At 70.5% G+C, this 86,832-nt stretch carries 58 protein-coding genes and 1 pseudogene (1 of these 59 running past the window's edge); 34 read left to right on the top strand and 25 right to left on the bottom strand.

The window, feature by feature from the left end; all coding sequences use genetic code 11:
* From G3I56_RS44090 to G3I56_RS25135, 4 genes are all read right to left on the bottom strand, one after another.
* Positions 1 to 7,232, bottom strand: a 7,232-nt coding sequence (locus G3I56_RS44090; RefSeq protein WP_239135085.1) for a type I polyketide synthase, incomplete at its 3' end; no start/stop codon positions are given.
* A gap of 235 nt (positions 7,233 to 7,467) precedes the next feature.
* Entirely contained in the window at positions 7,468 to 8,892 is a 1,425-nt protein-coding gene (locus tag G3I56_RS25145) for an NAD(P)/FAD-dependent oxidoreductase (protein WP_164412634.1), read from the bottom strand.
* Positions 8,893 to 9,118: 226 nt separating this feature from the next.
* The gene (locus G3I56_RS25140; RefSeq protein WP_164412631.1) at positions 9,119 to 10,006 is read right to left on the bottom strand and encodes an NAD(P)-binding domain-containing protein; all 888 of its coding nucleotides are present in this window, start codon (positions 10,004 to 10,006) and stop codon (positions 9,119 to 9,121) included.
* A gap of 102 nt (positions 10,007 to 10,108) precedes the next feature.
* The gene (locus G3I56_RS25135) at positions 10,109 to 11,284 is read right to left on the bottom strand and encodes an acyl-CoA dehydrogenase family protein (protein WP_164412629.1); all 1,176 of its coding nucleotides are present in this window, start codon (positions 11,282 to 11,284) and stop codon (positions 10,109 to 10,111) included.
* A 260-nt stretch (positions 11,285 to 11,544) separates the two neighbouring features.
* Here G3I56_RS25135 and G3I56_RS25130 point away from each other — a divergent pair, with 260 nt between their 5' ends.
* The 5 genes from G3I56_RS25130 (at position 11,545) to G3I56_RS25110 (ending at position 16,025) form a co-directional block, all read left to right on the top strand.
* On the top strand, positions 11,545 to 12,126 hold the full coding sequence (locus G3I56_RS25130; protein ID WP_164412628.1) for a maleylpyruvate isomerase N-terminal domain-containing protein: 582 nt from the start codon (positions 11,545 to 11,547) through the stop codon (positions 12,124 to 12,126).
* 243 nt (positions 12,127 to 12,369) lie between these two features.
* The gene (locus G3I56_RS25125) at positions 12,370 to 12,750 is read left to right on the top strand and encodes a nuclear transport factor 2 family protein (protein ID WP_164412626.1); all 381 of its coding nucleotides are present in this window, start codon (positions 12,370 to 12,372) and stop codon (positions 12,748 to 12,750) included.
* Positions 12,751 to 12,857: 107 nt separating this feature from the next.
* Positions 12,858 to 14,288 (top strand): NAD(P)/FAD-dependent oxidoreductase, encoded by a 1,431-nt coding sequence (locus G3I56_RS25120; RefSeq protein ID WP_239135084.1) that lies wholly within the window; start codon positions 12,858 to 12,860, stop codon positions 14,286 to 14,288.
* 47 nt (positions 14,289 to 14,335) lie between these two features.
* Positions 14,336 to 14,773 (top strand): nuclear transport factor 2 family protein, encoded by a 438-nt coding sequence (locus G3I56_RS25115; RefSeq protein ID WP_164412622.1) that lies wholly within the window; start codon positions 14,336 to 14,338, stop codon positions 14,771 to 14,773.
* A 76-nt stretch (positions 14,774 to 14,849) separates the two neighbouring features.
* On the top strand, positions 14,850 to 16,025 hold the full coding sequence (locus G3I56_RS25110; RefSeq protein ID WP_164412620.1) for an acyl-CoA dehydrogenase family protein: 1,176 nt from the start codon (positions 14,850 to 14,852) through the stop codon (positions 16,023 to 16,025).
* Positions 16,026 to 16,114: 89 nt separating this feature from the next.
* Here the strand turns inward: G3I56_RS25110 and G3I56_RS25105 are convergent, their stop codons facing one another.
* Positions 16,115 to 16,624, bottom strand: a complete 510-nt coding sequence (locus tag G3I56_RS25105; protein WP_239135083.1) for a flavin reductase family protein — start codon at positions 16,622 to 16,624, stop codon at positions 16,115 to 16,117.
* Positions 16,625 to 16,849: 225 nt separating this feature from the next.
* Here G3I56_RS25105 and G3I56_RS25100 point away from each other — a divergent pair, with 225 nt between their 5' ends.
* Together G3I56_RS25100 and G3I56_RS25095 are read left to right on the top strand one after the other, a co-directional pair.
* Entirely contained in the window at positions 16,850 to 18,451 is a 1,602-nt protein-coding gene (locus tag G3I56_RS25100; RefSeq protein ID WP_164412616.1) for an aminotransferase class III-fold pyridoxal phosphate-dependent enzyme, read from the top strand.
* Between the two features lie 196 nt (positions 18,452 to 18,647).
* Entirely contained in the window at positions 18,648 to 20,837 is a 2,190-nt protein-coding gene (locus G3I56_RS25095) for a BTAD domain-containing putative transcriptional regulator (RefSeq protein WP_164412614.1), read from the top strand.
* On the opposite strand, the gene G3I56_RS25090 is transcribed toward G3I56_RS25095, so the two are convergent.
* From G3I56_RS25090 to G3I56_RS25070, 4 genes are all read right to left on the bottom strand, one after another.
* Complete coding sequence (locus G3I56_RS25090; RefSeq protein WP_164412612.1) at positions 20,790 to 21,281, bottom strand: hypothetical protein; 492 nt, start codon at positions 21,279 to 21,281, stop codon at positions 20,790 to 20,792. The two genes, G3I56_RS25095 and G3I56_RS25090, sit on opposite strands and share 48 nt — an antisense overlap.
* Before the next feature lie 135 nt (positions 21,282 to 21,416).
* Complete coding sequence (locus tag G3I56_RS43290; protein ID WP_203690583.1) at positions 21,417 to 23,786, bottom strand: BTAD domain-containing putative transcriptional regulator; 2,370 nt, start codon at positions 23,784 to 23,786, stop codon at positions 21,417 to 21,419.
* Positions 23,787 to 23,814: 28 nt separating this feature from the next.
* Positions 23,815 to 24,594, bottom strand: coding sequence for an alpha/beta fold hydrolase (locus G3I56_RS25075; protein ID WP_164412608.1), 780 nt, complete (start codon positions 24,592 to 24,594; stop codon positions 23,815 to 23,817).
* The gene (locus G3I56_RS25070; RefSeq protein ID WP_164412606.1) at positions 24,537 to 25,211 is read right to left on the bottom strand and encodes an NAD(P)H-dependent oxidoreductase; all 675 of its coding nucleotides are present in this window, start codon (positions 25,209 to 25,211) and stop codon (positions 24,537 to 24,539) included. Before G3I56_RS25070 ends, G3I56_RS25075 begins: the two co-directional genes overlap by 58 nt.
* 175 nt (positions 25,212 to 25,386) lie before the next feature.
* Between G3I56_RS25070 and G3I56_RS25065 the strand changes: the two genes are divergently transcribed.
* Positions 25,387 to 28,626, top strand: coding sequence for a BTAD domain-containing putative transcriptional regulator (locus tag G3I56_RS25065; RefSeq protein WP_164412604.1), 3,240 nt, complete (start codon positions 25,387 to 25,389; stop codon positions 28,624 to 28,626).
* A gap of 54 nt (positions 28,627 to 28,680) precedes the next feature.
* Positions 28,681 to 29,418, top strand: coding sequence for a hypothetical protein (locus G3I56_RS25060; protein WP_239135082.1), 738 nt, complete (start codon positions 28,681 to 28,683; stop codon positions 29,416 to 29,418).
* Positions 29,419 to 29,495: 77 nt separating this feature from the next.
* On the opposite strand, the pseudogene G3I56_RS44085 reads toward G3I56_RS25060, so the two are convergent.
* Positions 29,496 to 29,647 (bottom strand): annotated as a pseudogene (locus G3I56_RS44085) (short-chain dehydrogenase); the annotation flags it as partial.
* Positions 29,648 to 29,771: 124 nt separating this feature from the next.
* Here G3I56_RS44085 and G3I56_RS25050 point away from each other — a divergent pair.
* From G3I56_RS25050 to G3I56_RS25040, 3 genes are all read left to right on the top strand, one after another.
* Positions 29,772 to 31,013 (top strand): hypothetical protein, encoded by a 1,242-nt coding sequence (locus G3I56_RS25050; RefSeq protein WP_164412602.1) that lies wholly within the window; start codon positions 29,772 to 29,774, stop codon positions 31,011 to 31,013.
* Between the two features lie 85 nt (positions 31,014 to 31,098).
* Positions 31,099 to 32,592 (top strand): histidine kinase, encoded by a 1,494-nt coding sequence (locus tag G3I56_RS25045; protein ID WP_164412600.1) that lies wholly within the window; start codon positions 31,099 to 31,101, stop codon positions 32,590 to 32,592.
* Positions 32,593 to 32,596: 4 nt separating this feature from the next.
* Complete coding sequence (locus G3I56_RS25040; protein WP_164412598.1) at positions 32,597 to 33,250, top strand: response regulator transcription factor; 654 nt, start codon at positions 32,597 to 32,599, stop codon at positions 33,248 to 33,250.
* 159 nt (positions 33,251 to 33,409) lie between these two features.
* Here G3I56_RS25040 and G3I56_RS25035 read toward each other — a convergent pair whose 3' ends face one another.
* The gene (locus G3I56_RS25035) at positions 33,410 to 34,366 is read right to left on the bottom strand and encodes an NAD(P)-dependent alcohol dehydrogenase (RefSeq protein WP_164412597.1); all 957 of its coding nucleotides are present in this window, start codon (positions 34,364 to 34,366) and stop codon (positions 33,410 to 33,412) included.
* Positions 34,367 to 34,497: 131 nt separating this feature from the next.
* Here G3I56_RS25035 and G3I56_RS25030 point away from each other — a divergent pair, with 131 nt between their 5' ends.
* Entirely contained in the window at positions 34,498 to 35,388 is an 891-nt protein-coding gene (locus G3I56_RS25030; RefSeq protein WP_164412595.1) for a helix-turn-helix transcriptional regulator, read from the top strand.
* 75 nt (positions 35,389 to 35,463) lie between these two features.
* Here the strand turns inward: G3I56_RS25030 and G3I56_RS25025 are convergent, their stop codons facing one another.
* Positions 35,464 to 37,203, bottom strand: a complete 1,740-nt coding sequence (locus G3I56_RS25025; RefSeq protein ID WP_164412593.1) for a pyruvate dehydrogenase — start codon at positions 37,201 to 37,203, stop codon at positions 35,464 to 35,466.
* 388 nt (positions 37,204 to 37,591) lie between these two features.
* Here G3I56_RS25025 and G3I56_RS25020 point away from each other — a divergent pair, with 388 nt between their 5' ends.
* The 10 genes from G3I56_RS25020 (at position 37,592) to G3I56_RS24975 (ending at position 51,269) form a co-directional block, all read left to right on the top strand.
* Positions 37,592 to 37,810: a hypothetical protein gene (locus G3I56_RS25020; RefSeq protein WP_164412591.1), complete on the top strand. Its 219-nt coding sequence runs from the start codon at positions 37,592 to 37,594 to the stop codon at positions 37,808 to 37,810.
* Between the two features lie 95 nt (positions 37,811 to 37,905).
* A complete protein-coding gene (locus G3I56_RS25015) occupies positions 37,906 to 38,841 on the top strand; it encodes a zinc ABC transporter substrate-binding protein (protein ID WP_164412589.1) in 936 nt (311 codons plus the stop codon).
* Positions 38,842 to 38,915: 74 nt separating this feature from the next.
* Positions 38,916 to 39,770: a metal ABC transporter ATP-binding protein gene (locus G3I56_RS25010; RefSeq protein ID WP_343240046.1), complete on the top strand. Its 855-nt coding sequence runs from the start codon at positions 38,916 to 38,918 to the stop codon at positions 39,768 to 39,770.
* Entirely contained in the window at positions 39,767 to 40,648 is an 882-nt protein-coding gene (locus G3I56_RS25005) for a metal ABC transporter permease (protein WP_164412588.1), read from the top strand. Before G3I56_RS25010 ends, G3I56_RS25005 begins: the two co-directional genes overlap by 4 nt.
* A gap of 156 nt (positions 40,649 to 40,804) precedes the next feature.
* Complete coding sequence (locus G3I56_RS25000; RefSeq protein WP_164412663.1) at positions 40,805 to 42,367, top strand: acyl-CoA carboxylase subunit beta; 1,563 nt, start codon at positions 40,805 to 40,807, stop codon at positions 42,365 to 42,367.
* A gap of 96 nt (positions 42,368 to 42,463) precedes the next feature.
* Positions 42,464 to 44,218 carry a fatty acyl-AMP ligase gene (locus G3I56_RS24995; protein ID WP_164412587.1) on the top strand — a complete coding sequence of 585 codons (1,755 nt, stop codon included), beginning with the start codon at positions 42,464 to 42,466 and terminating at the stop codon, positions 44,216 to 44,218.
* The gene (locus G3I56_RS24990; protein WP_164412585.1) at positions 44,215 to 48,210 is read left to right on the top strand and encodes a type I polyketide synthase; all 3,996 of its coding nucleotides are present in this window, start codon (positions 44,215 to 44,217) and stop codon (positions 48,208 to 48,210) included. Before G3I56_RS24995 ends, G3I56_RS24990 begins: the two co-directional genes overlap by 4 nt.
* Positions 48,211 to 48,232: 22 nt before the next feature.
* A complete protein-coding gene (locus tag G3I56_RS24985) occupies positions 48,233 to 49,171 on the top strand; it encodes an alpha/beta hydrolase family protein (protein WP_164412583.1) in 939 nt (312 codons plus the stop codon).
* Between the two features lie 122 nt (positions 49,172 to 49,293).
* Positions 49,294 to 50,532 carry a PucR family transcriptional regulator gene (locus tag G3I56_RS24980; protein ID WP_164412581.1) on the top strand — a complete coding sequence of 413 codons (1,239 nt, stop codon included), beginning with the start codon at positions 49,294 to 49,296 and terminating at the stop codon, positions 50,530 to 50,532.
* Positions 50,533 to 50,615: 83 nt separating this feature from the next.
* Entirely contained in the window at positions 50,616 to 51,269 is a 654-nt protein-coding gene (locus G3I56_RS24975) for a cutinase family protein (protein ID WP_164412579.1), read from the top strand.
* Positions 51,270 to 51,377: 108 nt separating this feature from the next.
* On the opposite strand, the gene G3I56_RS24970 is transcribed toward G3I56_RS24975, so the two are convergent.
* Together G3I56_RS24970 and G3I56_RS24965 are read right to left on the bottom strand one after the other, a co-directional pair.
* Complete coding sequence (locus G3I56_RS24970; RefSeq protein WP_164412577.1) at positions 51,378 to 53,114, bottom strand: hypothetical protein; 1,737 nt, start codon at positions 53,112 to 53,114, stop codon at positions 51,378 to 51,380.
* 107 nt (positions 53,115 to 53,221) lie between these two features.
* Complete coding sequence (locus G3I56_RS24965; protein ID WP_164412575.1) at positions 53,222 to 53,836, bottom strand: hypothetical protein; 615 nt, start codon at positions 53,834 to 53,836, stop codon at positions 53,222 to 53,224.
* 242 nt (positions 53,837 to 54,078) lie between these two features.
* Here G3I56_RS24965 and G3I56_RS24960 point away from each other — a divergent pair, with 242 nt between their 5' ends.
* A complete protein-coding gene (locus G3I56_RS24960) occupies positions 54,079 to 57,282 on the top strand; it encodes a glycoside hydrolase (protein ID WP_343240045.1) in 3,204 nt (1,067 codons plus the stop codon).
* A gap of 52 nt (positions 57,283 to 57,334) precedes the next feature.
* Here G3I56_RS24960 and G3I56_RS24955 read toward each other — a convergent pair whose 3' ends face one another.
* From G3I56_RS24955 to G3I56_RS24935, 5 genes are all read right to left on the bottom strand, one after another.
* The gene (locus G3I56_RS24955) at positions 57,335 to 59,482 is read right to left on the bottom strand and encodes a beta-L-arabinofuranosidase domain-containing protein (protein WP_203690582.1); all 2,148 of its coding nucleotides are present in this window, start codon (positions 59,480 to 59,482) and stop codon (positions 57,335 to 57,337) included.
* A gap of 50 nt (positions 59,483 to 59,532) precedes the next feature.
* Positions 59,533 to 61,503: a beta-L-arabinofuranosidase domain-containing protein gene (locus G3I56_RS24950; protein WP_164412572.1), complete on the bottom strand. Its 1,971-nt coding sequence runs from the start codon at positions 61,501 to 61,503 to the stop codon at positions 59,533 to 59,535.
* A 25-nt stretch (positions 61,504 to 61,528) separates the two neighbouring features.
* The gene (locus G3I56_RS24945) at positions 61,529 to 62,350 is read right to left on the bottom strand and encodes a carbohydrate ABC transporter permease (protein WP_164412570.1); all 822 of its coding nucleotides are present in this window, start codon (positions 62,348 to 62,350) and stop codon (positions 61,529 to 61,531) included.
* A 58-nt stretch (positions 62,351 to 62,408) separates the two neighbouring features.
* Positions 62,409 to 63,371 (bottom strand): sugar ABC transporter permease, encoded by a 963-nt coding sequence (locus G3I56_RS24940; RefSeq protein WP_164412569.1) that lies wholly within the window; start codon positions 63,369 to 63,371, stop codon positions 62,409 to 62,411.
* A 136-nt stretch (positions 63,372 to 63,507) separates the two neighbouring features.
* Positions 63,508 to 64,845 carry a sugar ABC transporter substrate-binding protein gene (locus G3I56_RS24935; RefSeq protein ID WP_164412567.1) on the bottom strand — a complete coding sequence of 446 codons (1,338 nt, stop codon included), beginning with the start codon at positions 64,843 to 64,845 and terminating at the stop codon, positions 63,508 to 63,510.
* Positions 64,846 to 65,083: 238 nt separating this feature from the next.
* Here G3I56_RS24935 and G3I56_RS24930 point away from each other — a divergent pair, with 238 nt between their 5' ends.
* From G3I56_RS24930 to G3I56_RS24920, 3 genes are all read left to right on the top strand, one after another.
* Positions 65,084 to 66,112 (top strand): LacI family DNA-binding transcriptional regulator, encoded by a 1,029-nt coding sequence (locus G3I56_RS24930; RefSeq protein ID WP_164412565.1) that lies wholly within the window; start codon positions 65,084 to 65,086, stop codon positions 66,110 to 66,112.
* Positions 66,113 to 66,286: 174 nt separating this feature from the next.
* The gene (locus tag G3I56_RS24925; protein ID WP_164412564.1) at positions 66,287 to 69,586 is read left to right on the top strand and encodes a discoidin domain-containing protein; all 3,300 of its coding nucleotides are present in this window, start codon (positions 66,287 to 66,289) and stop codon (positions 69,584 to 69,586) included.
* Between the two features lie 69 nt (positions 69,587 to 69,655).
* Complete coding sequence (locus G3I56_RS24920; RefSeq protein WP_164412659.1) at positions 69,656 to 71,113, top strand: family 43 glycosylhydrolase; 1,458 nt, start codon at positions 69,656 to 69,658, stop codon at positions 71,111 to 71,113.
* Here G3I56_RS24920 and G3I56_RS24915 read toward each other — a convergent pair.
* The 4 genes from G3I56_RS24915 to G3I56_RS24900 form a co-directional block, all read right to left on the bottom strand.
* Positions 71,085 to 72,236 carry a PP2C family protein-serine/threonine phosphatase gene (locus G3I56_RS24915; protein WP_164412563.1) on the bottom strand — a complete coding sequence of 384 codons (1,152 nt, stop codon included), beginning with the start codon at positions 72,234 to 72,236 and terminating at the stop codon, positions 71,085 to 71,087. The two genes, G3I56_RS24920 and G3I56_RS24915, sit on opposite strands and share 29 nt — an antisense overlap.
* Before the next feature lie 147 nt (positions 72,237 to 72,383).
* Entirely contained in the window at positions 72,384 to 73,142 is a 759-nt protein-coding gene (locus G3I56_RS24910) for an IclR family transcriptional regulator (RefSeq protein WP_164412562.1), read from the bottom strand.
* 399 nt (positions 73,143 to 73,541) lie between these two features.
* A complete protein-coding gene (locus G3I56_RS24905) occupies positions 73,542 to 74,882 on the bottom strand; it encodes an endo-1,4-beta-xylanase (protein ID WP_239135081.1) in 1,341 nt (446 codons plus the stop codon).
* Positions 74,883 to 75,081: 199 nt separating this feature from the next.
* The gene (locus tag G3I56_RS24900) at positions 75,082 to 76,071 is read right to left on the bottom strand and encodes a LacI family DNA-binding transcriptional regulator (protein ID WP_164412657.1); all 990 of its coding nucleotides are present in this window, start codon (positions 76,069 to 76,071) and stop codon (positions 75,082 to 75,084) included.
* Between the two features lie 301 nt (positions 76,072 to 76,372).
* On the opposite strand from G3I56_RS24900, the gene G3I56_RS24895 reads away from it, so the two are divergent.
* The 7 genes from G3I56_RS24895 (at position 76,373) to G3I56_RS24865 (ending at position 85,821) form a co-directional block, all read left to right on the top strand.
* Positions 76,373 to 77,299, top strand: coding sequence for a sugar ABC transporter permease (locus tag G3I56_RS24895; protein WP_164412560.1), 927 nt, complete (start codon positions 76,373 to 76,375; stop codon positions 77,297 to 77,299).
* 3 nt (positions 77,300 to 77,302) lie between these two features.
* Positions 77,303 to 78,250 carry a carbohydrate ABC transporter permease gene (locus tag G3I56_RS24890; protein WP_164412559.1) on the top strand — a complete coding sequence of 316 codons (948 nt, stop codon included), beginning with the start codon at positions 77,303 to 77,305 and terminating at the stop codon, positions 78,248 to 78,250.
* A gap of 102 nt (positions 78,251 to 78,352) precedes the next feature.
* Positions 78,353 to 79,693 carry a sugar ABC transporter substrate-binding protein gene (locus G3I56_RS24885; RefSeq protein WP_164412558.1) on the top strand — a complete coding sequence of 447 codons (1,341 nt, stop codon included), beginning with the start codon at positions 78,353 to 78,355 and terminating at the stop codon, positions 79,691 to 79,693.
* An 84-nt stretch (positions 79,694 to 79,777) separates the two neighbouring features.
* The gene (locus G3I56_RS24880) at positions 79,778 to 81,823 is read left to right on the top strand and encodes a beta-galactosidase (RefSeq protein ID WP_164412557.1); all 2,046 of its coding nucleotides are present in this window, start codon (positions 79,778 to 79,780) and stop codon (positions 81,821 to 81,823) included.
* A gap of 144 nt (positions 81,824 to 81,967) precedes the next feature.
* Positions 81,968 to 84,019: a glycoside hydrolase gene (locus G3I56_RS24875; RefSeq protein ID WP_164412556.1), complete on the top strand. Its 2,052-nt coding sequence runs from the start codon at positions 81,968 to 81,970 to the stop codon at positions 84,017 to 84,019.
* A 119-nt stretch (positions 84,020 to 84,138) separates the two neighbouring features.
* Positions 84,139 to 84,498 carry a DUF779 domain-containing protein gene (locus G3I56_RS24870; protein ID WP_164412655.1) on the top strand — a complete coding sequence of 120 codons (360 nt, stop codon included), beginning with the start codon at positions 84,139 to 84,141 and terminating at the stop codon, positions 84,496 to 84,498.
* A gap of 87 nt (positions 84,499 to 84,585) precedes the next feature.
* The gene (locus tag G3I56_RS24865; protein ID WP_203690580.1) at positions 84,586 to 85,821 is read left to right on the top strand and encodes a phosphodiester glycosidase family protein; all 1,236 of its coding nucleotides are present in this window, start codon (positions 84,586 to 84,588) and stop codon (positions 85,819 to 85,821) included.
* A gap of 18 nt (positions 85,822 to 85,839) precedes the next feature.
* Here the strand turns inward: G3I56_RS24865 and G3I56_RS24860 are convergent, their stop codons facing one another.
* Both G3I56_RS24860 and G3I56_RS24855 read right to left on the bottom strand, forming a co-directional pair.
* On the bottom strand, positions 85,840 to 86,034 hold the full coding sequence (locus G3I56_RS24860; RefSeq protein WP_164412554.1) for a hypothetical protein: 195 nt from the start codon (positions 86,032 to 86,034) through the stop codon (positions 85,840 to 85,842).
* 113 nt (positions 86,035 to 86,147) lie between these two features.
* A protein-coding gene (locus tag G3I56_RS24855) for a phosphatidylinositol-specific phospholipase C/glycerophosphodiester phosphodiesterase family protein (RefSeq protein WP_164412553.1) crosses the window boundary here: on the bottom strand, positions 86,148 to 86,832 show its 3' portion. It continues 179 nt past the right edge of the window; only the last 685 of its 864 coding nucleotides appear in the window; the start codon falls outside the window, past its right edge — the gene reads right to left on this strand; its stop codon occupies positions 86,148 to 86,150.

Raw genomic sequence — 86,832 nt, 5'->3', positions numbered from 1 at the left:
CCACCACCCGACACAACCCGCCGCAGACGAGGCACCAACAACCCACCCGACCGCACCGCCACCTGCGCCTCACCCGACACCACAGCCGACGTAAGCAGCCGGGCGTTCGTCGGCAGGTCCGTGTCCGTGTCGACCAGGACCACGCGGTCCGGGTGCTCCGACTGCACCGCGCGCATCAGACCCCACAGAGGGGCCTGGGCCAGGCCCGGGACGGGGTCGCCGGGTGTGACGGCGACGGCGCCCCGGGTGAGCACCACGAGGCGGGCGGCGGTCAGGCGCTCGTCGGCGAGGAAGTTCTGTACGAGGCGCAGGAAGACGTCCGCGGTGTGGTGTGCGGCGGCCGGGACGTCGCTCTGACCGTCGCCCGCGGTGGCGCGCACGAGCACCACGTCGGCGGCGGGGTCCACGTCCGCGAGGTCGGGGCCGGCCGCCTCCACGATGCCTGGAGCATCGGTGTCGGGCGCCGCGAGCGGCGTCCAGTCCACGGCGTACGAGGCGTCGTGCTGCGGCTTCGCCGCGGAGCCGAGCCGCTCCTTGGCGACCGGGCGCAGGGCGAGTGACTCCACGCTCATGACCGGTTCACCGACGGCGTCCGCCGCGTGCAGCACGAAGGTGTCGGGCCCGCTCGGCACGATCTGTACCCGCAGGGTGTCGGCGCCGCCGGCGCGCAGGGTCGTGCCGGACCAGGCGAACGGCAGCCTGATGGAGTCCGCCGCCGTGTCGTCCCCTGCGGCGTGCAGCACCACCGGGTGCAGGAGCGCGTCGAAGAGGGCGGGGTGCAGCCCGAACCGGTCGGCGCCGTCCTTGTGCGGGGCGGGCAGGGCGACCTCGGCGTACAGCTCGTCGCCCGTGTGCCACAGCCGCGTCAGGCCCTGGAAGGCCGGGCCGTACTCGTAGCCGAGTCCGGCGAGACGCTCGTACACGTCCTCCAGCGGAACCTCGTCTGCGTCCGCGGGCGGCCACTGCCGCAGATCGGGCCCGGCCGGTGCCGCACCGCCGAGGGTGCCGGAGGCGTGCCGGGTCCAGACCCGCCCGTGGTCCGCACCGGGCTCCGGGCCGTTGTCGGGGCACGCGTGGATCTCGACGGGGCGGATACCGGAGGCGTCCGGCGCGCCGACGGCGACCTGGACGCGTACGGCGCCCTGAGCGGGCAGCTCCAGGGGCGCCTCCAGGGTCAGTTCGTCGATCCGGTCGACGCCGATGTGGCTTGCCGCGACCAGAGCGAGCTCCAGGAACGCGGTGGCGGGCACGAGAACGGTGCCGGCGATCGCGTGGTCGGCGAGCCAGGACTGCTCGGCCACGGCGAGCCTGCCGGTGAGCACGAGGTCGTCCCGCCCGGCCAGTTCCACCGAGGCGTGCAGCAGGGGGTGTCCCGACGGGTCGAGGCCCAGTCCCCGTGCGTCCAGGGGCCTCCCGGGCGCGAGCCAGTAGTGCTCGCGCTGGAAGGCGTACGTCGGCAGGTCGACGAGGCGGGCGCCGGGGTGGAACGTCTCGGCTGCCAGCGGCGCACCGCCCGCCCAGGCCGCGGCGATCCCGGCGAGGAGGGTCTCGTCCTCGGGGCGGGAGGCCCGCAGCAGAGGGACGACGACCGCGTCCGCGTCCTCATCGGCCAGGGCGGCGCGGGTCAGCGGGGCGAGCACGGCGTCGGGGCCGGTCTCGACGAACACGGTGGCCCCGTGCCGCCGAAGACCGCGGACGGCGTCGAGGAACCGTACGGGCCTGCGGATCTGGTGTGCCCAGTAGGCGGGCGAGGTCAGCTCGTCCGGGCCGGCGAGCTCACCGGTGACCGTCGAGACGATCGGGATGCGCGGCTCGTGGAAGGTGAGGCTTTCGGCGACCGTGCGGAACTCGTCCAGTACGTCGTCCATGTGCGGCGAGTGGAAGGCGTGGCTGACCTGGAGCCCGCGGGTACGGCGGCCCTTGGCGCGCCACTGTCCGGCCAGCAGCTCGGTTGCCTCCGCGTCGCCGGAGATCACCAGGGAGTCGGGGGCGTTGACGGCGGCGAGAGCGACGTGGCCGGACGACTTCTCCAGGTCGGCGGCGAGTTCGGCCTCCGTCGCCTCGACGGCGATCATCGCGCCGCCCGCTCGTGCCGCCTCCATGAGACGGCCGCGCGCCGTGACCAGGCGGGCCGCGTCGGCGAGGGACAGCACGCCCGCCACGTGAGCGGCGGTGAGTTCGCCGATGGAGTGCCCGGCGAGCAGATCGGGTGTCATGCCGTGGTGGACGAGCAGCCGGAACAGGGCGACCTCGACGGCGAACAGGGCGGGCTGGGTGTAGGCGGTGCGGTGCAGCAGCCGGCCCGGCTCACTGTCCTCGGCGGCGAACATCACGTCACGCAGGGGCAGTTCGAGGTGTTCGTCGAGTGCCGCGCACACCTCGTCGAGGGCCGCCGCGAACACCGGGGACGCCGCGTACAGTTCGCGGCCCATGCCGGCTCGCTGTGCGCCCTGCCCGGTGAACAGGAACGCGGTGCGGCCCGCGCCCGCCGCGCTGCCGGTGACGACCTGTGCCGTCTCCTCGCCCCGGGCCAGGGCGTCCAGGCCGACGAGGAGGCTGTCGGCGTCCTCGGCGGTGATCACGGCGCGCCGGGTCAGGGCGGTGCGGGTGACGGCGAGGGACGCCCCGATGTCGGCGTGGTGGGCGCCGCTCTCGGTGACGAAGCCGTGCAGTCGCTTGGCCTGGGCGCGCAGGGCGGGCTCGTCGCGGGCGGACAGGACGAACGGGACAGGACCCGTCAACTCCGGCCGCTCAGCCGCACCGGACCCGTCCGCCGACACGAACTCCTCAATGACCACATGAGCATTGGTCCCACTGATACCGAACGACGACACACCTGCCCGACGCGGCGCCCGCTCCCGAACCGGCCACTCACGCGCCTCCGTCAACAACTCCACCGCACCCGTGCCCCACTCCACGAACGGCGACGGCTCATCAACATGCAACGTTTTCGGCAACACCCCATGACGCATCGCCTGCACCATCTTGATCACACCACCCACACCCGCAGCCGCCTGCGCATGCCCGATGTTCGACTTCAACGACCCCAGATACAACGGCCGACCGTCCGACCGCTCCCGCCCATACGTCGACAACAACGCCTGCGCCTCGATCGGATCACCCAACCGCGTCCCCGTACCATGCGCCTCCACCACATCCACATCAGCAGGGGTGAGACGTGCGTCCGCCAGTGCGTCGCGGATGACTCGCTGCTGGGAGGGGCCGACCGGAGCGGTCAGTCCGTTGCCCGTGCCGTCCTGGTTGATCGCGCTGCCGCGGATGACGGCGAGGATGCGGTGGCCGTTCCTGCGGGCGTCCGACAGCCGTTCGACCACGAGGAGGCCCACGCCTTCCGCCCAGGACGTGCCGTCGGCGGTGGCGGCGAAGGACTTGGAGCGCCCGTCCGCGGCCAGGCCGCGCTGGCGCGAGAACTCCACGAACATGCCGGGCGACGACATGACGGTGGCGCCGCCCGCGATGGCCAGGTTGGTCTCGCCGGTACGCAGCGAACGCACCGCCATGTGCAGGGCGACCAGCGAGGACGAGCAGGCCGTGTCGACGGTGACGGCCGGGCCGAGCAGCCCGAGCTGGTAGGCGATGCGCCCGGACAGGACGCTCGGCGTGGTGCCGGTGAGGAGATGCCCCTCGACGCTGTCGGGGGCCTCGTGCATCCGGGGCCCGTAGTCGAGGGTGGTGGCGCCGACGAACACGCCGGTACGGGTGCCCTTGAGAGCGGCGGTGTCCAGGCCGGCGGGCTCGGCGGCCTCCCAGGCGGTCTCCAGGAGGAGGCGCTGTTGCGGGTCCATGGCCAGGGCCTCGCGGGGGGAGATCCCGAAGAACTCGTTGTCGAACAGGGCCGCTTCATGCAGGAAGCCGCCCTCGTCGACGGTGCTGTGGCCGCCGCGCGCGGGGTCGCTGTCGTACAGGTCGGCGTCCCATCCGCGGTCGGTGGGGAAACCGGATATGGCGTCCTGGCCCTCGGCGACCAGCCGCCACAGGTCCTCGGGAGACGTGACGCCGCCCGGGTAGCGGCACGCCATGCCGACGATGGCGATCGGTTCGTTCGCGAGGTCGGAGGCGGAGGAGCCGTGCTCCTGGGCCGGGGTGCCGGTGTCCGGGCCGGCCAGCAGGGTGGTGAGATGGGCGCTGAGGGCGGCCGGGGTGGGATGGTCGAAGAGGAGACCGCTGGGCAGCTTCAGGCCGGACGCGGCGGCGAGCGCGTCGCGCAGTTCGACCGACATGAGGGAGTCGAGGCCGAGGTCCTTGAAGGCGGCGTGCGGGTCGACGCGCCGCACGTCGGTGTGTTCGAGGACGGCGGCGACCTGCTCCAGCACGAGGGCGGTGGCGTCGATGCCCGCTGCCCGGGCACGTGGGGCCGCCCGCGTGGCATCCCGGGCTTCGGGGGCGGTCGGCACAGCGGCGGGAGCGGTCAGGCCGTCGATCCAGTGGCGCTCGCGCTGGAAGGCGTACGTGGGCAGCGCGACCCGGCGTCCGGGACCGCCGGCGTGCACGGCCGCCCAGTCCACCTGCGTCCCGCGTACGAACGCGGCGGCGAGGCCGGTGAGGAGGGAGCGCACCTCGGGGCGCCCCGCGCGCAGCGTGGCGACCGGCGCGGTGGCGTCGGTGTCGTCCAGGCAGTCGGCGGCCAGCGCGGCGCAGACCCCGTCGGGGCCCAGCTCCAGCAGGGTCGCGGCGTGCTGGGCCTGCAGGGTACGTACGGCGTCGAGGAAGCGCACCGGACGGCGCACCTGCTCCACCCAGTAGGCGGGCGACGTCCACTGGCCCGGCTCGACGGCGGCGCCGGTGACCGTGGAGACGGCGGCGATCTCCGGTTCGTGGAAGGTCAGTCGGTCCACGACCGCGCGGAACGCGTCCAGCATCGGGTGCATGAGCGGCGAGTGGAAGGCATGGCTGACGGTGAGGCGGCGGGTCTTGCGGCCCTGCGCGGCGAGGCGCTCCGCGACGGCCGCGACGGTGTCGTGCGCACCGGAGAGCACCACCGAGCGCGGTCCGTTGACGGCGGCGATCGCCACCTCGCCCTCGTGCTCGTGCTCGGCGACCAGCGGCGCCACCTCCTCCTCGGTGGCCCGTACGGCGACCATGGTCCCGCCGGCGGGCAGTTCCTGCATCAGCCGGCCGCGTGCGGCGACGAGTTCGACGGCGTCACCGAGGGACAGCACACCGGCGACGTGGGCGGCGGCGATCTCGCCCACGGAGTGCCCGGCCACATGGTCGGCGGTGACGCCCCAGGAGGTCACCAGGCGATACAGGGCGACCTCGACGGCGAACAGCGCCGGCTGTGTGTAGGCGGTGTCGTCCAGACCGGTCCCGGAGTCGACGACCTCGGCGAGGGGGCGGTCCAGCAGCGGGGCGAAGGCCGCGCAGATCTCGTCGAAGGCGGCGGCGAACACCGGGAAGGCGGCCCGCAGTTCCCGCCCCATGCCGATGCGCTGGGCACCCTGCCCGGTGAACAGGAAGGCCGTCGTGCCGGGCCGGACGGAACCTGTGACGACCTGTGCGGCGGCCTTTTCCCCGGCCACGGCGGTCAGGCCGGCGGCCATGCCGGCGGGGTCGTCGGCGAGGACGACCGCGCGGTGGTCGAAGACGGTGCGGGTGGTGGCCAGAGACCAGCCGATGTCCGCCGGACGGGGCACGGGGGCGGCCGTCACGGCGACGCGCAGCCGGTCGGCCTGGGCGGCGAGGGCGGCTGCATCGCGACCCGAGACCACCCAGGGCAGCAGGGCAGCCCCTGCCTGCTCGGCGGCAGGCTCCGACGCCACCGGGGAACCCGCAGACACCCCGGCCTGCGCAGCGAGCGCGGCAGCACCACGACCCGAAGCAATCCCGGACAGCAAGGCAGTCCCAGCCTGCTGGGCTGTCGACTCCGACGTGGGCCGGGCACCCACTGGAGCCTCGCCCAGTACGACGTGGGCGTTGGTACCGCCCATGCCGAACGAGGAGACACCGGCGATCAACGGCCGTTCGGGAGCAGGCCAGTCGCCCGTCTCGCACTGCACCTCCAGGCCGAGTTCGGCCAGCGGGATCGCGGGGTTCGCGGCTTCGAAGTTGAGGCTCGCGGGCAGGCGACGGTGGCGCAGCGCGAGGAGGGTCTTGATCAGGCCGACGATCCCCGCGGCGCCTTCCAGGTGGCCCACGTTGGTCTTCGCGGACCCGACGCGCAGCGGGGCTGCGCCGGTGCGGGCCGCGCCGAGCACCGCGCCGAGCGCGGCGGCCTCGACGGGGTCGCCGACCGGTGTTCCGGTGCCGTGCAGTTCGACGTACTGGACCGCGGTGGTGTCGAGGCCGCTCCTGTCGTACGCCTCGCGCAGTGCGCGCTCCTGGGACTCACGGCCGGGCACGGTCAGGCCGGGGGTCGCGCCGTCGTTGTTCACGGCGCTCGCGTGGATCACGCCGTGGATGTCGTCACCGTCGGCGAGAGCCCGGGACAGCGGCTTGAGGACGACGGCGCCGCCGCCTTCGCCGCGTACGAACCCGTTGGCGCGGGCGTCGAAGGTGTACGTCGTGCCGTCCGGGGAGAGTCCCCCGAAGCGCTCCCCGGTGACGGCGGCCTCGGCGAGGATGTTGAGGTTGACTCCGGCGACGATCGCGGCGTCCGACTCGCCCGAGCGCAAGGACTCGCAGGCCAGGTGGACCGCGACGAGCGAGGAGGACTGGGCCGAGTCGACGGTGAGGCTGGGGCCGCGCAGGCCCAGGTGGTAGGAGACCCGGTTCGCGATCACGCCACGGTTGACGCCCGTCATGGTGTGCTGGGTGATCGCCCGGGCGCCGTGCTGGTAGAGCAGTGCGGCGTAGTCGTCGCGCAGGGTGCCGACGAACACGGCGGTGCGGCTGTCGCGCAGGGTGTCCGGGACGATGCCGGCGTTCTCCAGCGCCTCCCAGGCCAGTTCGAGCACGAGGCGCTGCTGCGGGTCCATGACCCGTGCCTCGCGGGGGGCTATGCCGAAGAAGCCGGCGTCGAAGGTGTCGACGCGCTCCAGGAAGCCTCCGCGGCGCATGCCGGGCTCGGTGCCTGCGGGCGTGGCCTCCCCGGTCGCGGACTCCCAGCGGCCCTGCGGCACCGGTGTGACGGCCGCCGAGCCGGTGCTCAGCAGCTCCCAGAACGCGTCGGGGTTCTCGGCTCCCGGCAGTCGGCAGGAAAGACCGACGACCGCGATCGCCTCGCCCTCCGCACGACGCGTCCCCATCGTTTCGGACTGGTGCTGATTCGTCATCGCGCTCGACTGCCCTTTCCGGCCGAATTACCGCAAGACTTCTGGGTGGAGAAATACTTCGGCTCGATCGTAGGCAGGGGGGTCTCTCGCTCATCTCAGTGTCCGGCCTCGGCTCGGTAATTCGGTACGGACAAAAAAAGAGAGCGGAAGTGGAAAGGGAAAAGCGCCATGACCGGACGGTGAGCGCAATGGTGCCCGCCCGTTTTTCTCCGCCCGGTCATGGCGCGTCGGCCGGTCAGCCGGCGATGGCCGCCGCCTGGTCCGCGGCGCGGAAGCCGGACTCCAGGGCGCCCTCGACGAAGGCTCCGTGCCAGCCGCTCGCCGTGTCACCGCCCGCGAACACGACGCGTCCGAACGGTTCCTGGATGCGCGGCAGCTGGCGCAGCAGCTGTCCCGGCCGGCGCAGGCCCCAGCCGCCCCGCGCGTAGGGGTCCTTGTGCCATTCCTTGGCGCGGTAGTCGACGACCCTGGCCTCCGGCAGCAGCCCGCGTACCGCGGCCCGTACCGCCGCCGGGTCGGACACGTTGAGGGAGGGGCCGGTGAAGGCGACGAAGAGGCGCCCGTCGGGCAGTTGCGCCTGCGGGATCAGCAGCAGGATGGGGGCGCCCTCGGGTGCCTGGGCGGAGACCGCCTCGGAGGTGCCGCGCACCCGCAGCCACAGCTTGGTGGCGTGCGGTACGCCGACGCCCTCGCGGGCCGCGTCCGCGTACACCTGGGGCAGGCCCGGCTCGAAGGTGAGGGTGGACCACATGTTGACGGGTGTGGCGACCACGACCACGGGTGCCTTGTACACACGGCCGCCGCTCACCTCGACCTGGGTGAGGCCGCCGCGTTCGCGGATCGCGGTGACGGGCGAGTTGAGGCTCACGGTCGCCCCGGACTCGGCCAGCATCCGCTCCAGGACGGAGATCATGCCGCCTTCCGGAAGCAGGCTCATCACCGACAGGAACTGGTCGTAGGTGCCGCCCGCGAGCTGGTACCACTGGGCCATGCCGGTCAGGGAGCCGAACCGGTTGCCGCCCGCGAACACCGAGGTGGCGCCACTCACCCAGTCGTGGTCGACGCCTGACAGGTGGAGCTGGGAGATCCGGTCGGCGAGCGAGAGGGAGTCGACGGACGCGAGCAGGTCCTTGCGGTGCAGCGGCTCGTAGGGTCGCTCGAAGTACCGTTCGGAGCCGGCGTAGAAGTCCGCGAACAGGGTGTTGAGCCTGGCGCCGGCCTCCTGCGGGGAGTGGCTCTGGAAGCCGCCGCCCACGCCCGGCATGACCATGCGGGTGGTGTGGATGTCCTCCCTGGTGGTCAGCGAGTACCGGCTCAGTTCGCGGGCCACGAGGTTCTGGCCGGGGCCGAACCAGCCGCCGCCCAGTTCGACGTGCTGCCCGGCCAGCGTGCCGGGCTCGATTCGGCCGCCGATACGGTCGCGTGCCTCCAGGACCAGGACCTTCATGCCGCGCGCGGTCAGTTCGCGGGCGACGGTGCCGCCCGCGTAGCCGGCGCCGACGACGATCGCGTCGAAGGGCCCGGCGTCGGCTGCGGCGGAGGGCGCCGTGGCGGTGACGACACCGGCGGTGAGCGCGGTCGCGCCCGCCGCTTTCAGAAGGGTTCTTCTGGTGACGCGGCTGCTGGCGCGGGTGTCCGTGCTGTCGCCGTTCCCAGTCATCGAAAACACCTTTCGTGAAGAGTGTGAATCACGTACGGAAAGATCGATCACGGTGCGGAGAACTTGCGGAAACGTACGGAACGGAAAGCGTGCGGGAAATGGGCCGGCTGATCGTCCGCGCGGCCGGCGCATCTCTCGCGATGCCTGTTTTCGGGCAAGGGGAAGGGGCCGGTCCCGACGGGGGATGGAGAACCGGCCCCTTCGTCAGGGGGTCACCCGAGCCGGGTCAACTGGCCGGACGGCGGTATGCCTTGACGACGCTGGCGTAGCTGTTCTTGGCGTGGCCCTGCGCGATGATGCCCTCCATCAGCGCCTCGGAGTACTTGGGCAGTTCGGTGTCGACGCCGAGCGCCTCGCTCTCTTCGACGAGGTGCTTGAGCGCACCCAGGTGCGTCTCCAGGGTGGCGTCGTTGGCCGGGAACTTCTCGTCGCCCGCGTCGATCTGCGCCGCGTAGTCGGCCGTGAACATCTTGATGGCGTCGAGCCACATGTGCGCCCAGGGCAGGAAGTCCTGCGCCTTGACGCCACCGGTCTCCACGATGGCGACCCCGTGCAGGAAGCTGTTCAGGGCGCCCCACATGAGGCCGAGCAGCGACACGTCGAACAGGGCGGGCTTGCCGTGGTCGGTGCCGAGGTAGGTGGTGCCGGCGCCGAGCAGCTTCAGCACGGGCTCGTGGGCGTCGAAGACGGCCTTGTCACCGGCGTAGAAGAGGACGGCGGTCTCGGTGCCGATACCGGGCGGGGTGATCATGATGGCGCCGTCGAGGTACCGCGCGCCGTTCTTCTCTGCCCACTCGGCGGTCTGCCGGGCCTGCTCGGAGGAGCCCGAGGTCAGGTTGACCACGGTCTTGCCGCGCAGCGCGTCACCCAGCGAGCCGATCACGTCGTGCACCACGTCGTACGTCGACACGCACACGACCAGCAGGTCACTCGCGGCCACGGCGTCGGCGGGGGACGCTGCGAGTACCGCGCCGTCCGCGACGACCCCGTCGGCCTTGTCGGCCGAGCGGTTCCACACGGTGGTGGCGTGGCCCGCCTTCAGGAAGGCGGCGGCCAGTGCCTGCCCCATGAGGCCGAGGCCGATCACCGACACCGAGGTGTGGTTGTCACCCATGAATCATTTCCTCCAGTACGAAGCAGTGTGCTGAACAGACCGGCGCGCGGGGCGCACCGGCGGGAAAACGGTCCGGGAAGAGCCCCCGGCGGCGGGCCGCCGTCAGAGGAAGTACGTACCCGGCTCCATGCCGACCAGGACGCGTCCCTGAACCTCCAGGTTCACGTCGATCTGGGCGAGTGCGTGCAGTGAGAAGCCCTGGATGTCGCGGTGGAAGCGCTGGATGTGGACATCGCGTCGGATGACGGAGCCTCCGCTGGCGTTGAACAGGATCTCCACGGCCTCCTTGGCGAGTTGGGCGGCGAACGCGGTCTGGCCGCGCACGATCGCCTTCTCCTCGTCGGTGGGCTGCTCGCCCGCGTCGGCCCGGTTCTGCAGCAGCGTGAGCCAGCGCGTCGACAGTGCCTCGGCGGCGTCGATCTTGTTGGCGGCGGTGGCCACCTGGATCTGGGTGAGCGGGTGCAGCTTCTGGTCGGTCCAGTCGGTGTACGTGATCCCCCGGCCGGGCAGCCGGTCGAGGAACAGCTCGTACGCACCACGCGCGATACCGACGAACACGGCGGCGACCTCCGCCATGACGAAGCTGAGCAGGCCGTAGTTGCGGCCGGTGGCCCCCGCGTTGGAGCGGTCGCCGGTCGCGCTGACCATGACCTCCTCGAAGGACACCGCGTGGTGCGCCGGCACGAAGACGTCCTCGGCGACCGCGGTGGCGCTGCCGGTGGCGGCGCCGGCGGAGACGTCCCAGTCGTCGACGATCCTGAGCTGGTCCATGGGGACGACGGCCATGATCTCGCCCTGAGTGCCGTCCGGGTTCTGAACCATCGCGGCCGTGAAGTCCCAGTCGGCGCCCTTGCAGCCGGTGTTGAACCTCCACGTGCCGTTGAGGCGGTACCCGCCGTCGGTGGGGGTCGCGGTGCCCGTCGGCGCGAACGCGCTGGAGATTCTGACGGAGCCGGCGGCGAAGATCTCCTCCTGCGTCCGGTCGGGGTAGAGCGTGGCCGTCCAGGTGCTCGTCACCCACACCATGGTCACCCAGGCGGCGGCCGGGCAGGCGCGGCCGATCTCGGTGATGACCTTCGCCTGGTCGGCCAGGGGCAGGTCGAGGCCGCCGAACCTGCGGGGCACCGCCATGCGGAACACCCCTGCCTTCTCCAGGAGTTCGATGCTCTCGTCCAGCAGCCAGCCGCGGTCCTCGGCTGCGCGACCGTTCTCGCGAAGGCTCGGGGCGATGCTGCGCACGGCTTCCAGTACGCCTGTCAGGTCGTCGTTCGTGGCCATTTCCGGCTCCTCGATAGTGCGATTCCTACTGCCGGTCGAGAGGCGCGAGAACCCAACGCCCACCAGGCAGTTCGAAACCTTACTGAAGGCGCCGGAAAAAGCAGTAAGAGACCGCCCATTGTGCGGTCATCACCTCCACATTTCCCTGAAGTCACCCGACCGGGAAACATAATTACCGGACACTTACCGAGCACTTACCGGCGAGATGCCGGAAAATGAGCGGACGGTGCGCACGACGTCATGTGTGGGAATATTTCCGCATGACTCTTTCATGGCCCGAACTCGTACGTACGGCGGCCGAGGACACCACCTCGGCGCTCGAAAAGGGAGCGCACCAGGACTGGCGCGGAAATGCCGGTGACCTGGACTGGAACTGTCGCGAAACCCTTTCGCACATCGCGCTCGGCGTCGTGGGTTACGCGGGCCTGCTCATCGCCCGCCCCACCGACCGCTACATCACCCTGTTCTCCTCGATCGACGGGAACGCACCCGCCCCCGCGGCCCTCGAAGGCATCCGTATCGCCGGCACGCTGCTCGCCGGCACCGTCCGTGACACCCCGCCCGAGGCCCGCGCCTGGCATCCCTACGGTCACTCCGACGCGGCCGGTTTCGCCGCCATGGGTGTGCTCGAACTCGTGGTGCACGGGCGGGACATCGCGCAGGCGCTCGACGTGGAGTACACACCCTCGGACGAGCTCGCCGCGCCCGTGGTCGAGCGCCTCTTCCCCGACGCGCCGGCCGGCCACAACCCCGCCCAGACCCTGCTGTGGTGCACGGGACGCGTCGCACTGCCGGGACTCCCGCGCCGTACCGGCTGGCGCTGGGACGGCCGGGTCCGGTAAACCGGCCGCCGCGCACCACACCGCTCCGACGTGCCCTCGGGCGACTTCACACGAGTCGCCCGGGGGCACTTTTCTTTTTTCCCGGCGTTGTCGTTTCCCGCGCCGGAGACCACGGCGTTACCGCAGCATGGATGAGGCGTTGAACCTGCCCGAATAGTGTCGGCCACGGAATGCACAAGCACCCGTCCTGAACGTTCCTTTCACCGGAACGTTCCTCGCCAGGAAGGCAGGCCGATTCCCGCCATGTCAAAGATCGTCGCGGAACTGGAAAACCACACCGCACGCTACGTCGAGGCCGTCAACACAGGCGACTTCGAGACAGTTGACGGTTTCTACACCGCCGATGCCGTCGCCGTATGGGAACCGGGCAAGCCGCTCAGGGGTGACGAGCGCCGGAAATACCAGCGCGAGTTCCTTGCGGCCAAGCCGCGTATGACCGCGAAGCCCCGGCAGGTGTTCGTCACCGGGGACACCGCGTTGATGATCGTCGACTGGACGATCGACATCGACGACGCCGACGGAGCGTCCGAGCACCTGTCGGGCGTCGGCGTGGACGTGCTGACCCTGGGCGAGGACGGGGTGTGGCGCTACGCGATCGACGACCCGTTCGGCCAGGAGAGCTGACCGGCGCGACGCCGACACGCCCAGACCCGAAGGCACATCCGATCATGAATGACATGTCAGGTCCGCCCGGCGGGCCGGCATCGAGTACACGGGGGACACACAGCACCATGCACACCGGACCCACCAGCCAGCAGCGGCCGTCGCGCCGCACCCTCATCAAGGCGGCCGGCGCGGCGGCCGTAGCGGTACCCGTCCTCGCCCCGGTCGCCTCGGCCGCCTCCCGCGGCACGACGGCAGCCCCGGCGGCCGCGGCGGACTGGGACGTCATCGTCATCGGCGCGGGCTTCGCCGGCGTCACCGCGGCCCGCGAACTGCGCGCCCGCGGGAAGCGGGTGCTCGTCCTTGAGGCCCGCGACCGCATCGGCGGCCGCACCTGGACCGACACCTACGGCGGGCAGCTGATCGAGCGCGGCGGTACCTGGGTCGAGCCGACCCAGCCCTATCTGGGCCCCGAACTCAAGCGCTACTCCTTGGCGCTGGAGGAGGACGACCCGATCTCGACCACCTGGCTGCCGACGCCGAGCGGCCCGAAGCAGTTCACGCCGGAGGACGGCTTCGGCCGCATCGGCACCATCTTCGACCGCATGTTCGAAGGTTCGCAGACGTACTTCGAGAAGCCCCTCCAGCCGCTGCTCCGGAACGATCTGCTGGCGAACCTGGACAAGCTGTCACTGCGTGACCGCCTGACCCAGCTCTCCCTCACGCCCGCGGAGGAGCTCCTCGTCAACGGGCAGACGGCGGTCTACTCCGGCGGCACCAGCGCCATGGGCGCGTTCACGATGTTCGCGCAGTGGTGGGCGCTGTCCGGCCACACCAACCAGGGCTGGAACGACACCATGCGCTGGCGCATCGCCAAGGGCACCAAGGCGCTGCTCGACGCGATGCTCAACGAGGCCAAACCGACCGTCCGGCTCAGCTCGCCCGTAGCCACCGTCACCGACACGGGCTCGCTCGTGTACGTGACCACCAAGTCCGGTACGCAGTACAACGCTTCGGCGGTCGTCGTCGCGATGCCGGTCAACGCCCTGAACACGGTCAGGTTCTCCCCGGCCCTGCCCGCGGCGCTCACCACCGCCTCGGGCCAGGGCGTCGCCGTGAAGAACGCCGTCAAGCTGTGGATCCACGCCCGCAAGGGAGCGGGCAGGGTCTACGGCCAGGGTGCCGAGGGGGGATCACCGATCCCCATGCTGCTGCCGTTCAAGGAGACGGCCGAGGGCATGCTGTACATCGCCTTCAGCACCGACCCCGCCTTGGACCCCACCAATACCGCCCAGGTCAAGAGCGCCGTGCAGAAACTCGGCGTGAACCTGGACGTCATCGGGGTCAAGGTGCACGACTGGGGCCGCGACCCCTACGCGCTCGGCGGCTGGGCGTTCCGCAAGCCGGGTCAGCTCACGAAGCTCTACCCCGATGTCACCCACACCAGTGGGCGGCTCTCCTTCGCCAGCGGTGACATAGCCAACGGCTGGAGCGGCTACATCGACGGCGCCATCGAGTCCGGCATGCGTGCCGCCCGGCAGGCAGCGGGCGAGGAATGACCACCGACGCGTCACCCATCCACCTTCCAGAAGGGAAGCACCAAGCCATGTCAGCCACGTCAGCCACGTCCTTCACCGTCGACTTCGACCCGGCACGCCCCGACCTCACCGCCGACACCGACACCCAGAACGAGATCTTCATCCAGGTGTTCAACTCGGGTGACGGCGCACTGTTCAACAGCCTCTACCTCGACGACTCGATATCGAACTTCTCCGGAGAGCCCCTGACGGGCGAGGCCCGGCTGACGTTCTTCAAGGAGTTCCTGGCCGCCAAGCCGACCCTCAAGGCGACCGTCACCCACTCGTACGTCGCCGGAGACGTGGCGCTGATCGGTGTCGAGTACGCCATCGACTCCACGGGCCCCGACGGCGAGCCGGTCCGGCTGGAGGGCAACTGCACCGACGTGCTCCGCCGCACCGAGGACGGCCGCTGGCTGATGGCCATCGACCGCCCGGTGGCCTCCAGCGGCCTCGTCGCCGACTAGATCCGAACGGGAGCCCCCCTGGCGCGCCAGGGGGGCTCCGCCATGCCGGAAACCCCCGATGGACCAAGGAGACACAGTGACCGACCAGGAAGAACTGACGTCCGTTCTGGACGCCGTGCGCGACATCGTCCCCACTCTGCGCGCGAACGGCGCGGACGCCGAGGCCCAGCGGTGGATCCCCGACGAGAACATCGAACTGCTCGACAAGGCCGGAGTGTTCCGCACCGCGGTGCCCCGGGCCCATGGCGGGCTGGACCTCGGTGTGGCCGATCAGTTCAGGGTGATCGCGGAGGTCGCGCGCGGCTGCCCGTCCACCGGATGGCTGACCATGGTGTGGCTCACCAGCACCTGGTGCGCCTCTCTCTACCCCGACCGGGCGCAGGAGGAGGTCTTCGCCGGCGGCAACACACGCGTGTCCATCGTTTTCGCGCCCACCGGCACCCTCGTACCGGCGGACGGCGGCTACCGCCTGAGCGGCACCTGGCGGTACAACTCAGGTGTCCGCGGGTCTGACTGGGACCTGCTCGCCGCGATGGTGGAGCGTCCCGACGGAACCACCGAGGAGCTCGTCGCCATGGTGCCGGTCTCCGAACTGGACGTCACCGACGACTGGCACGTCAGCGCGGGAGCCGCCACCGGCAGCTGCACGACCACCGCCAGGGACGTGTTCGTTCCCGCCCACCGCGTGGTCTCCCTGGAGGAGGTCATGGTCAGCGCGACCGGCGACCGCTCCAACACCGGTGCCACCGGCCGCAACTACGGGCTGCTCGCCTACGTGCTCTCCGGCGTCGCCGGCGCGTTCGTCGGTATCGCGCGTGGTGCGTACGAGCTGTTCCTCGACCGGCTGCCCGGCCGGGGGATCACGTACACCGACTGGACCGACCAGAAGCTGCACCCGCTCACCCAGATCCAGGTGGCCACCGCCGCCAACAAGATCGACGCCGCCGAGGCACTGTCGACGCGCTGGCTCACGCTGCTGCAGAACCGGGCCGACGCGGGCGAGCAGCCCACCGACGAGGAGAAGGCGATCGTGCGCGGCCAGACCGCGTTCGCCGCCCAACTCGCCAAGGAGGCCGTGGAGATCCTGTTCAACGCCAGCGGAGGCTCCGTCATCCGACGCGATGTCCACATCCAGCGCTTCCACCGCGACATCCAGGGCTTCTCACTGCACGCACTCGCCCAGATCGACGTGAACCTGGAGGTTCAGGGACGCGTCCTGGTCGGCATGGAACCGGGTACGTACTTCCTCTGACGGCGGCCCGCCGCCGGGGGCGGGCCGGAACGCGCGACAGGGCGGCACCACCGGTCTGCACGGTGGTGCCGCCCTGTCGCGCCCACCGGTCAGGAGACGATGGCCGGTTTCCCGAAGCGGCCGTTGACGAACAGCAGCTCGTCGCCCGCCGCGCCCTGGCCCGCCGCCAGCACCGTACCGATGAAGATGGTGTGATCGCCGAACGAGTGCGCCTCCGTGAGGTCGCACTCCAGCCACGCCACCGAGTCGTCGAGCAGCGGTGCCCCGGTGTGCTCGCCGGCCCGCCAGTCCACCTGCTCGAACTGCGCGGCACCCAGGACGCGGCTCTTGTCGGCGAAGTGCCGGGCGAGCGCCTCCTGGTGAGCACCGAGTATGTTCACGGCGAAGTGCCCGGCACCGGTCAGCGCACCGTGCATGACCGCGCTGTGGCCGATGCCGCACAGGACGGACGGCGGGTCGAGGGAAACCGAGCTGAAGGCGTTCGCCGTCATGGCGTGGAGGTGCTCCCCACCCACGGTGAGTACCGTGACGCCCGTGGCGAAGCGGGACATCACCTCGCGAAGCCGGTCCGGCCGCACCGGCCCGTGAGCGGAACGCATGGCAGCGTGATCGAGTTCGACGGACGCGGAATTCATGCCACTCTCCGATGGGTCACACGGGACACGTCAGTGCCGTCCGCGCTGAAGGGCGGCCGGCGCAAACAACGTAACCGGGACGTCTCGCGGTTCTCCCACGGCCGGGTAACCGCCGTACCGCCTGTGCCGGGGCATGACCAATGACCTTCCAGTGACCGAACGTTGACCTTGTCACCGGACCCTGAAGACATGAATGAAAACTTCACCACCGCCGCCGAACCCGAACTCGCCGAGCCTTATCTGCGCCAGATACTCGACATGGCCGGACTGGCCGTCGAATACGTTCGGGCGGAGGCGAACACCCTGTACATGCGCGACGAGGACGGAACCGAGATCCCGGTCGCGGACTTCGCCGGCGGATACGGTTCGGTGCTGCTCGGCCACAACCACCCGGAGATCACCGCATACGCCAGGGATCTGCTCGCCGAACAGACGCCGATCCACGCCCAGTTCTCACGCCACCCGTACGCCAACCGGCTGGCCGCCGAACTGAACCGCATCATCGCGCGTGAACTCTCCGACGACGAGCCTTATTACGCCATATTCGGCAACAGTGGCGCGGAATCGGTGGAAGCCGCCGTCAAGCACGCGGAACTTGACCGGGGTCTACGGGTCTCCGTGCTGCTCGACACGGTCGACGCCGAACTCGACGCGGCGCGCACCGCTGTCGCGGAGAATGCCGCCACCGTCCATGGCGAGGAGGCCGCACGCCTCGGGGTCGCCCTCGCGGCCGACGACAACGATGCCTTCCGCCTCCTGGAGGCGGAGATCAGGCGCCGCAACAGCGAGACCGTCGCGGCACCACCGCTGTTCCTCGCGCTTGAGGGTGGCTTCCACGGCAAACTGGCCGGCAGTGTGCAGCTGACCCACAACGAGAGCTACCGGCTGCCCTTCAAGTCCCTCGCGGCCCAGGCCCGGTTCGTTCCGCAGGACGGACCCGAGGCGCTGCGCGACGTGCACGCACGGGAGCGCCGGGTCCTGCTCGGTCTGAGCGGGGAGGGCGGAAGGATCACGGTGACGGAACACGAGTTTCCCGTGTTCTGCGCCTTCCTGGTCGAACCCATCCAGGGCGAGGGGGGAATTCGGGTCCTCTCCCCCGAATTCGCCCGGGAGATCCAGGAGTTCTGCGCCGCGATCGACTGCCCGCTCGTCGTCGACGAGATCCAGAGCGGAATGGGCAGGACGGGCACACTGCTCGCCAGTTCCCGGATCGGCCTGCGTGGTGACTACTACACCCTCGCCAAGACACTCGGCGGAGGCATCGCGAAGGCGTCCGTGATGCTGGTGCGCGAGAAGCGCTATCGCCGGGATTTCGAGGTCGTGCACAGTTCAACATTCGCGAAGGACAGCTTCTCCTGCCACATCGCGCTACGCGTCCTGGATCTTCTGGAAAGGGACGGCGGAGCCGCGTACCGGCAGGCCGAGGAACGCGGTGCGGCGCTGCACGCCAAACTCGACGCGGTGCGGGCGGAGTTCCCGGACGTCGTGCTGGACGTGCGCGGTCGCGGGCTGATGCAGGGCCTGGAATTCCGTGACCAGTCCGACGCGTCGTCGCCCGAACTGCGTGAGATCGCGGGCAGCGGTCTGTTCGGCTATTTCCTGGCGGGCCATCTGCTGCGCCGACACCGAGTGCGGACCTTCCCGACGGCCAGCGCGGTCGGCACGCTGCGGTTCGAGCCGTCGATCCATGTCACGGACACCGAACTGGAGCAGCTGTACGCCGGGCTGCGTGATGTGTGCACACTGTTGCGGAAACAGGCCGGCGACGAGCTCACCGCCGCGGGCCGCTGACCAACCCCTGGGTGAGTACGCCGCCTCCCCCCACCGGCGTACGGACCCAGGGCACTCCGGACACGTGCGGGTCGAGACCAGGACAGGCACGTGCGACCGGGAGCAGTACGGGAAACGGAAAGCGCCGACAGCGCCGTCACGCGGTACACCGGTCCCGGCAGAGCACCACGCTGGAGCGAGCGGAAACGGGGAGTTCATGCAGTTCCGATTACTGGGGCCACTGGAAGTCGAGAACGAGGAGGGCCTGGTCGACCTGGGCGGGCGCAGACAGCGCGCGGTGCTGGCGTATCTCCTGCTGCACGCGAACCAAGTGGTGTCCACCAGCCAGTTGCTGTCGGCCCTGTGGTCCGACGACATGGCGCCCATGACCGCACGCAAGATCCTGCAGAACGCCGTCTGGAAGCTGCGCGGTGTGCTGGCGCGGCCTCCACGGTCCGAGCGCAGCCCCGAGCTGCTGACCCGCCCGCCCGGCTATCTGCTGCGCGTACCGCCGCAGTACGTCGACCTGCTCGACTACCGGCAGCGGGTGGCGACAGGCCGGTCGGCCCTGACGGCGGGGCAGGTGGAGACCGCGCACGAGTCCCTCGGCGAGGCGCTGTCGCTGTGGCGCGGGCCCGTGCTCGCCGACCTGGTGGAGGAGGGAATCTGCTGGCCGGAGCTGACAGCCGTGCAGAACAGACGGCTCGATGTGATGGAGGATCTGTTCGAGGCCGCCCTGGCCTGTGGCCGGCACCAGCTGGTCCTGCGCGACCTGGAGAACCTCGTTGTCTCCGAACCGCTGCGGGAACGCGCTTCGGGGCAGCTCATGGTGGCCCTGTACCGGTGCGGACGGCAGGCCGAGGCGCTGGCGGTGTTCGGCCGGGTGCGCACCGCCCTCGTGGACGGGCTCGGGCTGGAGCCCGGACGCGAACTGCACCGGTTGCAGCAGGCGATCCTCACCCACGATCCGTCGCTCGACGCACCGCAGGCGGTGGGCGGCCGGGCGGCGGTGACCGTCACACCGGCCACCCCGCCCGCGCATTCCCCGGCCGTGCCCACCGACTCCACCGCCGTCGACTCCGCCGCAGAGGACCCCTGTCCAACCGGCCCACACGAGTCCCGCACCGCCAGCGTGGTCATGTTCCGCTTCCGCCTCGGCGAGGAACTCGGCCGGGTACTGGTCGAGGACCGGGACCGGGTGCTCGACGCCCTGACGCAGGTGGCCAGGGAGAAGGCCGAACTGCACGGCGGGCAGGTCACGGCCGTGCTCGGCTCGACGGTGCTCGCCGTGTTCGCCGGGACCGACCCGGCCGAGGGCGCCGAGCGGGCCGTCCGCACCGCGGCGGCCGTCCGCGACAGTCTCAGCGTCCCCACCGGGACCCTCGCACCACCGCAGGCCGCCGTACGGGGACTCACCGTGCACGCGGCCGTGGCCTCCGGCGAGGCTCTGCTGTCGCGCCCGCCCGCTCAGAACGTACTGCCCCCGTGGGTCGGCGGCAGGCTGGTCGACACCTGCCGGACGATGCTCACCGACGTACAGGCCGGGGAGATCCACGTCTGCGACGAGACGCGCCTACGCAGCAAGGGGGCGGCCACGTTCCGTCGTGCCTGCGCCTCGGCCGTCGCCCCGTGGGAACTGCACCTGCTGAAGGGTGATGTCCCGGAGCCGTCCCACGGCTGGGCGGGCGCGGGCGACCAGGTCAGTGAGCTGGAGCTCACCCAGCACACGCTGCTGCGCACACAGCAGCGCTCGGCCGCGCATCTGATCACACTCATCGACGACTCGGGCCGGGCCAGGACACGGCTGCTCATGGAGTTCCAGCGGCGGGTCGAGGAAAGCCACGGCGGACGGGTACGGGTGCTGGCCGGCACGGTCCGGCCGCCCGGGCCGGGCTCCGCGCTGTCGGTGCCGGCGGAGATGCTGGCCGCGTACTGCGGCATCGATCCGAGCGGGCCCGAGGCTCACGCGACGACGCGGCTGCGCGCCACCCTCGACCGGCTCGGCGGCGGCCCGGGCACCGGAGGGGACCTGTACGCGCCGCTCGCCTCGCTGCTCCGGCCGGGGCCCACGGCGTTCGCGACGACGGTCCCCGGCGATCTGCTACGCGCGTGGACGACCTTCCTCGCGCGGGCCGCACGCGAACAGCCGCTGGTGGTGATCTGGGACGACCTGCAGTACGCCGACGACGCGCTGCTGGACGTCGTGGAGCAGCTGACGCAGACGCATGCCAACGTGCCGCTGCTCAACGTCGTCGGCGCGGACGCCCGTCTGCCCGAGCGGCGCCCCGGCTGGGCCACCGCCCGCCCGCGCACGGTGACCATCAGTCTCACCCCGGAGCCCGGCGACGCCCTCAACGGGCTACTGGAATCCCTGCTTCCGCCGGTCAGGGAGTCCGCGGCCGTCTGAGAGCGGCTCGCCCGTGCCGGTGAGGCGTACGGCACGGGCGAGAGCGCCGATGGCCTCCGGGACGTCCGGTGATCCGGCGGGCAGGACGTCCACGGCCGTCTCGATGAGCAGGGATCCCGCGAGGGCCTTCCACGGGGCCGTGGCAGCGACACGTACCGGCCCCGTGGGCGCCCGTGCGCCGAGCACCTGCCGTGCCCAGTCGGTGATGCGGCCCCGTGCCGGGGCGGTGACGCCCGGCGCGCCCTGAAGCCGGGCGCCGAATCGGGCGAGGATCTCCCCGGCGTGATCGCCGAGGAGATCGCCTTCCCGTGTCGTCGGAGAGCCTGGCGTGGGGACAACAGGAGCGGGGATGTCCGGTCGGCCCGTGCCCCTGGACCGCCGCAGCCCCTCGGACAGGGCCGCAGCGAACTGTCTGCCGACGAAGACGGCCAGAGGCGCGTCCATCTCACCTGCGACGGAGGCACGCACCGGCAGAGGTGATCCGTGCGGGGAACGACGGGCGTGTACGGCTGCGGTTTCCATGGGACCAGCACACCAAGCCCGGCACACCGGCCGCCCATTCGCGGCTCTCCCGGGCGGTCATCCCACGGCCCTCCGGCCGGGCCGGGCCTCGACCGGCTCGGCGGCCCTGCCCCGGAATTGGCCGTGTCCGCTGTGGGATCGGCCGGCCGTCCGGGGCTGCTCCCCCGGCCACTTGGGGTGGCGCTCCGGGAACGGGACCATGCGCCGCGGCATCGGGGCGGGCTCCCACAGCCGCGGCAGGGTCAGCATGCCGGCGTGCTGCCGGCCGCTGCCCCAGAAGGCGCGACGGCGCAACAGGTCGGAGTGACCGCAGGCCACGACGAACAGCGGGGAGCCGGTGGTGCCCCGGCCGAGGGTCTCCACCCAGTCGAGCACCTCCTCGTCGGCCAGGTGCAGATCGTCCAGGCACAGCACCACGGGGCGGTGGCGTGCCTCGTGCTCGATCACCTCCCCCCAGGCGGCGAGCACCTCGGCCGCGCGCCCTGGCCGGCCGGAGTCCGGCGCGGACGACAGGACGCGCAGCAGCCGTAGCGCGTCCACATCGGAGTCGACCGCGGAGCGCACCAGGTTCCTGAGCCGGTGTTCCGGCGTGTCGATCGCCGCCCGCTCCCTCGGCGCCCACGCCTCAAGCAGGGCGGGCGCCAGGCCTGCCGCGTCCGGGCCCGCCTTCGGCGTTCGTGGCCGTACGACCCGCACCTCCTCGAAGTCGTGGGCGATCCGGCGCTCGAACTGGGCGAGAAGGCGCGTCTTTCCGACCCCCCGGTCACCGAGCACCGTCAGCATGCTGGGCACGTCATGGTGGCGGGAGTACTCCAGGAAGTTCTCCAGCAGCGCGAGTTCGTGCCGGCGTTGCCGCCGGGTGTCGGTGCCGCGCACCAGCGGCACGCCCGTGCGCAGGGCCTGCGCCCGGCGGATGCCGGTCACCCCGTCCGCGGCGTGTGTGGTCTCGCCGTACCGGACCCAGACATCGGTGTCGCCCGCGACGTCCTCGCTGACGTACAGCTCACCCGCCGGGACGCCGGCGAGCAGCCCGTGCGCCTTGTCGAGCAGCGTGCCCACCACCGTGACGGCGGCCCGGGGGTCGTGCGGATCGTGCCGCACGATCGCCTTGCCCGAGATGACCACGGCACGCATCACCATGCCCGCCCCCGACGTCAGCCGTTCACGGGCCTCGAAGGCCGCGCGCACCGCGTTCAGGGACGCCTCGGGGCGCTCGGACCGCAGACCGAACAGGGCCGCGCACAGCCCGCCCATCGATCCGACGACCGTGCCGGAGCGCGCCTCGACGCTCTCGGTGAGCACGGTGACCGCGTCGTGCAGGGAGGTGTCCAGCTGCTCGCTCCCCATCGCCGCCGCGTCCGCGGCGGACTCGGTGCACACCACGAGCACGCAGACGTCCCGGCGTTCGGCGACCGCGCCCGCCTCGGCGACACCCAGGGGACGCGGTGCTCGCGGCTCCTCCTCGGCCGGCGCGACCTCGGGGGCGGGCCAGCTCTTCGGCCCGTCGGCGTCCGCCGCGCCCGTTCCCGGTGCTGCGGTGTCCGCCGCGGTGGCCCGACCCGGCACCTCCACGCGGCCCTCCTCCGCGACCGTGTACCGCCGAGGCGCACGCGCCTCCGTGGCGCCCGGCTCCGCACGGCCCCCGGCCGGAGAGGCCAGCGCCTGGTCGTGCCGCAGAATGCGACGCTGCAGGGTCTGCAGTCCTGCGGACGGCTCAAGGCCGTACTCCTCCACCAGGGCCAGCCGCACCCTGCTGAACACGCTCAGCGCCTCCGCCTGCCGTCCGCAGCGGTACAGGGCGAGCATCAACTGCCCGCACAGTCGCTCCCGCAGCGGCTCGGCCTCGGCGAGGGAGGTGAGTTCGCCCAGCACGGCATGGTGGCGTCCGCACGCCAGCTCGGCCTCGAAGCGGTCTTCCATGGCGTCCAGGCGCAGCTGCCGCAGTGCGGTCAGCTCGGCCCACTCCATGCCCTCTTCAGCCAGATCCGACAGGACGGAGCCACGCCATTCCGCGAGGGCCCCGCCCAGCAGTACCGCGGCCTCAGCCGGTTCACCCGCGTCGAGGCGCGCCCGGCCCGCGGCGACGGCGCGCTCGAAACGGGTCGCGTCGAGCCGCTCGGGATCGACGCGCAGCACATAGCCCGGCGCCCTGGTGAGCAGCTGCGCCGGCATCGAGGGGCCGGGCCGCTCCGCGTCACCGGTCTCCAGCAGGGCTCGCAGCCCCCACACCGCGTTCTGCACCATCTTGCGTGCTGTGACGGGCCGCGACTCCTCGGGCCACAGGGCGTCGAGGAGCTGGCTGGTGGCGACGACCTGGTTGGCACGGAGCAGCAGCAGGCCCAGAACCGCTCTCTGTTTGACGCCCCCCAGCGGCAGACTCCGCCCCCCGTTCACCACTTCCATCGGCCCGAGAACCTTGAATTCCACGCCCACCCCCGAACGTCGAGCACCCAGTTCAGTCATGGCAGGCGCCGTTGCCCGCCCGAGCGGCGTTCGCCGAGCGGACGCCGCGCAGAATCACCTCGGCCACGTCGCCGAGTCGCTGGTCCAGATAGAAGTGACCACCGGGGAGGACGCACACCTCGGTGTCGGGGAGGGTGTGTGTCCGCCAGCTCGCCGCCTCCTCGACGGAGACGACCGGGTCGTCCGTGCCGCACAGCACGGTGACCGGCGTGTGCAGCGGCTCCCCGGGCACCCAGGAGTACCGGGCGAGGGCCGTGTAGTCGGCGCGCAGAGCGGGCAGCACCATCGCCACCAGCTCAGGGTCGTCGAGCAGTGCCGCGCCGGTTCCCCCGAGCCTGCGTACGGCGGTCAGGATCGCGTCGTCGTCCGGCAGCGCGTCGTGCGGGTTCCGCTTCGGCCCCGGCGCGCCGCGGGCCGACAGGAAGAGCCTGCGGGGTGGTCGGACCCCGCGCTCCTGGAGGACGCGGGCGGTCTCGTACGCGATGAGCGCCCCCATGCTGTGGCCGAAGAACGCGTACGGCGGTGCTGCCTCGTCGTCGGACTCCAGCTTCCCGGCGATGACGGTGGCCAGTTCCCCGATGTCGGTCACCGGCGTTTCGCGCCGGCGGTCCTGGCGGCCGGGGTACTGCACGGCCCGCACGTCGATGTGCGGGGTGAGCAGCCGGGCCAGCGGCAGGTACGCACTCGCGGCGCCGCCCGCGTGCGGGAAGCAGATCAGTCGGAGAACGCCCGGATCGGAATCGCCGAAACGTCGGAACCACTGGCCGTCCATGGTGCGCTGCGCTCCTGTCTGTTCACCTGCGCCGGCTGGTAGCCGGTCTCGGTACGGGCCCGGTGCAGCACAGTGGCCCACCAGCTGATCCGGTCGAACATCAGCCGGGCCGATGTCTCCCACTCGTCGGAGGTGACCAGGTTGCCGTCCGGCCCGAGCCGGTCCCAGTGGTTGTGGAAACTGACGGTCTCCGACACCGGGACGGCGTGGACCTGGCTGAAGATCTGACGCAGATCGGCAACGGCACACAGCCCGCTCGAAGCGCCGCCGTACGAGAGGAACCCGACGGGCTTGGCGTGCCACTCCTCGTCGTACCAGTCGATCGCGTTCTTCAGCGAGGCCGGAAAGGTCTGGTTGTGCTCGGGGGTGACCACCACGAACGCGTCGGCCGACCCCAGCCAGGGCGCCAGGTCCTTGACGGCCTGCGGCCTGGGCGCCGCCGGGTCGGCGGACATGACGTCGGGCAGCCAGGCCGTGGCGAGGTCGATGACGTCCACGTCGAAGTCGTGCCGCAGCCGGGCACGTGCGGCGAGCCATTCCGCCGCCACGTGGCCGAACCTGCCCTTTCTGATGCTGCCGATGATGATCGCCAGCCGCAGCCGTTCATTCTCGGCCACTCTCCAACCGCCTTCCCCTGCGCCGCCGAACCCGTCATTCCTCGGGGAAGCCTGTCCCACACCCCTTCGGATCGGCTTCGGACGGCTTCGGACCGCCTTTGGCCGGCCTTCGGGCCGGTGGCCGAGCCCCGTTCGTCGCCGGCCCCTCCGCACGGCTGCGAGCTACGCTGGGATCATGAAATTCGGGGTGCTGGGGCCGCTGGAGGTGTGCACGGACGGGGGGCGCGTCGTACGGGTGCCCGAGGTCAAGGTCCGTATGCTCCTCGCCGATCTGCTCGCCCACCACGGGCAGGTCGTGCCGGTGGGCCGGCTCGTCGAGGACCTGTGGGGCGGCTCGACGTTCACGGCCCGGCCCACGGCGTCTCTGCAGGCCAAGGTGTCCCAGTTGCGGCGCGCCCTGGAGGACGCGGAGGCGGGCGGCCGCGAGTTCGTGGCGTACCGGGCGCCCGGTTACGTCCTGGACGTCCCGGCCGGTGCGCTGGACGCCGGACGGTTTCGCGCCCTGGTCGCCGAGGCCCGTGCCACCGAGGACCCGCGGGCGCGGGCGGCGTCGTACACCGAGGCGCTGGCGCTGTGGCGCGGCCCCGCCTTCGCCGAGTTCGCGGACCAGCCGTGCGTACGGCCGACGGCGGCGAGCCTGGAGGAGGAACGTCTGACGGCGGTCGAGGAACACGCTCAGGCGCGGCTGGAGTTGGGCGAGCACAGCCTGCTGATCGGTGAGCTGACCGAGCTGGTGGGGAAGTACCCGTTGCGCGAGGGACTGCGGGCCGCGCTGATGTGGGCGCTGTACCAGGCGGGGCGCTCGTCCGACGCGCTCGACTGCTTCACCGATCTGCGGCGCCGGCTCGACGACGAACTGGGGCTCACCCCCAGCCCGGCCCTGGAAGCCCTGCAGCACTCCATCCTGCGGCACGACCCGGAACTGGCCCGGACCGAACCGCCCGTTCCGTCAGCCGTGGGCGTGCCGGTCCGGCCGGGACCGACGTCGTCGGCCGCGCCCCTGGTGGGCCGTGACGAGGAGTTACGGACGATCCGGACGCTGCTCCTGAAGCGCCGTCTGGTGACGCTGACCGGCCCCGGCGGCGTCGGCAAGACCCGTCTCGCACAGGCCACGGCCGAGAGCCTGACCGGCGCGTTCACCGACGGTGCCTGTCTGGTGGAGCTCGCGGACATCGACGGCCTGGAACGGTTCGCAAGTACGGAGTCGCTGGCCGAGAAGGTCATGGCGGCGCTCGGGATCCGGGAGAACGCCTCGGACGACGACCGCAAGGGCCCGACGGACCGCCTCGCCGACGCGCTGGCCGCCCGACGGCTGCTCCTCGTACTGGACAACTGCGAACACGTCGTGGAGGCCGTCGCCCAACTGACCGGTCTGCTGCTGGGCAGGGCTCCGCACCTGCACATCCTGACCACCAGTCAGGAACCGCTGCGCACCAGGAACGAGACGGTGCACCCGGTGGCACCGCTGTCCCTGCCCCCGGCGGGCCGGCCGGGACTGGACGCGCTGACGAGCGCGGGCGCCGTACGACTCTTCGTGGAACGGACCACCGCGACGGACCCCGCGTTCGTGCTCGACGCGACCACCGCCCCCCTCGTCGCGGACGTGTGCCGACGCCTCGACGGCATCCCGCTGGCCCTGGAACTGGCCGCCACGCGGGTCAGATCCCTGGGCATCAGGGAGCTGCACGACCGTCTCAACGACCGCTTCAAGGTACTCAACAGCGGCTACCGGGACGCCCCTTCGCGGCATCGGACGCTGCAGGCCACGCTCGACTGGAGCTGGAGCCTGCTCGACCCCCGGGAACAGACGGTGCTGCGGCGATTGTCGGTCTTCGGTGAGGGGTGCAGTCTGGAGGCCGCCGAGGACGTGTGCTCCGGCGGCGGTATGTCCCGCGCCGATGTCCTCGACGCGCTGGGCCCGCTCGTGGAACGGTCCTTCGCCGTGCGGACCGAGGGCCCCGGCGGTCCCCGGTACCGGCTGCTGGAGTCCGTCGCGGTCTACGCGCGTGACAAGCTCGCCGAGTCCGGGGAGAGTGCGCAGACCGCGACCCGGCACCTGCGCCACTATGTGCGGCTCGCCGAACGGGCCCGGCCGCATCTGCACGAGCGCGAGCAGTCCCGCTGGTTCCAGTTTCTGGACCTGGAGGCGACCAACGTGCAGCGCGCTCTGCACGAGGCGAACCGGGCCGGAGCCACGCAGGACGCGCTGCGCCTGGTCAATTCCCTGACCTGGTACTGGTTCGTGCGCGGCCGGCTCGGCGAGGCCCGCTGGGCGCTGGCGACGGCCATGGACACGCAGGGCCCGGCCGCGCCCGAGGAGCGCCTGGAGGCGTCGTTCTGGCATTCGGGTATCCGTCTGCTGCTCGGCGAGCACGACGGAGAGCGCGACACCCTCGGTGAGTTCCCGGCCGGGTCGACCGTGGAGTCGGCCAGGGCCGAGTGGTTCCTGGCCCACGCGCAGTGGACGGTGGGGGCGTTGACCGACGGCGAGAAGCGCGTCGAGCGCGTCCTGGTCTCCTTCCGTACGCTGCGCGACGCGTGGGGCACCGCCGCCGCGCTCACCACGCGCGCCGGCTTCGCCCTGGCGCGCGGCGATCTGGACGCGGTGCGCGGCAACGCCGAGGACGCCCGTGACCATTTCGCCGAACTGGGGGACCTCTGGGGCAGGCTGAAGACGACCGACATGCTCGGCAGGCTCGCCGAGATCAACGGCGACTACGACCTCGCGGCCCAACTGCACCGCGAGAGCCTGCGGATCACCCAGACCCTGGAGATGTGGCCCGAACTGTCCGCGAAGCTGTCCGGCCTCGGCAGGATCGCCCTGCTCACGCAGCGCTACGAGGAGGCCGACGATCTGCACACGCGTGCCCTGCGGCTCGCGGCCGAGCAGGGCAACCAGCCGGCCGAACAGTACGCCGCCCTGGGGCTCGCGCTGAGCGCCCGGCGCCAGGGCCTCCTCGGCACCGCCGAGGAGTGGCTGCGCCCCTGGCTCGCCTGGAACCGCCGGCGTGACGACGCGCCGGGACTCGCGCTGGTCCTGGCCGAACTGGGCTTCATCGCCGAACAGCGCGGCGACGCCGACCGCGCTCTCGCCCACCACGGGGACGGCCTCGCGGCTGCCGTGACGACCAAGGACCCCCGCTCGGTCGCCCTGGCCCTCGAAGGCCTGGCAGGCGCGCACTCCCTGGCCGGGGACCCGGAACGGGCCGCGCGCCTGCTCGGCACGGCGGCGACGACCCGGGAGCGGGCCGGGGCCCCGCACCCCCCGGCGGAACAGGGCGACGTCGAGCGCATCTCCGCCCGGGTTCGCGCCACGATCGACGACGCCACCTACGCCCGCGAGTTCACCCTCGGCACCCTCAGCGGCCATGAGACCCAGGCCACGACGGAGTCGGCACGCCCGGGCACACGGTGAACCGCTGCGCGCGGGCCCCACCGGCCGGGAACACTTCCCGGCCGGTTCGTCGACATGCCGGGCACGGTCGGGTACGCACGCCTCGCCCCGCGCGCCCTGGCGAGGCGGGATCGCCGCACCCAAGATCGCCACTGCGGCGCTGGCCTGCGCTTTCGCTCTCATCCCGGCCGGAGTCGCCACCGCCGGGACCGGCCCGGCGCCCGCACCGACCGCACGCACCACTGCGGCGGCCTCCACCGCGCCGTCTGCCGACGGCAACCGGCGAGTCTGCGGGCCCGGGCGGCCTCGGTGTGCGCGGACGCCTACCAGATCGGTTCCACCGGGTACATCACGCGCGCCGGCAAGACTGTCGCCCCCGTCAAGCAGTTCCACTCGCCGTCCTGCGGCCAGAACTACGTCTGGGTCTGGGTCTGGGTCTGGGTCTGGGTCTGGGTCTGGGTCTGGGTCTGGCAGAGCTTCCGCGACGCCGTCGGAGACTACGACGTGACCTCCGCCGTCTACAGCTACTCTCAGGACGAGGTCCTGGGCAAGCGTTCCTGGACCAACACCACCGCCCAGGAGTTCTGGTCCAACGGCACCAGCACCGCGAGCGAATGCACGGCCGGGTCGGGCACCGTACGGGCCGCCGGTGACCCCTTGAATTCACCCCTGCAGGGAGTTACTCCAGCAAGCGCTGCTGAACCCATGCCCACGGCGGGGGAGGTGACCAACGGCTTCCCCCGCCCGAGGGACAGCGCGGCCTCGGAGTCGCTCCGAGATCAGTCGGGCATGGCGCCGACTCCCCGTGCGTGAAGTGCGGTCGGGTGACCGGGATTCAGTCCGGCAGGAGGGTGATGACTCCCCCGACCTGCGGCCGACAGCCCTCGCTCCTACTGAGACAGCTGGGAGTAAAGTCCCGCCAGGTCGCCGGCCGGACCTGCCTTGACCTGCCGCGAAACGTCGTCGGCGAGCACCTCGTGCGCTGCCCCGCCTCGATGCCGTCGAGGGCGAGCGCGGCGATGTCACGTGGGTGCGTGCGAGCGCTGGTGTTCCGCAGCCGATCGGCCGATCGGCCCGGGAGTGTGGCCGATCGGCCGACGCGGTGGCGCCAGGGGTGCGCCTAGCGTCGTACCGACCAAGTCACCGCGCTTCGAGGGGGATGTCCGATGGACCAGCGAGGGACGACCGCAGCACACGCCGACGCCACGACCGTGGTCGGAGCGACCACGGAGTTCGAGCCGGACGTCATGGACCTGCTCGTGGAGACACTGCGTCGCACGGTCAGGTTCGAGTTGCCGGCCGTGGGGACGGACACTCTGCTCGGCGCGCTCGTGATGGGGGACACGGACGCCGGTGCGGCGATCGCCCCGGGGATGCGGAAGGCCGGTTCGCTCAGCGGTCTGATCTCCGGCCGGGCGGGCGGTGGTTGGGTGAGCGACGACGAGGCGCACGGTGTGCCGGACGCGGCCGGTGCGGAAGCCGGTGGGGCGGAGATCGACGCCGCGTGGCGCGAGGCGCGGTGGCGCTTCGGCCTCGGTTCGCGCGGATCGGCTTCGGAGAGCAACCCGGTGCTGCCCGGGATGACCGGGGCGATGCGCGCGTGCCTGCTGCTCGCGTTCAGGTCGGCCCGCGCCGAGAGAACGATCTCGGTGCGCTGCCGCCATGTGGCCCGCGCCCTGCTGGACCTGCCGGACAGCAGGGCGCGGGAAGCCCTACTGCTGCAGAGGCTGGATCCGGCCGCCGCGGCGATCACCCTCGACGGACTGGACGCGAGCGCCCCGGCGGAGACCGAGGGACCGGAATCCCGCGGCGTCACCCTGCTTCGCCGGGCCGGAACGCTGGGCAAGGACGGCAACCGCCTGACACGCGCACTGACTTCGTGGACCTCCGGGACCCCCGTGAACGGCTCACCGGTGCTGTTCGCGGTGTCCGTCGAGGCCGTCCGGCAAGCGGTACGGTGCGGGCGCGCGGCGGCGGAGCCGGTGGATCTTCTGCTGGGAGTACTGGCCCTGGACCGGGCGCTGTCCGTTGCCGGGCGCGCGCTTCCCGGGAGTCTGAGGCCGGCCAATTCCGCTGCGCCCCTGCTGCGTCGGCACGGAATACGACAGGATTCCCTGGTCCTTTCGGCTTCGGCGATCCGGTACCCCGCTGGTCCCGACGCAGACGGCGATGGCGATGGCGTGCGGCTGTCCGCCGCCGCCAAGCGGATCATGGCGGTCGCACGACTGTCCGCCGCCGAGCACGGTTCGCCCACGGTCGGTACGGTCCACCTGTTGTCCGCGCTGCTCGACGCGCCGGCGACGGATACGGACGCCGGGGACGGTGGAGCGGTCGTACGGCTGCTGGCTGTCGGCCAGCTGGATGTGGCCGCGTTGCGGGCAGAGTCGCGCCTCCGGCTGGGCGCATGACACCCGGGACCCCGCCGTGCGGCGACCGCCACCGCCGCAGCTACCGTTCCTCCCGGAGATTTACGGGAGCGGGGCAGGGGTGATCATGAGTCAGGTGACCGAAGACGCCGCGCCGCCGCGCCCGTTCGTACGGCTGGGGCACACGCTTGCCGGTGTGCCTCGGTGGGTGCGCGGCGAGACGGCCTCGAGCTGGGCCGGGGTACGTGCCGCCGAGCGCCGCACGGTCGTCGTAGAGGCGATGGTCTGTGCCCTGGTGGCAGCATTCTGTCTGTTGCCGCTGCTGCTCGCGCCCCCGGACCGGCCGGCGTCGGCGGTGCTGGAGGGGGTGTGGGCGGCGCTGGTCGTCCCCGCTCGGCGCGGTCGGCCGGTCGCCGCCGTGGTGTGCGCCTCTTTGCTGCTCGTGGGTGCCAACGTATGGACGCTGGCGGTGGTGCCGTTGATCGTGCTGTCCGCCACCCGCCGTATCGCACCGCAACGACGTGTGTGGCAGGTCGCCGGTGTGGCCTGCGCCGCCATAGGTGTCCTGACCGTCGCCTCCGCTCTGGTCCACTCCGATGCCCTGCTGTTGGAACTGGCAGGCAACGCGGTCTCAGCGATGCTGCTTGTGCTGCTCCCCGCCCTGGCCGGGACCCTGTTGGGGCAGCGGCGGCCTCTGGTCAGCCTGCTGCGGGAACGCAACGCCTATCTGGAACAGACCCGCACACTGACCGCCGAGGCCGCCCGAGCGGAGGAACGGACCCGGATCGCGGGAGAGATGCACGATCTCCTGGGCCACCGGCTGAGCCTGATCTCCGTGCACGCCGGGGCACTTGAACTCGCCACCGCGCGACAGGCACCCACCCTCGTCGGACAGGCCGAGCTACTGCGCACGACCGCCGGTACGGCCATGGGGGAACTGCGCGAGATCCTCGGTGTCCTGCGGCACGTGGACGACATGGAACAGACGGACAGAACCGGGGACGAGAGGGGAACACGGGAGGACATCATCGCTCTGGTGACGGAGTCCCGGCAGACAGGCAGCACCGTCGAGCTGGACTGGTCCGTTCCCGACACGGCCGAAGTGGGCCTCGCCACCCGTCAGGCGATCCACCGCCTGGTCCGCGAAGGGCTGACGAACGTGCTGAAACACGCGTCCGGCGCCCCCACCAAGGTGGAGGTCAAAGGCACGGGCAGGGGGATCGAGGTGTCCGTCACCAACGAGGCACCGCGTGCGGTGGGCCACTCCCAGGGGGGAAGCCACAGCGGACTCGCCGGCTGCCATGAACGGATCTCGTTGCTCGGCGGCACGTTCGAAGCGGGCGCCCTGACGAACGGCGGTTTCCGCATGGCGGCTCGACTGCCCGCCCAGGGGAGCAACACCCGTGAATTCGCCGTGCCCGAGAGGGTCTTGACCGAGACCCCGCCGGACACGGCACGGCTTCCCTCCGGCGGCAGCGGACAGGAAGGGTCCCGTGCGCCGATGTCGGACGAGATCCTGACCTGGCCGCGGGTCCTGGGATCGGGCTGCGTGGCGCTGCTCGTGGTTCTGCCGACCGTGGGCTTCCTCGTCGTACTACTCACGACGGCAGTCCTAAGATGAGCTGATGATCCGAGTCCTGATCGCCGACGACGAGGCACTGATGCGTGCGGGAATCCGGATGATCCTGGAGAACGCCGAGGACATCGAGGTGGTCGCCGAGGCGGGCGACGGTCTGGAAGCCGCCGCCGCATGCCGCACTCAGGACATCGACGTCGCCCTCCTCGACATCCAGATGCCTGCCCGGGACGGAATCGCGGCCGCCGAGGACATCGCCCGGCTCTCGCCCCGCACCTGTGTCGTGATGCTGACGGCGTTCGGCGAGGAAGCGAGCGTGACGCGCGCTCTGCGGGCCGGGGCCAGCGGATTCCTCCTCAAGGACACCGGTCCCGTGGAGCTGATCCGCGCTGTGCAGCTCGCCGCGAAAGGTGAACCGGTCCTGGCGCCCAGGATCACCCGGCAGCTGCTGGAACGGCATGTGCGGTCCGGCCGGGACACCGAGGCCGCTCTGCGCAGGACCGATGAGCTGACCCCGGCCGAACGGGATGTCCTGCGGCTGCTCGGCACGGGCCTGTCCAACGCGGAGATCGCCGATCAGCTGTATCTGAGCGCCGGCACGGTCAAGGCGCACATCAGCCGGATCCTCACCCGCACCGGCTGCGCCAACCGCGTACAGGCCGCCGTCCTCGCACACGACGCCGGTCTGCTCAACGAGCGTTGAGCGGCCCTCCGCCTCCCCGCGCGTATGTACGTGCGGGGTAACAGTGCCACGGGACACCGGATGGCGCCGAGTCGTCACCGGACAGGCCGACAGTTCGGAGAGGGAACGGTCGGCGGGTGTCCGCATCACGCATTGCCCGACCGTCGTCGAACCGGATCCTCACAGCCCGGCGGACACCGCGATCACGTGCTTGCCCACGCTGCCGCCGCGCTCGAATGCCTGGTGCGCGGCGCTGATGTCCGCGAGCGGGTGGATTCCGTCGACCACCGCGCGCAGTGCACCCGAAGTGACACGCTCGGCCAGATCGCGCAGCATGGCGGTATCGGGATTGGCGCTGAAGGTACGGATGCGCCGGGAGCCGTGGACGCTGGATGCCGCGATCGCGGCCAGCGCAGGGGCCGACAGACCGACGGTGACCATCCGGCCTCCCTTCGCCAACCGCCCTCGGTAGCAGTGCAGTTCCGTGCCCACTGTGTCGACGATGACGTCGAACGGCCCGATCTGGTCCGAGGTGGTGGAGCCGTAGTCGTGGACCTCGTCGGCCCCCAGACCGGTGAGGACCTGGGCGTGGCGGTCGCGGGCCAGCGCGGTCACATGGCAGCCCAGCGCATGGGCGAGTTGCACGGCGGCCGTGCCGACTCCGCCCGCCGCACCGCGTATCAGGACCCGCTCCCCGCTCACCAGGTGCACACTGTCGCGCAGCGCTGTCAGCGCGGTCGTGCCCGCGACCACGAGTGAGGCCGCGTCGACCGATGAGAGGCCGACCGGAACGGGCGCGACGCGGCCCACTGGGACCACGACGTACTCGGCCGCCCCACCGACGGTGTGCCGCTGCCGCGGATGCACCGTGCCCCACACACGTTCGCCGGCCCGGACCCCCTCCACACCGACGCCGGTCGCGGCGACGGTGCCCGCGAAGTCCAGCCCCACCCCGATCGGGAAGCGACGTCCCGACACGAACTTCAACTCCCCGGCGCGGACGATCACATCGTGCCCGTTCACGCTGGACGCCTCGACCGACACCAGGACCTCACCCTCGCCAGGAGCCGGGTGGTCCACCTCGTTGACCCGCAGGACGTCCGGGGCACCGTAGCTCGTGATCTGAGCGGCCTTCATGTCGCTGTTCCTCTCGTGGACGGCTGTCGTGGGTCCGATCATGGACCGCGTCGGCGGATTCACGGTCGTTCGCCTTTTCCTGGGACTGGCAGACCCACCCTCACAAGCCGCGCCCCGGGCATACTGCTGCCGTGACCGACGACCTCCTCGCACTCACCGACCACCCCGACCCCCGACGTGAACTCGCCGAGTTCCTACGGACCCGCCGTACGCGGCTGCGGCCTCAGGACGTCGGCCTGGAACCCGGCCCGAGACGGCGCGTCGCCGGGCTGCGGCGTGAGGAGCTGGCCCTGTTGGCGGGGGTGAGCGCGGACTACTACCAGCGCATGGAGCAGGGACGCGACGTACGGCCCTCCGAGCAGGTCCTGGACGCCCTCGCGCGCGCCCTCAACTTCTCCGCGGAGGAGTCCCGGCACCTGCACAGCCTCGCCGCCGCCGCACGCACCCCCGCCCACCGGCCGCGCCAGTACGTGCCGGAAGAGGTACCGCCCACCACGCTGCGGCTGTTGCGCACCATGACCTCGCCCGCCGTGGTCATCGGCCGCTTCCTGGACGTACTGGCCTGGAACCCGCTGGCCGGTGCCCTGTTGGGCGAGTTCACCCAGCGGCCTTCGACCGAGCGGAACCTGCTGGCCCTGCTGCTGCACCCGGAGGCCGACCAGGCATGCCCTGAACGGGCAGCCACCGTCGGCGAGTTGACCGCGATGCTGCGCGCGCAGGTCGCCGCCGATCCGGGGCACCCGCGTGCCGTGCAGCTGGTCGGTGAACTCGCGGTCCACAGCGCCGAGTTCGCCACGATTTGGGCTCGCCACGACGTGGCGGAGACCACGCGCGGCCGGATGCGCGTCAACCATCCGCTGGTCGGGGAGCTGAACCTGGACTGGGACGCCTACCCGATGCCCGGCGTTCCCGGCCCCATGGTGATCGTCTACACCGCCGAGGAGGGCGGACCCGACGACGAGCGCCTCCAACTGCTCGCCGGCCTGGTCAACACCGCCGGCCCGTCCTCGACTTCCGCCTGACGGCGCACGGAATCCGGACCGATGTCGTCAGCGCGCCGCCCCGAAGCTCCCCGGTACGGGCTCACCCGGTGCCGTTCAGGGCCTCGGAACGTTGCGCAGGTTGGCCCTGGCCAGGTCGAGCATCTTGCCCACTCCCCCGTTGAGTACCGTCCTGCCTGCCGAGAAGGCGAATCCCTTCACCTGTTCGCCGGAGATGTGCGGCGGGATCGACAGTGCGTTGGGGTCGGTGACCAGGTCCACCAGGCACGGTCCGTCGTACGCCAGCGCCTCCCGCAGGCCTTCGCGGATCCGGTCGGGCTTCTCGATGCGGATCGAGTGGATTCCGACCCCCGCGGCGATGGCGGCGTAGTCCACCGGCTCGTGGTCGGTCTCGTAGTCGGGCATGCCGTCGACCATCATCTCCAGCTTGACCATGCCGAGTGAGGAGTTGTTGAAGACGATCGTCTTCACGGGCAGGTTGTGCAGCTTGACGGTGAGCAGCTCACCCATGAGCATGCCGAGTCCGCCGTCGCCCGACATCGAGATCACCTGACGGCCGGGGTAGGCGAACTGGGCGCCGATGGCGTGCGGGAGAGCGTTGGCCATGGTGCCGTGCAGGAACGAACCGATCACCCGGCGGCGGCCGTTGGGTGTGAGGTAGCGGGCCGCCCACACGTTGCACATGCCGGTGTCGACGGTGAACACCGCGTCGTCGTCGGCGAGTTCGTCGAGGATCGACGCGGGGTACTCGGGGTGGATCGGTACCTGGTGCTCGACGTCACGGGTGTAGGCGGAGACCACGTTCTCCAGGGACTTGGCATGGTGGTGCAGGGTCCGGTCCAGGTACGAGCGGTCGCGCTTCGCCTCCACCAGTGGCAGCGCCGCGCGCAGCGTCTCCCCCACGTCGCCGTGCACGCCCAGCTCCAGCGCGGTCCGGCGCCCGATCCGCCCCGCGTCGTGGTCGACCTGAACGGTGTGGACCTGCGGCAGGAAGTCGTCGTACGGGAAGTCGGTGCCAAGGAGCACCACCAGGTCGGCCTCGTGCATCGCGTCGTAGCAGGCGCCGTAGCCGAGCAGCCCACTCATGCCGACGTCGTACGGATTGTCGTACTGGATCCACTCCTTGCCGCGCAGCGTGTGCCCGACCGGCGCGTGCACGCGGCCCGCGAGTTCCATCACCTCGGCGTGGGCGTCCCGTACGCCTGCACCGCAGAAGAGCATCACCTTGTCCGCCGCGTTGAGCTTGGCCGCGAGGTCACGCACCTGCTCGGCAGGCGGTACGACCCTGCCGTGGGTGGTGACGAAGCTGCTGGATCCGGTGGGGCTGGCGGCCGGCGCGTGGGACAGGTCACCGGGCATGACGAGCACCGACACCCCCTTGTCGGAGAGCGCGCGCTGTACGGCGATCCGTACCATCCGCGGCATCTGCGACGGCTGGCTCACCATTTCGCAGTACTGGCTGCATTCGGTGAACAGCCGCTCGGGATGAGTCTCCTGGAAGAACCCGGTGCCGATCTGCTTCGACGGGATGTGGGAGGCGATCGCGAGCACCGGGGCGCCGGAGCGGTTCGCGTCGTACAGCCCCTGGATCAGGTGGGTGTTGCCCGGACCGCAACTGCCCGCGCACACCGCGAGCCGCCCGGTCAGCTGCGCCTCCGCCGCGGCGGCCAGCGCCGCCGCCTCCTCGTTGCGCACATGCACCCACTCGATGCCCTCGGTACGCCGGATGGCGTCCACGACGGGATTGAGGCTGTCGCCGACGACGCCGTAGATGCGTTCCACCCCTGCCTGTCGCAGGACGTCGATCAACTGCTGTGCCACGGTCGGGTTACGCATCGCAGGCCTCCTGAACGGATCGCTCGGCAGTACTGGTTCCCACTCGCCCCGGGGAGCCCGGCCACCACGCGGTCGCAGTCGTGGCCGGAGGCGGTGCGAGTCAGGTCCGCCCTGATACCCCGGTACCCACCGTTGCACACCGTCGCCCTGGAACATGATCGCCACGAGGTGTCCCCCACGTCGGCCGTTCACCAGGGCGAGCTCGCCGCTGAGCGGTCCGCTCGGCTTGATCTCATAGACGTTCCACGGGCCACGTTCAGCGAACTCAGTACGCCACCGGCCAGGCGGAGCCCGTGGTCGAGCGACGCATGGATCGTCTGCGCCCCTCCGGCGTCCTCTGTTTCGACGTGCAGCACACCGCCGAATCCGTCGGCCCGGTGTCGGGGCGATGCTCTGGCTCATCGTCGCCCCCTCCGCGCCGAGCAATGTGGGACGCGCCCTCTCGGAGCACCCCGAGGTCCACTTCGCCGCAGCCGTCACAGGCCGGGACGGCCTCGTCGCCTCCGTCGGCAGCCCCAGCACGGGTGACCTGCACACGTACCTGAGCGAGGAGACACGAGAGCGCTTGAGCACCCGAGCGCCTGAGCAGTACGTCAAGTGTTGGTAATGGTTTCCATTTAGATGAGGATCCGCCATGTTTTTGACATTCATTTCCATCTACTGTGGCGAGCACACCCTTGCTGACCCCCTCGTGGAGGATCCATGTCCCCGTCCCCGTCCCGGCGCCTCGCCCTGATCACCGGCGCCTCGCTGGCCCTCCTGACGGGGTGCGGCAGTTCGTCGGACTCCGGCGGTGACGGGAACGGCGCGCAGGAACCGGTCGCCTCGTCCAGGATCGCCGTGGTCGCCTCCACCAACGTCTACGGCGACATCGTCGAGCAGATAGGCGGCACGAAGGTCGACGTCACGTCGGTCATCAGCGACCCCGACCAGGACCCGCACTCCTACGAGGCCAACACCCAGAACCAGTTGGCGCTGTCGAAGGCGAAGGTCGTCGTCGAGAACGGCGGCGGCTACGACGACTTCGTGGACCGGATGCTGAAGAGCGGCGGCTCCTCCGCAGAGGTCATCAACGCCGTCAAGGTCTCCGGGAAGACCGCTCCCAAGGGCGGCGAGCTCAACGAGCACGTCTGGTACGACTTCCCGACCGTCGCGAAGATCGCCGACCGTATTGCCGCGGCGCTCGGCAAGGCCGATGCCGACGACGCCGCCCTCTTCACCAGGAACGCCGAGGCCTTCAAGGCGAAGCTCACGGTGCTGGAGGCGAAGGAGGCCCAGATCAAGAAGGAGCACGCCGGGGAGGGCATCGCCATCACCGAACCCGTCCCGCTCTACCTGACCACCGCGAGCGGTCTGGTGAACAGGACGCCCGAGCAGTTCAGCGAGGCCATCGAGGAGGGCGACGACGTTTCCCCCCGGGTTCTGCAGGCCACACTCGCGGTGTTCAGCGACAAGCAGGTCGGGGCGCTGGTCTACAACGAGCAGACGTCCGGCCCGCAGACCGAGAAGTCCAAGGCCGCGGCCAAGGCGGCCGGTATCCCCGTCGTACCGGTGACGGAGACCCTGCCGGCCGGCAAGACCTACCTCGCCTGGATGACCTCCAACGTCGACGCGCTCGCGAGCGCGCTCGCCAAGTGAGGCAGCCCGCCCCGGCCGCCGTACCCCGCGCCCGCCGGGGTGAGGGGCGGGCCGAGGGCAGCGACTCGGATGCGGTGGTCAGCCTGCGCGGCGCCCAACTGTCGTACGGCACACGGGTGGTGTGGCAGGGCCTCGACCTTGATGTGCGGCCTGGGGAGTTCCTGGCCGTGCTCGGGCCGAACGGTTCGGGCAAGACCAGTTTCGTACGGGCCCTGCTGGGCCGGCAGCCACTGTCCGCCGGCACACTGACCGTCCTCGGCGGCCCTCCGCGCGAGGCGGGCCGGCATGTCGGGTACGTCCCTCAGCAGGCGGAACTGTCCGCGCAGGCGATGTTGCGCGCCCGCGATCTCGTGCGTTTCGGCATCGACGGGCACCGCTTCGGACCCCGCCTGCGTACGGGCTCCGTCCGCCGCCGGGTCGACGAGATCCTCGCCTCCGTCGGAGCCTCGGCGTACGCCGACGTCCCCCTCGGCATGCTGTCCGGCGGCGAACGGCAGCGCGTTCGCATCGGCCAGTCCCTGGCGACCGACCCGCGCATCCTGCTCTGCGACGAACCTCTGCTCTCCCTCGACCTCAACCACCAGCGGGCGGTCACCGAACTCGTGGACGCCCGCCGCCGTTCCCACGGCACGTCCGTGGTCTTCGTGACCCATGAGATCAACCCGGTGCTCGGCCTGGTCGACCGCGTGCTGTATCTGGCGCCGGGCGGTCACCGGATCGGGACACCGGAGGAGGTGCTGACCTCGGACTCCCTGTCGCAGCTGTACGGCACCCGGGTCGACGTCCTGCGCGTACAGGGGCGGGTCGTGGTCGTCGGCGCCCCCGACGGACCGGCCGCGCCCCCGCATCACGCCCATGACACATCCCCTGACGCATCCCTTGAGACCGCCCATCAGGCTGTCCTTCAGACCGAGGAAGTACGCCGATGACGCTCGCCGAGGGGGTCTGGCACCAGATCTTCAGCTTCGAGAACTACGGCGAACTCCTGGCGCTGGTCCGCAACTCCCTCATCGCGGGCGCGGCTCTCGGCCTCGTCGGCGGTCTGGCCGGGGTCTTCGTCACCATGCGCGACCTGCCCTTCGCGGTGCACGGCATCAGCGAGCTGTCCTTCGCGGGTGCGTCGGCGGCGCTGCTGCTGGGGGCGAACATCGTCGCCGGCTCGATCGTCGGGTCGCTCCTCGCGGCGGGCGCGATCGGGCTCCTGGGCGCGCGGGCCCGCGACCGCAACTCGGCGATCGGCATCCTCATGCCGTTCGGTCTCGGGCTCGGCGTGCTCTTCCTCGCCCTCTACAAGGGCCGGGCAGCCAACAAGTTCGGCCTGCTCACCGGGCAGATCGTCGCGGTCGACACCCCGCAGATGACCTGGCTCCTGGGCACGTCCGCGCTGGTCCTGGTCGCCCTGGCCGTCATCTGGCGGCCACTGACGTTCGCCAGCGCCGACCCGGACGTCGCCGCGGCCCGTGGTGTGCCGGTGCGCGGACTGTCCTTCGCCTTCATGATCGTGCTCGGCCTCACCGTCGCCCTGTCGGTCCAGGTCGTCGGCGCTCTGCTGGTCCTGACCCTCGTCGTCACGCCCGCCGCGGCTGCCGCCCGCGTCACCGCGTCCCCCGTGCTGCTGCCGCTGCTCAGTGTGGTCTTCGCCGTGCTCTCCATCGAGGGCGGCATCCTGCTCGCCCTGGGCAGTTCCATCCCCATCAGCCCGTACGTCACGACGATCTCGTTCACGATCTACGCGCTGTGCCGCCTGGTCGGCACCTACCGCACCCGGCGGTGGGGAGTCAGGAGGACAGCCCCGCAGCCCGCCTGACACAGCTCCTTCTCACACCGGACCGTCCCGTACCACCCCTTGTCACTCACGGACGAACTCCGGTCCCGCCGGACTCACCTCGCGCACACAGAAAGGTGATTGCCCCGGTCTCCTCCTCTGGCGCTGCCATATTCGAGAACCCCTTCGGAGGTGGCTGTGACGATAGAGGCGACAACATCCTGGGCCACACGCCTGCCCGACCGCACCGCCGACCGCATCACCGTTCTGGAGAGCCGTCGGTCGCGGGCGCTGGCGGCAAGCGGGCCGAGGAGACGCGGGGAGTTCGGCGCCCGGGAGCGGATCGACCTGCTGCTGGACGAGGGCTCGTTCACGGAGACCGGGATGTTCGTCCGGGCGCGGCCCACCGCGGACGGCGGACAGCGCCCGTACGGGGACGGGGTGGTCACCGGGCACGGCATGGTCGACGGTCGTCCCGTCTGTGTGTTCGCCCAGGATTCCACGGTCTTCGGCGGCAGCATGGGCGAGGCCTTCGGGGAGAAGACGATCGCCCTGATGGATCTGGCGATGAAGACCGGCTGTCCGGTGATCGGGCTCAACGACGGTGGTGGCGCCCGGATCCAGGAGGGCGTCACCTCGCTCGCCCTCTACGCCGAGCTGGTCCGGCGCAACGTGCAGGCGTCCGGGGTGATCCCCCAGCTCTCGGTCATTCTCGGGCCGTGTGCCGGCGGGGCCGCGTACTCGCCGGCCATCACCGACTTCACCGTCATGGTGGACGGTGCCTCGCACATGTTCGTCACCGGGCCCGACGTCATCGAGGCGGTCACCGGGGAGCGGACCAGCGCCGAGGATCTGGGCGGCGCCCGCACCAGCAACTCCGTCAACGGCAACGCCCACTTCCTCGCCGCCGACGAGGTGGAGGCCCTCGACACCGTGCGCGACCTGCTGTCGTACCTGCCCGCCAACAACCTGGAGCGGCCCCCGCAGTACGCGCCGGCGGCGCCACCCGACGACGTGTGTCTCGACGAGGTCGTGCCGGACCGGCTCGGGCAGGCCTACGACATGCGGGACATCCTGCGCGCGGTCGTCGACGGCGGTGAACTGCTGGAGATCCAGGAGCTGTTCGCGCCGAACATCATCTGCGCGATGGCCCTCGTCGAGGGCACTTCCGTCGGTGTCGTCGCCAACCAGCCGCTGCACAGTGCCGGTGTGCTCGACATCGACGCCTCCGAGAAGGCCGCGCGTTTCGTGCGGTTCTGCGACGCGTTCGGCATCCCCCTCCTCACCTTCACCGACGTCCCCGGCTATCTGTCCGGCGTCCGCCAGGAGCAGGCCGGGATCATCCGGCGCGGCGCCAAACTGCTGTACGCGTACGCAGAGGCGACCGTCCCGAAGGTCACGGTGGTAGTGCGCAAGGCGTACGGCGGCGGGTACGCGGTGATGGGCTCCAAGCATCTGGGCGCCGACATCAACCTCGCCTGGCCCACCGCGCGTATCGCAGTCATGGGCGCCGAGGGTGCGGTGGGCATCCTGCACCGGCGTGAACTGGCCGCCGCCGAAGACCCAGAGGCGCTGCGGGCCAGTCTGATCGCCGCGTACGAGAGCACATACGGGACGCCCTACCTGGCCGCCGAACGCGGGTACGTCGACGCCGTCATCGCCCCGCGCGACACCCGCGACCACATCTGCCGTGCCCTGCGCACACTGCGCGGCAAGCGTGCCCCGATGCCGACGCGCAGGCACGGCAACATCCCCCTCTGAGACCTGAGTTCCTGAGCCCCCCGAGGCCTCCGAGCCGCCCGAGCCGTCTGTGTCACGCCGTCCCCGCCGTTCCCGCGATGTGAGGAGCCATGCCCGATGGACAGCCGCCGCCCCCCGCTCGCCCCCGCCCACCGGAGTCTGCCCGAGTACGTACGGCACTGGGCCGAAACCACCCCCGACCGCCGGGCGTTCACCTTCGTCGACCATCACGCCCCGCACTCGCGCGGCGTCCACCGCACTCTGACCTGGCGCCGGCTGGACCTGCGCGTAAGGGCGTTGGCAGGCCGCCTCGCCGAAGAGGCCGAGCCCGGCACCCGGGTCGCGCTGCTGTGCCCGCAAGGTACGGAGTACGTCACCGCCTTCCTGGCGGCCCTCACGGCCGGGCTGGTCGCCGTCCCGCTGTATCCGCCCAGCCTGCCCGGGCACGGCGAGCGCCTCGCGGCCGTGCTGGACGACGCTTGTCCAGAGGTCGTCCTGACAACCAGTCACATCCACGACCAGGTGCGGGACTTCTGCGCCCGTCTGCCGGTCCGGATCATCGCCGTGGACCAAGTCTCGGACGTAGTCGGGGACTTGCCGCCGGTCAGGCCGGACGGTGATTCGGTCGCGTACCTCCAGTTCACGTCCGGTTCGACCCGTTCCCCGGCGGGCGTGGAGATCAGTCACGGCAACGTGGTCGCCAACGCCCATCAGGCGCTGGCCGCTTACGGCCTGGACGAGCATCCGGCGACCTGTGTGGGCTGGCTGCCGCTGTACCACGACATGGGACTCGTTCTGAGTGTCGCCGCTCCGGTCGTACGGGGGCTGTTGTCGGTGCTGATGGATCCTGCCGCGTTCCTGCACGAACCGGTGCGCTGGCTGCGGCTGCTCGCCGCGCATCCTCGCGCACTGAGCGCGGCGCCCAACTTCGCCTACGACTACTGCGCTTCGGCCGTCACCGATGCCCAGAAGCGGGACCTGCGGCTGGACGGTGTCGCCGCGCTGCTCAACGGCAGCGAACCGGTCCGACCCGGCACGGCCGACCGTTTCCACGCCGCCTTCGCCGCCCAGGGGCTGGCGCCGGACACCCACTGTCCGTCGTACGGGCTCGCCGAGGCCACCGTCTTTGTCAGCGCCGCCCGGCCCGGGGAGCCGCTCAGGCGGTTCGCGCTCGACCGCGACGCCCTCGCCACCGGGAAGGCCCTGCCCGCGCGGGCCGACGATCCCACAGCCGTGACGCTGGCCGGCTGCGGGACTCCGGCGGGTCAGCGGGTGCGTATCGCCGATCCCGTGTCCCGCGCCCGGTTGTCCGAGGGAGAGGTCGGTGAGATCTGGGTGCAGGGTCCCAACGTGGGCCGCGGCTACCGGAATCGGGACGAGCAGACGCGGCGGGTGTTCGGCGCCACGTTCTCCGACGACACGGCCGATGCCGGTCACTGGTTGCGCACCGGTGACCTGGGGACGTTCCTGGACGGTCAGTTGATCGTCACCGGGCGGCTCAAGGACCTCATCGTCGTCGACGGCCGCAACCACTACCCGCAGGACGTGGAGGCCTCGGTCCAGGACGCGGACCCCGCCGTCCGGCCCGACCGGCTCGCCGCCTTCGGTGTGCCGGGTGACGCGGGCGAGCGGGTGGTCGTCGTGGCCGAGCACGTACGGAGCATCGGCCTCGCGGAGATCGACCTACCGGGACTGGTGCGTGCCGTCCGCGCGGCCGTCTCGGCACGGCACGGACTGCGGCTCGCCGATGTCGTCCTCGTGCCGCCGGGCACCGTCCCCCGTACGTCCAGCGGCAAGGTGGCCCGGGCACTGACGCGGAGACGCTATCTGGAGGGTGTCTATACGCCGGAGTCGGCGGAGTCGGGCGAATGAGGGGGGTCGAAGAGGGCCCGATACGCCGGCTGGTCGCCGAGCGGGTGGCCGCCTGGAGCGGTACGCCTGCCGGGGATGTGCCCATGGACCGGCCGCTGGCCGACCTCGGTATGTCGTCGCGGGACGCGGTCGTGCTGGCCGGGGAGCTCTCGCGGGCAACGGGCCGTGAGTTGTCGGCGACGCTGCTGTGGGAAGCGCCCACGGGGGATGCCCTGGTGGCGTATCTGTGCCGCGCGGAATCGGTGGAGGGGGCTGGTACCGGTACCGGGGCCGATCCGGTGGGCAGGTCGACCCCTCCCCCGGCTGCGTCCGACGAGCCCGTCGCGGTCATCGGGGTCGGCTGTCGGTTGCCCGGGGGTGTGCACGGGCCGGGCGACTACTGGCGGCTGCTGACCGACGGCGTCGACGCCGTCCGCCGGGTGCCCGAGGACCGGTGGCGCGACTTCGGCCCGTTCCCGCCCGACGAGGCGCCCCGGTACGGCGGTTACCTCGACGACATCGCGGGGTTCGACGCGGACTTCTTCCGCGTCACACCGCGCGAGGCCGCGGTGATGGACCCGCAGCAGCGAATCCTCCTGGAGGTTGTCCACGAGGCCCTCGACCATGCCGCCGTCCCGGCCGCTTCCCTCGCCGGCAGCGCCACCGGCGTCTTCGTCGGCGTCTCCGCCGCGGAGTACGGCTCGCTCACCGGCGCCGACCCGGCGGCTGTCGACCCCCGGGCGCCCGCGGGCGCCGCGTTGAGCGTGACCGCCGGGCGGCTGGCGTACGTGCTGGACACGCGGGGGCCGAGCATGGCAGTCGACACCGCCTGCTCGTCCTCGTTGGTCGCCGTGCATCACGCCTGTGTCAGCCTGCGCACCGGTGAGAGCGACACGGCGATCGCCGCCGGGGTCAACCTGCTGCTCTCGCCCACCGTCAGCGTGGCGTTCCGGCGAGCCGGGGCGTTGGCGCCGGACGGCCGGTGCAAGCCGTTCGCGGCGGCGGCCGACGGCATCGGACGCGGGGAGGGCTGCGCGGCCGTGCTGCTGAAGCGGCTGTCCGACGCCGAGCGGGACGGCGACCGCGTCCTCGCCGTCATCCGCGCCACGGCCGTCAACTCCGACGGTCGCTCCAACGGCCTCCTGGCGCCCAACCCCGCAGCCCAGAAAGCCCTGTTGGCCACCGCCTACGCCCGGGCCGGGCTCACCCCGGCGCACATCGACCACGTCGAGGCGCACGGTACCGGTACCCCGCTCGGCGATCCGATCGAGGCGGGCGCGCTCAGTGCCGTACTCGGTGCGGGCCGCGACCCCGACCAGCCGCTGCTGCTCGGCTCCGTCAAGGGCAACCTCGCCCATCTGGAGTCGGCCGCGGGCATCGCCGGGCTGGTGAAGACGGTCCTCGCGCTGCACCACGACACCATTCCGCCGTCCCTGCACTGCGCGGACGGAAGCGCCCTGGACGACGAACGGCTGCGGGTGGTCACCGAGTGCGAGCCGTGGCCGCGCTACGGCGGTACGGCCACCGCCGGGGTGTCCGGGTTCGGGTTCGGCGGCACCAACGCCCACGCGGTACTGGAGGAGTGGCGGCCCGACGTCCTCCCACCGCCCCGGGAGGACGAACCGGTCACCCGCCTCCACCTCCTCTCCGACATCGACACCGTCCGACTCCGGGACACCGCGATCCGGCTCGCCGACTGGCTCGGTACGCCCGAAGGCAGCGCCGCGGACCCCGCCGACGTGGCGCGCACGCTCGCCGGGCGCGTCGGGCGGGGTGCTGTGCGCGCCGCGGTCGTCGCCCGTGACACGGTCGAACTCGCGGACGGGCTAAGGGCGTTGGGGCATGAGAACCCTCACGCGCAGGTCGTGACCGACGAGCGCGATCTCGTCGGGCGCGGGCCGGTGTGGGTGTTCTCCGGGTACGGCAGCCAGTGGGCCGGTATGGGACGGCGGCTACTGGCCGAGGAACCCGCCTTCGCCACCGCCGTGGAGAAACTCGACGCGCAGATCGCCCCGGAGTGCGGGCTGTCCCTGTACGAGCATCTGGCGTGCGGCGGCGACCTGGACCGGCTGGAGGTCGCCCAACCCGTGCTGTTCGGGCTCCAGTTGGCCCTCGCCGAGCTGTGGCGCTCGTACGGTGTCGAGCCCGTCGCCGTCATCGGCCATTCCGTGGGCGAGGTGGCCGCAGCGGTGTGCGCGGGTGCGCTGGACGTTTCGGAGGCCGCCCGGGTGGTCGCCGTACGGGCCCGGCTGCTCAGCGGACTGCGGGGTGGCTCCATGGCTGTCGTGGACCTCGACGACAGTGAACTCGACACACTGGAGAGGGACTTCCCCGGTGTCTGCGTCGCCGTGCACTCCTCGCCCGGACAGAAGATCGTCGCCGGGGAGGAGTTGGCGGTGGCCCGGCTTGTGCGGCGGCTGGAGCAGCAGGGGCGGACCGCTCGCGCCCTGCGCGTCGTCGGAGCCGGGCACTCTCCCCAGGTCGAGGCGCTGCTGCCGGAGTTGACCGACTGCCTGGCCGACATCAGGGGCGGACAACCCCTCGTCCCCGTCTACTCCACCGTCCTGGACGACCCACGCGACGACTCCCTCTTCGACGCCGCCCACTGGGCCGCGAACCTGCGACGGCCCGTGCGCCTGGACCGGGCCGTCGCGGCGGCTCATGCCGACGGTCACCACGCCTTCGTCGAGATCTCGCCGCACCCGGTCCTGACCCGGGCCGTCCTCGACACCGCGCCCGGCGCCCTCGCCATCGGCACCCTGCGCCGTGACGCCGACAGTTCCGCCGGGTTCCTGACCCAGGTGGGCGCGCTGTACTGCGCGGGCGGACGCCTGCCGTCGCCTCCTGGCCGCGTGATCGACCTGCCCGCGCCGCGCTGGCGGCACGTCAGGCACTGGTGGACGGACGGTCGCGCGACGGCCACGACGCCGGCGGTGACTGAGGTGGCGGACGTACCGGACACGTCCGTATCCGGCCGGCTGTGTCAGCACATCGCCGCCGTCACCGGGCACCCGGCGGCCCGCATCACGCCCTCCACCGCCATGGCCGACCTCGGCCTGGACTCCCTGATGGCCGTCCGTATCCGCACCGCTCTGCAGGGCGAGTTCGGGATCGAGTTGCCCCTGCGCGAGCTGCTCGGCGCCACCAGCGTCCGGTCGGTTGCCGATCACCTTCAACAGGCGCTCCTGGCAGGCGAGTCGGCTTCCCCCCTGCGCACACTGCGCAACAAGGGTTCCCGCGCCCCGCTCTTCCTCGTCCACGCCGCAGGGGGCACGACCGACGTCTACCGGGCACTCGCCGAACGGCTCGGTGACGAGCGGCCGGTGTACGGACTGGAACGGCTCCCGGATGCCCGTACCGTGATCGAGAAGGCGCGCCGCTACGCCGAGGCGGTCGCAGCCGCCCACCCGAACGGGCCCTGTCTGCTGGGCGGTTGGTCCTTCGGCGGCTTTGTCGCCCAGGAGACGGCACGGCAACTCACCGCCGCCGGGCGGGACGTGGAGCTCGTGGCGCTCATCGACTCCGTACGGCCACTCCCTCGGCCCGGTGAGACCCCGGCCGACCGGTTCCGCGCCCACTTCACGGGCTTCGCCGGTCACGTCGCTGATGTCTACGGGGTCCAACTGGAGCTTCCGTACGACGAGTTGCTCGCGATGGACGACGACGGCGAGCGCATCGACACCGTGCTGCGGGCCCTGCGCGCGGTCGCCGACGTACCGTCCGCCGCCCTGGAGCACCAGCGCTCCTCCTACCTGGACCTGAGGATCGGCGAGGCCCACCGACCCGGGACCTACGACGGGCGGGTGGTCCTGTACCGGGCCACCGAGCCCGCGCCGCACACCGTGCGCGACCCGGCGTACGAGCGCGACGACGAGGCGCTCGGCTGGGACGAGGTGTGCCCGCGCCTGACCGTCGTACCGGTCGCGGGGCACCACCTGTCGCTGCTCGACCCGCCGTACGTCGACGAGATCGCCGCCCGACTGCGGCGCGTACTCGACGAGCAGAGCCGCTGAACCGGACGACGAGGAGCAAGACATGGCCCATCCCAGCACCGGAGTGTCCCGACGCACCGTCACCAAAGCCGCGACGGCCGTCGGTCTGACCGCGCTGTTCGGCGGCAGAGCCGCCACCGCCCGAGCCGTGACCCGGCTCTCCGCCCGCACTCTGGACGTCTCCGTGTCGTCCCCCGCCCTGGGCCGCAGCGCGCCGGTACGGCTGATCCTGCCGTCGGGTTTCGGCACGCAGACCGGACGGACCTACCCCGTGCTGTACCTTCTGCACGGCGCCCACGACGACTACACGTCCTGGACCCGGGAGACGGACATCGAGGCCTTCACCGAGGGCCGGGACCTGATCGTGGCGATGCCGGACGCGGGGCCCACCGGCATTCCCACCGCCTGGCGCGGCGGCCCCGACTACGAGACCTTCCAGCTCACGGAGGTCCCCGCGCTGCTCGCCCGCCAGTACCGGGCCTCCGGTGTCCGGGCCGTCGCCGGGGTCTCCACCGGCGGCTACGGCGCGATGGCGCACACGGCACGCCATCCGGGGCTGTTCGCGGCGGCGGCCTCGTACAGCGGCATCCTCGACACCATGGCACCCGGTGTGCCCCCGCTCGTGGATGCGATCGTGGCCCGCGAGAACCTGGCGCCCCGCTCCCTGTGGGGCAGCCCCCTCCTGAACCTCCTGACCTGGCGTGACTTCAACCCGCGGTCCCGCGCCGAGGGGCTGCGCGGCACCCCTCTGTACGTCTCCAGCGGCAGCGGGGTCGTCGGCGGCACCGGTGACTGGCTGCCCGAGGCGCTGGAGAGCGCCCTGTGGCTCTCCGCGCACGCCTTCACCGACACGCTCGCGCTGCTCCGCGTCCCGGTCACCACCCACTACTACTCGGGAGGGGGACACGGCTGGGCCTACTGGAAGGGGGAGTTCAGCGCGTCGTGGCCGATGCTCGCCCGTGCGCTGGGGGTGCCGGAGTGAGGTCGGTACCGTCGGGGCACGGAACGGAACGGAGGGGACGCCCGTCCAACCCAGGACTCGTCCCTCACCCCACAGGCACCAGTCCGTGGGTGAGCCGTCTCCGGGTGAAAGGAGGGCCCTCCGTGGCGACCCCCGTCCCGCACGGCGTACCTGACGGCCCCGGAGCCGCCCCCGTACCGCCCGAACTGGCCAAACTGCTGCGCGACCAGTTGGAGGCCGTCGCCGACGAGGTGGAGGAGGAGGTTCGCGCACAGGTCCCGGAGTACGCCGCCCGGTCGGCCGACGAGAGGTACCGCGCACTCCTCAGATCGGGGGTCGTGCAGGCGCTCACCCTGTTCGTCGATCACATCGCCGACCCGCGTGCCCAGGGAGACTCGATCACCGCGATCTACCACGAGCTGGGGCGTGGTGAGGCGCTGGAGGGGCACAGCCTGGAAACCCTGCAGTCCGCGCTGCGGGTCGGGGGCATGCACGCCTGGCGGCTGCTGGGCCGTACGACGGAGGAACTCGGGCTGGACTCCGCGGTCATGGCCGGGCTCGCCGGGCTGGCGTTCCGGACCGTGCACGAGGTCGCCGAGGCCGCGGCTGCCGGTTACGCGGAGGGGCAGTCGCGCAGCACGGACGAGCTGGAGCGGCGTCGAGGGCGGCTGCTCGGCCTGTTGCTGGGCGAGGGGCCGCTGTCCCCGGAGGCGGTGCGGGACATGGCGCACGGCGCCCGGTGGACCGTACCGCCGTACGTCGCGGTCGTCGTCCTCGCGGCCTCGCCGGACCAGCGGGAGGAGGAGCGGCCGTTGGCGGCGGCGGGGGCGCTGGTGGACATGGAGTCCCGGCCGCCCCGGATGCTGGTGCCCGACCCGGACGGCTCGGGTGGCTTCGGCGGCCGGGCGTTCACGCTCGCGCTGCGGGGGCGGCCGGCGGCGATCGGGCCGACGGTTCCGCTCACCGAGGCCGCCAGGTCACTGCGCTGGGCCACCCGGGCCCTCGGGCTGATGGGGCGCGGGATACTCCCCCGGCAGGGGGTGGTGCGCTGCGCCGACCATCTGTCGACCCTGCTGCTGCACAGCGACGAACCCATGCTCGACCTGCTCCGGGTGCGCGCTCTCGCCCCCCTCGACACGGTCTCGGAGCAGCAGCGCGGGAGGCTCGCGGAGACGCTGCTCGCCTGGCTGCTCACCGGCAGCAACGTGCCCGATGTCGCCGCCCGGCTGCACATCCACCCGCAGACGGTGCGCTATCGCCTGCGCCAGCTGGAGAAGGTGTTCGGCGAGGCCGCCCTGCACGACCCGGCCAACCGGCTGGATCTGATCCTGGCACTCACGTCGGCACAAAAAAACGAGGAATTCCTGAATTCCCGTCCATAACCCTCAGTGCGGCAACACGAATACGTTCGGGATGTCCTTTCTCATAGGCGCTTGACCGCGCCCGACCCTCAAAGGATCCCCCCATGCGTATCCGCTTCTGTATCGCCGCGCTCGCACTCGTCGGCGGAGCCGGACTAAGCACGCTCTCGGCGCCCGCCGCCACCGCCGCCGCACCTGCCGCCGCCTGTACCGACATCGACGTCGTCGCAGCTCGCGGCACGTTCGAGCCGGGCACTCTCGGCGCGATCGTCGGCGACCCGGTGTATTCCTCCCTCCAACGGAAACTGACGGGAAAAAGCCTGTCCAGCTACAAGGTGAACTACCCCGCGGACCTTTCCCTCACATCGGCCGCGCAGGGCAACTCGGATCTGGTGAACCACGTCAGGAGCCAGGCGACATCGTGCCCGAACCAGCGTTTCATTCTGGTCGGCTATTCGCAGGGCGCGAACGTCGTCGACAACTCCATCGGAATCAGCAGTGCCGGCGCGGTGGTCGGCAGCCCGATCGTGGCCACCATTCCCGCCGCGTTGGAAGGGAAGGTCGCCGCGGTGCTGCTGTTCGGCAATCCGATCCGGGCCATCGGCAAGAGCGTCACCGGCACCTACCAGAGCCGCACCATCGACTTCTGCGCCAAGGGCGACCCCATCTGTGAGAACGGCGGGGGCGACGTGCTGGCCCACCTCGGCTACACGGCGAACGCCGGCGCGGCGGCCGACTTCGCGGCGGGCAAGGTCTGAGCCGTCCGAACCCGCAGCCGTACGGCACGTCGTACGGAAACTCGTACGGGAAAGGGCCCGGGAGAAAATTCTCCCGGGCCCTTCTTCCATGGGAGGAAGTTCGGGTGGCTATCGGGGATCCCGGGCGAACTCCGTGAGGCTCGTGGAGACGGGTTCCGGACGGCCGTTGTTCTGCGTGGGCGCGGCGGTCAGCACATCGAGGTGCTGGTAGCCGTCGGCGACCACGGGGTCGAGGGCGGCGGGGACGCGGCCCGCCAGCAGTCCGTCGCCCGCGAGGACGGTGAGCGTCGGGTTGGCGGTGAGCCCGTCGGGGTGCACGATGAGCCGCTTCACCTGCGGGGAGGTGGCCAGTTCGAGGTCGGTGACCAGTTTGGTCGGGAAGTACTGCTCGGTGAAGTCGAGCGGCTGCGCGGCGAGGCTGCGGGCCAGTTCCTGGATGTCGGTGACCTCCTTCCCCGCGCCGGTGAACGGCGTCCCGTCCGCCGATCGGTACCCGGGGTCGTCCGGATCGCCGACACGGTCGTAGTTCCGCCAGGTGTAGAGCGGCCCGTGCGGCCGGTCCGGGATGGCCTTGTACGCGGTGCCGAACAGCCCTGGCTGCTCGTCGTCGCCGTTGGTGACGGGGAAGCTCTTGTCCACGATCGGCCCGCCGTCGAAGAAGCCCACGCTGCTCTGCAGGAACGCCAGCGGTACGGAGTTGTCGTCCAGGAGCGCGCCGAGCACTGTCTCGTTGGTGAGCCGGAAGTCCTTCACGGCCGGTGAGCCCGTGAGGAAGGCGGCGGCGTCCTTGGCGAACAGAAAGCGGTTCGTCGCCTCGATGTTGAGGTTGGCGGGCAGATAGGAGGGCAGGTCGGCCTCACCGTCCGGGTCCTGAATCGCGCCGACACCCGCGATGGCCAGCAGGGTCATCGTCTCGGCGTTGAGCAGGACCGGCGCGGACAGTGAGCGCGGCAGCAGTCCGCTGTCGAGCCCGGCCTGCACGACGCCGTAACCGAGGCCGATGTCGGGCAGGTTGGTGTCGTCCGGGATGCTGCCGCTCAGGTCGGCGAGCGAGGTGGAGACGGTGGTGTCGAGGGCGAAGTAGCCCGCGCACTGGCGGTGTCCGGCGTCGGCGGTGGTGGCGGGGTTGCCGTCGAAGTCGGCGACCGCGAAGTACCCGGTGATCACACCGCCCAGGGAGTGCCCGCCGCACAGCACCTTCCGCTCGCGCAGCCCCTGGTCGGGCAACTCGGCGGTGAGCAGGGTGTATTGATCGCGGACGGTCTGCTCGATGCCGAGCTTCGCCATCCACCCGAGCTTGTCGTTGCCGACGAACCCGGCGAACGTACGGCCCGCGACCTGCTTGCCCCGGTAGTAGTAGTCGACGGCCGCGTGCTGGTCGCCGGAGTCGATGCCGGTGTGGTCCTCCATGCAGTTGGAGCGCCGGTCCAGGGCCCAGAACTCGATGTGCAGGCCACGTTCGGCGGCGCGTGCCACGGTGTTGCGGGCGACGCTGTCGAAGGCCCCGGCGCCCTCCAGGATGCCCGGCTGGGCGACGAGGATCCGGTCGGCGCCGGCCGATTCCGCGGGCCCGTCGGAGGAGCGGTAGCGCAGGTACGACAGCCAGTCGCACGCCGCCGGCCGGGCCCCGAAGGACACCGGCAGTGGTGCCTTCACCCGGACGACCGTCTCGGTCACCCCGGCGACCGCCACTGTGCCCGACGAAGCCACGGGGGCCTCTGTGCGCGTGCTCTCGCCGTGCGCCTCCGGGGCCACCACGGTGAGCGTCCCGGTGGTCAGCAGCACCGCCAGCGCGGTGCCGCTCACCCTCTTGACGGACTTCACTCTGCTGCGACTCGTATTCATAGCGCGACCGTAGGACCGCGCGGACCACGCGATCAGGCGGTGCTCACAAGAACGCAGCCCCCGGTGGCGCCTTTGTCATCAGGCACCAACCAGCCTTCTCCTCTTGCCTACAGCCCGTCGTTCTTCATGGCGGCGACGATCCGGACGTGGCGATCGGCCGCGGTGCCGGACCACTCGTTCTCGTAGTTCAGGCCGTAGGGCCAGAAGTGACCGCCGCCGGTGGACAGTTTGGCGCCGGAGCCGTCGAACTGCCTTACCAGCGCCGTGGCTTGCGCGCCGGTCCAGGTGCCACTGCCGCCCAGCGAGGACCAGCCCGAGCTGGTGCCCACGCCTATGGTGTGGGCGATCTCGTGCAGAGCGGTCCGCTCGGTCATGTAGCTGCGGTTGCTGCCGAAGCGGATGGTCCCGTTGAGGCTGCCGTCGGCGGTGGGCACTCCGGGCTCGTAGCGGACGGTGATGGTCTTCCCGAGGTCGCTGAGATTGTTGTAGCGGGTCACGGCGGCGTTCATGGCCGTGGTGATGAGGTTGTATGCGCTCTGCTGGTCCGTCGTGGGGTTGCTCGCCCGGACCAGGGACCAGGTGATGGTGGCCGCCGCGGCACTCTCACCGGCCACGGGGGCGGTCTGCGGGGCTGCTTGCGCGATGCCAGGTCCTGCCAGCATCGCGGCTGCCAGGGCGGCCACGACTGCTTTGCCGCGCCAGGAAACTCGTTGTGAACTCATGGGGGCTCCTGTGGGGGGATGAGCCGTCGCATTGGGGGGACGACGGCGTCCTGAAAGCGCTTTCCCAGGTTGCCGGGAGGCTAGCCAGATGTTTCGGGCGCGTCAATGAACTGCGCCAAGTGCCGCCGCCACAACGGACCTTGCCCGCCATCTTGACGTGTTCATTTTTGTCATCAAGCATGCCGTCAGTGCGACTCCTTCTGTTCGGTTCTGTTCGCCTCCTTGTTGTGGAAGGGAGTGCCGTGTCCCTTCGGCACAGCCATCGCATCGTCCGGGCCCTGGCCTCGGCGGTCCCCCTGGTACTCGGCGCGGGTCTCCTGGTCGCACAGCCCGCGACGAGCGCGGAGGCGGCGGCGCAGAGCACGGTCAACGTGCGGATCGATCCGTCGTACCAGCAGCAGGAGTTCGAGGGCTGGGGGACGAGCCTCGTCTGGTTCGCCAACGCGACGGGCGGCTATCCGGAGCCCGTCCGAAGACGGCTCGTGGACATGCTGTTCGGTGAGGACGGGCTCGATCTCAACATCGCGCGCTACAACATCGGCGGCGGCAACGCCCCGGACGTCCGCACGGACTACATGAAGGCCGGCGCGACCATGGAGGGCTTCTGGAAGGCCCCCGAGGGCACCACCCAGAAGGACATGGACTGGTGGGACCCGAACAACCCGGACGACTGGAACTGGGACGCCGACGCGAACCAGCGCTGGTGGGTGGACCAGGTCAAGGACAAGGTGACCACCTGGGAGGCGTTCAGCAACTCGCCGCCCTGGTTCCAGACGGTCAGCGGGTACGTCTCCGGGGGCTTCGACTCGAACACGGACCAGATCCGGGCGGACCGTGTCGACGAGTTCGCCGCCTATCTGGTGCGGGTGACCGAGGAGATGGAGAAGCGGCACGGCATCAGGTTCGACACCATCGATCCGCTGAACGAGCCCAACACCAACTACTGGGGTACCCAGTTGGGCGCCGACGGTCAGCCCACGGGCGGCCGTCAGGAAGGCGCGCACGCCGGACCGGCACTCCAGCAGAAGGTCGTTCTGGCCCTGGACAAGGCACTTGCCGGAGCGAAGACCGACGCGACGGTCTCCGCGATGGACGAGACCAACCCGAGCATCTTCACCCAGAACTGGAACGCCTACAGCACCGAGGCCCGGGCCGCCGTCGACCAGCTCAACGTGCACACCTACGGCACCGGAATGCGCACCAGCGCCCGGGACATCGCCAAGGGCGCCGACAAGAAGCTGTGGATGAGCGAGGTCGAGGGCAACTGGGGCACCGGCAGCGACTTCACGAGCATGGATCCGGGGCTCGGCATCGCCACCCGCATGGTCGACGACATGCGTGAACTGGAGCCCTCCGCCTGGGTGTTCTGGCAGCCGATCGAGGACTCGATCCCGCAGGCGGCGGCCGGCAAGAACTGGGGCAGCATCCACATCCCGTTCAACTGCACGGCTGCGGACACCCTGGAGACCTGCCCGATCAAGACCAACTCCAAGTTCCACACCATCCGGAACTTCACGCACTACATCCGGCCCGGCGACCACTTCGTGAAGACCGACGACGCGTCCACCGTCGCCGCCGTGAAGGCGTCCGGGCGGGCCGCGACGGCGGTGCACGTGAACAGCGGTACGGCCGCGCGTTCCGTGACTCTCGACCTCTCGCGCTTCGGCAAGGTCTCACGAAAGGCCTCCGTCACGCCCGTGGTGACGAGTGCCGACGGCGCGCTGGTGCGGGGTACCTCGGTCCGGGTGACCGACCGGTCGGCGACGCTCACCGTCCCCGCGAAGTCGGTGACGACCTTCCTGATCGAGGGTGTCAGCGGCGTGGCGAACGACGCCGCCCTCGTCCAGCCCGGGCACGTCTACCGGCTCCAGGGCGCCCAGAGCGGCAAATCGTTGGCCCCCTCGGACGACGGCACCGGCGTCGTCATCCGCACGACCGACGCCGCCAACCCGCAACAGCTCTGGTCCGTACGGCAGTTGACCCCTGGCAGCGAGAACCGCGAACGCTACGCCCTCACCAGCGCCACCACCGGGAAACAACTCGCCGTACGCGACAACGTGGCCGTCCTGGAAACCCCGGACCCGGCGAACGGTGAGCCCGACGGCGGCGCCCAGTGGATCCTGTCGACGACCGGCGACGGCTCCTGGACGTTCGTGAACGCCGCCACGGGCCGCCTGCTCGACGTCACCGGGCAGTCCTCCACGGACGGCGCCAAGGTGTCCACGTACACCCCGACTTCGGCGGCGAACCAGCGCTGGGCCGTGCCCGACGAGACGGTGTTGCGCACCCGGCCCGCGACGACGTTCACCGTCCCCGGTCTGCGGCCCGAGCTGCCGACAACGGTGACGCCGGTGTTCCCGGACGGTGCCCGGGGCTCGCTGCCCGTGGTGTGGGACCTGCCGTCGGACCGCGCCTGGCGCAAGGCCGGGACCGTGCGGGTCAGGGGTGAGGCGACCGACGCTCTCGGGCGCACGATCCCCGCGAAGGCGGTCGTCACCGTCGACACGATCGCCTCGACCCTGTCCGGCCGTGCCAAGACCTACGTGGGCGGGCAGCCGGAGTTGCCCGCCACGGTCGTCGGCGTCGGCGCGCACGGAGGCCGGACCGACCTTCCGGTCACCTGGGCCCCGGCGCCCGAGGGGGCGTTCGGCGCGACCGGGACCGTGTCCCTGCACGGTGTCGCCCGGATCGTCGGCGGCGGTACGACCGACGCGACCGTACGCGTCCAGGTCACGGAACCGGTGGCGACCAACATCGCGCCCGACTCGGACGTCTCCGTTGCCGCCACGTTCACCGAGAGCGGGTACTCCGCGGAGAAGCTGCGCAACGGTGACCTGACCGAGAAGGCATGGTCGAACTGGAAGTCGGGGAACACCAAGAACGCCTCCGACACCATCACGTACACGCTGCCGAAGGCCCGCGACCTGAGCAGGATCGTCGCGCGCTTCTACCGGGACGGGTCCAGCGCGTCCTTCCCCGCGGGCCTCAAGGTGCAGGTGCGGGCGGCCGGCAGCGACACCTGGACCGACGCGAGCGGCACCGTGCCGGTCGGGACCGAGGGCGCGCCGGTGATCGACGTACCGCTGACGGCGGGGCCCGCTGCCGGGGTGCGGGTGGTCATGACGGCACGTCAGGGCGGCTACATCACCATGAGCGAGCTCGAGGTGTACGCCAAGTCGCCCGGTGTCGCCTCGGATTCGGCCGCCGCGTCGATCGAGGTGGCCGGTGTACCGGTCGCGACCTTCGAACCAGGGACGACCGACTACCGGGTGGCGACCGGCGATCCGGCGCGGGCCGAGGTCACGGCGACGGCTCGCGACCCCTATGCGGACGTCACGGTCGAGAAGGTCCACGAGCACGGCCGGACGGAGGCCGTCGTCACGGTGACCGGTGAGGACGGGACGCGGACGACGACGTACCGGATCACGCTCGTACGACGACGCTGAAGGCACGCTCGGAGGGAGGGGAACCGCTGACCGGTTCCCCTCCCTCCGGCCCTCAGCGCCTCAGGTTCGCCCGGACGGCAGCGGCAACGACCGCGTCCCGCTCGGTCCGGCTGAACAGGCCCTGGGACAGCCAGGTGTCGGTGAGGGCCCGGACCGCGTCCAGGAAGGCCCCCTGCGACGCGAAGGGAGCCCGCGCCCAGAGCACGTCGAGGAAGGTCAGACCGTCCGTGCGGGCGCGGTTCGGCACCCCAGAGGTGGCCGTGCCGAACACGACGACGGGCTCGGAGCGCCTGAAGTAGGCGTGGTAGCGGGCGGTGTCCGCGATGTGGAACGGGGCCAGGGTCAGGCCGTGCGTGGTGAAGTGCAGCGTGCGGCCCTCGGGTTTGACCGAGGCAGCGAGGTCGCCCTGCAGCGTGAAGTCCTTGTAGAAGGAGAAAGTGCGGAAGGTCGTGGCCTGACTCCGGGCGACCAGCAGGACCGGGCCGTAGAACAGCGACTGGACCGTGGGGTCGTCCAGGGCCCGTTCGACGCGCAGCCGGTACGGGGCGGAGACAGTGATCCGGTCACCGCGCTGCCAGTTCCGGCTCAGGGTGAGGTAGCTGCCGGGTACGGCCCCGGCCGGCTGCGGAACCCCGTTGACCGTGACGGTGAAGCCTCCGGTGGCCCAGGACGGCACCCGGAGCTTCAGATCGAGGTTGCCGCCGCCCTCGCGGAACGTCAGGGTGCGCACACCCTCGGCCGGGTAGTCACTCGTCTGATCGATGACGAGGCCCCGCTCCGGCCAGCGCAGGGTGGAGGCGAGGTAGAGATTGACGTACAGCGCGTTGCCGTCGGCGGAGCGGAAGTACACCGAGTCCTGGTACTTGGTGTGGTTCTCCATACCCGTACCGCCGCAGCAGGTACCGGTGTTGTCGTACTCGCGCACGACTCCCGGGCCCATGCCGACGAAATAGGTGACTTCCGGACTGGTCGTGCTGCGGGCGTCCCGGCGGGAGGCGAGGATGTGGTTGGTCAGGCCTCGTTCGTAGTAGTCCATGTAGGCGGGGTCGGGCGTGTGGAAGAACAGCTGCCGGCTCAGCTTCAGCATGTTGTACGTCGCACACGTCTCTGCGTTGTTGTCGGCGAGGGTCGCGGCTATCGCGTTCCGCGCCCGGAAGATCTCCCCCTGGCCGGTGCCGCCCAGGCTGTACGTCCGGGGGCCCACGACCATGCCCCAGAAGTTGCGGGCGGCACTGGCGTACTTCGTCGTCCCCGTGTGGTCGAACAGCCTTGTGTAGCCGGTGAACTGGGGGATGTGCTGGTTGGCGTGCCTGCCGTCGAGGATGTCGCGGTTGTCGGCGCAGGCGTCCAGTAACGCGGTGTTGTCGAAGCAGCGGGCGGCGGCGAGGTGCTCCGCCCGGCCGGTGAGGGCGTACAGGTCGGCCAGCACCTCGTTCATGCCGCCGTACTCGCCGGCGATGTAGATCGACCACATGCGGTCCAACTGCGCCTGGGGCAGGCGGCTGAGCCTGCTGTGCACCCAGTCGCCCATCTTCGAGACGATCGTCAGGGCCTGCTGGTTGCCGGTCAGGGTGTGGGCGTCGAGGAGGCCGCGCATGATCTTGTGGCAGGTGTAGTAGGGCGCCCAGATGGTGGGGTAGGTCGTGTAGCTCTCCAGCAGGATGAACTGCGTCTCCGGGTACGCGGCCAGAAACCCGGGGTGGCTGGGTCGCGGCGATCCGTGGTCCGCCAGGGCCAGTTGGCACTCGCCGAGCGCGGTGACCAGGTAGTCCAGCTTGGTCTTCAGCCCGGCCTCACGAGTGTCGGCGTACGCCTGTGCCACGAGGGTGAGGAAGTGACCGCCGAAGTGGCCGCGCAGGTTGCCGTCGGCGGTCTCCCAGCCGCCGGGCGGCTGCGCACCCCGGGTGTCCAGGCTCGCGTTGGCACGGAAGACGGCCAGGATGCGGTCCGCCGGGTAGGACCTGGCGAACTCCAGCATCAGGTCGCGCTTGCGCCGGAACACGCCGTCACCCAGGGTCACTTGGCCCAGGGGGAAGGGCTGCACGGACCAGGTGACGGGCGGGGCGGCTGCGGCGAGGGCGGCGCCTGACGCCGGCGACGCGGGGAGAGCCGCAGCCGGCACCGCGTACGCGAGTGGCGTGGCGGCCACGCTTCCCGCAGCGAGTCTCAACAGGTTTCGACGGGTGGGTGGTTGGGTCATCTCGGGCTCCGATCGTGGGGTTCGGGGGCCTGGTCTGTGGTCGGCCTGGGCTACGTCTCTGTGGTCGGCAGCCACACGCGCATCGTCGAAGGGCCGCGGTTCGCCCAGGAGTTGTAGGGGACCAGGACGATTCCCGTGCGCTCGGCGGTGGAAACGGTGGCTCGGTCGAGTGGCTGGTAAGGCCATGCGGGGTCTCCGGGACCGTCCGGTTCGACGAGTTCACCCGGCGCGACAACGGTGCCGGTGCCCTCCGGCCCGTCCTCCGGCTCGGCGGACGGATCCACTCGTACGGCGTCCACCTCACGCCTGTCCGGCAGGTCCACGGACTCGGCGCAGTAGACGAGCGGGCCGCGCTGGACGGCGACCGTGCCGCGTACGGCGTCGATGCGCGGGTCCGGGGCGATCCACCGTGGTGCCACGGGCAGTTCGAGCCGGACCTCGTCGCCGGGAAGGAAGAGCCGGGTGACCTCGGCGGTGCCCGGGCCGACCGTGCGGCAGGTCCCCTCCGGGGCGACCAGGTAGGCCGTGGTGCCCTCCGTCCACGCGGGGACGCGCAGCGACAGGGTCCAGTGGCGGGCCGGGGACGAGCGGTCGATCCGTACCGTCACGATGCCGCCGGACGGGTAGTCGGTGCGGACGCTCAGCGCGATGTCGTGGCCGCCGGTGAGGGATGTGGCGATCTCCGCGTCGGCGTACTGGTGGAGTTGGATGCCCTGGTCGTCGGCCGTGGCCAGGTGGGCGGGCAGCTGGGCCAGGGTGCGTGCCACGTTCGTCGGGCAGCAGGACACCGCGAACCAGGGGGCGCGCAGGCTCGATTCGGCGCGCGGGCTCACCGCGTCGGCGGCGGGTACGGGGCCCTGGTGGCGCCGGTGCAGGGTGTTGGCGTAGAAGAAGGACCGGCCGTCCTCGGACGGGGAGGTGGCGACCACGTTGAAGAGTGTCCGCTCGGCGAGGTCGGCGTAGCGCGGGTCGCCGGTGGCCAGGAGCAGCCGCCAGCTGAGCTGTACGGAGGCGACGCCGGCGCAGGTCTCCGAGTAGGCGCGGTCGGGCGGGAGAACGAAGTCGTCGCCGAAGGCCTCGTCCCGGTGGTGGGAGCCCATGCCGCCGGTCAGATAGGTGCGTCTGGCGACCGCCGCCTCCCACTGACGTACAACTGCCGCGAGCAGTTCCTCGTCCCCGGTCTCCACGGCCACGTCGACCGCGCCGGACGCGAGGTAGAGGGCGCGGACTGCGTGGCCCCGGAGCACCGTGGCGTCCCGTACCGGCAGGTCGTCCTGGTGGTAGACGCGGCCGAACTCGCCGTCGGCGAGGGTGCCTTGGCCCCTGCGGTCGATGAACAGGGCCGCCTGCTCGAGGTAGCGTTCCTCGCCCGTAAGCCGGGCCAGTTCCACGAGGGCCGTCTCGATCTCCGGGTGGCCGCAGACTCGTTCGATGCCACCCCGGCCGAAGGTGGCGCAGATGTGGTCGGCGGCGCGTCGGGCGATCTTCGTCAGCTCACCCTCACCCTGGGCGCGGGCCTGGGCGACGCCCGCCTGGATCAGGTGCCCGTAGCAGTACAGTTCGTGACCCCATTCGAGGTCGCTGTAGCGGGGCTGCTGTCCCGGATGACCGAAGGCGGTGTTCAGGTAGCCGTCCGGATCCTGAGCGGATGCGACGGCCTCGGTGAGCGCGACGATGTCCTGGTCGAGCGCGGAACAGGCACCGGTGCCTGTGCCTGTGCCAATACCCGTTCCGGATTGCCAGGCCATCGCTTCGAGGAGCTTATAGATCTCGGAGTCCGCGAACTCCCGTCCCCGCCGGTCCCGTTGGATACGGCCTTCGGCGACGGCCCGGAAGTTGCCGGTCCAGCCGACGCGTTCCATCCAGTCCCGGCAGTGGGCGAGGGTGGCGTTGGCGTTGACCTCCCGGCGCCCGGCCCAGAAACCGCCGGTGATCCTCACCTCGTCCAGGCCCAGCGGGCGCAGTCGCCCCCGGGTCGGTGCCACGGGCAGCACGGTCGACAACTCTCGGTCATCGCTCACCAATTGATGCCTTTCATCCGGTTGGTCAGCCCTTCAGCGCGCCCGACATGAAGCCTCGTACGTAGTGCCGTTGCAGCAGCAGGAAGAGGAGGAGACAGGGCACGGCGAGGACCACCACACCGGCTTCGGTGGCGCCGTAGTCGACGGCGCCCATGCTCTGCTGCCGGAGGTTGGCCACAGCCAGCGGCAGAGGTGCCTTCTCGCTGTCGGAGATCAGGATCAGCGGGGCGATGAAGTCGTTCCAGGCCGCGAGGAACGCGAACAGGCCGACGGTGATCAACCCCGGGCGTACGGCGGGCAGCAGCACCCGGCGCAGGGCGCCCGCCGTACCGCAGCCGTCGACGAGCGCCGACTCCTCCAGTTCACGGGGCACCGCCTCGAAGGAGATCCGCATCATGAAGGTGGCGAACGGCAGCTGGAACATGGCCAGGACGAGGCTCAGCCCGATCAGTGAGTTCTGGAGGTGGAGTCGGCCGAGCAGGACGTAGAGGGGGATGAGGAGGGTGGCGTACGGGACCATGAGAATGGCCAGGGTCAACAGGAACAGCAGGTTCTTGCCGGGGAAGTCGAAGCGGGCGAAGGCGTAGCCGCCCAGCAGGGACACTCCGAGCGTCAGGGCGACGGTGAGCACGGAGACGACGGTGCTGTTGAGGAAGTACTGCCACAGGCCCGCGTCGTAGTCGAGGAGCGTCCGGTAGTTGCCGAGGCCGTAGCCGGACTCCTGTGCGGTACCGGGTTGGCCGCTGACCGAGGCCCAGGCGTTCCACACCAGGGGGAAGAGGAAGATGACGGCCAGTCCTCCGGCGACGACGTAGTAGGGCGTACGGCCGAGGGCGCGGGTCAGCACCGTGGTCTCCCTTCCGCTACCGGACAGCTGGTGTCTCGTCGGGTCATGACTGGTCGCCTCATGACTCGTCGGCGCGGCGCAGGCCGCGGAACTGGAGGGTGTTGAGCAGGAGGAGCACGCCCAGCACGATCACCGAAAGGGCCGCCGCCGTACCGAGGTTCATCCGCTGGAAGGCCTCCCGGTAGATCAACTGGACGACGGTGACCGTGCTGTTGTCCGGTCCGCCCTTGGTGAGCACGAAGAACTGGTCGAAGGCGAGCAGTGATCCGGTCACGCAGAGCAGGAGTGTCAGCGCGAGGGATGGGCGCAGCAGCGGCAGCGTGATCGAGCGGAAGATCTGGCCCCGGCTCGCGCCGTCCATGCGGGCCGCCTCGAACACCTCGTGGGGGATGCGCTGCAGGCCCACGAGAAGGATCAGCATGTAGAACCCGGCGAACTTCCAGACGATGAGGAAGACGGTCGAGAGGAGGGCGGAGTTCGGAGTGCCGAGGAAGGACACCGGGTCGTCGACGAGGCCCAGGTTCTCCAGGATGCGGCTGAGAGGTCCGGTGGTAGGGCTGTACAGGCCCCAGAAGAGCAGGGACGCGGAGGCGAGTCCGAGGGCGCTGGGCAGGAAGTAGACGGTGCGGAAGGAACCCGCCGCCGGGCGGGACTCCTGCACCAGCAGGGCGAGGAGAAGGGCAAGTCCGAGGAGGACGACCGTGACGATCACGGTGTAGAGGAGCGTGAAGCGGACCGCCGGCCAGAACAGGGTGGTGTCGGTGGCGTCGGTGTAGTTCTCGGGGGCGTTGATCCCCCGGTCGCCGGCCAGGAGCGGCCAGTCGCTGAGGGACATCTGGCCTACGAGCAGCAGCGGCAGCAGGAAGAAGACGGTCACGAACACGGCTGTGGGGGCGGCGTAGGCGAGGCCCTGTACTCTGCGTGACCGCCATCGAGGTGCGGTGGTACGAGGCGGGGGGACCCGGGGTTCTGGCCGGGTCCGGGGTTCGGCCGCCGTCGGGTCGGCCGCCTTCACCTGCATGGCTCTCCTCTGCCGTGCGACATGGACGTGGACGTGGACGTGGGCTGGCTGTACCGCTGAAAGGCAGGGGCGCAGCCCCGTCTTTCAGGGGCGCGGGGAACTGCGCGACCAGCCCCCACGCACCCGCGGCTGACACTCAGTCCGCCAGCGAAGCACTCACCGCGTCGTTGCCCTTGTCCACGTCCGACCCGTCCCCGAAGGCGGCGTCGCGCATCAGGCTCAGCCAGGGGCCGTTGGGGTCGTTGAAGGTCTGGCCGAACTTCAACGCGTACGGTGTCCGGCCGTCCGCCACCAGTTCGTTGATGGCCACCAGCCGTGGATCCGACTTGGAGTACTTGTTGGACGCGAGGTCGGTGCGTGCCACCACGTCCTTGTGGGCGGCGACCACGTCGACCTGTGCCTGGTCGCCCAGGGACCAGGCGAGGAAGTTCCAGGCCTGGTCGGCCGACTTGCTGGTGGCGGCGATACCGATGGCGTCGCCGCCGACGAACGTGGACTTGCCGCCGTCGGGTCCTGGGATGGGCGCGACACCGAGGTCCAGGTCCTTGGGCATCAGGCCGAGGGTGGTCGAGGGCATCGGCATGACGCCGACCTTTCCCTTCGGGAAGACGCCGGTCCAGGTGGCACCGGTTTCGTCGCGGGCGCCGGGGGCGACGATGTCGTCGTCGACCCAGCCCCGGTAGGTGTCGTAGACCTTCTTCGCGGTGGCGGAGTCCAGGGTCGCCTCGGTGCCGTCCTTGTTCAGCACGTCCTCCCCCGCGGCCCAGATGGAGGGCCACCAGGTGAAGACACCGCAGCCGCCGCAGTTGCCGCCGAAGAAGGTGCCGTTGACGCCCCCGCCGAGCGCGTCCACCGCGCGTGCCTGCTGGTCCCACTCGGCGAGGGTGACGGGCGGCTTCTCCGGGTCGAGCTTCGCCTTCCGGTAGAGGTCCTTGTTGTAGAAGAGGACCGACAGGTCGAGGGTGTGCGGGACCACGTATTTGCGGTCCTCGTACGTGCCCGCCTTGATGTGCGACTGGGCGAGGCTGTCGGCGAAGGGCAGGGCGTCTATACGGTCGGTGAGGTCGGCGAAGAGCCCGCTGGAGGTGTAGTTCGGGACGAACACCACGTCGGAGGCGAAGAGGTCGGGCAGGTCCTTGGACCCGGCCGCCGCGCCGACCTTCGCCTGGTAGTCGTCGGTGGGGATGACGGTCAGGTCGATCTGGTTCTTGTGGCCAGCGTTGTACGCCTTGACCAGGGCCTCGCTCTGCGGCCGGGTCGCCGCCCGGGTCCACATCGTCAGCGTGGCTCCGTCGTCCTTACCCGTGACGCCGGCCGCTCCCCCGCCGCCGCCTCCTCCTCCGCCGTCCGAGCCCTCGTCCCCGGAGCCGCAGGCCGTGACCAGGCCCGCGGCGGCGAGAATCGCGACGGCACCAGCGGCAAGTCTGCGGAGGCGTCCACGTCTGTTTCCACGTGGCCCGGTCGTGCTCCCCATGACGATCCCCCTCGTGTGGGTTCTGCTGGGTTCTGCTGGGTTCTGAGCCGGAAAGACACCGAAAAGCTTTTCTGAAAGTAGGGACTTGCCTCATGGCCCGTCAATCCCCTTGCACAGAAGGGAAGTCGGCGACCGAGACGTGATGGCTGACGAAATCCGTGAAACCGCGCATGCCACGCCCAGGCCGAAACAACTCGCGTACGGTTTACGCACGCAGGGCGAGAGAAGGAGTTATCCCATGGCACAGGCCACCGGCCCCTCTCGTGCGCAACCCTCGACACTCAGCGACGTGGCCCGCCTGGCGGGCGTGTCCATCGCCACCGCGTCCAAGGCCCTCAACGGCCGGAGCCAGGTGCGCGCCGAGACCCGGCAGCGGGTGGTCGACGCGGCCGAGCGGCTGTCGTTCCGCCCCAACCAGCTGGCCCGCGGCCTGCTCGCCGGGCGGACGGGCACGGTCGGTCTGCTCACCAGCGACCTGGAGGGCAGGTTCAGCATCCCGATCCTGATGGGCGCCGAGGACGCCTTCGGGGCGGGCGAGGTCGCCGTGTTCCTCTGTGACGCCCGCGGGGACACGATCCGCGAACAGCACCACGTCCGGGCACTGTTGGGCCGCCGGGTCGACGGTCTGATCGTGGTGGGCAGCCGCACCGACCCACGTCCTTCCCTGGGCCGTGAGCTCCCCGTCCCGGTGGTCTACGCGTACGCGCCCTCGAACGATCCGGCCGATCTGTCCATCGTCCCGGACAGCGTCGACGCCGGCCGGATCGCCGTGGCACACCTGTTGGCGTGCGGCCGTTCCCGGATAGCGCACATCACCGGCGACCCCGGGTATCTCGCGGCGCGGGAGCGCTCCGAGGGGGCCATGGGCGCGCTCGCCGACGCCGGTCTGAGCCCGGTCGAGGATCCGAGGTTCGGCGCCTGGTCGGAGGGCTGGGGGCGGGCGGCCACCGCGCTGCTGCTCGACCGGCATCCGGAGGTCGACGGGGTGCTGTGCGGCAACGACCAGATCGCGCGCGGGGTCATGGACGTCCTGCGTGAGCGCGGCCGGCGCGTGCCGGAGGACGTGTCCGTCATGGGCTTCGACGACTGGCACGTCCTGACCTCCGGCGCCCGGCCGCCGCTGACCAGCGTCGACCTGAACCTCGAAGAGGTCGGCCGGGCGGCGGCGCACGCCCTGTTCAGCGCGATCGGCGGGGTGCGGCGCTCGGGGACGGAGTCGCTGCCCTGCCGGGTGGTCATCAGGGGTTCGACGGCTCCGCAGTCCTGAGCGGGCGATCCACCCACTCGCTGAACTCCGCCCTCAACCAACCCTCTTGACACCTCATCAGCTCGCTCCTACGTTGCGAAAACCTTTCAGGTCAGTTTTCTGTGCTCTTCGGATCATGAACGTCGGCGCCATCGCGACCACACGTCTGTCAGGCAACGGGACAGGGAGCCTCCGATGAGAAGACCGCACTCCTTACTGGTACGACGTCGGCGCACGAGATACCTCCTCGTCGCCCTGCTGCTCACCCTCGCCTCTGTCCTCACCGCGCCCCCGGCCGCAGCCGCGCAGACCATCGGGTTCCCGACGTTCAGCGGCCCCGCGGTCCCGGCCCCGCCCGTCGCCCAGACCACCGGCGACATGATGAAGGCCATCTACGACTCGGAGAGTTCCGGCACCGACTTCTGGATGGACCGTCTGCTGGCCCGCTCCGGCGACGACCCGGCCGGCCCCTGGCTGATGAGCCGTGGCCGCGCGCTCTTCATGAAGACCCACGATCCGGCGATCCTCGGTTTCGGCGGCCATGTCGCCTACTGGGAGAGCGTCAACGACCAGAACGCCTACAGCGTCGCGATCAGTCCGGGCACCTTCACCGAGCAGGTCTCCCAGCGCCGGCAGATGCCCAGCCACTGGAACAGCGTGCACACCAGCGGCTCGGTCACGGTGAACCAGACCAAGTTCATCACCGAGAACAACGTGGCAGTGACCAACCTGTCGATCAAGAACAACGGCAGCGGATCGACGACCCTGCAACTGAGGGCGACTTCGCCGTACGCCACCACGGGCACCGGCAGCGAGCTGACCGGGCAGGCGAGCGCCTACAACAACCTGACCACCCTTCGCCCCCGCCTCACGGGCGACGGATTCGCGGTCACCAGCGGCGGTCTCAACCGCTCGGTGACGATCGCGGCCGGAGCCACAGTGACCGCCAAGGTGGTGATGGGCTTCGTCACCGACGAGATCCCCCAGTCGCTCACCGAGTACAACGCCTACGCGGGCTACTCGAACGCGACCGCCTTCGCAACACACGTCAGGGCCTACAACCTGTGGTGGGCGCAGAACGTGCCCTACATCGACGTACCCGAACCGGCGATCAAGAAGAGCGTCTACTACCGCTGGTGGCTGATGCGCTTCAACAACCTGGACGCCGACATCCCCGGGCAGACCTTCCAGTTCCCCACGTCGACCGAGGGCGTCCTCGGCTACAACAACGCCATCGCGCTGACCCAGCCGATGCACATCGACGACCTGAAGTATCTGCGCAACCCGGCCTACGCGTACGGGGACTGGCTGAGCGTCGGCCAGACCTCGAAGGGCGGACGGTTCCTCGACAACCCGGGTGACCCGGAGAACTGGTCCAACAGCTACACGCAGTACATCGCCGAGGCGGCGTGGAAGAGCTATCAGCTCCACGGCGGTCAGCCGGGCATCGCCGCCAACCTGGCGCGCTACGCGGAGGGCGACGTCAAGGGGCAGCTCGCCAACTACGACCACGACAACAACAAGCTCATCGAGTACGACTGGGGCGCGCTGACCGGCAACGACGCCGACGCGGTCTCCTTCCACTGGAAGCCCGGCAACATGGACCGCGCCGAGTCCGCCTACCAGTACAGCGGCGCGCTGGCCGCCGCGCAGGCCTACGACACGATCGGCAACACGGCCAAGGCGAACGAGATGCGGACGCTCGCGACGCAGATCAAGGACGCCATCGTCAACGTGCTGTGGAACCCCAACCGGCAGTTGTTCGAGCACCGGCTGAAGTCGACGAACGAGTGGGTGCCCTGGAAGGAGATCAACAACTACTACCCGTTCTCGGTCGGCGCCGTCCCCAACACGGCGACCTACAAGCAGGCCCTGCGGCTGTTCGACGACCCGGCCCAGTACCCGATCTTCCCCTTCTACACGGCGAACCAGGTCGACAAGAAGGCGGCGGCCGACGCCGGGGAGCCGGGTTCCAACAACTTCTCCACCATCAACTCCACCGTGCAGTTCAGGCTCTACTCCTCGGTGCTGCGCAACTACCCCAACTCCTGGATGAACGCCACCGACTACAAGAAGCTCCTGTACTGGAACACCTGGGCGCAGTACGTCGGCGGCAACACCCAGTGGCCGGACGCCAACGAGTTCTGGGCGGACTGGAACGGCAGCAGCATCAACTACCGTTCCTGGATCCACCACAACATCCTGGGCAGCAGCAACTGGACGGTGATCGAGGACGTCGCGGGGCTCCGGGCGCGGGGCGACGCGAAGGTGGAGCTCTCGCCGATCGACATCGGCTGGAGCCACTTCACTGTCAACAACCTCCGCTACCGCAACGCCGATCTGTCCATCGTCTGGGACGACCCGTCCGACGGCGTGGTGCGCTACCCGGGCATCCCGGAGGGCTACTCGATCTACGTCAACGGCAACCGGGCGGCCACCGTCAGCTCCCTGGTGCCGTTCACCTGGGACCCGGCCACCGGTGCCGTCACCACGAGCGGCACGGTCACCTACAACACGGCGGTCGCCGGACTCCAGGCACCGAACCAGGTCATCCAGAGCAGCCCGCGCATGATCGACATGCTCTCCAAGGCGGGCGTCGACCTCACCGCCGACCTGACCAACCTGGCCTCCGGGGCGACCGCCTCGGCCTCGTACACCGGGTCAGGCAGCGCGGTCTCGGGCGCTGTCGACGGCTATCCCACCAACGAGCCGTTCTGGGGCGCCGGCGGCTCCCCGAACAGCCAGGACTGGTACGAGCTGAACCTCGGCACCGCGCGCACGCTGAACGAGGTGCGCCTGCACTTCAAGGACAGCCGCCCGGCGAGTACGACCTACCGGGCACCGTCCGCCTACAACATCCAGTACTACAACGGCAGTTCGTGGGTGAACGCGCCGGGCCAGACCAAGACCCCGACCGCGCCGCGCGCCAACTACAACCTCGTGCAGTTCCCGGCGATCACCGCCCAGCGCATCCGCGTCCTGGCCACCAACGCCTCCGGCGCCAAGACGGGCCTGACCGAGGTCAAGGTGTTCAACCGGGGCGGCGTCCAGCCGCCGCAGCCACCGGCCAACCAGGCTTCTTCGGCGACGGCGTCCGCGTCGTACACCTCTGCCTGGGAGAGCGTCGCCGCGGTCAACGACGGCGTCGATCCGCCCTCGTCGGACGACACCGTGAACCCGCGCTGGGGTACCTGGCCGGAGACGGGCCAGCAGTGGGCCGAGCTGACCTGGCCGGCCGCGAAGACCCTCAACAAGGCCGACGTGTACTTCTTCGACGACGACCAGGGCATCGACATGCCCTCCGCGTGGAAGCTCCAGTACTGGAACGGCAGCGCCTACGTGGACGTGCCGGGCGCCGGCACCTACGCGCTGGCCAAGAACCAGTACAACACCGTCTCCTTCACCGCCACCAGCACCACCCGGCTACGGGTTCTGCTCACCGCCACCGGCAGCAGCTCCGTCGGACTCCTCGAAGTCAAGGCGTACGGCCCCTGAAGGGATGTGCCTCAAGTGACCCGATCCACCCGCTCCAGATGTACGGCCGTACTCGTCGCCGTGCTCGCCATGGTGGTCGCCCTCCTGGTGGCATCGCCGCCCGCGTCCGCCGCCGTCACGTTCAGTTCCACGGGGGTGAACCAGAACGGCGGCAACTGCCTTGATCTGCCCGGCAGTTCGACAACCAACGCGACTCAGCTGCGCGCCTTCACGTGCAGCTCGGGCACGAACCAGAACTTCGGCTGGACCTCGGTCGCCGGGACGTCCGACATGTACACGATCACCACTCAGTCCGGTCAGTGCGTCGACGTCTTCGGGGCGTCGACGGCGGACAACGCCGCGATCATCCAGTGGCCCTGCCACAGCGGAACGAACCAGCAGTGGCGGCTCGTTCCGGTGACGGTCTCCGGCACCGACAGGACGTTCAACGTGGTCTCCGTCAGTTCGGGCAAGTGCGTGACACCGAGCGGCGGTTCGTCGGCCTCGAACACCAACCTGGTGCAACTCCCGTGCGCCACCGCGAACGGCAGGGTGTGGCGGCTGCCGGGCTTCACCAGCGGGGGCGGGACAGGCACGCACACGTTCACCAACCCGCTGTCCCAGCACGGGCCCGACCCCTGGCTGACGTACTACGACGGCTACTACTACCTCGCCACGACCACCTGGAACTCGACGGTCACCATGCGCAGGGCGAGCACGCTCGCCGGGCTCGCCACGGCCACCGACCAGGTGATCTTCAACCTGACCCGGCCCAACGGGGCGGGCACGATGTGGGCCCCGGAGTTCCATCTGCTCGACGGCCCGAACGGGAAGCGGTGGTACTTCTACTACACGGCCGGGCGGGAGCCGTACGACCTGGGCACCCAGCGCATCCATGTGCTCGAGAGCGCGGGCCTGGACCCGATGGGCCCCTACAGCTTCAAGGCCGACCTGCTCGACCCGACCCAGGACAACACCTGGGAACTCGACCCGGGCATCCTCCAGTTGAACGGCCAGCTCTACCTCCTGGGCACCTTCTACAACGGCTCGCAGCCCATGTTCATCCGGCCGCTGTCCAACCCCTGGACGGCGAGCGGCACCCGCCGGGTGCTGTCCACCCCGACGCTCAGCTGGGAGACGGTCGGCGGTGCGGTCAACGAGGGCGCCGAGGTGCTCCAGCGGGGCGGCAGGACGTTCATCGTCTACTCGGCCAGCCACTGCTCCACTCCCGACTACAAGCTGGGGATGCTGACGTACAACGGCACCGGCGACCCGCTCAGCTCCGCCTCCTGGGTCAAGTCGCCCAACCCGGTGTTCCAGCGGTCCAACGCCAACGGCGTGTACGGCCCCGGCCACAACGGGTTCTTCAAGTCACCTGACGGGACCGAGGACTGGATCGTCTACCACGCCAACAACTCCACCTCCGGGGGCTGCGACATGAACCGCACCACCAGGGCACAGAAGTTCACCTGGAACGCGGACGGCACACCGAACTTCGGTACGCCGGTCGCGCTCGGGGTCACGCTGACCGCGCCTTCTGGCGAGTAACGGCGGCTTCGGAAGCCGCCGTCGCAGTGATTGTCGGTCCGCACACCGACGGTTCGGGAACCACCACTTCCCGGACCGTCGGTTTGCGGATGAGGAGCAGTGCCGCGTCGTCGTGGAGCCGGCCGCCCACATGGGCCAGCAATTCCTCGTGGAGCGCGTCCAGCGTGCGGGACGGCTCGTCGCAGGCGTGTCGGGCCAGTCCTTCGTGGAGCGGATAGAAGGCACGGCCCCGGTCGCGGGCCTCGGTGACCCCGTCCGTGTACAGCAGAAGCTGGTCGCCGTCGGTGAAGTGCAGTACCTGGAGGTCGGGAGTGTGGCCCGTGAGGGCGCGCAGCCCGAGGGGCGGGGCCGGGTGCGTGGGCTCCACGGTCACGAGGGCGCCCGAGGCGCGGACCAGCAGCGGGGGCGCGTGTCCGCAGTTCACCACCTCCAGGTGGCCTGGCCTCGGGTATCCGGCGACGACGGCGGTGACGAAGTCGTCCACGCCGAGGTTGCGGGCGAGACTCCGCTCGATCCGGTCGACGACGGCGAGGAGATCGGGCTCGTCGTAGGCGGCCTCCCGGAAGACGCCGAGCACCAGAGCGGCGGTCCCGACGGCCGGCAGCCCCTTGCCGCGCACATCGCCGACGATCAGTCTCACCCCGTACGGCGTGGGTATCAGCGCGTACAGATCACCGCCGATCCGGGCCTCGGCCGCCGCCGCGCTGTAGCGGACGGCCACCTGGAAGGGGCCGACCGTCGCCGGTACGGGGCTGAGCAGGGCGTGCTGGGCGGTCTCCGCGACCGAGCGGACGGCGTCGAGCACCCGTTCCCGGCGCCCGCGCAGCGCGCTGGCCAGCCCGCTGGCCAGGGTGACGGCGGCGAGGGCGGACAGTACGGCGGCCAGCTCGGGGCCCGGGACGCCGTTCTGGTCACCGAGCGTGGCGCCTAGCAGCCCGGCGAGGAGGCCGACGCAGAGGACACCGCGTGGTCCGTTGGTGGTGGCGGCCAGTGCAGGCCCGGCGGCGAGCAGCGGCAGCCAGCTCGTCCCGGCTCCGCCGACGAGGTCGCCGAGGGCGACGGCTGCGACGACCAGCACGGGCAGGGCGGGAAGCAAGGGCGGGCGGTTCTTGAAGGCTCGCATGGACCAGCGGTCTCCACCTCGGTGTCGGGCCTGACTCATGTTCCGTCCGCAGTCCTCACCTGTGTACGGGGCGAGCCCCCGAAATGCCTGTTTCATCCAGGTATCCAGGAAACGGGATCAGCCTGGGCGGCAACAAGGTGAGGGTTTTCAGATAGTGAGCGAGAGACGCCTGGTCACACGGTCGGCGACCGGGATCAGCCGCGCCCGGATCTCCGGCAGCCGGGAGAGCCGGTCCACCGGCATGGAGACGCCGAGCGAGCCGAGCGTGTCGCCCCGGTAGACGGGGACGGCGACACAGACCGTGCCGAGGGCGTACTCCTCCAGGTCGGTGACAGCCGGGGCCACGGGTGAGGAATCGATTCGCCTGAGCAGTTCCAGCCGGCTGGTGATCGTCCTCGGGGTGAGGTCGTTGAGGTGGTGACGGGAGAGGTAGTCCTTGCGGGCGTCCTCGTCCATCTCGCGCAGCACGGACTTGCCCAGCGCGGTGGCGTGTCCCGCGTCCTCGAACCCCACCCAGAGGTCGACACGGGGCGCCCGGGGGCCGTCGACGATCTCGGCGACCCGGATCTCGCCCTCCTCGTAGAAGGTGAGGTAGGCGGCGGTCGCCAGTTCGTCGCGCAGCGCGGCGAGCGTGGGACGGACGCGGCTGAGCAATTCCTGTCCGCCTCCCGTGACCTGCAACGACCGCACCTTGTCCCCCAAGATGAACCCGCCGTCGGCCAGTTTCCGCAGGTAGCCGTCGTGGACCAGCGTGCGCAGCAGGTGGTAGGCGGTGGCCAGGGGCAGCCCCGTCTCACGTGCCAGCTGTTTGGCCGGCGCCCCGTTCGCGTGCGCGCTCACCGCCTCCATGAGGCGGAAGGCCCGCTGGACGGAGGTGATGAGCGTGGGGCCGTCGTGCGCAGCCATACGACCAGCGTGCGCCCGGCGCCCAGCACGGGCAAGGCGTGCGGGGCGGGGGCGGGGCCTAGCGGGGGATCCGGCAGCCGCCGATCACCACCCCCTCGCGGACAAGGCCCCGCGCGAACCGGCTCGGCCGCTGGTCCGGCCGACGGGCCGCCTCCACTGCCCATCCCTCCGTCACGGGGTCGGCCCACCCCTGTCCTTGATCGTCGCCCGGCAGCGGGAGCGGTCAGGCTGCTCGGTAGGCGGCTCCCGCTGCTGCTGGTCACGCGCCACCCGGCACGCCCCCGCCCACTCCGCGAGCCGGATCAAAGATCAGGGCAGCCCGGTGATCCGGCCGGCCTGGCTGGTGGACACCCGCGCCGGAAGGTGCCCACCAGCCGGCACGAGTGCGCGGACCTGACTTCAGGACGCCGTGCAACCCCCCAACTTCGGCGCCGTGGTGTTCCCGTTCGTCATCACCGTGAACCCGAAACTCGTCGACCCGCCCGCCGCGAGGCTGCCGTTGCCGTTCGGCCTCATCGTCATGACGTTGCCACCGCTGTCCCAGGTGGGCGTGCCGTTCCAGGTCGTGGAGATCTTCTGCGGGGAGGTCACGGTGACGGTGGTCGTCCACGTACTGATCGCCGAGCTGCCCGCGGTCACGGTCACCTTGCCGTTGAAGCGGTCGCCCCACTCCTCCGCCTTGGTGTACGTCACCGTGCAGCCGACGCTGCCACCACCGCCCGAGCCGGTGCCGCCCAGTGCGGTGAGCACGGAGGTGTACGCGGCCTTCTTGCCGTAGTTCCCGTCGAACAGCAGCGGGGTGCCGCTCGCCCGCCACGAGTACTTGTCGGTGATGCCCCAGACCGTGATGCCCGTACAGCGGGAGACGGCGAGGCAGGCCTTCACCACGTTGCCGTAGCCGGTCGCCTGGGACGAGCCCGAGCCCTCGATGTCCAGCTCGGTGATCTGTACGTCGACGCCGAGGTCGGCGAAGCGCTGGAGGTTGGCCTGGTAGTCGCCGGGCACCGGGGAGGCGCTGTTGAAGTGGGACTGGAAGCCGACGCAGTCGATCGGTACGCCACGCGCCTTGAAGTCCTTGACCAGGTTGTATACGGCGGTGCTCTTCGCGTTGACGCCGTCGGTGTTGTAGTCGTTGTAACAGAGCTTGGCGGCCGGATCGACGGAACGGGCCGTACGGAACGCCTCCTCGATGAAGCCGTTGCCCAGCTTGTCCTGGAAGGGCGAGCTGCGCCGGGCACCGCTGTTGCCGTCCTGGTACGCCTCGTTGACGACGTCCCAGGAATGGATCTTGCCTTTGTAGTGCGTCATCACCTGCGTGATGTGGTTGTTCATCGCGGTTCTCAGGTCGGCGGCGGCGAGTCCCCCCACCCAGCCGGGCAGCTGGGAGTGCCAGACGAGGGTGTGTCCGCGGACCTTCATGCCCCGGCTCTGCGCGTGGCTGACGATCTGGTCGGCGGCGGTGAAGGTGAAAGAGCCCCGGGTGCTCTCGGTGGCGTCCCACTTCATCTCGTTCTCGGGGGTGACCGAGTTGAACTCGGTGTCGAATGTGGTCGCGTACGCGGATTCACCCAGGTGGTTCGCGGCGACGGCGGTCCCGAAGTAGCGGCCCTTCTCCGCCGCTGCAGCACCCAGCGTGCTCGCGGCCCGGGCGGTCCCCGAGAGGGCGGTGACGCCGGCGGTGGCGAGCAGGACCGCCAGACCCAGGGTGAGTGCCCCACGAGCGCGAGGGGCGATGGACATGCGGGTATCCATGGCATTCCCTTCTTCCGACAACCATTCCGGTCCCGAAAGTTTCGGAATGGTTTCCGAATGTCCCGCAGAACGTAAAGGCGAGGCATGGGGCCGTCAACAGCCCGCGCGTCAGGAAATCAGGGATGGCTCAAGAATGCCGAAACTTCGAAAAGCTCGAATGTTTCGAAGCGCGGGGAACAAGTCCCTCTCACCGCGAACGCGGCGGCGCCGTACTGTTCCGCACGACCAGCCGCGTCGGCACCAGTGTCGTGCCGTGCTCCGTGGCGTCCTGCCGCATCTGCCGCAGCACGCCCTCCACGCACAGCCGCCCCACCTCGGCGAAGTCCTGGTGGACGGTGGTCAGCGGCGGCAGGAACGAGCTCGCCTCCGGGATGTCGTCGAACCCGATCACGCTGACGTCCTCGGGCACCCTGCGCCCGCTCTCGTGCAGGGCCCGCAGCAGCCCCAGCGCCATCTGGTCGTTGGCCACGAACACCGCCGTGCAGTCCGGCAGCGCGGCGATCCGCAGACCGGCGTGGTAGCCGGACTCCGCCGACCAGTCGCCGCGCACCAGGGGCGGCGCGATCCGGTCGGCCGCGAGGAGTTCGGCGCGCCAGGCGTCGGTGCGGCGCTGCGCCGCGTACGAGCCCTCGGGGCCCGCCAGGTGCCAGACCGTGCGGTGCCCGAGGTCCAGGAGATGACGTACGGCGGTCCGGGTGCCGCCCGCCTGGTCGGTGTCGACCACGTTGTAGCGGTCGCCCGCGTCGGAGTCGGCCACGACCACCTGGACGTGCGGCGGCATAGAGAGGGTCGACGCGTCGAGGAGGTGCACTTCGAGGATGACAATGACCGCGTCGACGGCGAGCTCACCGAGCCGCGAGAAGGCTCCGCGCACCTCGTCCTGTGTCGGCACGGCGACCGGCAGCAGGGTGACCGAGTAGCCCTCGTGCGCCGCCGAGGTGGCGATCGCCTCGAGCGTGCGCACGTTACCGGTGGTGGACAGGCCGAAGGTGATGACGCCGATGGTGCGGAACTCGCCGCGCTTGAGGGCCCGGGCGGCGCTGTTGGGCCGGTAGCCCAGCTCCTTCATGGCCGCGAGGACCTGCCGCCGCGTCTCCTCGTTGACGCCGGGGAAACCGTTCGACACCCGGGAGACGGTCTGCGAGGACACTCCGGCGACCCTGGCGACGTCCGCCATGGAGGCGCTCTGGGTGCGGCGGGCCGTCCGCTTCCTGGTGCGTGCGCGCGCCCGCGCCGGCTCGGCCGAGGTGCCGTCAGCAGTGTCCACCTGTCAATCCTCGCTCCTCGGTCCACAGTTGCGCCCGACGACCCTTGACCAGCATCGGGGGAGCGGTGTAGACATGCCGCCATCAGATGTTTACGTAAACATAACAGCCGGTGGACCTCTCGTGGGGGTCTCGCGGACAGAGATGTTTACGTAAACATCGGGGCGGCGGCGGACCAGCGTCGGTTCCGAGACGGACGAGCGAGGCAAGACAATGACGACCCTAGAACCGCCGGTGGCCGCGAAGCGCGCCCCGGCCCGGTCCGCGGCGAAGAAGGACCGCCGCTCCTGGACGGGATGGGGGTTCATAGGCCCGTTCGTGGCGGTGTTCGCCCTCGTCTTCCTGGCACCCATCGGGTACTCGATCTATCTGAGCCTCTTCAGGGACCAGCTGATCGGCGGCACCAGTTTCGTCGGCCTGGACAACTACAAGCAGGCTCTGGAGGACGACCACTTCTGGGACTCCCTGATACGGGTGTCGCTGTTCCTGGTCGTCCAGGTGCCGATCATGCTGGGCATCGCCCTGCTGATCGCCCTCGCCCTGGACAGCGGCCGTCTGTTCGGCAAGGACTTCTTCCGCATCGCGATCTTCCTGCCGTACGCGGTGCCCTCCGTGGTCGCCACCCTGATGTGGGGCTTCATGTACGGCACCAAGTACGGGCTGGTGGGTGACATCAACAGCGCGTTCGACGTGACACTGCCGGACCCGCTCTCCAGCGACCTGGTCCTGGCGTCGATCGGCAACATCGTCACCTGGGAGTTCATCGGCTACAACATGCTGATCTTCTACTCCGCGCTACGCGTCATCCCACTCTCGCTCTACGAGGCCGCGGAGATCGACGGCGCCGGGCAGTTCCGCGTCATCACCGCCATCAAGCTCCCCGCGATCCGCGGCGCTCTCGTCATCGCGACGATCTTCTCGATCATCGGCAGCTTCCAGCTCTTCAACGAGCCGGCCGTCCTGCGGCTGATCGCGCGCAACGCCATCACGACCGACTTCACCCCGAACTTCTACACGTACTCGCTGTCCTTCAACGGCCAGCAGCACAACTACTCCGCGGCGGTCGCCATCATCATGGGGCTGATCACCATGGTCATCGCCTATGTCGTGCAGCTCCGCGGCATGCGCAAGGGAGCGTGAACCATGAGCAGCTCCGTCACCACCACCTCCCCGGAAGCATCCGCACAGGCCACCGGCGGCTCGAAGAGCGCGCCCCGACTGCGTACCCGCCGTCAGCACTCCCCCAGCCGTCCCAAGCGCAGCATCCTGCTGACCGTGCTCACCGGGCTGATCCTGGTCTACACGGTCGTGCCCCTGATCTGGCTGGTCATCAGCGCCACCAAGACCCAGACCGGGCTGGCCAATTCGTCCGGACTGTGGTTCAGCAGCGACTTCGCCCTGTGGCAGAACATCCACGACACGTTCACGTACCACGACGGCATCTTCGTCCGCTGGCTGCTGAACACCCTGCTGTACGTCGTGCTCGGCGCCGGCGGCGCCACCCTGCTGGCGATCCTCGGCGGCTACGCGCTGGCGAAGTTCACCTTCCCGGGGAAGCGCGCCGTGTTCGCCGTGGTCATCGGTGCCGTCGCGGTCCCGGGCACGGCCCTGGCGGTGCCCACCTTCCTGATGTTCAGCAAGATGGGTCTGACCGACACCCCGTGGGCGGTGATCATCCCCTCGCTCGTGTCGCCCTTCGGTCTGTATCTGATGTGGGTCTTCGCGACCGAGGCCATCCCCACCGAGCTGATGGAGGCGGCCCGCATCGACGGAGCGGGCGAGATACGCACCTTCTTCCAGGTCGCCATGCCTCTGCTCGCCCCGGGCACCGTGACCGTCCTGCTGTTCACCACGGTCGCGACCTGGAACAACTACTTCCTGCCGCTGATCATGCTCAAGGACTCGAACTGGTACCCACTGACCCTGGGGCTGGACGCCTGGAACAACCAGGCCCAGACGATCGGCGGCGACGTCGTCACCAACCTGGTGATCACCGGTTCGCTGCTCACCATCATCCCGCTGATCGCCGCGTTCCTGCTGCTCCAGAAGTACTGGCAGTCCGGCCTCTCCGCCGGAAGTGTCAAGGAGTGATCCACCCTCAGGCCCCACACCCCCCTCGGCTCCACCGCTTTTAACCCTCACACAGCATTCACCCTCACCCCGTCCCACCCACGAAGAAGTGGAAGCACCTCGATGCGTAGAACCACCGGCCGCCTGATGCGCGGCATAACCCTGCTCTCCGTCCTCACCCTCGGCGCGACCGCCTGTGGCGGCTCCGACGACGACAGCTCGGACCAGAAGGCCGTCTCCGCCGCGGACATCCAGGCGGCCCTCAAGAAGGGCGGCACGGTCAATGTCTGGGCCTGGGAGCCCACGCTGAAGTCGGTCGCCGCCAACTTCCAGAAGAAGTACCCCAAGGTCAAGATCAACCTGTTGGCCGAACGGTCCGGCGACAAGCACTACACCGCGCTGTCGAACGCCATCTCGGCCAAGAAGGGCGTCCCGGACGTCGCGCAGGTCGAGTACTTCGCGCTGAGCCAGTACTCCCTCACCAAGGGCCTGACCGACCTGGCCCCCTACGGCGCCGACAAGCTCAAGGCCAAGTACACGCCCGGCCCGTGGAACGCCGTGAGCGACGGCGACAAGGTCTACGGCCTGCCGATGGACTCGGGCCCGATGGCGATGTTCTACAACAAGAAGGTCTTCGACAAGTACAAGATCGCGGTCCCGACCACCTGGGACGAGTACGTCGACGCCGCCGCCAAGCTGCACAAGGCCGACCCCAAGGTCTACATCGCCAACGACGCCGGTGACGCGGGCTTCACCACCAGCATGCTGTGGCAGGCCGGTTCGCGCCCCTACAAGGTCGACGGCACCAAGGTGTCGGTCAACTTCGACGACGCGGGCGCCAAGAAGTACACGGACACCTGGCAGAAGCTCCTCGACCAGAAGCTGGTCTCGCCCATCAACGGCTGGACCGACGACTGGTACAAGGGTCTGGGCGACGGCACCATCGCCACCCTGACCACCGGTGCCTGGATGCCCGCCAACTTCGTCACCGGTGTCCCGCAGGCCGCCGGTGACTGGCGCGCGGCCCCGATGCCGGCCTGGGCCAAGGGCGACAAGGCGAGCGCGGAGAACGGCGGCAGCTCGCTGGCCCTGCCCGAGCTCGGCAAGAACAAGGAGCTCGCCTACGCGTTCGTCGAGTACGCCAACGCCGGTGACGGTGTGCAGACCCGTGTCGACGAGGGCGCCTTCCCGGCGACCACCGCTCAGCTCCAGGACCCCGCGTTCCTGAGCAAGAAGTTCGAGTACTTCGACGGCCAGGAGGCGAACAAGATCTTCGCCGACTCCGCCGCCAACGTCGCCAGCGACTGGTCGTACCTGCCCTTCCAGCAGTACGCCAACTCGATCTTCAACGACACCGTCGGCAAGGCCTACATCTCCAGCGAGAAGCTGGCCGCGGGCCTGAAGACCTGGCAGGACGCCTCCATCAAGTACGGCACGGAGCAGGGCTTCACCGTCGAGAAGTAGCAGCTGGGCAGTAGCAGCCGAGGAGCGGCCGGAAAGCGTCAACGCCGGCCGCTCCTCGTACCCCCCGTACCTGGAAGGACCACCATGACCTCCGCCTCCCCGTCCCGTCTGCCGTACGGGCCGGACGGTGACTCCGTGCCCCGTCTCGCGTACGGCGCCGACTACAACCCCGAGCAGTGGCCTCGGGAGGTGTGGGAGGAGGACGTACGGCTGATGCAGGAGGCCGGGGTCAACATCGTCTCGGTGGGGATCTTCTCCTGGGCCCGTATCCAGCCGGACGCGGACACCTGGGACTTCGGGTGGCTCGACGAGATCATGGACCTGCTGCACGAGGGCGGGATCGGCGTCGATCTGGCCACCGCGACCGCGTCCCCGCCGCCCTGGCTCACCACCGCGCACCCCGAGATCCTCCCGGTGACGGCCACCGGCGAAACGGTCTGGCCGGGCGCGCGCCAGCACTGGCGCCCCACCTCCCCGGTCTTCCGCAGCCATGCGCTCGGTCTGGTCCGGAAGATGGCGGAACGATACGCCAACCACCCGGCCCTGGTGGCCTGGCACATCTCGAACGAGCTGGGCTGCCACAACATCTACGACTTCTCGGACGACGCGGCCCACGCCTTCCGCGACTGGCTGCGCGCCCGCTACACCACCCTCGACGCCCTCAACCACGCCTGGGGCACGGCCTTCTGGTCGCAGCGCTACAGCGACTGGGCGCAGATCCTGCCGCCCCGGCTGGCCGGCTCGCACCCGAACCCGACCCAGCAGCTGGACTTCAAGCGGTTCTCCTCGGACGCGCTGAAGGACTATCTGGTCGCGGAGCGGGACATCCTGCGCGAGTACACGCCCGAGGTCCCGATCACCACCAACTTCATGGTGATGGGCGGCACGAAGGGCATGAACTACCCGGACTGGGCGGGCGAGATCGACTTCGTCTCCAACGACCACTACGTCCACCCCGGCCCGCAGGACCGCGACGAGCTGTCCTTCTCCGCCAACCTGACCAGCGGTATCGCGGGCGGCCGTCCGTGGTTCCTGATGGAGCACTCCACCAGCGCGGTCAACTGGCAGCACGTCAACGTGGCCAAGCGCCCCGGTGAGCTGGCCCGCGACTCGCTGCTGCACGTCGCGCACGGCGCCGACGCCGTGTGCTTCTTCCAGTGGCGTCAGTCGGCGGCCGGCGCCGAGAAGTACCACTCCGCGATGGTGCCGCACGCCGGCGCCGACAGCGAGGTCTTCCGTGCGGTGGCCGCCCTCGGCCAGACCCTGAAGGACCTGGCACCGATCGCGGGCTCCGAGCGCGAACCGGCCCGCGTCGGAATCGTGTTCGACTGGGACTCCTGGTGGGCGAGCGAGCAGGACTCGCACCCCACCACCCTCCTCGACTACCGCCAGGAGGGCCTGAACTGGTACTCGGCGCTCCTCTCCCTCGGCATCCGCGCCGACATCGTCACCACGCGCACCGAGTTCAGCCGCTACGACGTGCTGATCACCCCGGTCCTGCACATGGTCCCGGCGACGCTCGCCAAGGAGCTGACGCGGTACGCGGAGACGGGCGGCCACCTGGTCACCACCTACTTCTCCGGTGTCGTCGACGAGAACGACCACATCTGGCTCGGCGGCTACCCGGGCGCCCTGCGCGACGTACTCGGCATCCGCGTCGAGGAGTTCGGCCCGCTGCTCGACGGCGAGTCGGTCGAGGTGGACGGCGGCGGTACGGGCACGGTGTGGACCGACCGGATCGAGGTGACCGACCCCGAAGTCGAGGTCCTCGCCCACTACCGCACGGGTGCCTACGCGGGACGCCCGGCCGTCACCCGCCGTACGACAGGCGCGGGTTCGGCGTCGTACGTCTCCACGCGCCTCGGCGCCGACGGCCTCGCGGCGCTGCTGCCGGGGCTGCTCGCGCCGGCCGGTGTCGACAGCGAGCTGCCCGAAGGGGCCCGTGGGCGCGTCGAGTTGACCGTACGGCAGGGCGGCGGAAGCCGTTTCCTGTTCCTGGTGAACCGGAGCGAGGAGGAGGTGCCGCTGCCGGGCCTCGACGGAGAGCGGCTGTCCGGCGGCACGGATGCCGACGGTGTCCTCGTCCTCGCGCCGAGGGAAGTCGCCGTACTGCGGCGGCCCGCCCACTGAGCGACACCCCGCACCACACCCGCACCACCCCTGAACTCCCTTGATCCAAGGGGCACACCGTCGTGCCCCGTGTCCGTGCGCACCCGCGTACGGTGCGGGCACGGCGGTCCACCGCAGCGACCACATCTGAGTTGGGAGCACACGTTGGCACGCCGTACCCGCACACGACACCTGCTGGGAGTCGTCGGCATCACCGCTCTGGCCACTTCGGCCGCCCTCGTCAGCGCGCCTTCACCGAACGCGCAGGCGGCCGTCGAGGCAGCGGCCTCGTCCGTCACGGTCACCCCCGATCCCTCGTACAAGCAGGAGAAGTTCGAGGGCTGGGGCACCAGTCTGGTCTGGTTCGCCAACGCGACCGGCGACTATCCCCCGGCGGTCCGCGAGAAGCTCGCGAAGCTGCTGTTCGGTGACGACGGGCTGGCGCTGAACATCGCCAGGTACAACATCGGCGGCGGCAACGCCCCCGACGTGAAGGACTACCTGCGGGCCGGCGGGGCCGTCGAGGGCTGGTGGAAGGCGCCCAAGGGCACCACCCGCACGGACACCGACTGGTGGAGCGCCGACGACGCGGCCGACTGGAACCCGAAGGCGGACAAGACCCAGCGCTGGTGGGTGGACCGCATCAAGAAGGACATCACCCACTGGGAGACGTTCAGCAACTCGCCGCCCTGGTTCATGACGGAGAGCGGCTATGTCTCCGGCGGCTTCAACGCCAACACCGACCAGCTGAAGGCCGATTCGGTCGACGACTTCGCCGCCTACATGGCGGGGGCGACGAAGCGGCTGGAGAAGGCCGAGGGCATCAAGGTCGACACCGTCGACCCGTTCAACGAGCCCAACACCGGCTACTGGAGCACCCGTCTGGGCGCGGACGGCCAGCCCGTCGGCGGCCGTCAGGAGGGCGCCCACATCGGCCCCGCGCTCCAGGAGAAGGTTCTCGCCGCGCTGGCCCCCGCCCTGAAGAAGGCCAAGGTCAAGTCCGAGATCTCGGCGATGGACGAGACCAACCCGTCCATCTTCGCGAACAACTGGAACTCCTACTCGCAGGCCTCCAAGGACCTCGTGGACCAGATGAACGTCCACACCTACGGCACCGGGCAGCGCACCACCGTGCGCGACCTCGCCAAGGCGGCCGACAAGCCGCTGTGGATGAGCGAGGTCGAGGGCGACTGGGGCGACGGCCAGAGCTTCACCGACATGCGTCCGGGTCTCGGCCTCGCCCAGCAGATCGTCAACGACCTGCGCGAACTGGAGCCCCAGGCCTGGGTGTTCTGGCAGCCGGTCGAGGACTACGACAACATGAAGCCCGGCGGCGAGTCCGCCAAGGGCGGCAACTGGGGCAGCATCCAGCTGTCGTTCAGCTGCAAGTCCACGGACACGCTGGCATCCTGCCCGATCTACACGAACACCAAGTTCGACACCGCCCGCAACTTCACGCACTTCATCAAGCCGGGCGACAAGCTGATCAAGGTGGACGACACCTCCAGCGCGGCGGCCGTCACCAAGGACGGCAAGGGCGCCTCGCTCGTCCATGTCAACAGCACCACCGCGGCCCGTGACGTCACCATCGACCTGTCCAAGTTCCGCACCATCAAGAAGAACGCGACCGTCACGCCGACCGTGACCAGCTCCGACGGCAAGCTCAAGCAGCAGGCCCCGGTCAAGGTCGTCGACGGCAAGGCGACGTACACCGTCCCGGCCCAGTCCGTGACCTCCTTCGCCGTCAAGGGCGTCTCGGGTGTCGCGAAGAACGCCGGCCTGTTCAGCAAGGGCCACTCCTACACGCTGACCGGCGTGCAGAGCGGCAAGGCCGTGACCGTCTCCGCGGGCGGCAAGAGCCTGGTCATCGGCTCGGCGAACGGCACCGTCGCGCAGCAGTGGCAGCTCGACGCCCGGCACGGCGACAAGGGCGCCCGCCAGCGGTACGTGTTCGCCAACCCGGCCGAGGGCAAGCGCCTGGCCGTCCGCGACAACGTCCCCGTGGTGGAGCCCGACACGGGCAAGCGGGATCCGGCCACCGAGTGGATCATGTCGACCACCGGTGACGGGACATGGACGCTGATCAACGTGGCCACCGGCCGCCTCCTGGAGGTCGGCGGCCAGGCGACCAACGAGGGTGCCGCCGTCACCACGTGGATCGCCAACTCCGGCTCCAACCAGCGCTGGAGGGTCACGGACGTGACCGACCGGAGCTGACCCGGTAGTTCGTCCACGAAGGCCGCCTCCCCGTGAGGCGGCCTTCCGCGTGTCCGGGCACCCGGGACTGGCCCGCAACCCACTCGCAACGTCCCGCGCGGTCCACTGGGGCGGTGGAGATGCCCGAGAAGGACCCGCGCGTAGAACTGACCCCGGCCGCGGCCGGACTGCTGCGGCGGCTGCACGCGACGCACGGCCCGCTGATGTTCCACCAGTCCGGCGGGTGCTGCGACGGCAGCGCGCCCATGTGCTTCCCGGCGGGCGAGTTCCGGACCGGCGGCTCGGACATACTGCTCGCCGAACTGGTGGTCGAGGGTGTCCCCGAACCGGTGACGTTCTGGATGTCCCGCAGCCAGTACGAGGTGTGGGCCCACACCCGGCTGATCGTGGACGTCGTACCGGGTCGGGGCAGCGGTTTCTCGCTGGAGGCGCCCGAAGGAGTGCGCTTCCTGATCCGCTCCCGGGTCGTCAACACCTAGCCTCCCGCGCGCCCCCGCACGGCTCATCGTCACCTGGTGCGCTCCCCTTGCGCCCTGCCACAGTTGACGGGACTTCAGGGGGTCCGGATGCGTGGAAGCGCACGGTTCAGAACGGGCAGAGCGGCAGTCTCGTCAGTCGCGGTACTCGGAACACTGGCCGGCGCGGCCCTGACAGGGGCGGCACCGGCCAGCGGCGCGCCGAGAGCCACCCAGATCTCGCCGGGCGTGCGCTATGCGCAGTTCGACATCGTGGCGGCCAAGGGGGTGACCCACGCCCATCTGCTCAGCGTCGACCTCGGCAACGCGCGGGTACGGGTCAACCTGCTCTACGCGGGGGCGGTGGCGGCGCGGTCCGCCGTCTCCAGGCTGGCAGACGCCAAGGGCGCCGTCGCCGGCGTCAACGGTGACTTCTTCAACATCAGCGAGGTCCAGCATCCCGGGGTCGCGGCCACGGGCGCGTCCGTTGGGCCGGCGATCGCGAGCGGCGTGGTGCTCAAGTCGGCGGTGCCGAACGGCCAGCGCTTCGGCCCCTCGATGCCGCCCGGCGTCACCACCAGGGCCGTCCTCGGCGTGGGCACCGACAGAAGGGCCCGGCTGGACAACCTCGCACTGTCGGGGACCATCGGCACACCCGCGGGACGGTTCACGCTCGGCGGGCTCAACCAGTACGCGCTGCCGGTGGGTTCCATCGGCGCGTTCACCCCGGCCTGGGGCAGCGTCTCCCGGGCGCGGTCGGTGTGCGGCACGGACACCGACCGCGCAGCGCCGTGCGGTACGGACACGTACGAGGTGACGGTGCGGCGTGGCAAGGTCGTCCGGACGGCGAACTCCCCCGGCGGCGGCGCCATCGCCGCCAACACCACGGTCCTGGTGGGCCGGGAGGCCGGTGCGCGGCAACTGCGGAAACTGTCCGTCGGCGCGTCGGTGACGGTCAAGAGCCGTCTCGTGGCGGCCACGAGCCGTATCCCGTACCGCTTCGCCCTCGGCGGCTACCCGGTACTGAAGGGCGGCCGGCCGCTGATGGGCCTCGACAACAACACCGCCGCCGTCCGCACCGCCGCGGGCATCGCGAACGGCGGGCGCAAACTGCTGCTGCTCGCGGTGGACGGTGATCCGAAGTACCGCAGCGGACTTACGGTCGCCGAAGTCGCTGCCACCATGCGGAAGTTGGGCTCGGTCGACGCCTTCAACCTGGACGGCGGCGGCTCCACGACCTTCGTCGCCAGAGCACCGGGAGCGAGTAGGGTCACTGTCCGTAACCATCCGACCGGCGGCGCCGAACGGCCCGTCCCGAACGCCATCGGAGTCTTCCTGACGTCCTGACAGCCTGCCGCCCCGACATCAGGGCTTGAGGCTGCTCACGATGTCCGCCGTCGCCGTGATCCCGCTGTGGATCGTCGGCGCCACGTTCGTACTGGCCAGATAGAACCCGAGCAGTACACAGACCACGGCATGGCTGGGCTTCAGCGCGCCGTTGCGCAGGAAGGCCACCGCCAGGATCAGGAGCAGCACCACCACCGAGATGGAAATAGCCATCGTCAACCTCCTCCACCACGTCCACTTCACGGCTTTCGGCCGCAAGTGTGACGTAACGCAGGGTTCGTCCGTGCGGCTGACGTGTCCGCCGAACGTGTGGTCTCTCGTGACGTCTACGCGGCGCTCCGGGCGTCGAGGAACGCTTCGAGCCCGGCCAGGTCGTCCGTGTTGAGGTAGTCGACGCCGGCGGCGAGGAGCTCACCCCACAGCGCGTCCCGGGCGGGGCCGGCCACATCGGGCGTGGCCCAGAATCGCACCTGCTGCCCGCGGGTGTGGGCCGCCGACACGATGCCGTTCAGCCGGGCGCGCTCGGCGTCCGGGAACGGACCGAGACCCGGCCAGGTGAAGTTGAGTGTCCAGTTGTCGGAGATCAGCGGCACGAAGGAGGCCGGCGCCGCGGTGCCGAGGTCGGCGAGGCGCCCGTCATAGAAGGCCCGCCGTACGCTCTGCGCCTCCATGGGCACCCGCGCGGCCCGGTCGCCGGAGATCACGGCGGTGACCGGCCCGGGATGGACACGGCCGTGGGCGTACGTGGTGAACAGGCCCCGGTAGCGGCGGAGATGGCGGTCGAGTTCGAGATACGTAGACGAGCCCTCGGTCTTGATGTCGATCAGGAGCTGGAGCGGCCGGCGGTAACCCCGGTACACGGAGCCGTGGTTGGCCTTCACACGTGCGGCGAGGGTGTCGAGGTAGAGCGATTCGAGGGTACGGGCCGGGTCGAGGTCCCCGGGGTCGTGAGCGACGAGGAGCTGGTCGCCCACGAGGTAGATGTCGGCCTCGACGCTGCCGAAGCGGTGG

The sequence above is a fragment of the Streptomyces sp. SID12488 genome, assembly GCF_010548275.1.
Taxonomy (GTDB): Bacteria; Actinomycetota; Actinomycetes; order Streptomycetales; family Streptomycetaceae; genus Streptomyces.
This window is presented reverse-complemented; position numbering and strand designations above follow the sequence as displayed.

Excerpts from the sequence above, each read along its gene's own strand:
- G3I56_RS24965 (WP_164412575.1), bottom strand. The coding sequence starts at position 53,836 with ATGAGTTCACAACGAGTTTCCTGGCGCGGCAAAGCAGTCGTGGCCGCC.
- G3I56_RS25090 (WP_164412612.1), bottom strand. The coding sequence starts at position 21,281 with ATGGACGCGCCTCTGGCCGTCTTCGTCGGCAGACAGTTCGCTGCGGCC.
- G3I56_RS24900 (WP_164412657.1), bottom strand. The coding sequence starts at position 76,071 with ATGGCGGACGTCGCCAGGGTCGCCGGAGTGTCCTCGCAGACCGTCTCC.
- G3I56_RS24970 (WP_164412577.1), bottom strand. The coding sequence starts at position 53,114 with ATGAATACGAGTCGCAGCAGAGTGAAGTCCGTCAAGAGGGTGAGCGGC.
- G3I56_RS24925 (WP_164412564.1), top strand. The coding sequence starts at position 66,287 with ATGAGAAGACCGCACTCCTTACTGGTACGACGTCGGCGCACGAGATAC.
- G3I56_RS25020 (WP_164412591.1), top strand. The coding sequence starts at position 37,592 with ATGCTCTGGCTCATCGTCGCCCCCTCCGCGCCGAGCAATGTGGGACGC.
- G3I56_RS25135 (WP_164412629.1), bottom strand. The coding sequence starts at position 11,284 with ATGGCCACGAACGACGACCTGACAGGCGTACTGGAAGCCGTGCGCAGC.
- G3I56_RS25060 (WP_239135082.1), top strand. The coding sequence starts at position 28,681 with ATGCCGGGCACGGTCGGGTACGCACGCCTCGCCCCGCGCGCCCTGGCG.
- G3I56_RS25015 (WP_164412589.1), top strand. The coding sequence starts at position 37,906 with ATGTCCCCGTCCCCGTCCCGGCGCCTCGCCCTGATCACCGGCGCCTCG.
- G3I56_RS24935 (WP_164412567.1), bottom strand. The coding sequence starts at position 64,845 with ATGGGGAGCACGACCGGGCCACGTGGAAACAGACGTGGACGCCTCCGC.
- G3I56_RS24920 (WP_164412659.1), top strand. The coding sequence starts at position 69,656 with ATGGTGGTCGCCCTCCTGGTGGCATCGCCGCCCGCGTCCGCCGCCGTC.
- G3I56_RS25095 (WP_164412614.1), top strand. The coding sequence starts at position 18,648 with ATGCAGTTCCGATTACTGGGGCCACTGGAAGTCGAGAACGAGGAGGGC.
- G3I56_RS24870 (WP_164412655.1), top strand. The coding sequence starts at position 84,139 with ATGCCCGAGAAGGACCCGCGCGTAGAACTGACCCCGGCCGCGGCCGGA.
- G3I56_RS24975 (WP_164412579.1), top strand. The coding sequence starts at position 50,616 with ATGCGTATCCGCTTCTGTATCGCCGCGCTCGCACTCGTCGGCGGAGCC.
- G3I56_RS24955 (WP_203690582.1), bottom strand. The coding sequence starts at position 59,482 with ATGACCCAACCACCCACCCGTCGAAACCTGTTGAGACTCGCTGCGGGA.
- G3I56_RS24910 (WP_164412562.1), bottom strand. The coding sequence starts at position 73,142 with ATGGCTGCGCACGACGGCCCCACGCTCATCACCTCCGTCCAGCGGGCC.
- G3I56_RS24885 (WP_164412558.1), top strand. The coding sequence starts at position 78,353 with ATGCGTAGAACCACCGGCCGCCTGATGCGCGGCATAACCCTGCTCTCC.
- G3I56_RS24895 (WP_164412560.1), top strand. The coding sequence starts at position 76,373 with ATGACGACCCTAGAACCGCCGGTGGCCGCGAAGCGCGCCCCGGCCCGG.
- G3I56_RS25145 (WP_164412634.1), bottom strand. The coding sequence starts at position 8,892 with ATGACTGGGAACGGCGACAGCACGGACACCCGCGCCAGCAGCCGCGTC.
- G3I56_RS25065 (WP_164412604.1), top strand. The coding sequence starts at position 25,387 with ATGAAATTCGGGGTGCTGGGGCCGCTGGAGGTGTGCACGGACGGGGGG.
- G3I56_RS24995 (WP_164412587.1), top strand. The coding sequence starts at position 42,464 with ATGGACAGCCGCCGCCCCCCGCTCGCCCCCGCCCACCGGAGTCTGCCC.
- G3I56_RS24930 (WP_164412565.1), top strand. The coding sequence starts at position 65,084 with ATGGCACAGGCCACCGGCCCCTCTCGTGCGCAACCCTCGACACTCAGC.
- G3I56_RS25045 (WP_164412600.1), top strand. The coding sequence starts at position 31,099 with ATGAGTCAGGTGACCGAAGACGCCGCGCCGCCGCGCCCGTTCGTACGG.
- G3I56_RS25005 (WP_164412588.1), top strand. The coding sequence starts at position 39,767 with ATGACGCTCGCCGAGGGGGTCTGGCACCAGATCTTCAGCTTCGAGAAC.
- G3I56_RS24905 (WP_239135081.1), bottom strand. The coding sequence starts at position 74,882 with ATGTCCATCGCCCCTCGCGCTCGTGGGGCACTCACCCTGGGTCTGGCG.
- G3I56_RS25040 (WP_164412598.1), top strand. The coding sequence starts at position 32,597 with ATGATCCGAGTCCTGATCGCCGACGACGAGGCACTGATGCGTGCGGGA.
- G3I56_RS25120 (WP_239135084.1), top strand. The coding sequence starts at position 12,858 with ATGCACACCGGACCCACCAGCCAGCAGCGGCCGTCGCGCCGCACCCTC.
- G3I56_RS24890 (WP_164412559.1), top strand. The coding sequence starts at position 77,303 with ATGAGCAGCTCCGTCACCACCACCTCCCCGGAAGCATCCGCACAGGCC.
- G3I56_RS25140 (WP_164412631.1), bottom strand. The coding sequence starts at position 10,006 with ATGGGTGACAACCACACCTCGGTGTCGGTGATCGGCCTCGGCCTCATG.
- G3I56_RS24915 (WP_164412563.1), bottom strand. The coding sequence starts at position 72,236 with ATGCGAGCCTTCAAGAACCGCCCGCCCTTGCTTCCCGCCCTGCCCGTG.
- G3I56_RS24985 (WP_164412583.1), top strand. The coding sequence starts at position 48,233 with ATGGCCCATCCCAGCACCGGAGTGTCCCGACGCACCGTCACCAAAGCC.
- G3I56_RS24865 (WP_203690580.1), top strand. The coding sequence starts at position 84,586 with ATGCGTGGAAGCGCACGGTTCAGAACGGGCAGAGCGGCAGTCTCGTCA.
- G3I56_RS24990 (WP_164412585.1), top strand. The coding sequence starts at position 44,215 with ATGAGGGGGGTCGAAGAGGGCCCGATACGCCGGCTGGTCGCCGAGCGG.
- G3I56_RS25050 (WP_164412602.1), top strand. The coding sequence starts at position 29,772 with ATGGACCAGCGAGGGACGACCGCAGCACACGCCGACGCCACGACCGTG.
- G3I56_RS25125 (WP_164412626.1), top strand. The coding sequence starts at position 12,370 with ATGTCAAAGATCGTCGCGGAACTGGAAAACCACACCGCACGCTACGTC.
- G3I56_RS25115 (WP_164412622.1), top strand. The coding sequence starts at position 14,336 with ATGTCAGCCACGTCAGCCACGTCCTTCACCGTCGACTTCGACCCGGCA.
- G3I56_RS25035 (WP_164412597.1), bottom strand. The coding sequence starts at position 34,366 with ATGAAGGCCGCTCAGATCACGAGCTACGGTGCCCCGGACGTCCTGCGG.
- G3I56_RS25100 (WP_164412616.1), top strand. The coding sequence starts at position 16,850 with ATGAATGAAAACTTCACCACCGCCGCCGAACCCGAACTCGCCGAGCCT.
- G3I56_RS25025 (WP_164412593.1), bottom strand. The coding sequence starts at position 37,203 with ATGCGTAACCCGACCGTGGCACAGCAGTTGATCGACGTCCTGCGACAG.
- G3I56_RS25105 (WP_239135083.1), bottom strand. The coding sequence starts at position 16,624 with ATGCGTTCCGCTCACGGGCCGGTGCGGCCGGACCGGCTTCGCGAGGTG.
- G3I56_RS25075 (WP_164412608.1), bottom strand. The coding sequence starts at position 24,594 with ATGGACGGCCAGTGGTTCCGACGTTTCGGCGATTCCGATCCGGGCGTT.
- G3I56_RS24880 (WP_164412557.1), top strand. The coding sequence starts at position 79,778 with ATGACCTCCGCCTCCCCGTCCCGTCTGCCGTACGGGCCGGACGGTGAC.
- G3I56_RS25130 (WP_164412628.1), top strand. The coding sequence starts at position 11,545 with ATGACTCTTTCATGGCCCGAACTCGTACGTACGGCGGCCGAGGACACC.
- G3I56_RS24860 (WP_164412554.1), bottom strand. The coding sequence starts at position 86,034 with ATGGCTATTTCCATCTCGGTGGTGGTGCTGCTCCTGATCCTGGCGGTG.
- G3I56_RS24940 (WP_164412569.1), bottom strand. The coding sequence starts at position 63,371 with ATGCAGGTGAAGGCGGCCGACCCGACGGCGGCCGAACCCCGGACCCGG.